The organism is Streptomyces scopuliridis (assembly GCF_042790125.1).
Taxonomy (GTDB): Bacteria; Actinomycetota; Actinomycetes; order Streptomycetales; family Streptomycetaceae; genus Streptomyces; species Streptomyces scopuliridis_A.
In genome coordinates this window covers 222,910-321,051 of sequence record NZ_JBHTZS010000008.1, presented here as the reverse complement: position 1 = coordinate 321,051, position 98,142 = coordinate 222,910, and the positions used below count along the sequence as shown (strand labels likewise).

77 protein-coding genes and 1 pseudogene (1 of these 78 only partly in view) are annotated in these 98,142 nt (G+C 71.3%); 34 read left to right on the top strand and 44 right to left on the bottom strand.

The features are described from left to right. Positions 1 to 48: 48 nt before the first annotated feature. Together ACFRKB_RS15985 and ACFRKB_RS15980 are read right to left on the bottom strand one after the other, a co-directional pair. Positions 49 to 1,791 carry an MFS transporter gene (locus ACFRKB_RS15985; RefSeq protein ID WP_383106401.1) on the bottom strand — a complete coding sequence of 581 codons (1,743 nt, stop codon included), beginning with the start codon at positions 1,789 to 1,791 and terminating at the stop codon, positions 49 to 51. Positions 1,792 to 2,166: 375 nt separating this feature from the next. After that, entirely contained in the window at positions 2,167 to 4,404 is a 2,238-nt protein-coding gene (locus ACFRKB_RS15980) for a D-alanyl-D-alanine carboxypeptidase family protein (protein WP_383106384.1), read from the bottom strand. A gap of 172 nt (positions 4,405 to 4,576) precedes the next feature. Here ACFRKB_RS15980 and ACFRKB_RS15975 point away from each other — a divergent pair, with 172 nt between their 5' ends. The 4 genes from ACFRKB_RS15975 (at position 4,577) to ACFRKB_RS15960 (ending at position 9,141) form a co-directional block, all read left to right on the top strand. Continuing rightward, positions 4,577 to 5,320 (top strand): GOLPH3/VPS74 family protein, encoded by a 744-nt coding sequence (locus tag ACFRKB_RS15975; protein ID WP_365753142.1) that lies wholly within the window; start codon positions 4,577 to 4,579, stop codon positions 5,318 to 5,320. A gap of 412 nt (positions 5,321 to 5,732) precedes the next feature. Next, on the top strand, positions 5,733 to 6,590 hold the full coding sequence (locus tag ACFRKB_RS15970; RefSeq protein ID WP_030351239.1) for a helix-turn-helix domain-containing protein: 858 nt from the start codon (positions 5,733 to 5,735) through the stop codon (positions 6,588 to 6,590). Positions 6,591 to 6,886: 296 nt separating this feature from the next. Beyond that, positions 6,887 to 7,096, top strand: coding sequence for a DUF397 domain-containing protein (locus ACFRKB_RS15965; protein ID WP_030351240.1), 210 nt, complete (start codon positions 6,887 to 6,889; stop codon positions 7,094 to 7,096). A gap of 452 nt (positions 7,097 to 7,548) precedes the next feature. Further along, entirely contained in the window at positions 7,549 to 9,141 is a 1,593-nt protein-coding gene (locus tag ACFRKB_RS15960) for a sodium:solute symporter family protein (RefSeq protein WP_383106383.1), read from the top strand. 131 nt (positions 9,142 to 9,272) lie between these two features. Here the strand turns inward: ACFRKB_RS15960 and ACFRKB_RS15955 are convergent, their stop codons facing one another. The 4 genes from ACFRKB_RS15955 to ACFRKB_RS15940 all read right to left on the bottom strand — a co-directional run bounded on the left by ACFRKB_RS15955 (position 9,273) and on the right by ACFRKB_RS15940 (position 18,112). Beyond that, on the bottom strand, positions 9,273 to 10,388 hold the full coding sequence (locus ACFRKB_RS15955; RefSeq protein ID WP_383106382.1) for an ADP-ribosylglycohydrolase family protein: 1,116 nt from the start codon (positions 10,386 to 10,388) through the stop codon (positions 9,273 to 9,275). A gap of 221 nt (positions 10,389 to 10,609) precedes the next feature. After that, on the bottom strand, positions 10,610 to 11,854 hold the full coding sequence (locus tag ACFRKB_RS15950; RefSeq protein ID WP_383106380.1) for a DUF418 domain-containing protein: 1,245 nt from the start codon (positions 11,852 to 11,854) through the stop codon (positions 10,610 to 10,612). Between the two features lie 79 nt (positions 11,855 to 11,933). After that, on the bottom strand, positions 11,934 to 15,278 hold the full coding sequence (locus tag ACFRKB_RS15945) for a tetratricopeptide repeat protein (protein ID WP_383106379.1): 3,345 nt from the start codon (positions 15,276 to 15,278) through the stop codon (positions 11,934 to 11,936). 158 nt (positions 15,279 to 15,436) lie between these two features. Continuing rightward, entirely contained in the window at positions 15,437 to 18,112 is a 2,676-nt protein-coding gene (locus ACFRKB_RS15940) for a bifunctional FO biosynthesis protein CofGH (protein WP_383106378.1), read from the bottom strand. Positions 18,113 to 18,338: 226 nt separating this feature from the next. Between ACFRKB_RS15940 and ACFRKB_RS15935 the strand changes: the two genes are divergently transcribed. Further along, positions 18,339 to 19,922, top strand: coding sequence for a CehA/McbA family metallohydrolase (locus ACFRKB_RS15935; RefSeq protein ID WP_383106377.1), 1,584 nt, complete (start codon positions 18,339 to 18,341; stop codon positions 19,920 to 19,922). A 78-nt stretch (positions 19,923 to 20,000) separates the two neighbouring features. Here the strand turns inward: ACFRKB_RS15935 and ACFRKB_RS15930 are convergent, their stop codons facing one another. Then, positions 20,001 to 20,474: a hypothetical protein gene (locus ACFRKB_RS15930; protein ID WP_383106376.1), complete on the bottom strand. Its 474-nt coding sequence runs from the start codon at positions 20,472 to 20,474 to the stop codon at positions 20,001 to 20,003. 10 nt (positions 20,475 to 20,484) lie between these two features. Next, positions 20,485 to 21,765, bottom strand: a complete 1,281-nt coding sequence (locus ACFRKB_RS15925; protein ID WP_383106375.1) for a helix-turn-helix domain-containing protein — start codon at positions 21,763 to 21,765, stop codon at positions 20,485 to 20,487. Positions 21,766 to 21,945: 180 nt separating this feature from the next. On the opposite strand from ACFRKB_RS15925, the gene ACFRKB_RS15920 reads away from it, so the two are divergent. Together ACFRKB_RS15920 and ACFRKB_RS15915 are read left to right on the top strand one after the other, a co-directional pair. Continuing rightward, on the top strand, positions 21,946 to 22,350 hold the full coding sequence (locus ACFRKB_RS15920) for an ATP-binding protein (protein WP_383106374.1): 405 nt from the start codon (positions 21,946 to 21,948) through the stop codon (positions 22,348 to 22,350). Between the two features lie 19 nt (positions 22,351 to 22,369). Beyond that, complete coding sequence (locus ACFRKB_RS15915; RefSeq protein WP_383106373.1) at positions 22,370 to 22,549, top strand: hypothetical protein; 180 nt, start codon at positions 22,370 to 22,372, stop codon at positions 22,547 to 22,549. Positions 22,550 to 23,609: 1,060 nt separating this feature from the next. Here the strand turns inward: ACFRKB_RS15915 and ACFRKB_RS15910 are convergent. Further along, positions 23,610 to 24,152: a GNAT family N-acetyltransferase gene (locus tag ACFRKB_RS15910; protein ID WP_383106372.1), complete on the bottom strand. Its 543-nt coding sequence runs from the start codon at positions 24,150 to 24,152 to the stop codon at positions 23,610 to 23,612. A gap of 193 nt (positions 24,153 to 24,345) precedes the next feature. Then, a complete protein-coding gene (locus ACFRKB_RS15905) occupies positions 24,346 to 25,902 on the bottom strand; it encodes an FAD-dependent oxidoreductase (protein ID WP_383106370.1) in 1,557 nt (518 codons plus the stop codon). A 168-nt stretch (positions 25,903 to 26,070) separates the two neighbouring features. Between ACFRKB_RS15905 and ACFRKB_RS15900 the strand changes: the two genes are divergently transcribed. The 3 genes from ACFRKB_RS15900 to ACFRKB_RS15890 all read left to right on the top strand — a co-directional run bounded on the left by ACFRKB_RS15900 (position 26,071) and on the right by ACFRKB_RS15890 (position 29,738). Then, complete coding sequence (locus ACFRKB_RS15900) at positions 26,071 to 29,022, top strand: AfsR/SARP family transcriptional regulator (RefSeq protein ID WP_383106369.1); 2,952 nt, start codon at positions 26,071 to 26,073, stop codon at positions 29,020 to 29,022. Between the two features lie 258 nt (positions 29,023 to 29,280). Continuing rightward, positions 29,281 to 29,433 (top strand): hypothetical protein, encoded by a 153-nt coding sequence (locus ACFRKB_RS15895; protein WP_365976056.1) that lies wholly within the window; start codon positions 29,281 to 29,283, stop codon positions 29,431 to 29,433. Between the two features lie 140 nt (positions 29,434 to 29,573). Beyond that, on the top strand, positions 29,574 to 29,738 hold the full coding sequence (locus ACFRKB_RS15890; protein ID WP_383106368.1) for a hypothetical protein: 165 nt from the start codon (positions 29,574 to 29,576) through the stop codon (positions 29,736 to 29,738). A gap of 78 nt (positions 29,739 to 29,816) precedes the next feature. Here ACFRKB_RS15890 and ACFRKB_RS15885 read toward each other — a convergent pair whose 3' ends face one another. After that, positions 29,817 to 30,353 (bottom strand): hypothetical protein, encoded by a 537-nt coding sequence (locus ACFRKB_RS15885; RefSeq protein ID WP_383106400.1) that lies wholly within the window; start codon positions 30,351 to 30,353, stop codon positions 29,817 to 29,819. Between the two features lie 214 nt (positions 30,354 to 30,567). Between ACFRKB_RS15885 and ACFRKB_RS15880 the strand changes: the two genes are divergently transcribed. After that, the gene (locus tag ACFRKB_RS15880; protein ID WP_383106367.1) at positions 30,568 to 31,371 is read left to right on the top strand and encodes a hypothetical protein; all 804 of its coding nucleotides are present in this window, start codon (positions 30,568 to 30,570) and stop codon (positions 31,369 to 31,371) included. Between the two features lie 120 nt (positions 31,372 to 31,491). Here ACFRKB_RS15880 and ACFRKB_RS15875 read toward each other — a convergent pair whose 3' ends face one another. Both ACFRKB_RS15875 and ACFRKB_RS15870 read right to left on the bottom strand, forming a co-directional pair. Further along, positions 31,492 to 33,963 (bottom strand): outer membrane protein assembly factor BamB family protein, encoded by a 2,472-nt coding sequence (locus ACFRKB_RS15875; protein ID WP_383106366.1) that lies wholly within the window; start codon positions 33,961 to 33,963, stop codon positions 31,492 to 31,494. A 122-nt stretch (positions 33,964 to 34,085) separates the two neighbouring features. Then, positions 34,086 to 35,021: a VOC family protein gene (locus tag ACFRKB_RS15870; protein WP_383106365.1), complete on the bottom strand. Its 936-nt coding sequence runs from the start codon at positions 35,019 to 35,021 to the stop codon at positions 34,086 to 34,088. 293 nt (positions 35,022 to 35,314) lie between these two features. On the opposite strand from ACFRKB_RS15870, the gene ACFRKB_RS15865 reads away from it, so the two are divergent. Then, on the top strand, positions 35,315 to 35,962 hold the full coding sequence (locus ACFRKB_RS15865) for a TetR family transcriptional regulator (protein ID WP_383106364.1): 648 nt from the start codon (positions 35,315 to 35,317) through the stop codon (positions 35,960 to 35,962). A gap of 126 nt (positions 35,963 to 36,088) precedes the next feature. Here the strand turns inward: ACFRKB_RS15865 and ACFRKB_RS15860 are convergent, their stop codons facing one another. Continuing rightward, positions 36,089 to 36,664, bottom strand: coding sequence for a TetR/AcrR family transcriptional regulator (locus ACFRKB_RS15860; protein WP_383106363.1), 576 nt, complete (start codon positions 36,662 to 36,664; stop codon positions 36,089 to 36,091). A gap of 144 nt (positions 36,665 to 36,808) precedes the next feature. Here ACFRKB_RS15860 and ACFRKB_RS15855 point away from each other — a divergent pair, with 144 nt between their 5' ends. Both ACFRKB_RS15855 and ACFRKB_RS15850 read left to right on the top strand, forming a co-directional pair. Further along, a complete protein-coding gene (locus ACFRKB_RS15855; protein WP_383106361.1) occupies positions 36,809 to 37,483 on the top strand; it encodes a pyridoxine/pyridoxamine 5'-phosphate oxidase in 675 nt (224 codons plus the stop codon). A 120-nt stretch (positions 37,484 to 37,603) separates the two neighbouring features. Beyond that, on the top strand, positions 37,604 to 38,761 hold the full coding sequence (locus tag ACFRKB_RS15850; protein ID WP_383106360.1) for a flavin-containing monooxygenase: 1,158 nt from the start codon (positions 37,604 to 37,606) through the stop codon (positions 38,759 to 38,761). 10 nt (positions 38,762 to 38,771) lie between these two features. On the opposite strand, the gene ACFRKB_RS15845 is transcribed toward ACFRKB_RS15850, so the two are convergent. The 3 genes from ACFRKB_RS15845 to ACFRKB_RS15835 form a co-directional block, all read right to left on the bottom strand. After that, positions 38,772 to 39,389 carry a TOPRIM nucleotidyl transferase/hydrolase domain-containing protein gene (locus tag ACFRKB_RS15845; RefSeq protein WP_383106359.1) on the bottom strand — a complete coding sequence of 206 codons (618 nt, stop codon included), beginning with the start codon at positions 39,387 to 39,389 and terminating at the stop codon, positions 38,772 to 38,774. Between the two features lie 108 nt (positions 39,390 to 39,497). Beyond that, complete coding sequence (locus ACFRKB_RS15840; protein WP_383106399.1) at positions 39,498 to 40,856, bottom strand: MFS transporter; 1,359 nt, start codon at positions 40,854 to 40,856, stop codon at positions 39,498 to 39,500. A gap of 118 nt (positions 40,857 to 40,974) precedes the next feature. Beyond that, entirely contained in the window at positions 40,975 to 42,255 is a 1,281-nt protein-coding gene (locus ACFRKB_RS15835; protein ID WP_383106358.1) for an MFS transporter, read from the bottom strand. Positions 42,256 to 42,342: 87 nt separating this feature from the next. On the opposite strand from ACFRKB_RS15835, the gene ACFRKB_RS15830 reads away from it, so the two are divergent. Next, on the top strand, positions 42,343 to 43,335 hold the full coding sequence (locus ACFRKB_RS15830) for a GlxA family transcriptional regulator (RefSeq protein WP_383106356.1): 993 nt from the start codon (positions 42,343 to 42,345) through the stop codon (positions 43,333 to 43,335). Between the two features lie 307 nt (positions 43,336 to 43,642). On the opposite strand, the gene ACFRKB_RS15825 is transcribed toward ACFRKB_RS15830, so the two are convergent. The 3 genes from ACFRKB_RS15825 to ACFRKB_RS15815 all read right to left on the bottom strand — a co-directional run bounded on the left by ACFRKB_RS15825 (position 43,643) and on the right by ACFRKB_RS15815 (position 45,627). Further along, the gene (locus tag ACFRKB_RS15825; protein WP_365976044.1) at positions 43,643 to 44,116 is read right to left on the bottom strand and encodes an ATP-binding protein; all 474 of its coding nucleotides are present in this window, start codon (positions 44,114 to 44,116) and stop codon (positions 43,643 to 43,645) included. A 568-nt stretch (positions 44,117 to 44,684) separates the two neighbouring features. Further along, on the bottom strand, positions 44,685 to 45,197 hold the full coding sequence (locus tag ACFRKB_RS15820) for an EF-hand domain-containing protein (protein WP_383106355.1): 513 nt from the start codon (positions 45,195 to 45,197) through the stop codon (positions 44,685 to 44,687). Between the two features lie 55 nt (positions 45,198 to 45,252). Then, positions 45,253 to 45,627, bottom strand: coding sequence for an STAS domain-containing protein (locus ACFRKB_RS15815; RefSeq protein WP_383106354.1), 375 nt, complete (start codon positions 45,625 to 45,627; stop codon positions 45,253 to 45,255). Positions 45,628 to 45,974: 347 nt separating this feature from the next. Here ACFRKB_RS15815 and ACFRKB_RS15810 point away from each other — a divergent pair, with 347 nt between their 5' ends. Further along, complete coding sequence (locus ACFRKB_RS15810) at positions 45,975 to 46,556, top strand: RNA polymerase sigma factor (protein ID WP_383106352.1); 582 nt, start codon at positions 45,975 to 45,977, stop codon at positions 46,554 to 46,556. After that, positions 46,553 to 47,809 (top strand): maleylpyruvate isomerase N-terminal domain-containing protein, encoded by a 1,257-nt coding sequence (locus ACFRKB_RS15805; protein WP_383106351.1) that lies wholly within the window; start codon positions 46,553 to 46,555, stop codon positions 47,807 to 47,809. The genes ACFRKB_RS15810 and ACFRKB_RS15805 overlap by 4 nt, the downstream gene beginning before the upstream one ends. Positions 47,810 to 47,840: 31 nt before the next feature. On the opposite strand, the gene purU is transcribed toward ACFRKB_RS15805, so the two are convergent. After that, a complete protein-coding gene (gene purU, locus ACFRKB_RS15800) occupies positions 47,841 to 48,725 on the bottom strand; it encodes a formyltetrahydrofolate deformylase (protein ID WP_030351268.1) in 885 nt (294 codons plus the stop codon). Between the two features lie 156 nt (positions 48,726 to 48,881). Then, positions 48,882 to 49,328, bottom strand: a complete 447-nt coding sequence (locus ACFRKB_RS15795; protein WP_030351269.1) for an SCO4402 family protein — start codon at positions 49,326 to 49,328, stop codon at positions 48,882 to 48,884. 174 nt (positions 49,329 to 49,502) lie between these two features. Here ACFRKB_RS15795 and ACFRKB_RS15790 point away from each other — a divergent pair, with 174 nt between their 5' ends. Continuing rightward, positions 49,503 to 50,783, top strand: a complete 1,281-nt coding sequence (locus ACFRKB_RS15790) for an ABC transporter substrate-binding protein (protein ID WP_383106397.1) — start codon at positions 49,503 to 49,505, stop codon at positions 50,781 to 50,783. 94 nt (positions 50,784 to 50,877) lie between these two features. Here the strand turns inward: ACFRKB_RS15790 and ACFRKB_RS15785 are convergent, their stop codons facing one another. Next, on the bottom strand, positions 50,878 to 52,548 hold the full coding sequence (locus ACFRKB_RS15785) for a hypothetical protein (RefSeq protein ID WP_383106350.1): 1,671 nt from the start codon (positions 52,546 to 52,548) through the stop codon (positions 50,878 to 50,880). Between the two features lie 196 nt (positions 52,549 to 52,744). Continuing rightward, complete coding sequence (locus ACFRKB_RS15780) at positions 52,745 to 54,127, bottom strand: transcriptional regulator (protein ID WP_383106349.1); 1,383 nt, start codon at positions 54,125 to 54,127, stop codon at positions 52,745 to 52,747. Positions 54,128 to 54,435: 308 nt separating this feature from the next. On the opposite strand from ACFRKB_RS15780, the gene ACFRKB_RS15775 reads away from it, so the two are divergent. The 3 genes from ACFRKB_RS15775 to ACFRKB_RS15765 all read left to right on the top strand — a co-directional run bounded on the left by ACFRKB_RS15775 (position 54,436) and on the right by ACFRKB_RS15765 (position 57,831). After that, positions 54,436 to 55,122, top strand: coding sequence for a bifunctional DNA primase/polymerase (locus tag ACFRKB_RS15775; RefSeq protein WP_383106348.1), 687 nt, complete (start codon positions 54,436 to 54,438; stop codon positions 55,120 to 55,122). A gap of 124 nt (positions 55,123 to 55,246) precedes the next feature. Further along, positions 55,247 to 56,092 (top strand): ABC transporter ATP-binding protein, encoded by an 846-nt coding sequence (locus tag ACFRKB_RS15770; protein WP_383106346.1) that lies wholly within the window; start codon positions 55,247 to 55,249, stop codon positions 56,090 to 56,092. A gap of 2 nt (positions 56,093 to 56,094) precedes the next feature. After that, on the top strand, positions 56,095 to 57,831 hold the full coding sequence (locus ACFRKB_RS15765) for a transporter (protein ID WP_383106345.1): 1,737 nt from the start codon (positions 56,095 to 56,097) through the stop codon (positions 57,829 to 57,831). A 148-nt stretch (positions 57,832 to 57,979) separates the two neighbouring features. Here the strand turns inward: ACFRKB_RS15765 and ACFRKB_RS15760 are convergent, their stop codons facing one another. Further along, complete coding sequence (locus tag ACFRKB_RS15760) at positions 57,980 to 58,858, bottom strand: alpha/beta fold hydrolase (RefSeq protein WP_383106344.1); 879 nt, start codon at positions 58,856 to 58,858, stop codon at positions 57,980 to 57,982. A 626-nt stretch (positions 58,859 to 59,484) separates the two neighbouring features. Beyond that, positions 59,485 to 60,177, bottom strand: coding sequence for a metal-dependent transcriptional regulator (locus tag ACFRKB_RS15755; RefSeq protein ID WP_030351277.1), 693 nt, complete (start codon positions 60,175 to 60,177; stop codon positions 59,485 to 59,487). Positions 60,178 to 60,407: 230 nt separating this feature from the next. On the opposite strand from ACFRKB_RS15755, the gene ACFRKB_RS15750 reads away from it, so the two are divergent. The 3 genes from ACFRKB_RS15750 (at position 60,408) to ACFRKB_RS15740 (ending at position 64,059) form a co-directional block, all read left to right on the top strand. After that, positions 60,408 to 61,163 carry an SIS domain-containing protein gene (locus ACFRKB_RS15750; protein WP_383106343.1) on the top strand — a complete coding sequence of 252 codons (756 nt, stop codon included), beginning with the start codon at positions 60,408 to 60,410 and terminating at the stop codon, positions 61,161 to 61,163. Between the two features lie 711 nt (positions 61,164 to 61,874). Further along, positions 61,875 to 62,459: a carbonic anhydrase gene (locus tag ACFRKB_RS15745; protein WP_383106342.1), complete on the top strand. Its 585-nt coding sequence runs from the start codon at positions 61,875 to 61,877 to the stop codon at positions 62,457 to 62,459. A gap of 70 nt (positions 62,460 to 62,529) precedes the next feature. After that, positions 62,530 to 64,059 carry a SulP family inorganic anion transporter gene (locus ACFRKB_RS15740; protein WP_383106341.1) on the top strand — a complete coding sequence of 510 codons (1,530 nt, stop codon included), beginning with the start codon at positions 62,530 to 62,532 and terminating at the stop codon, positions 64,057 to 64,059. Positions 64,060 to 64,288: 229 nt separating this feature from the next. Here ACFRKB_RS15740 and ACFRKB_RS15735 read toward each other — a convergent pair whose 3' ends face one another. Beyond that, complete coding sequence (locus ACFRKB_RS15735; protein ID WP_383106340.1) at positions 64,289 to 65,764, bottom strand: PAS domain-containing protein; 1,476 nt, start codon at positions 65,762 to 65,764, stop codon at positions 64,289 to 64,291. A 370-nt stretch (positions 65,765 to 66,134) separates the two neighbouring features. Between ACFRKB_RS15735 and iscB the strand changes: the two genes are divergently transcribed. Beyond that, the gene (iscB, locus tag ACFRKB_RS15730) at positions 66,135 to 67,607 is read left to right on the top strand and encodes an RNA-guided endonuclease IscB (protein ID WP_383106339.1); all 1,473 of its coding nucleotides are present in this window, start codon (positions 66,135 to 66,137) and stop codon (positions 67,605 to 67,607) included. Positions 67,608 to 67,835: 228 nt separating this feature from the next. On the opposite strand, the gene pdxH is transcribed toward iscB, so the two are convergent. After that, positions 67,836 to 68,477, bottom strand: a complete 642-nt coding sequence (gene pdxH, locus ACFRKB_RS15725; protein ID WP_383106396.1) for a pyridoxamine 5'-phosphate oxidase — start codon at positions 68,475 to 68,477, stop codon at positions 67,836 to 67,838. 342 nt (positions 68,478 to 68,819) lie between these two features. Between pdxH and ACFRKB_RS15720 the strand changes: the two genes are divergently transcribed. Further along, on the top strand, positions 68,820 to 69,935 hold the full coding sequence (locus ACFRKB_RS15720) for a citrate synthase 2 (RefSeq protein ID WP_383106338.1): 1,116 nt from the start codon (positions 68,820 to 68,822) through the stop codon (positions 69,933 to 69,935). Positions 69,936 to 70,029: 94 nt separating this feature from the next. Here the strand turns inward: ACFRKB_RS15720 and ACFRKB_RS15715 are convergent, their stop codons facing one another. The 9 genes from ACFRKB_RS15715 to ACFRKB_RS15675 form a co-directional block, all read right to left on the bottom strand. Next, on the bottom strand, positions 70,030 to 70,692 hold the full coding sequence (locus ACFRKB_RS15715; RefSeq protein ID WP_383106337.1) for a TetR/AcrR family transcriptional regulator: 663 nt from the start codon (positions 70,690 to 70,692) through the stop codon (positions 70,030 to 70,032). Further along, on the bottom strand, positions 70,680 to 71,444 hold the full coding sequence (locus ACFRKB_RS15710; protein ID WP_383106335.1) for an enoyl-CoA hydratase family protein: 765 nt from the start codon (positions 71,442 to 71,444) through the stop codon (positions 70,680 to 70,682). The genes ACFRKB_RS15715 and ACFRKB_RS15710 overlap by 13 nt, the downstream gene beginning before the upstream one ends. Then, a complete protein-coding gene (locus ACFRKB_RS15705; protein WP_383106334.1) occupies positions 71,441 to 73,051 on the bottom strand; it encodes a 4-coumarate--CoA ligase family protein in 1,611 nt (536 codons plus the stop codon). The genes ACFRKB_RS15710 and ACFRKB_RS15705 overlap by 4 nt, the downstream gene beginning before the upstream one ends. 153 nt (positions 73,052 to 73,204) lie before the next feature. Then, positions 73,205 to 74,344: an acyl-CoA dehydrogenase family protein gene (locus ACFRKB_RS15700; protein WP_383106395.1), complete on the bottom strand. Its 1,140-nt coding sequence runs from the start codon at positions 74,342 to 74,344 to the stop codon at positions 73,205 to 73,207. After that, positions 74,344 to 76,404 (bottom strand): acetyl/propionyl/methylcrotonyl-CoA carboxylase subunit alpha, encoded by a 2,061-nt coding sequence (locus ACFRKB_RS15695; RefSeq protein ID WP_383106333.1) that lies wholly within the window; start codon positions 76,402 to 76,404, stop codon positions 74,344 to 74,346. The genes ACFRKB_RS15700 and ACFRKB_RS15695 overlap by 1 nt, the downstream gene beginning before the upstream one ends. A 7-nt stretch (positions 76,405 to 76,411) precedes the next feature. After that, positions 76,412 to 78,010 (bottom strand): acyl-CoA carboxylase subunit beta, encoded by a 1,599-nt coding sequence (locus ACFRKB_RS15690; RefSeq protein WP_383106331.1) that lies wholly within the window; start codon positions 78,008 to 78,010, stop codon positions 76,412 to 76,414. Beyond that, positions 78,007 to 79,782: an acyclic terpene utilization AtuA family protein gene (locus tag ACFRKB_RS15685; RefSeq protein ID WP_383106330.1), complete on the bottom strand. Its 1,776-nt coding sequence runs from the start codon at positions 79,780 to 79,782 to the stop codon at positions 78,007 to 78,009. The genes ACFRKB_RS15690 and ACFRKB_RS15685 overlap by 4 nt, the downstream gene beginning before the upstream one ends. Further along, complete coding sequence (locus ACFRKB_RS15680; protein ID WP_383106329.1) at positions 79,782 to 80,600, bottom strand: TIGR03084 family metal-binding protein; 819 nt, start codon at positions 80,598 to 80,600, stop codon at positions 79,782 to 79,784. The genes ACFRKB_RS15685 and ACFRKB_RS15680 overlap by 1 nt, the downstream gene beginning before the upstream one ends. Positions 80,601 to 80,687: 87 nt before the next feature. After that, a complete protein-coding gene (locus tag ACFRKB_RS15675) occupies positions 80,688 to 81,767 on the bottom strand; it encodes an EamA family transporter (protein WP_383106327.1) in 1,080 nt (359 codons plus the stop codon). A 150-nt stretch (positions 81,768 to 81,917) separates the two neighbouring features. Between ACFRKB_RS15675 and ACFRKB_RS15670 the strand changes: the two genes are divergently transcribed. Next, positions 81,918 to 82,775: a LysR family transcriptional regulator gene (locus ACFRKB_RS15670; RefSeq protein ID WP_383106326.1), complete on the top strand. Its 858-nt coding sequence runs from the start codon at positions 81,918 to 81,920 to the stop codon at positions 82,773 to 82,775. Positions 82,776 to 83,085: 310 nt separating this feature from the next. Next, positions 83,086 to 84,039, top strand: a complete 954-nt coding sequence (locus ACFRKB_RS15665) for an alpha/beta fold hydrolase (protein WP_383106325.1) — start codon at positions 83,086 to 83,088, stop codon at positions 84,037 to 84,039. Between the two features lie 198 nt (positions 84,040 to 84,237). Here ACFRKB_RS15665 and ACFRKB_RS15660 read toward each other — a convergent pair whose 3' ends face one another. Beyond that, positions 84,238 to 87,249 (bottom strand): FAD-binding and (Fe-S)-binding domain-containing protein, encoded by a 3,012-nt coding sequence (locus tag ACFRKB_RS15660; protein ID WP_383106323.1) that lies wholly within the window; start codon positions 87,247 to 87,249, stop codon positions 84,238 to 84,240. 150 nt (positions 87,250 to 87,399) lie between these two features. On the opposite strand from ACFRKB_RS15660, the pseudogene ACFRKB_RS15655 reads away from it, so the two are divergent. The 3 genes and pseudogenes from ACFRKB_RS15655 to serC all read left to right on the top strand — a co-directional run. After that, positions 87,400 to 87,486 (top strand): annotated as a pseudogene (locus ACFRKB_RS15655) (DUF742 domain-containing protein); the annotation flags it as partial. Further along, on the top strand, positions 87,470 to 88,144 hold the full coding sequence (locus ACFRKB_RS15650; RefSeq protein WP_383106321.1) for a GTP-binding protein: 675 nt from the start codon (positions 87,470 to 87,472) through the stop codon (positions 88,142 to 88,144). The pseudogene ACFRKB_RS15655 and the gene ACFRKB_RS15650, both read left to right, overlap by 17 nt. Before the next feature lie 180 nt (positions 88,145 to 88,324). Beyond that, positions 88,325 to 89,443: a phosphoserine transaminase gene (gene serC / locus ACFRKB_RS15645; protein ID WP_383106319.1), complete on the top strand. Its 1,119-nt coding sequence runs from the start codon at positions 88,325 to 88,327 to the stop codon at positions 89,441 to 89,443. Between the two features lie 93 nt (positions 89,444 to 89,536). On the opposite strand, the gene ACFRKB_RS15640 is transcribed toward serC, so the two are convergent. Further along, positions 89,537 to 90,376, bottom strand: a complete 840-nt coding sequence (locus ACFRKB_RS15640; protein WP_383106317.1) for an ABC transporter permease — start codon at positions 90,374 to 90,376, stop codon at positions 89,537 to 89,539. Continuing rightward, positions 90,373 to 91,509, bottom strand: a complete 1,137-nt coding sequence (locus tag ACFRKB_RS15635) for an ATP-binding cassette domain-containing protein (RefSeq protein WP_383106316.1) — start codon at positions 91,507 to 91,509, stop codon at positions 90,373 to 90,375. The genes ACFRKB_RS15640 and ACFRKB_RS15635 overlap by 4 nt, the downstream gene beginning before the upstream one ends. An 89-nt stretch (positions 91,510 to 91,598) precedes the next feature. Between ACFRKB_RS15635 and ACFRKB_RS15630 the strand changes: the two genes are divergently transcribed. Then, positions 91,599 to 92,375 carry a TetR/AcrR family transcriptional regulator gene (locus ACFRKB_RS15630; RefSeq protein ID WP_383106315.1) on the top strand — a complete coding sequence of 259 codons (777 nt, stop codon included), beginning with the start codon at positions 91,599 to 91,601 and terminating at the stop codon, positions 92,373 to 92,375. 23 nt (positions 92,376 to 92,398) lie between these two features. Here ACFRKB_RS15630 and ACFRKB_RS15625 read toward each other — a convergent pair whose 3' ends face one another. Together ACFRKB_RS15625 and ACFRKB_RS15620 are read right to left on the bottom strand one after the other, a co-directional pair. Continuing rightward, complete coding sequence (locus ACFRKB_RS15625) at positions 92,399 to 93,478, bottom strand: WD40 repeat domain-containing protein (protein ID WP_383106313.1); 1,080 nt, start codon at positions 93,476 to 93,478, stop codon at positions 92,399 to 92,401. Between the two features lie 1,286 nt (positions 93,479 to 94,764). Next, positions 94,765 to 95,049: a hypothetical protein gene (locus ACFRKB_RS15620; protein WP_383106312.1), complete on the bottom strand. Its 285-nt coding sequence runs from the start codon at positions 95,047 to 95,049 to the stop codon at positions 94,765 to 94,767. 674 nt (positions 95,050 to 95,723) lie between these two features. On the opposite strand from ACFRKB_RS15620, the gene ACFRKB_RS15615 reads away from it, so the two are divergent. Both ACFRKB_RS15615 and ACFRKB_RS15610 read left to right on the top strand, forming a co-directional pair. Continuing rightward, positions 95,724 to 96,563 carry a helix-turn-helix domain-containing protein gene (locus ACFRKB_RS15615; RefSeq protein ID WP_383106311.1) on the top strand — a complete coding sequence of 280 codons (840 nt, stop codon included), beginning with the start codon at positions 95,724 to 95,726 and terminating at the stop codon, positions 96,561 to 96,563. Then, positions 96,560 to 96,772, top strand: coding sequence for a DUF397 domain-containing protein (locus tag ACFRKB_RS15610; protein WP_383106310.1), 213 nt, complete (start codon positions 96,560 to 96,562; stop codon positions 96,770 to 96,772). The genes ACFRKB_RS15615 and ACFRKB_RS15610 overlap by 4 nt, the downstream gene beginning before the upstream one ends. A gap of 145 nt (positions 96,773 to 96,917) precedes the next feature. Here ACFRKB_RS15610 and ACFRKB_RS15605 read toward each other — a convergent pair whose 3' ends face one another. Together ACFRKB_RS15605 and ACFRKB_RS15600 are read right to left on the bottom strand one after the other, a co-directional pair. Beyond that, positions 96,918 to 97,853 (bottom strand): major capsid protein, encoded by a 936-nt coding sequence (locus ACFRKB_RS15605; protein WP_383106308.1) that lies wholly within the window; start codon positions 97,851 to 97,853, stop codon positions 96,918 to 96,920. Between the two features lie 41 nt (positions 97,854 to 97,894). Further along, positions 97,895 to 98,142 carry the final stretch of a phage terminase small subunit P27 family gene (locus ACFRKB_RS15600; RefSeq protein ID WP_383106307.1) on the bottom strand. 250 nt of this gene lie beyond the right edge of the window, so 248 of the gene's 498 nt are visible here — the last part of the coding sequence; the start codon falls outside the window, past its right edge; its stop codon occupies positions 97,895 to 97,897.

The window sequence follows — 98,142 nt, the reverse complement described above, 5'->3', positions numbered from 1 at the left end:
CAGTGACCGTACGTACGGTCACGCCCCCGCCGGCGCCCCGGGGCCGGCTCAGCGCAGCTCCTCCGGGCAGCCGGTCCCGCGCGGCAGCTGGTACGGCGCGGCCAGCCGGTACACACCGGGGCGCGGCGCCAGCAGCTCCGTCCACTCGTCTCCCTCGACGTTCGTCTCGGCCTTCAGCAGACAGCCGTTGGGGTTCGTGTAGACCTTCGGCCCGTCCTCGTCGGCCTTGGACGCCGGGGTCTCCTCCGGGGGCGGGACGCTCTTGCCCTCCTCGTCGACGAGGCCGAGCCACGGCGAGTACGGGATCCGGATCAGCACCCGCCCCGCCGACTTCACATGGATGGTCAGCTCGCCCGCGCCCGCCCGGTCCACCGTCGCCGGCGGATCGGCCAGCGGCATCGGGTCCTTGACCGCGAACAGCTGCCAGTTGGCGTCGCCCCACACATGCTCCAGATAGGGCAGGCCCTTCTGGACGAGCTCCGCCTCAAGGCCCGCGCCGGAGTCGGGCTTGCCCTTGGGCAGCACCACGTAGTGCACGGCCCAGCGGTCCAGCCAGCCGCGGTAGCTCTCGGCGGTCAGGGTGTCGTCGTAGAAGAGCGGGTTGCGCTCCATGTCCGCCTGGCGGTTCCAGCCGCGCGCGAGATTGACGTACGGAGCGAGCGCGGAGGCCTCGCGGTGGCTCCTGGCCGGGACGACCTCGACCCGGCCCCTGTCCGCGCCGGTCCGCTGCAACTGGTTGACCAGCGGCGCCAGTTCACGTGTCCACGACGCGGTGGGCGCCGTACGCACCATGTCGTCGACGCCCTTGAACCCTATCCAGAAGTTGAGCCCGGCGAACGCGAGCACCAGCGCGTACCAGCGGCGTGACCGAGGGGCCGCGTACGGCAGGGCCGCGAGCAGCACCACGCCCGCTATGACCATCGCGAACCGGGAGACGTTGGACCCGATCTGCGAATCGATCACATAGGTCAGCAGCACCCCGACGCCGTAGACCACCGCGGCGACCCGGACCGTACGCCACTCCCCGGGGACGAGCACGAACACGAGCACGGCGAAGAGGAAAGGCAGCGAGGCCGTCCCCACCGACATCGGCTGCGTCCCGGAGAACGGGAACAGCCAGGAGGAGAGCGCCACCACGGCGGCCGGCGCGAGACCGAGCGCGTACGCCCCGGGGCGCCGCTTGTTGACGAACAGCGCCGCCGCGACGACCCCGAGGAACAACCCGGCCACCGGGCTCGCCGCGGTCGCGAGACCGGCGAGCGGGGCGGCGGCGACCGCCTTGGCCCAGCGCTTCGTCCGCCAGCGGTACGGCCAGCAGAACACCGCCGCGACGGCGCCGAGCGCGAACATCATGCCGAGGCCGAAGGTCACCCGCCCCGACAGCGCGTTGCAGAGGAACGCGAAGACCCCGGCGAGCGAGCACGCCACCGGGTTACGAACGGCCCGCACCCGGACCAGGATCAGCGAGGTGAGGGCCGCGGAGACGGTCCCGGCGATCATCATCGTCGTACGGACGCCGAGGACGGACATCAGATACGGCGAGACCACGCTGTACGAGACCGGATGCATCCCGCCGTACCAGGCGAGGTTGTACGCGGAGTCCGGGTGCCGGCCGACGAACTCGGCCCAGGCGTCCTGCGCGGCGATGTCGCCGCCGCTGTTCGCGAAGAGGAGGAACCACACCACGTGCGTGAGGGCGGCGACGGCGGTGGTGAAGAGCACGGGATGACGGGCCGGCCACCCCCGGGGGCCGCCGGGCGGCTCGGCGCCGCGCTGTGCGGGCAGTTGTATTCGTGGCGGGGCGGTGTCCTGCCGGGCGGTGTCCCGCGGGCCGGTGTCCTGCCGGGCGGTGTCCCGCGGGCCGGCGGAGATGACGCCCTCGGGCGGGCTGGCGCCGTCGGCGTGCGTCGGCTCAGTGGTGGTCACTGCGGCTCTCCACGTCTTTCCGTCTCACCGTTGTCCCACCCGGTGTGCCGACCCCCGACACTCTGCGAGACGCCGTCCCCGCGTCCGGCGTTGCCCGGGCGGCCGGCCGAGCGGGTGATGCCTCATGCAGATGGTCCGTTTCGGGACGCTAACACGTGACGGCGGCCGGGGAGGACGCCAATTCCGGCGCCCTCCCCGGCCGCCGGGCCCGGCGGGGCCCAGTGACACGCGGCCGGCGGATCAGCCGATCCTGGTGAGCTTCGCTCCGAAGCCCGGCTCCGCCAGGTCCTCCTGGAGCGCGACGGGCGCGGAGACCTCGCCGGCACCGGTACCGACGGTGATCTCCCCGACGACCGTGCCGGAGGCGGCGGAGTGCGGCAGCGTCTCCTTGCCCTCGGTGAGGTTGAGCTTCACCTGGAGACCTGCCCAGCCGACCGCCTTCAGGTCCTTGGTGGAGACCACGGGCGTCCGGCCGCCGAGCCCGTCGTCCACGTACCCGACGACATCGCCCTTCTTGACGACCGTGGCGGAAGTGACGCCGTCCTGGGCGGCCTTGATCAGCTTGAGGCTGTTCTGGATCGACATTTCCAGCTTGTCCCAGAGCTTCACGCCGTTCTGGACGCCCATGACCACGCCGATGATCCGGCGGTTCTGGCCGTCGACGATCGTGTTGGCGGCCCACAGCAGATTGCCGCCGGCCGGGGTGGACGAGCCGGTCTTGATCCCGCTCACGCCGGGTTCGAGCAGGATCGAGTTGTTGTTGATGATCATGTTGTCGATGCCCGGGATCTCGACCTGGGGCAGGTTCACGATCTCGCGGAAGACATCGTTCTGCATGACCGCCTTGCCCAGCTTCAGCTGGTCGGCGGCGGTGGACACGGTGGAGGACTCCAGACCGCTCGGGTCCGTGTACGTGGAGTTCGTCATGCCGAGGTCCTCCGCGGCGGCGTTCATCTTCTCGACGAAGGCCGCCTCCGACTTCGCGTCCCAACGGGCCAGCAGCCGGGCCGCGTTGTTCCCCGACGGGATCATCAGCAGCTGGAGCATCTGCTTCTGGGTGAACTGCTGCCCTTCCTTTATGGGCGCGGTCGACTCGTCGGGGCGGTTGGCCTCTTCGCCCGCCTTCTTGTCGACCTCGATCTTCGGGCCCACCTGCTCGCCCGTGATCGGGTGGTCCCTGAGGATCACGTACGCGGTCATCACCTTCGCCACGCTCGCGATCGGAGCGGGCTTCTGCTGCCCGTACATCCCGATCGTGCCGACGCCCTCGACCTCGGCGCCGCCCTGCCCCTCGTCGGGCCACGGCATGGCGAGTTCGCCGCCCTCGAAGGTGAACGTGGGATCGGCGGAGAGCGCCAGCGTGGGCGCCGGGAGCGGCCGTACGGCCTGCACGACCGCGAGGACGATCAGGGCGAGCACGACGAGAGGCGTGTAGATCTTGACCCGACGGACGGCCGTACGGACCGGAGTCTCGGGCGGGGCGGGCTTGTTCGTCAGCTCGGCGAGCAGATCGAGCGGCGGCATGGGCGGCATCGGCTGCTGCCGGGTCCGCTCGGCCGCCTCGGGGAGCGCGGTGGGCACGGACGGGGGAACGGACGGCGACGGGGACGGAGCCGGAGACCGGGGCGGAGACGCGGGGGCGGCCGGCTTGTCGTCCCGCCGCAGCGGTACGAACGTACTGGTCCGCTCGGCCGCCGACTCGGGCTTCCCGTCGGTCTTTTCCCCGGCCTTCCCGGGCACCTTGAGGGTGGTGGTGGGCTGATCGACGGCGGGCCGCGGAAGCGTCGTGAGGACGGCGGTGGGCTTGTCGACGGGCCCCGCGTCCGTGGAGGGGGCGTCGGCGTCGGCGTCGTCCTTGGAGTCGCCGTCGGGGGCCTTCTTGGCGTCCTCCTTCTTGGCGTCCTCCTTCTTGGCGTCCTCGTTGGCGGCCGTGGCCCAGGAGGGAACCTTGCCCCTCTTGCCGGACTCATCACCCTTGTCGGGTTCAGCACCCTTGTCGGCTTTCGCCGCGTCAGCGCCGGTATCCGCCTTGGTGTCCGTGTCCGTGTCCCTGTCGGCGGAGGCGGGCTCCTCCGCGCGCCCCGAGGCGTCAGCGTCGCCGTCCGCCTCGTCCGCGTCCGCCTCGTCCGCGTCCGCCTCGTCCGCGTCATCCGCGTCATCCGCCTGAGCGGGCTCGGCCTTGGCGGGCCCGGCCTTCGGCGGCTCGGAGTCCGGAGTTATGCGCCCACCGTCCGATCCAGGCGCGCCCCCGGCCTCCTCGGACCCTTCGGACTCCTCCGTACGATTTGCGATCGCGACCTTTGTCGACACCGCCCCCGAGCCGGAGTCCCGCTCCGCCGCGTCCGCCGTCCCTGTCGCCGGTTCACGGAAGACCGCGAACCGCGGGTCCCGCTCTCCCGGAGCCGTCTCCCCCGATGACTTACGCTGATCCGACTTGCCGGGGGACTCGCCCGCCACCGTGTCTCCTTCATGTCTCATCCGACGTACCGCACTGGCCCGAAGCATCTCTCAGTGTCCTGCTCCGAGACCTCGGCCAACGTGCTAGACGAGAACGACATACATAACGGTTCCCGCACAAAGCACCCAGGCACCCTCGACAGACCAATGTGAGAGGGGTCACCCTGTCATTCATCCACGCGGGGAGGCATGGATGGGCAGGAGCCGCAGAACAATTCCGGAGGAGCTTCTGTTGCTCGCTCTGGACCCGGCCACGGGTACCACAGCGCAGCCGCAGTCGCTCGACCTCGGCCTGGCCGGAGCACAGCTAGTAGAGCTGGCTCTGGCAGGACGGATAGCCCCTGACGGGGATCGTATCGCCGTGGTGATGCCACGGCCGACCGGAGATCCGACTCTGGACTCCGCACTGGAGCTGTTGCGCAGACGCGGCAGCCCGGTCCGGGCCGTCCACTGGATCGGCGGGCCCCGACTGGGGCTGCGCCAGACCTATCTCTCGCATCTGGAGCGGTGCGGCATGGTGCATGCCGTGGCGGGCCAGATGTGCGGAGTGCTGCCGACGACGCGCTACCAGGCGACGGAGACGGCGATCAGCCGGGAGATCAGGTCCCGGCTGGACAGTGCGATCCGCACCGGCGTACCGCCGGACCCGCGGACCGCGGCGCTCGCCGCGCTGGCCCACGCGGTCGGACTCGGCAAGCACCTCTACCCCGGCAACGAGGGGCGCTCCTCGCGCTCCCGGCTCCGGGACCTGATCAGACATGACCCGATGGGCGGTCTCGTGGCGCACGCCGTGATGGACGTCCAGAACGGCGTGGGCGCACAGCCACGCCGTAATCCCGCCCAGGGCGCCCCCAGCGCCCCGGGCGGCGGACGCACCCCAGGGGCCGTGCCGATGCAGCCGCACCACGGCGGCATGGCGCGCGTCCCGGCGCACTGAACGACTCGCACGCCCGTAACACCATCAACACCCGCAGGAACCGCAGGAACCGGCAACACCGCAGTCCGCCGCACCGACGTCCCCAGAGCCGGTCCGGGAGCCGCACAGAACGCGCGGGGCAGCCAGACGACATCAGTCTGACTGCCCCGCGCGTCGCGTATCGGCCCCCTGACGGCCCTCTGACGGCTCCCTGACGGCCTCCTGACGGCCCGTGGGACCCGGCGGAGTGGCTCAGGGGCGCGGGGGCGGACCGGAGCCCGTCCCGGCGCGGAGGCGCTCGCTCCGGCGCGCGGGGAACCGCGCAGACCGGCCCATTCGCCTCTGTGGCCATTTTCCAGCGCGGTCACGGCATGTGGTGGCAGTCTGCTGAGCAGTAGATACGTACAGCTACGCAGCCGGAGGTGCAGTTTCCGTGGCGTCCAACGTCAATCCCACCGTCAGGCGACGCCGATTGGGCCAGGAGTTGCGCCGGCTCCGCGAGCTGAAGGGCATGACGGCCGAGGAGGTGGCGGAGCGCCTGCTGGTCTCCCAGTCGAAGATCAGCCGCCTGGAGAACGGCCGCCGTTCCATCAGCCAGCGCGATGTCCGTGACCTCTGCGGAGTGTACGAGGTCGAGGACCAGCGCATCGTGGACTCGCTGATGCAAATGGCCAAGGACTCCCGCCAGCAGGGCTGGTGGCACGCCTTCGGCGACATCCCGTACAGCGTCTACATCGGCCTGGAGACGGACGCGGCGTCCCTGCGGGTGTACGAGCCCCAGGTCGTCCCCGGGCTGCTCCAGACCCGGCCGTACGCGGAGGCGCTCATCAACGGCGCGCTGCCCGAATCCCCGGTGCTCGACGTCGAGAAGCGCGTCGGGGTACGGCTGCGACGACAGGACCGCATCAGCACGCCCGACGACCCGCTGCGGCTCTGGGCGGTGGTGGACGAGGCGGCCCTGCGCCGCCGGGTCGGCGACCGGCAGCTGATGCGCGAGCAGCTGGAACATCTCGTCGAGCAGTCACAGCTCCCCCATGTGACCGTGCAGGTGCTGCCCTTCGACATGGGCGCGCATCCCGGGATCACCGGGCATTACGCGATTCTCGAATTCCCGGACGCCTCGGACTCCAGCGTCGTCTACATCGAGGGCGTGACGAGCGACCTTTATCTGGAGAAGGCGAATGATGTGCAGCGCTACAGCGTGATGTACGAGCATTTGCGCGCCCAGGCACTGAACGCCGATCAGACCCGGCAGTTCATCGCGGATATCGCCAAGGAATACGCCCGCTAACGGACTTGTCGGACCGTATACCGGCTGCCGGGTCCGGCATGACGACCACGGCGGCCGGCCGGCGGCTCCGACGACGGCTGCCACCCAGGCATTTGTGTGAAATGTCGAGTACGCCGACTTTCCCGTCCGGAGCGAGGGGAAGGTACACCTCCGCTACCCGGATGCGGAAGGCCCCCAAGGGATAAGCCACCAGGACGAGTGAACGCCCGTCCCGCCCATGGAGCGTGGCTAGTAGCGTCGATCATGCCAGCAGGAAGTTGGCGCTATTTCACACCCCTTGCTGAACCGGAGCGAACATGGCAATTCTTCAGGGCGCTACGGACACGTGGATCAAGTCCTCGTACTCCGGCGGAAACGGCGCGTGCGTAGAGGTCAAGTCCCCCGTCGTCCAGGCCATTGCCGTCCGGGATTCGAAGGCCCCCGAAGGGCCCTCGATCTCCTTCGTCCCCACCTCATGGAATGCCTTCGTGCAGGAAATGAACAAGGGCGCTTTCGACCTCGGCTGAGGTCATTCGGCGCCCTGCACCCGCACCACTGAAAGAGCCCTCTCGACCGGTCCGCCGTCCTGGCCGAGGGGGCTCGGCCGCGCCCGGCACCTTCTCCTCCACGGCCCCTTCACGCCTTCTCCCGCTCTTCCTCCTCCGTACGTCCACTCCCTTTCCCGGCCGCATGGGACCCGCATCCCCTGCGGTCTTTTCGTTGTGGCGAAGCCTGACGAAGCGCTCGCTCATCGTGTGGGGGCCGTCACGTTCCCGACAACGCCCCGGTGGGTCAAGAACAAGTAAAATGGTTCGGCTTTCTGACCTGAGTTCACATCTATGACCGGCCAAGCCCTTGACCAGCCGTCGCGCCAGGCGGTTCAATCCCCGAAGTCCCCGCTCCCGCACGGGGAAGCGCCGACCGGACGAACTGACGAAGAGCACTCGACGTTCATAGGGCGGACCCCTGGAGGGGGCACATGAACAGCCTCGACTGGATCGTGCTCATCGCATACTTCGGTGTGATGGTCGCGATCGGCCTCTGGTCGCACAAGCGCGTGGACAACGTCAGCGACTTCTTCACCGCCGGCGGCAAGATGCCCTGGTGGCTTTCTGGTATCTCGCACCACATGTCCGGTTACAGCGCGGTGATGTTCACGGGATACGCGGGCATCGCCTATGTCTACGGTGTCACCTCGTTCGTGACCTGGTCCCTCCCGATCGCCATCGGCATCGGGATCGGCGCCAAGCTCTTCGCGCCCCGGCTCAACCGGCTGCGCTCGCGGCTCCATGTCGCGTCGCCGCTCGAATACCTCAAGAACCGCTACGACCTGAAGACACAGCAGGCGCTCGCCTGGTCGGGACTGCTGCTGAAGATCGTGGACGTGGGCGCCAAATGGGCGGCCATCGCCACCCTGCTCTCCGTCTTCACCGGGATCTCCCTCAACCAGGGCATCCTCATCACCGGTGTGATCACCGGCATTTACTGCACCGTCGGCGGGCTGTGGGCCGATGCCCTCACCGAGCTGGGGCAGTTCATCATCCAGCTCTTCGCCGGTATCGCGATGCTCGTCGCCGTCATGGGCAAGCTCGGCGGCTTCAGCGCCCTGTGGACGGTCTGGGACAAGCTGCCCGAGGGACATGCCGAGCCGACGGCCGGGCCGTACACCGTGACGTTCCTGATGGCGTTCCTCTTCATCAAGATGTTCGAGTACAACGGCGGCATGTGGAACCAGGCCCAGCGCTACATGGCGACGGCCAACGCCCGGGAGGCGACGCGCTCGGCCCGGCTCTCCGCCGTCCTCTGGCTCGTCTGGCCGCTGGTCCTCTTCTTCCCGATGTGGTGCGCGCCGCTGCTCGTCGAGGCACAGAAGCCGGACGCGTCCGACTCGTACGCCCTGATGACCGAACAGCTGCTGCCGCACGGTCTGCTGGGCCTGGTCATCGTCGGCTTCTTCTCGCACACGATGGCCATGTGCTCCTCGGACGCCAACGCCATCGCGGCGGTCTTCACCCGGGACATCGCGCCCGTCGTCTCGAAGGCGGCGCGCGGCTGGTCGGAGCGGGCGGGGCTGCTGGCCGCGCGGCTGTCGACGATCACGTTCCTGGCGCTGTCGATGGCGATCGCCACCCAGGTCAACTCGCCGACGTTCAAGGACATCATCACCGTCGTGATCAAGTGGGTGGCCGGTCTGATGGGTCCGATCGCGATCCCGTTCATGCTCGGTCTGCTCAAGCCGTTCCGCAGGTCGGGGCCGACCGCCGCGCTGACCAGCTGGGCGCTGGGGCTGCTGGCCTTCTGGCTGGTCAACTACCCCATCAACTGGAACGTCGAGGGCGGTGTGCCGCTCCAGTACCAGGTCTCGGTCCCGCTCGCGGTCTCGCTGGTGCTCTACATCGTGATCGGCTTCCTGAAGCCGGAGGATTCCTCCGAGCGCGATGTGCTGCTGGCCCGGATCAACGGGGAGGGCGACGGCGACGGTTCGGGGCTGACCGCGGGCTCGCTGCGGGTGCCGGCGCCGGCGGAGCCGGGTGACACGAAGACGACGGGCAGGAAGGGCTCGGACGGCTGAGGCCACGGGTACCTCTCCGAGACCGCCGCGCGGCGGGTACGGGCGTACGTCACGTCCGTACCCGCCGCGCCGTCACGTCAGGCCCCGGCACCGGCCGTCTCACATGCCATGCCTCGTATCCCCCGCACGTCTCAGCCGCGCGGGTACCGGACCAGCCAGCCCGAGGCCGCGGTCCCCGGGCTGTGCAGCGCCGGGCCCTGCGTCATCTCCATCGCGAAGTCGTCCGCGATCTCCAGCAGGGTGGGCCGGCCCTCCAGCTCCGCCAGCCACGCGGGCGGCAGCGCCGTCTCGCCGTGGAGCGCGCCGAGCAGCGCGCCGCAGAGCGTCCCGGTCGCCGCCGACGGACCGTCGTGGTTGACGGCCAGGCGCAGCCCCTGGCGGATGTCCTCGGCGACCAGCGCGCAGTAGACGGCGACGCCGAGCGCCGACTCGGCCGTACGCCCCTCACCGAGCGCGGCGATCCGTTCCGGGCCCGGGATCCCCTGCCGTACGGCGCCCAGCGCCTGCTGAAGTGCGTCCGAGACGGGCTGGTGCCCCGGGCGCGGGGTGAGCTGGGCGAGGGCGCGCTGCACGCCCGCGTCCAGCGTCTCGCCGCGCGCCAGCGCGTGCACGATCACGGCGAAGGCGCCCGCGGACAGATACGCGCCCGGGGAGCCGTGCGTCTGGACGGCGCACTCCACGGCGAGCTGGCACACCAATTGCGGCTCCCAGCCCACGAGCAGCCCGAACGGCGCGGACCGTACGAGGGCGCCGGAGTCGCGCGCGATGGTGTTCTTGGGCTTGTCGAGTGTGCCCATGATGGTGTCGCCGAGCCCGGTGAGACAGGAGATGGTCGGGTCACGGCGCGCGTACAGCCACTCCTCCTGGGCCAGCCAGCCGCCGTCCTTGCGGCGCAGATCCGGCCCCCAGTCCCGCTGGGTGGCCGCCCAGCGCAGATGCGCGCGATGCACATCGGTGGGCGGATGCCAGGCGCCGGTGTCCCTGCGTACCTGGGCGCGGATCAGCCCGTCGACGGTGAACAGGGTCAGCTGCGTGGCGGCGCTGACCGCGCCACGGCGGCCGAAGGCGGGCACGAAGTCGTTGACGGCGCCCGCCCCGTGGGCGGCCCTGATCTCGTCGAGCGTGAGCGCGGAGACCCCGGCACCGAGCGCGTCCCCGATGGCGCCGCCGAGCAGACAGCCCCGCACCCGGCTGCGGAAATCCTGCTGTTCCGCACGGCCCCAGACGGCTCCGGACGGTGTGCTCACGCGTCACTCCCTCCCCTGGGCCTCCGAGCGACCGCACAAACTGCGCAGCACTGTAATCGACCGGGAACAGCGGGTTGAGGGCGCGCTTCGCACTGCCTGGGGCAGGGTGGGCGGTATGGGCGGCGGACGCCCGGCAGGTCGGTTTTGGGCGGCCGGGCGTGCCGCGCGAAGGTTTCGTGAGGGTTACGTGGGGCTCGTCGTCCCGCGCCGCCCCGGCCGGGTCACACGGACGCCGGGCTACCGCGCGGGCGCTCGCGCAGCCGCATGGCGGGCCGTTCCAGATGCGTGGCGGCGCGCAGCAGCCATTCGACCGGGCCCATCCTGAACCGCCGCATCCACCAGGCGCTCCACACCAGTTGTACGGAGTAGATCGCCACCGCGATGGCGAGGACCGCCGCGTACGGCACGCGGCCGATGAGTCCGAGGCCGATCCCCGTGAAGATCAGTACGCAGAGCAGCGACTGGCTGAGGTAGTTGGTCAGCGCCATCCGTCCCGGCCCGGCCAGCACCTCGGCCAGCCGCGCACCGCGCGCGGTCCTGAACACGCGCAGGAGCGTGGCGACATACGCGGCGGTGAGGAAGGGCGCGCTCACCAGGTGCGTGGCCATGGCGAAGAGGTTGTCGTCCCCGCCGAAGGTGTAGAACAGCGAACCCGCCAGCCCGACGGGGAAGCCGACGAGCTGGATGAGCCGCAGCTTCCTCTCCTGGCCGGCGAGGTCGGCGAGTACGCGCCGCTTGCCCGCGGCCAGCCCCACCAGGAAGGCGGAGAACGCCAACGGCCCCTGGAAGAGGAGGATCAGCGGGAACGAGGTCCCCAGCGAGGAGATCCGCTGGTCGATGACCGACCCGAGGCCGCCGCGCATCGCCTCGGTGCCGGCCCGCCCGTCGGCGAGCATCCTGGCCTGCTCCGAGGCCGTCGCGGTCGCCGAGGCCCCGTCGATGACGGCCACGAGGACGGCCACGATCAGGAACAGCAGCGCGATCGTGCCGGTGATGATCCCGGCCACCCACAGCGCGCGGCGCGGCGAGATGCCGCGCACCAGGAAGAGCAGCAGGCCGAGCACGGCGTACGTGACGAGGATGTCGCCGTAGAACAGCAGCACCGCGTTGGCGACGCCTATCAGGAACAGCGCCCCGAGCCGGCGCAGGAAACGGGGACGGAAGGCGAGCCCGCGCGCGGCGGCGGAGTTGATCTGGAGGGTGAAGCTGTAGCCGAAGAGGAAGGCGAAGAGGAGATAGAACTTCGACTCGAAGACGAACTGGACGACGCCCTCGGCGACTTCGTCGTGCCAGGCGAGCCGCGCCGGATCGGGCACGTCCAGCAGGGTGTAACCGCTCGCGAAGAACGGGATGTTGACCATCAGGATGCCGAACAGCGCGAAGCCGCGCAGCGCGTCGACATCCGCGAGCCGGGCGGTCGCGGACGGGCCCGCGGGTGCGGGCTCGGTCTGGGACGGTGGTGTCATACCGTACGACGCTACGGTCGGCGGCCGGGGCGGCGCATCCGACCAAAGTAGCCGGCCGGGTCTCTTCGGTCTTGCCCGGCTACGTCCAGCGGGCGGCGAAGGCGTCGCGCGCGGCGACGGTACGGGCGAGCCGGGGGCTCAGGCGGACGGTGTCGATGCCGGGGGCGCGCAGCAGCTCTTCGAGGTGGGAGGCCATGTTCGCGAGATCGTCCCACTCGTGTTCCAGCGCGAACAGGGCGTCGAGCGAGGCGTCCACCGCCTCCCAGTCCCCCCGTACGGCCGCGCTCAGCATGGCCGCGTACTCGGGCATCTCGACCGCGAGGTCCACGGCCTGCGACAGCAGTCGCTCCAGCTCCCGCCACACCGGGACCCCGGCGTCCGCGCCCTCGGCCACCGTCACCGTCATGGCCCGCTGGAGCGTGCCGTACACCGGCTCCTCGACGCCGTACCGCTCGGCCACCGCCAGCGCCTCGGCCGACCGCCCGCCGCGGCGCAGCGCCTCGCACCGCTCCCCCAGGTCGTCGTTGTCGGCGGTGGTCAGCTCGTCCAGCCGGCGCAGGGCCTCCTCGTGTCTGCCCAGGAGCAGGCTCATGGTCACCGCTCTGCGCCGGGCGTGGTCCGCGTCCGGGTACAGCTCGACGCACCGCACGAGATCGGCGTGCGCCCGCTCCGGGCGGCCCGCGGCCTGTGCCGTCCTCGCCCGGCAGTAGTACGCCCACGAGCCGTCCGGATCGAGCTCCAGGGATCTGTCCAGATCGGCGAAGGCGTCACCGTAACGGCCGAGGGCGTGGTGGGCGCTGCCGCGCCGGGTGAGCGCCCAGGTGTCGTCGGGCCGGCGGTTCAGCACCTCGGTGAGATCGGCGACCGCCCCCTCGTGCTGTCCGGCGTTGGCCCGGGCGTCTCCTCGCTCCCTGCGGATCCACAGGATGTCCGGATCGGCGTCGACGGCGCGCTCCAGATCGGCCAACGCGCCTGTGGCGTCGTCGAGTTCCTGGCGCAGCCGGGCACGGTGCGCCAAGGCCCAGGCGTACTCGGGGTCCAGTTCGATCGCACGGTCCAGATCGGCGCGCGCCTCGGCGTGCCGCCCCAGCAGATGGCGGACAGCCCCACGGCCCGCCTGGGCCGAGGCGTGATCGGCGTCGAGTTCCAGAGCGCGGGTCAACTCCCGTTCCGCGTCCTCGTTCCGGTCGACGAGCCGGTACGCCTCGCCGCGCTCGGAGGCGATCCAGGCGTTGTCCGGCGCCAGTTCGGCCGCACGGTCCAGATCCGCGAAGCACCGGCCGGCTTCCCCCGTCTCGCGCAGCAGGCGGGATCTGCGGACGAGCGCCCACAGATACTCCTCGTCCAGTTCCAGGGCGCGGCCGAGATCGGCCAGCGCGGCGGCGTGCCGCCCCAGCGCGTACTGGGCGACGCCCCGGGAGGCGACGGCGTACGCGTCGGTCGGGTCGAGCGCCAGGACACGGTCCAGCAGATCGACGGCGTCCTGGTGTCTGCCGACGAGCCGTAGCGTCTCCCCGTACTCTTCGAGGATCCAGATCGTGTCCGGGGCCAGTTCGTCGGCCCGGCGCAGATCGGCCAGGGCGGTCTCGTACGCCCCGTTCAACTGGTGCGTGAGGCCACGGCCGTAGTACGTGACGGGCTCGTCCGGGTCGAGGGCGAGCGACCGGTCGTACTCGGCCAGCGCCTGTTCGTACACGCCCGCCTGGCGCAGTTCCCGTCCGCGTACCGTGTGGGCCGCCGCGCGGCCCCGGGTGTCCAGACCCGGCCGGTCGAGCAGCAGGCCGAGGGCCGCCCGTACCCCTTCTTCCTCGTCGTCGAGGGCGGCCACCAACCGCTGTCCCCACTCCCGGGCCGCGGCGTCGTCGGTGTCCGCACCGGCCTCCGCCAGTACCTGCGCGGCGCGGCGGCCCGCCGCGGGGCTCTCTCGGCAGCCCTCGACCACATCCCGCAGCGCCCCGGGCAGCGCGCCGCGCGGGCCCGCGCACAGCGTGTGGTACGTCTCCTCGAAGCGCAGCGCGCGCCACTCGGCGCTCTCCCACACCTCGTCGGCCCGCAGGCCCGCTTCCTTTTCCTCGCGCCAGCGGGCGAAACACCTGGCGAGCGCCGCGTGCCGCTCGCTCCAGCCGCGCGGCGAACGGGTGCGCTGCAAGCGCAGCATGGGGGCGCGCACCACACCGTGGTACGAGACGCCCGTGTCCTTGCGGGTGACGAAGGGCAGGGCACGCAGCCAGTCGTAGAGCCCCGCCGCGTCCTCCGGCGCCGCCGCCCGGAAGATGTCCTCGTCCAGCCGACGGGGCAGGGCGCAGGCGAGAGCCGCGGCCCTCCGCACCGGGTCCTGCTCCCACTTGAGGAAGCGTTCGACGGCGGTGGCGCTGGGATCACCGACGTCGGCGCGGTCGGCCGGCTGGTTCTCGGCGAGCGTGGAGACGAGGACGGGCAGACCGCCGGAGAGCCGCAGCACCTCCTCGACCACGGTTTCGTCCGTGACATCCTTGGCCGTGAGCAGTTGGCGCGCCTCGTGCTCCGTAAAGGGTTCGAGTCGCTGGTGGGTCATGAAGTCCCCGAAGACGCCCCAGCGAGCGGTGTCGAACGGGCGCTGCCCCGCGAGGGTGACGATGACCTGGGCGGGCAGCGCGCCGTACCGTTCCGTCGTCATCAGGTCGCGCAGCCAGGCGTCCAGGAAGGGCGCGGTGCGTTCGTATGTGTCGAAGAAGAGCGCGATCCAGGGGACGCGGCGGGCGACCTCGGCCAGCTCGGTGACGAGTACGGGAGTGAGCACCCGGTCCGGCGCCAGCACGAGCTGCACGTCCTCCTGGTCGCGGAGGCGCGCGCTCAGCGTGGCCCGCAACCGGTCGGCCCCCGCCGCGAGTTGTACGGTGTCGAGCGCTCCGGCGAAGGCACCGACAACCGGCACCATGCCGAGCCCGATCACGCCCGCCGTCACCGCGGCCGTGCTCGCGGCCGACGGCTGCTGCGGCTGCGACCGCCGCTGCGGCTCCACGGACTGCGGGGACTGCGGCGACTGCGGCGCCGTCTGATCGACGGGCGCGGCCGATGAGGACTCCGCCTCGTGCCGCCGCTGCCGGTAGGTCGCGAGCAGCCGGTCCAGCTGCTTCAGTGGATGCCCTTGTCCGGCGAGCTGTTCGCCGAGCACGGCCAGCGCCTCCGGGACACTGCTCACGGACTCGTCGACATAGCAGGTCAGGGCCCCGCATTCGCGCGCGGTCTGCTCCAACTCCCTTACCAGGAACGTCTTTCCCACCCCCGCGTTCCCGTGGATGTGGAAGAGGAAGCGATGCCGCTCGTCGTCCGGCGGGACGTCGAAGTTGGCGCGGAAAGCGCCCAGTTCGTCACGGCGGCCGATGAAGCCCGCCCTCCGGCGCCGCCTGATCAGCTCGGCCATCGACACCTGTGCTCGCGCCATGCGCCCCTCCACGTCCCCCGACGAAGGGCCCCGTACGACCCCGAAACCCGTGGGCACCCCCGGCGCCCCCGCGCACCCAGTCTGGCAGGAGCGGCAGCGGTTCCGCATGGTCCGTTCACCCGCCGCCGCGGGTGAACGGACCACGTACCCTCGGCCGCTCAGCCTTCCTCGCCGCCTGCGGCCAGCAGCGGCAACAGCTCCGGCAGATGTCCGTCCGAAGCCGCCGCCGCCCGTACCCGCTCCTCCGGGACCTCGCCGTACAGCGTCGTCCGCGGCTTCGCCGGGCGGCCAGCCGCGTCCGCGATGGCGACGAGGTCCTTGACCGAGCGGTACGAGCCGTAACTGGAGCCCGCCATCCGGGAGATGGTCTCCTCCATGAGCGTGCCGCCCAGATCGTTCGCGCCGGAACGGAGCATCTCCGCCGCGCCCTCCGTGCCCAGCTTCACCCAGCTCGTCTGGATATTGGTGATGTGCGGGTGCAGGAGGAGCCTGGCCATCGCCATGACCGCGCGGTTCTCGCGGTCCGTCGGGCCGGGGCGGGCGATGCCGGCCAGGTAGACCGGGGCGTTGGTGTGGATGAAGGGGAGCGTCACGAACTCCGTGAAGCCGCCCGTCTCCTGCTGGATCCGGGCGAGCGTACGGAAGTGGCCGAGCCAGTGCCGCGGCTGGTCGACATGGCCGTACATCATCGTGGAACTGGACCGGATGCCCAGTTCATGGGCGGTCTTGATGACCTCGATCCAGGTCGCCGTCGGCAGCTTGCCCTTGGTGAGGATCCAGCGCACCTCGTCGTCGAGGATCTCCGCCGCCGTGCCCGGGATCGAGTCGAGTCCGGCCTCCTTCGCCGCCGTCAGCCACTCGCGGATCGACAGACCGGTGCGCGAGGCGCCGTTGACGACCTCCATCGGGGAGAAGGCGTGGACGTGCATGCCGGGGACGCGTTCCTTCACGGCGCGCGCGATGTCGAAGTACGCCGTGCCGGGGAGGTCCGGGTGGATCCCGCCCTGCATGCAGACCTCGATGGCGCCGACCTCCCACGCCTGCTGGGCGCGGTCCGCGACCTGGTCCAGGGAGAGGGTGTACGCGTCGGCGTCCGTGCGGCGCTGCGCGAAGGCGCAGAAGCGGCAGCCGGTGTAGCAGACATTGGTGAAGTTGATATTGCGCGTGACGATGTACGTGACGTCGTCGCCGACCACGTCCCTGCGCAGCTCGTCCGCGATCCGGGTCAGCGCGTCGAGCGCCGGGCCGTCCGCGTGGAGGAGCGCGAGCGCCTGGTCGTCGGTGAGCCTCACCGGGTCGTCGGCGGCCTGGGAGAGGGCCGACCGTACGTCCGTGTCGATACGGGAGGGCACCATGCCGGGGGCCGCGGCCTCGCGCAGCGCCTCCCAGTCGCCGTACACCTCGTCGAAGTCGTCGCGCCGGTCGGCGGTGCGGCCCTCGGTGTCGATCGTGCGGTGCAGATCTGTCCGGCCGGTGGCGGTGAAGCCCTCGTCGGGCTCCTGCCAGGGCAGCCCGGCCGGTCGCGTGTCCTCGCGGGCGAGGCCCGTCTCGGGGTCGGCCAGCGCCCGTACGTGCGGCATCAGCCGGGGGTCGAGCCAGGGCTCACCGCGCGCGATGAACTCCGGGTAGATGGTGAGCCGCTCGCGCAGCGCGAAGCCGGACTCGGCGGTACGCGCGGCCAGTTCGTCGATGTGCGGCCAGGGGCGTTCGGGGTTGACATGGTCGGGGGTGAGCGGCGAGACGCCGCCCCAGTCGTCGATGCCCGCGCCGATGAGCAGCGCGTACTCCGCGTCGACGAGATTGGGCGGGGCCTGGATACGGGCGGCCGGGCCGAGGACGTGCCGGGTCACGGCGATGGCCGCCGCCAGCTCCTCCAGCTCGGCGTCCGGCATCCCGCGCATCGCGGTGTCCGGCTTGGCGCGGAAGTTCTGGACGATGACTTCCTGGATACCGTGGTACGCCCGCTGGACGCGCCGGAGTTCGAAGAGGGCGTCGGCGCGCTCCTCGTACGACTCCCCGATCCCGATCAGCACGCCGGTGGTGAACGGGACGTTGGAGCGGCCCGCGTCCTCCAGCACCCGCAGCCGTACGGCGGGCTCCTTGTCCGGCGAGCCGTGGTGCGGGCCGCCGGGCTCGGACCAGAGCCGGGTGGCGGTGGTCTCCAGCATCATGCCCATGCTGGGCGCGACGGGCTTGAGCCGCTGGAGATCGGTCCAGGAGAGGACGCCCGGGTTGAGATGGGGCAGCAGCCCGGTCTCCTCCAGGACGCGGATCGCCATGGCGCGGACATACGCGAGGGTGTCGTCGTACCCCTCCGCCTCCAGCCACTCCCTGGCCTCGGGCCACCGGTCCTCGGGCTTGTCGCCGAGCGTGAACAGCGCTTCCTTGCAGCCGAGTTCGGCGCCCTGGCGCGCGATCTCCAGCACCTCGTCGGGCGAGAGGAACATGCCGTGCCCGGCGCGGCGCAGCTTGCCGGGGACGGTGACGAAGGTGCAGTAGTGGCACACGTCCCGGCACAGCCGCGTCAGCGGGATGAAGACCTTCCGGGAGTACGTGATGACGCCGGGCCGGCCGGCCGCCGCCAGGCCCGCGTCCCGCACCCGCGCGGCGGACGCGGCGAGGTCGGTGAGGTCGTCGCCGCGCGCCTGGAGCAGCACGGCGGCCTCCGCGACATCCAGCGCGACCCCGTCCCGCGCGCGCTTGAGCGCCCGCCGCATGGCGTTGGCGGTGGGGCCCGCCGTTCCGCCGGGTTCCGCCGGTGTCGCCGGTCGTCCGGTCCGCTCTCCGGCGGGCCGGGGGGTGTTCGGTCGTCCTGTTCCGGGTTCCTCAGGCACGCGCGTCGTCATCCTCCGAGAATACGTTCGGCGTCGTGGCCTGCCACGACACGGGACCGGGGACGTGATCGCCCCGTACACGTCAAAGTCCTGGACCGTTCTCGGTCATCTGCCAACCCCCTTTCCTTGCCCCCTGGTTCACGGCTCAATACCAGAGTTCGAACGCACGAATCGGGGGTCACGTCTGTGACCACCTGTCCCTCTCGGCACCCTGGGAGCCGCCGGCATGTGCAAGGACCACGCAGACACCCACGACGCCCGCCACGACAGCGCGATCGCCCGACGAGGTCTTCTGGTGACGGGAGCCGCCGCCGCGCTTACGTTGAGTACCGTGAGCTTCGCCAACGCGGCCCCTTCCGGACCTTCCGGAACCCCCGTGCCCTCCGGCTCCTCCGGCGCGGACGGCAACGGGTCCGGAGAGCAGACCAGAACCGTCCGCGGCACGCTGCCGCCCGGCTCCCCCGACTTCGTCCATCTGCCCGTCGAGGTGCCGCGCGGGGTCCGCGAGATCCATGTCGCCTACTCCTACGAGCGCCCCGCCATGCCGGCCGGCACCCAGGGCAACGCCCTCGACATCGGCATCTTCGACGAGCGCGGCACGCAGCTCGGCGGCAAGGGCTTCCGCGGCTGGTCGGGCGGCGCCCGCACCGAGTTCTTCCTGCGCGCCGAAGCGGCCACCCCCGGCTATCTCCCCGGCCCGGTGAACGCGGGCACCTGGCACATCGCGCTCGGCCCGTACACCGTCGCCCCGCAGGGCCTGGCGTACGAGGTGACGATCACGCTGAAGTACGGCACCCCCGGCGAGACGCCGAAGCCCGTGTACCCGCCGGAGCGCGCCAAGGGGCGCGGCCGGGCGTGGTACCGCGGTGACTGCCATATCCACTCCGTCCACTCCGACGGCAGGCGCACGCCCGCCGAGATCGCCGCGCTCGCCAGGACCGCGGGCCTCGACTTCATCAACACCAGCGAGCACAACACGCATTCCGCGCACAGCGCCTGGGACGGCCTGTGGGGCGACGACCTGCTGATCCTCACCGGCGAGGAGGTCACCACCCGCAACGGACACGTCGTGGCGCTGGGCATGGACGGCGGTACGTTCATCGACTGGCGCTACCGCGCCCGCGACAACCGCTTCGGCCACTACGCCCGCGAGATCCGCCGCGCCGGCGGTCTGGTCGTCCCCGCCCACCCCCACGCCACCTGCATCGGCTGCAACTGGAAGTTCGGCTTCGGCGACGCCGACGCCGTGGAGGTCTGGAACGGCCCGTACACGGTCGACGACGAGGTCTCCCTCGCGGACTGGGACAACACCCTGGTCTCCGCGGCCCGTTCGGGCCGCCCCTGGACCCCCGCGATGGGCAGCAGCGACTCCCACCGCGACCCCGACCCCATCGGCACCCCGCAGACCGTCGTCCTGGCCGACGACCTCACCCGCGACGCCATCGTCGCCGGCATCCGCGCGGGCCACAGCTATGTCGCCGAGTCCTCCGCGGTCTCCCTGGCGTTCGGCGCGGCGGGCGGCCGGGGCAAGCACGCGGGCATCGGCGACCGACTGCGCGTCGGCGCGGACGAACCGGTGACGGTACGCCTGGACGTCACCGGCGCCCCCGGCTGCACCACCCACTTCGTCACCGACCAGGGCACCCTCCACACGACCACCCTCCCGGAATCCGGCACGGGCACGGTCGAATGGCGCACCACCCCGGCCTACGCCACCTACGTACGCGCGGAGGTACGCCACGCCCCGAAGACCCCGGGCCTCCCGGGCGCGCTCGCGGCCTTCACGAACCCGGTCTTCCTCGGGGAGTGACGACGGGCCGAAACGGGAAGCCCCGGCCGACACCCATCACAGGTGTCGGCCGGGGCAACTCAATGAGGAGTAGGGGCTTTATCGGGTCGCACCGTGGGGCCATAGGACGGTGACGGGCACACCTACGCGTTCCGCGTACGCCACGACGTCGGCGGTGCCACCGTATCCCCGGGCCGGCAGGCCGTCCCAAACGGCGAGAACGACGTCGGAGAGGCCGACGAGGATCTCGCTTCCTGCCTGGTGCGCCTCCGAGGTGGATTCGGTCATTCCCGTGTGGTGGGTATCAGAGGCGCTGGAGAACAGCGCGTCGTATTCCGCGTGATGCCAGTCGGGGAGGTCCTGTCGGTACTGGGCTGCCGGGATGACGACCTCGATGTTCCCGCCGGCGTCGAGGACCGCTTGAGCCCACCACGCGTCCGGGCCGTCGGCGATACAGCTGATCCCGACGAGGTCGCGTACGTCGAGCGTGGCGATCTGTTCGGCGAGCATGGCCTTTACTTGCTGCTCGATCTCCTTCGACAGGCCACGGTGTCCAGTGATGCCCACACGCATGGTGTGCCCCCTACAGGTAAGCGGTGTGTAGCTGGTTGTCGAATTCGCGCACATTACTCGGTGGCGAGGTTGCCGCGTAGGAACGTCGGAGGACGCGGGCCCTTTCTGCGATCTTTCCGGAGCGAAGCCGTATCCCCTCGGCGAGTGCTCGGCCGGCCAGGGTGAAAGCCGCTTCGGCGTCCCCTGCGGCGAGGTACCGCGTAGCAACGTCCAACGTGAGAAGAGCGCGTTGCTTGTCGTGTCCACCACTGAGAGCGGTGGCGATTGTTTCGTCACTTACCCTCATACGATGCACCGTACCGAGCCGCGCGGCACAAGTGATGCGGCAGGCCGCAACCTTCCGTTCGTCGAAGGCGAAGATCCAGGGCCACGCGACAGGTTCGGCGTCAGGGATCCGAGCTGTGTGCTGCTCACATGCCTGGAGGGCTTTGCCGCACGCTTGGTGAGCGCCGGCTGACGCATGGGCAATTGCTTCGATCGAGGAGAGCCATGCGGCAGCGAGCGGAGGCATGTTCGGGCCAAGCTGGTGCCGGGCGTGGGTGACAAGGCGCAGCGCCTCGTGCGGGTTCCCGGTATCTGCTTCGAAGGAAGCAAGCGAGCCAGTCTGGTAGGCGCACAGCAGGACGTTGTTGGCCCCTCTCGCAGCTCCGATCGCTGATCCGTACCACCGTCGAGCTGAGCCGTGGTCAGCCATGTCCCACGCCAGCCACGCGGCGAAGGACGCCGCCTCAGATCCGACGGAAGCCATACGCGCACGGTGCGTCGCATCGGGGGCAAGATCGGCGACCGTCTGGATCAGCCGTAGGTGACCTTGCACTGTCTCAGCCAGGCTGCGCGAGGCAATCGTGGCGTCCAGTCGGCGGTAGGAGCTGGTGGCCATCCGCAGGGCGGCTGCCTGCGAGTTGTCCCACTCAGGCTGTGCAAGTGATGACACGACCGATGCGAGCGGCTGCGCTGTCGCCGCGACGGCGGCGGCCAGGAATTCCCGTCGTTCCACAGGAGGGTGTCCGTTCATTTGGTGGTTGGCGAGGCCAACCAGTTCGAACGGTAGTCCAAGGGCGTTGGCGGCGCTCGCCAAGATTGTCGTGTTGTAGGCGCCGACGCCTCGGTTTTCCAGGCGGGAAACGGCCGCTTGGGACATGTCGCAGGAGTCGGCGAGATCCTCTTGTGTCGATCCTGCAATCTGTCTCGCGCGCTGAATCACTCGGCCGTAGTCCCCGGCCTGAGACGCGTCCTTGAGATCGCCGAAGGCGTGCCAGTCAATGTTCTCTCTCCCCACGTTAGACAGCATCCCACCTCGGACAACCCGCGGATATGCACATCGTGAATATCGCCATCCGCCTGGTGAATGTGACGTGGCAGCAATGGAGTTGGCGCGGTTTGCTTGAGATCTCTTGGAGACCCGAGCGCGGCCGGTTCGGTACCCGGCTGCCGGTTAGGGGGACCTGTGATTGTCACGAGAACAGAGCCAGTGGACACCGTTTCCGTGGCCCGTGAGTGGTCGATGAACTACACGATGGTGCACGGCTCGGTGCGTCTCGCACGCATACATGTCCGCCGCCACCTGACGGTGATGCGCTGGCGAGGCGACGTGGAGGACGCGGCGCTCATCGTGTCCGAGCTGGTGACCAACGCGATCAACCACGGCCGGATCTCGGGGCATCTGCTGACGGTGCGCGCGGCGGTGTTGGAAGACGGCGGTCTCTTCATCGATGTGTCCGAGCCGGTGGGGGCATTCCCACGTTTCACCGAACTGAGCTGTCCACCGGGCGATGTCGAGGGCGGTCGGGGGCTTGCGGTGGTCCATGGTCTGGGCGCTTCCCTCTCCTGGTTCTTGCGCCAAGGCGATGGAAAGACGGTCCGTGCCCAACTCTGACGGAAGACACAGTCTCGACATGTGCGAGCAAGCCCCTGGAACGGCGGGCCGTACGGCCGAACTTGAGGCCACGGTCCACAGCGGTGGCTTCTGGCGCCTCGTGCCCGAATCCGTCCCCCGGATGTACGACCCGGTGACAAGGGCGCTCCTGGAGCGCGTACTCCACGGACTGAACGGACTGAGACGAGAGGCGAAATGACACACAGCATGGCGCGGAAGGTCCTGGCCCAGCTGACGGAGGAGTTCGGTACGGACGGCCTCCTCGCCATCCCGAAGTGCGCACCCGGAGGGGAGAACACCGACCTCGTACCCGGGTCGGCGCTGCGCTGGCCTCCGTGTGAATGCGGGCATTCACTCTGCCCCGATTACGCGCCTCCGGAATGAGAGCGCGATCGGCACCGGGAGAGCCGGAGCCCCACCACCCATGGCGACCGCATCGGGTCAGGGTCGCATCGCCGTCTACGGAAGGTACGTAAACCCCCGCTCCGGCCGGACTCCCGGCGAAGGAATTGCCGACCGGAACGGGTCGGGCCACAAGGGCCCAGCACTGCACCAATCGGCCCTGCCCGGACAGACCGGGCGCCGATAAGGCACAGGAGGTCACCATGCGACACCTGATGGAGCCGGTCAAGGCCGGCGGAGAGGACACCAGCGAGGACGATGGCAAGGGCGGCAGCCCTTCCGGTGGCTGCGGTGACGGCGACGGCTGCGGTCGGAAGTAACGGCACATCGTTGAACCGGGCGGCCCCGCACATCGGGCGGGGCCGCCTGCCGAACGCCAAGGAGAGAAGTGGCTCCGCACCACCACGCGTACGTATGGCTCGGCCACGGAGACGTATTGGTGAAACCGGGGGACGCCCATCGTCGCGCGGGACACCCGGAATTCCCGTCCGCCCAGGTGATGCCGCTCGAAATCGCGGACTGGCTGCTCAAATCCGCGGCCCGGATCGAGGCGACGTTCACCGAGCCGAAAGAGGCTGCCAACTGGTACGCCGAGCAACTGGCGCAGCACACCGAGACCTTCGCGGGCACTTACGCTCCGACGGCCGACCGCGAGGAGATCACACGGCGCTTGGCGGCCGGTGAGGATGTCGTGGGGGGGCTGGTGGCTGACTGGAGGCCGATTCCTCTCCGTCAATCTGGTTGCGTGCAGTCCGCACCGGGTGCGCCCGGAGTACGCGTGTCCGGCGCGATAGCAGATGCGGGCGCCGGTCATGCCGACGAAGCCCAGGAAGTGCTCGGGCTCGGCGGGCGGCAGCCTAGACCTTCGGGCCCGGCTTCCAGTCCTGAACGAGGAGGCCGAGCAGCACCTCGTCCAGGAACTCGCCCATCACCCAGGCCGAGGAGCGCAGCAGGCCCTCGCGGACGAAGCCGTTGCGTTCGGCGGAGCGCAGCATCGCGGCGTTGTCCGACAGCGTCTCGATCTGCAGCCGCCGCAGGCCGCGCACGACGAAACCGTAGTGGCAGAGCACGGCGACCACGTCGGTGCCGTAACCCATGCCCCGGGAGGACGGCAGCAGCCCCAGCCCGATGTGCGCGGACCGGTGGTGGTTGTCGATGTCCCACAGCACCGCGGTGCCGACCAGCGTGCCGCCGTCCAGCTCCACCACGGAGAACGGGACGTGCCGCTGCTCCTCGTTGTCCACCGCGAACTTCGAGTCCTTCGACCCGGGGGTGATCGGCCGCCACGGTCGGCCATCGGCCCGCGAGTGGCCGGCCACGTCTTCGTAGAGCTCGGTCTCCAGGATCGGGATGTCGTCGTCATGCCGAGCCCTGAGCCCGACCTTGCTGCCCCTTAGCATGCAGGCTTCCTATCCAATCGGGTCGGCCGGAGGCAAACCAATAAGAGGTCGTCTCAGCTGAGGTGACGGCGACCCGGCACGGACATCATCGAGGTCGGCGAGCACGGCATGCGGAAGGCCGCCTATCACGTCTCGGGCCGCCGGGTCTTCGTCCACCGGGTCATGGAAACCTCGATCCGGTGGGCCACGGCCGTCAGGTCCGCCGTCCCGTCCACTCCGTGAGGGCGCGGCTCAGGCCCGTCGGGTCGGGGTGGTCGGCCGCCCAGGCGATATAGCCGTCGGGCCGGATGAGCAGCGTACGCGTGGCGCTGCGCGCGGACTCGGTGTAGACCGCGGGTCCGTCGGCCGGCACCACCGACCGTACGCGTTCGTCCCCGCGCGGTCCCACCACCACGAACCGGCCCGCGCGCAATGCCTCGTACAGCCGTCCGGACGACAGGGCCAGGTCGGGGGCGCGCCTGCCGGCCAGTGGGTGGGCGCCGCGCGGGGAGGGGTACGCGATGCCGATGCCGGTGACCATGCGCATCACGCGGTCGCTGAACGGGTGTGCGCGGGCGAGGAGTTGGGAGCCGACCGACCGCAGGGCGCGCAGTGGGGCGGAGCGGGTCAGGGCGAGCCGGATGATGGCCCCGCTGGTACGCACCACCATGGCGCCGACCGGGTGGCGTTCCTTCTCGTACGTATCGAGCAGCGCGTCGCCCGCCCGGCCGTCGAGCACGGCCGACAGCTTCCAGCCGAGGTTCGCGGCATCCTGGAGGCCGGTGTTCATGCCCATGCCGCCCGCCGGGGAATGGACGTGCGCGGCGTCGCCCGCGAGGAGGACGCGCCCCACGCGGTAGTGCGGCGCCTGCCGTTCGTCGCTGTGGAAGCGCGAGATCCAGCGCGGGCTGTGCATGCCGTAGTCGGAGCCGAGCGCCTGCTGGGCGGCTTCCCTCACCTCGTCGAGATCGGCGGGCGCGCTGTCGGGGAGTTGCCGGTCGCGGTTCCAGCCCATGACGCGGTACCAGCCGTCGCCGAACGAGCCGATCAGCGCGAAGAAGTCGCCCTCGGCGTCGGCCATCAGCGGGGCGGGCGGTGCCTCGGTCAGCCGGACGTCGGCCAGCACCATGGAGCGGATGACGGCGGAGCCGGGGAAGGGCAGTCCGAGGGAGCGGCGGACGGTACTGGAGGCGCCGTCCGTGCCGACGGCATAGGAGGCGCGAAGCGTACGGACCCCGGCCCCGGCGCCGGACCCGGACCTGGCGCCCGACTCCGACCCGGCCCCGTGCCCCACCCCGCCGAGCCCGCCGCCCGCCCGTACCTCCACCTCCGCGCCGTCCGCGTCCTGCCGTACGCCGGTCACCTCGGTGTCGTACAGGAAGGTGACCCCGGCCTCGCGGGCGCGCCGTTCGAGCAGTCGCTCCACCTCGTACTGTCCGACGACCAGGACGAACGGGAAGCGGCTGCGCAGCCGGGTCAGATCAATGGCCGTCCGCGTGAGCAACCGCAGTTCCCGCACCGGATATCCGCGCGCCACCAGTTCGTCGGCGAGCCCGCGCGCGTCCAGTTGCTCCAGCGAGCGGGCGTGGACGGCGAGAGCGCGCGTGAGATTTCCGACGGCTTCCGGGCGGCGTTCGACCAGGGTCACGGAGTGTCCGGCGACCGCGAGATCCCCCGCGAGCAGCAGCCCGGTCGGACCGGCACCCACCACGATCACATCGGTCATGGCCGCTGCCTCCTCATCGTCCTCACCGGTATCGGTCACCGTCATACCAATACCCTTGGGGCAACTGAAGACCGGCGCTCCGTGCCAGATCAGTCAATGGCCGTCCCGATCCTGTCGAGGGCTTGTGCAGACACCCACTCACTGCTGACGCGCAGCCGCCGACAAGGCAGACTGTCGAGGGCGATACCGGCAGTGGCAGGGGCAGGGGGAGCTATGGAACGTGACGGCGGGCCGCGCGTACCGGAGCAGCGCGCTCCGGCCGTGCTGGGTGACTCCGGCGAGCTGCGCTTCAGCGTGCTCGGACCGGTGCGCGCCTGGCGCGGCGGCGAGCCGGTGCCGCCCGGATCGCCGCAGCAACGCGCCCTGCTGGCAGCCCTGTTGCTGCGCGACGGACGTACCGCCACGGCCGGTGAACTCATCGACGCGCTCTGGGGCGTCGAACCGCCCTCGCAGGCGCTGGCCGCCGTACGGACCTACGCCTCGCGCCTGCGCAAGAAGCTCTCCCCCGGCGTGCTGGTCACCGAGGCGGGCGGCTACGCCGTGCGGAACCGGCCGGACCTGCTGGACCTGAACGTGGCTCAGGAGCTGGCCACGGACGCGGAGAAGGCCCGCGCCGCCGGGGACCGCAACCAGGCCCGCGCGCTGCTCAACAAGTCGCTGGGGCTGTGGGACGGCGAGGCGCTGGCCTCCGTACCCGGGCCGTACGCCGAGACACAGCGCGCCCGGCTGGAGGAGTGGCGCCTCCAGCTCACCGAGAACCGGCTCGATCTGGACCTGGAGGTCGGCTGCCACGCGGAGGCCGTCTCCGAGCTGACCGTGCTGACCGCCGCGCATCCGCTGCGCGAGCGGCTGCGCGAACTGCTCATGCTGGCGCTCTACCGCAGCGGCCGGCAGGCGGAGGCGCTCGCCGTCTACGCGGACACGCGGCGGCTGCTCGCCGAGGACCTGGGGGTCGACCCGCGCCCCGAGCTGTCCCAGCTCCAGCAGCGCATCCTCCAGGCGGACGCCGAACTGGCCCGCCCCGTCGAGGAGTCCGTGCCGGCGCACACCTTCCTGCGCCCCGCCCAACTCCCGGCGACGGTGCCCGACTTCACCGGCCGCGTGTCCTTCGTACGGGAGCTGGGCAAGCGGCTGTCCACGGTCGAGGGGTCCGTGATGGCGGTCTCCGCGCTCGCGGGCATCGGGGGCGTCGGCAAGACGACCCTGGCGGTGCATGTCGCGCACGCGGCGCGGACGTCGTTCCCCGACGGCCAGCTGTACGTGGACCTCCAGGGCGCGGGCACCCGGGCGGCGGAACCGGAGTACGTACTGGGCTCGTTCCTGCGGGCCCTCGGCACGCCCGACACCGCGATCCCCGACTCCCTCGACGAACGCTCCGCGCTCTACCGCTCGGCGCTCGACGGCCGGCGCATCCTGGTCCTGCTGGACAACGCCCGCGACGCCGCGCAGGTCCGCCCGCTGCTGCCGGGTACGGAGGGCTGCGCGGCGCTGGTCACCAGCCGGGTCAGGATGGTGGATCTGGCGGGCGCGCATCTCGTCGACCTCGATGTGATGTCGCCGGAGGAGGCGCTTCAGCTCTTCACCCGGATCGTCGGCGAGGAGCGGGTCGGTGCCGAGCGCAAGGCGGCGCTGGATGTCGTCGCGGCGTGCGGTTTCCTTCCGCTGGCGATCCGGATCGCGGCGTCCCGGCTGGCGGCCCGCCGCACGTGGACGGTCTCGGTCCTGGCGGCGAAGCTCGCCGACGAGCGGCGCCGGCTGGACGAACTCCAGGCGGGCGACCTCGCGGTCAAGGCGACCTTCGAACTCGGCTACGGCGCCCTGGACCGGGCCCAGGCGCGCGCCTTCCGGCTGCTCGGCCTGGCCGACGGCCCCGACCTCTCGCTGGCCGCGGCGGCGGCCGTACTGGACCTGCCGCTGCACGACGCCGAGGACCTGCTGGAGTCGCTGGTCGACACCTCCCTGCTGGAATCCGCGGCGCCGGGCCGCTACCGCTACCACGACCTGGTCCGCCTCTACGCGCGTGCCTGCGCGGAACGCGACGAACAGCCGCCCTCGGAGCGGGAGGCGGCGCTCTCGCGGCTGCTGGACTTCTACCTGGCGACGGCCGCGAACGTATACGCCCTGGAGCGCCCGGGGGACCGCCTGGTGGACCACCTGGAGCCGACGTCGTACGAGGGCCTGTCCTTCACCGACCGGCACGACGCGCAGGACTGGCTGTACGCGGAGGCCAACTGCCTGCTGGCGTTCGTACGCCAGTGCTCGGGCGCGCTGACGCTGCGCCGGGCGGTGGATCTCCTGTGGGCCTGCGTCGACCTGGCCGAGTCCGGCGCCAACTCCAAGCAGTACGAGGAGGCCGCCACCGTCCTCCGGGAGGCCGCCCACGCGGCGGGCGACCAGCGGGCCGAGGCCCGCGCGCTGGTGATTCTGGCCAACGTCCACCAGCTGGTGGGCCGCTTCGAGGAGGCGGACAGCGAGGCCGGGCAGGCGCACCGGCTCGCGGAGGCGGCACAGGACCCGCTGCCCAGCTGCTGGGCAGCGAACGCCCGGGGCGTCATCGCGCTCTTCCAGGGCCGGCACGCCGAGGGCGAGAAGTATCTGACGCGCTCCCTGGAGCGGTTCCGGGCGGCCGGGGACCGCGCCGGTGAGGCGAGCGCCCTGTGCAACCTCTCGCGTATCCGGCTGGCGACCGGGCGTACGTCCAGCGCCGTCGCCCTGGCCCAGCAGGGCATAGACATATACGACGGTCTGGGGCACTCCCTGCGCGGCGCGAACGGCCGCTACGCGCTGGGGCTCGCGCTCACCCAGGCCGGACAGCTCGGCGACGCCACCCAGCGGCTGCACGAGGCACTGGTCGTCTTCCGGGACAGCCGGCAGCGGCTGTGGGAGGGCATGACGCTCTGCCGGCTGGCCGAAGCCGATCTGGAGGGGCACAAGCCGGCCCAGGCCGCGTCCAACGCCGAGATGGCACTGACGGTCCTGCGCGGCATCGGCGGGGAGTGGCGGCGCGGGAACGTGCTCACGGTCCTGGGCCGGGCACTGCACGGCATCGGGCAGACCGGCCGGGCCCAGGTCTGCTGGCGCGAGGCGCTGTCCCTCTACGAGGACCTCGGTTCGCCCGAGGCGGCGGGCGTACGCGAGCTGCTCTCACCGGCCGCCGCGGCGTGATCGGCCTGGTCCGCACCGGCCGCAGCGGCGTGATCCCGGCGTGAACCTCGGCCCCCGGGGGGGCGTTCATCGTTCGTTTATCGCCATCCGCCACTCTGGTTCACGTCGAGCCGTCGTATCGGGGGGCAGACGGAACGACACGGACCGGCGCACGGTAACCGGTCCCCGAGGTGCCCGGCCGACGGCTTCCGGGGGAGCTGTCGGACGGGCATCTCCCAGCCCATCACGCACATGTTGAAAACAGGGGAGATATCGACCATGGGTGACAAGCAGAAGGACGAGCCGGTACTCAAGCCGAAGGACATCCACGCGACGTCCACCGGCGGCGAGAACACCGTCAAGGACATCCATGCCACAGGCGGCGAGGCCACCACACAGGGCGACATCCACGCCACTGGTGAACCTGCCTGAGCCAGACCTCTTCGACGGGGGTGACGACCGCGGCGGCGCGGAGGGGGAGCCGTCGCGGTCGTGGCATGTCCGGATATCACCGCTAGCCGGCGTGGCCAACGCGCCTACGCTTCAAGGGTCCCTGCCGCAAAGGATTTGAGATGACACTCGTCAAGCGCATTCTGGTCACCACGGCTCTGGCAGCCGCGGCGGCCGCGGGTTCGGCGGCGCCGGCCCTCGCGGCCGACAGCCACGTCACGGTCGCCTCTCAGGACCGCGGCGACATACCCGTCGTCGTCACCCCTCAGGACGTGCACGCCACCTGAGGCGGACCACGCACGAAGAGGCGGGCCGGGCACTGTCGCCCGGCCCGCCTCGATCGCTTTCCAGTGCCCGGCAGGGCGCTAGCTCTGGACCGTCGCCTCGCACTTCCGTACCCGCGAGACCTGCTTCGGGCTGTCCATCGGGACCCGGACCGTCGTCGTCTCGCTGCCGTCCAGCTCCACCTTCGTGTCGCCGTAGTCGACGACCGAGCCCGACGCGTCCTCGAACGTCACGTCGACCTCGTACGTGTCCGTCGGACCGGGCGCGGCCGACACCTGCACGGTCGCGTAGGTGACGGCCTTCCGCTTGCCCTTCGCCCTGCTGACGCAGGTGACGATCCGTGCCTCGGCGCCGGCCGTCGCCGTGGGGGTCGGGTCGTACGAGCTGCCGGACGAGCCGTAGTCGTCGTCGGAGTCATAGTCCGAGCCCGAACGCGAGCCCGAGTACGAGCCGTTGCTCTTCTTCGAGTTGGAGCAGCCGCCACCCCCGCCGCTGCCGCCGCTCGATCCCCTGCTCTTGCCGCTTTTGCCGCTCTTGCCGCCCGTGGAGGACGAGAAGCCCGTCAGGGCCAGCACCACCACGACCAGTACGGCCGCGATTTTCAGACGTCGACGCATCACGGTCGAGTCACTCCCCCGTTGTACTCATTCACCCGATGGCCCAGGGGCTGACCTGCCCATGGACCTGTCAATCGCGCGCGACACCCTAGCAGTTGGGCCTCGGGCGCCCTCGGCGGTGTGGCGGGCACCTCGTGGTCGCGTGGCGGGGGCCGGATACGCGGCGTAGCGTCGCCTGCGGAGCACGATCACGCACCGCGAAGGAGGGCCGGCGATGGTCCGTAACATCCTCGGCTCGCTGCTCGCTCTCATCGGAGCGGCCGCCGCCGTCCTCAGCCCCTTCCGTCCCTGGTACGACGGCCGGGAGGGGAGCGACTACCCCGTCACCGACCTGTTCAACGGCATCTCGGGCGGCGGTTCCCACGTCCTCGTCTCGCTCGCGCTGCCCTTCTTCTTCGCCGCCCTGGTCACGCTGTTCGGCGTGGTGCTGCGCTCGCGCGCGCTCGTGGGACTGGCCGGTCTCACCGTGCTCGGCTTCACGGTCCTGTGGATGGTGCGCCAGGGCCAGTCGGCGGACGGCCTCGGGGTCGGCGCCAACGGTACGAGCCTGGGCACCGGCGTCGCGTACGCCGCCGGGGGCGGGATCGTGCTGCTGCTGGCCGCGCTGGTGATGAGCGGCCGCCGGGCCGCCCGGCGGTGGAACCGCGAGCCCCGGTACGACTACGAGCCCCCGCGCCCGCAGCAGTACGAGACGCCGCAGCAGTACCCGCCCCCGTATCAGGCCGCGTATCAGCCCCCGTACGAGCAGCAGTACCAGCCGCAGTACGGGCCGCCGCAGTACGAGCAGACGCGGCAGGAGCAGCCGCAGTACGGGCCCCAGCACCGCTATGACCCGTACGGATACCAGCCGTACGACTACGAGCCCCAGCCTCCGCCGTCCTCACCCCCGGAGGAGTGGTCCCACGACGGCAACACCCAGTCGCTCCCCCGGATCACCGACGAGCCATGGAGCCCCAGCTCCACCCCGCCGCAGGGACCGCCGCCCGAAGAACCGCCCGACGCGCCCCGGTCCCGCTGACCGCCGGGACCAACGGGGAACGCCGGGACCACCGGGACCACCCGGAACGCCGGGACCGCCGACCCCTCTGGAGCCGCCGGCGAACGGCGCCCGGCCCGCTGCCTCGCCGCTCCCCCGCCGCTATCTCGACCCGCGCCCCGTCGCCGTCCCCTTCACCGCGTCCAGCGCGTACACGCACCGGTCCTTGCTGCACGCGTACACCACACCCCGCCGCGCCACGGGCGAGCCCGTGATCTCGCCGCCCGTCGCCAGCTTCCAGCGCAGCTGGCCGCCGCTCGCGTCGAGCGTGTAGAGGACATGGTCGGCCGAGCCGAAGTGCAGCCGGCCGTCGGCGACGACCGGCGCGCCGATGACCTCGCCGCCCGCCGCGAAGCGCCACTTGGGCGTGCCCGTCACCGCGTCCAGCGTGTAGAGCGCGCTGCCGCTGCCGACGTGGATATTGCCGTCCGCGACCAGCACCGGTTCGATCGACTGCCGGGACTCCGTCGCGATGCGCCAGCGGTCCTTGCCGGTGGTGGCGTCCAGCGCGTACACCGTGCCCAGATAGTCCGCGAGATAGACGCCGCCGCCGGTCACGGCCGGGCCCGGCGCGAAGGCCGGCGGGGAGAGGAAGACCGCGGGCGCCTCGAAGTGCCAGCGCACATGGCCACTGGCCAGATCGATGGAGAGCACGCGCGTACCGGCCGAGACATACAACTGGCCGTCGGCGGCGGGCCGTACCCGCACCGGCACGCCCCCGCAGGAGGCGGCGTCCCCGATGGGGTACGACCACAGCTCGGCGCCCGTGCGCGCGTCCAGCGCCAGCAGCCGGGCGTCCCTCCACACGTAGACCGTGCCGTCATGGATCGCGGGCCCGGCCTCCGGAGTCTCGAAGTCCGTCTGCGCCCCGGCGGTCTCCCACAGCTTGTCGCCGTTCGATGCCTCCCACGCCTGGACGCCGCCGCCGCGCGTGCCGGTGACGACCGTGCCCCGGTCGACCTTCAGCGAGTACACCCAGGCGTCCGTCTGGAGCCGCCAGCGCTCGGTGCCGTCCGCGCCGTCGAGCGCGTACAGCGTCGGCCCGTCCGAGGCGTGGATCCGGCCGCCCGCGACGGCCATCGCCCAGGCCACGTCCCTGGTCTTGAACTGGCGGCGTCCACTGCCCACATCGAGCGCGTGCACCTCGAAGGAGGTGACGTAGAGCAGATCGCCGTCGACGACCGGCGTGCCCCAGACGTCGTTGGACATCCGGAACCGCCAGGGCCGCCAGCGGCCGGGAGCGCCGTCGGGCGGCTGGGCCGGCGAAGGCACCGGCGGAGCGGCCGGGGCGGGCGCCGGGCCGGCGGGCGCCTCCGCGCCGGTCAGCCCGGCGGGCGGGCGGATCCAGCCGGTGGCGGGTCCCGCCTCGGCGACGCCGACGCGCGTGTCCGCGACCCGTGGGCCGGGGCCGATCGGCACCGGCGACCCGGGCAGCCGGAGCGGGCCGTCCGGGGGCGCGGAGCGGGGCGCGTGCGGCAGGGCGGGCGGCGACATCGCGGCCGACGCCTCGGACCGGCCGGCGTGCTGGTTCTCGTGCCCGCCACCGCCCTGCCGTGCCCCGTCGGGCCGCCACGCGGCGTCCCAGTCGGGGGTCGCCCGCGCGGGCACCGGCGGCTCGTGCGCGGGCCTCGGCGGTACGGCGGCGGGACCCGCGGGCCGGACGGCGGGCGCGGGCCCCCGGCCACCGGCCCGGCGGCGCTCGATCATCGCCGTGGCGAGATCCGGCAGCCACGCCGAGGCCGTACCGCTGTCGTCGCCGCCCGAGGCGAAGAGATGCGGGGCCAGCTGCGCCTGGAGGTCGGCGGGCGTGGGCCGCTGGGAGGCGTCCATCTGCATGCACGCCTCGATGAGGGGTCTCAGCTCCTCCGGCAGCCCCGCCAGGTCCGGGCCCTCGCGCAGCAGCATGAAGACCGTCTCGACGGGGTTGGCACCGTGGAAGGGCGCGTGCCCGGTGGCGGCGAAGACGAGGGTCGAGCCGAGCGAGAAGATATCGCTGGCGCCCGTCACACTGCGCGAGTCGCGGGCCTGCTCGGGCGACATGTAGGCGGGCGTGCCCACGGCGACATTGGTCATGGTCAGCCGGGTGTTGGAGACCCCGGAGGCGATACCGAAGTCGATGACCCGGGGGCCGTCCTCCACCACGAGGACATTCGACGGCTTCATATCGCGATGGACGAGGCTGGCGCCATGGATCGACTGGAGCGCCTCCGCGATCCCCGCCGCCAGCCAGCGCACCGCCTGGGCCGGCATCGGACCGCACTCATTCACTATTTCTTCCAGCGAGGGGGCGGGCACATACGCCGTCGCCAGCCAGGGCACGGCGGCCCGGGGATCGGCGTCCACGACGGCCGCGGTGTAGAACCCGCTGACGGCGCGGGCGGCCTCCACCTCTCGCGTGAAGCGGACCCGGAACAGCTGGTCCTCGGCGAGCTCGGTACGTACCGTCTTGATCGCCACCCGGCGGCCGGACGCCGAGCGCGCGAGGTAGACCAGCCCCATGCCGCCGGCTCCGAGCCGCCCTAGCACCTCGAAAGGGCCGATGCGCCTCGGGTCGTGCTGCGTCAGCTGCTCCACTTGCGTGCCACCTCCCCGTACGGGCCACAAAGGTACGGCCCCGTGCCTCCTGATTCTTCCTGTCGGAGGCGACGGTTGCGAACCCGGGGGCGGATCGGGGTGTCTCATCCCGATCCGGACACTCATGTGCTTTCCTGCCCCGCCTCCCGCTCCGGCGCGGGCTCCGCCGCCGCTGTCGCGCCCTCCGCCGCCCCTGATTCCGCCCCCGGTTCCGCCCCCGATTCCCTTCCTGCCGCCGATTCCTCCCCTGCCGCCGGCTCCGGCTCGCGCTCCGGCTCGCGCTTCGGCTCGGCCAGGACGGCGAAGTACGCGCCCTGGTTGTCCAGCAGCCCCGCCATCCGTCCGTAGTCGATATCGAACGGCGGTGCGGTGATCCGGCCGCCGAGCCGGACGACCGTCTCCGCCGTCTCGTCGCAGTCGTCGACCGAGAAGTAGCTGAGGAAGTGGCCGGGCAGCTCCGCCGGGAACGCGTCCGTTATGACGCTGCGCCCGCCGATCGCGCTGTCCGCGCCCGGCTCGGAACCGGCCGGGGACCACAGCCGGAAGTCGACGCCGTCGCCCGGGAGATCCCTGCCCCGGAAGCCGAAGACCGTCTCGTAGAAGGGGTCGACGCGCTCCTTGTCCCTCGTATAGACCTCTGTCCAGCAGAAGGATCCCGGCAGGCCCGTCTTCTCGAAACCCAGGTCCTCGCCCGCCTGCCAGAACCCGAAGACCGCGCCGGCCGGATCCGCGGCCAGCGCCATCACACCGAACCGTCCGACGGCCATCGGCTCCCGCACCATCTGGCCGCCCGCCCGCCTGATCCGTTCGCTGAGCGCGTCGGCGTCCGGGGTGGCGAAGTAGATCGTCCATACGGTCGGCATCCGGCCGTCCCGCTTGGCGACGAGGCCCGCGACGCGTTTCCCGCCGCTGAACGCCAGGGTGTAGTGCCCGTCCTCCATGCCCCTGGCCCGGCCGAAGGTCCAGCCGAACAGCTCCCCGTAGAATCGCTTGCCCGCTTCCAGATCGGGGAGTGACACATCCACCCAGCACGGCGTGCCTTCCGCGAATGCGTCCATGTCCCGGACCCCTTCCGTAGGGACAAATAGAACAACCAATTCACTATCCCAGCGTGAACCCGCCGCCACCCCGAGTTATCCACCGAAGTTGTCCACAGGCTGTTGATAACACTATTCAAGCCCGCACCCGCGCCGTCCGCCTCCCGGATCTCCCCCGCGAACCGCCGCCCCGATCCCCCCGGGTCTCCCCGGGTCTCCCCGCGAGTCACGCGCCGCCCCCTGCGAACGATGGCCGATTCCCCATTTGCAGTCGGCCAAATCGCGCGTGGATCACCCCTCGGTAAGCTGACTGCATGACAGGACAAGTGCGCACCGTCGACGGCCGCGTGGCTGGTCGACGCGGGCAGGCGACGCGGCAGAAGCTGCTCGACTGCCTCGGCGAGATGCTCAGCTCCTCGCCGTACCGGGACGTCAAAGTCATCGACGTCGCCCGCAAGGCGGGCACGTCACCCGCGACCTTCTACCAGTACTTTCCGGACGTCGAGGGCGCCGTCCTTGAGATCGCCGAGGAAATGGCCAAGGAGGGCGCCGGGTTGACCGCGCTGGTCTCCGGCCGCTCCTGGGCCGGCAAGGCCGGCTGGCAGACGTCCGAGGAACTCGTCGACGGCTTCCTCGACTTCTGGCGCAGACACGACGCCATCCTCCGGGTGGTCGATCTGGGCGCGGCGGAGGGCGACAAGCGGTTCAACAAGATCCGTCTGAAGATCCTGAACTCCGTGACCGGTTCCCTCACCGAGTCCGTGAAGGAGCTTCAGTCCAAGGGCAGGGTCGACAAGGACATCAACCCCGCGGCGCTGGCCGGCTCGCTGGTCGTGCTGCTCGCCTCGGTGGCCGCGCACCAGAAGGGCTTCCAGAGCTGGGGCGTGAAGCAGGCCGAACTGCGGCCTACGCTCGCCCAGTTGGTCCATCTGGGCGTCACCGGCAAGAAGCCCGCGAAGTAACACGCTCCAGAAGTAACGCGCTCCACCCGAAGCACCCCGCCGAAGCGGGCCGGCGCATGGACCGGCGGCCACGGTACGCACGTACCGCGCGCCCCTTCTCCGCCGCGCGCCCCTCCCCCCGTTCTGTCACTCCGGCGGCAGCAGCCGTTCCACCAGCGCTCCGATCAGCGCACCCGCCTCCTCTGCCGGGAACACCCCCGGAAGCGTCAGCTGCTCCACCACCAGCCAGTTGGTGGCCAGATAGATCATCTTGACCGCATCGGCGTCGCCGGGCAGACCGGCGTCCAGATGGTGCCGGACATTGGCCTCGACATCCGTGCGCACCCGCTCGGTCAGCACCGCGCGCAGCGCGGGGCGGCGGGTGGCCTCCAGCCGCAGTTCGAGCAGGGCGAGATAGCCCGTACGGAACGCGGCGACGCGCCCCACCACCGCACGGACCAGCTCCACGACCCGTTCACGGGTGGCCGGTCCCGCCGCCATGGCCGCCATCGTCGCGTCGTCCGGACGCATCCGCTCATAGATCCGGCCGCCGGCCTGGGTGAGCAGATCATCGCGACTGGCGAAGTAGTTGGACGCGGTGCCGTTGGGGACGCGCGCCTCGGTGTCCACGGCCCGGAAGGTCAGCCCGCGCGCGCCGTCACGGGCGAGCACCTCGATGGCCGCGTCCACGAGCGCCGCGCGCCGTGCCAGGTTCTGCCGCATGGAGCACCGCCCTCTCTCGAACTTCCCGCACTTCTCGCACCCGTCGGACGCGTCGGACCGTCGGACCGTCGGACCACTCCAAGCGTAGTGACTAGGCAGGGAAGGAAACGGCGACGGCCGAACGGACGGGATTGAATGGGCCGCATGGACGACGACGACCGGCGGCAAGAGACCTTCCGCGCCCTGCTGCGCGCCCAGCCCGTCTGGGACACCGAACTGCCCGCGTTCGATCCGTCGGACGCGCCCGTCGAGCCGCTGCCGCTGTTCCACCGCTGGTTCGCCGAGGCGGTGGCCGCCGGCCAGCCGGAGCCGCACACGATGACGCTCGCGACCGCCGACGAGCGGGGCAGGCCCGACGTACGGACCCTGATGCTGCATGACGCGGACGCGCGGGGCTGGCACTTCGCCTCGCACGCGACCAGCCGCAAGGGACGCCAGCTGGCCGCGCGCCCCGAGGCCGCGCTCGCCTTCTACTGGGCGGCGCAGGGACGTGCCGTACGCCTGCGGGGCGCGGTCCGTACGGCCGGCGCCGAGGAGAGCGGCGCGGATCTGCGGGTCCGCTCCACGGGCGCGCTCGCCTCCGCGCTGGTGGGGCGGCAGAGCGAAGTCCTGGGCTCGGCCGAGGAGTTGGCGGAGGCGAGCGCGGCGGCGTGGGAGCGGGCGCGGCGGGAGCCGGACGCCGAGGCGCCGTCCTGGACCGCGTACGCGCTCGTACCCGACGAGGTGGAGTTCTTCCAGGGCGACGCGGGCAGACAGCATGTGCGGCTGCGCTACCGGCGCGAAGGGGGCCTGTGGGTACGGGAGTTGCTCTGGCCGTGAGCGTCGTCGGCGTCCGTCGTCCCGGCGCGGCCGACGAATCGACGGATGTGATCGATTCGCAACCCATTTCCCATCTTGACCGAGACCCAACAAGTGAGGATCCGGTTACGCTCAGCTCTCATGCCCGACGATTCCGATCGCGCCCATGCCCTTCCCGTGTATGTCATCGGCGCCGGCCCCGGTGGGCTCGCCGTCGCCGCCGCACTGCGGGAGCAGGGCGTACGGGCGGTCGTACTGGAGAAGTCCGACGCGGTCGGAGCCTCCTGGCGCCGCCACTACGAGCGGCTGAGGCTGCACACCACCCGCCGGATGTCGGCCCTGCCGGGGCTGCGGATCCCGCGTTCCTTCGGGCGCTGGGTGCCGCGCGCGCAGCTGGTGCGCTATCTGGAGACGTACGCGGAGCACCACGGGCTGGACATCGTCACCCGCGTCGAGGTCACCCGGATCGAGCGCGCCCCCGACGGGACCGGCTGGCTGCTGCGGGCGACCGGCGGCCGGGAGCTGACCGGCCGCGCCGTCGTCGTGGCCACCGGCTACAACCACACACCGCGGCTGCCGTCCTGGCCGGGCCGTGAGTCGTACGACGGCGAGCTGGTGCACGCGGGCGAGTACCGCGACGCCCGGCCGTACGCGGGCAAGGACGTCCTGGTCGTCGGCGTGGGCAACACGGGCGCGGAGATCGCCGTGGACCTGGTCGAGGGCGGCGCGGCGCGGGTGCGCCTCGCCGTCCGTACGGTCCCCCACATCGTGCGCCGCTCCACGCTGGGCTGGCCGGCGCAGGCGAGCGCCGTGCTGGTCCGCCGGCTGCCGGTCCCGCTGGTCGACCGGGCGTGCCGGGTGCTGGCCCGGATCTCGGTGCCCGACCTGTCGGCGAAGGGCCTGCCGCGCCCGGAGACGGGCCTCTACTCACGCGTCCGCGAGGGCGCGATCCCGGTGCAGGACGTGGGTCTGATCAAGGCGGTGCGCGAGGGCCGGATCGAGCCGGTGGCGGCGGTCGAGTCCTTCGAGGGCGACAAGGTCGTGCTGGCGGACGGCTCCCGGATCACCCCCGAGGCGGTCATCGCGGCGACCGGCTACCGCCGGGCCCTGGAAGACCTGCTGGGGCATCTGGACGTACTGGACGAGCGGGGGCGGCCGGTGACCCACGGCGGCCGTACCCCGGAGCGGGCGCGGGGTCTCTATTTCACGGGCTTCACGAACCCGATCAGCGGCAATCTCCGCGAGATGGCGATCGACGCGCGCAAGATAGCGAAGGCTCTGGCCCGCCGGTCCCGATAGGTCCTGGCGGTCAGAGGCTGGAGAGCAGGCCGTCGAGCGGGGCCGGGACCTGGTCGGGGTCAAGGGCCTCGACGAGGACGCGGCCGTAGTGGATCTTGCGCCCCTTCTTCGTTCCGAGGAAGCGCCTGAACTGCTGCTGTGGGGCGCGGCCCTGTTGTGCGGGCTGGCGCAGGAAGGTCTGGAGGGCACGCAGGTCGCCTTCCGCCCGGACGAGCTCCGTCACCCGTGGCACACCCAGCACGCGGATCAGCTCGTCCTCCAGGTCCGCCGCGCAGACGAAGAAGCCGTGCTGTGCCGCGCCGACCCGTTCGAAGCCGCGTGCGTAGTAGGGGCGCTCCGCCTCGTCGCACAGTCCCGTGAGACGGAGGCCCAGACCGGGTGAACCGAGGAGCCGGGCGTAGCGCCCGACGCTCATGGCGCCGCCGATCGGCAGGACGCAGATTCCGTCGGCCGCCAGGTCCCGGCCGCGGCTCTCCGCCAGCGCGTCGACCGCCGCGACATCGCTCGGTCCTTCGAGCAGGACGGCCGCCCGGACGGGCAGCCGCGCGGCCAGTTCGTGCGCGGGGCCGCCGGAGCCACCCGCCGCCCACGCGGTGACCGCGTCCCGGAACGCCCCCATGTCATCCATGAGACGAGTCTCAGCCCGTTCCGGCCACAGCGCGAGGGGATTTCCGCGAGGGCGTCGACCGGCGGTGAGCGGCCGGGCCCGCAACCGCCGCCCGCACGGGCCCAGTTCTCAGGCCGCCACCGCCACCGTCGGCCTGCGCCTGATCACCAGCGCCATCAGCGCCGCCGCCGCGCACAGCGCCCCCGAGGCGTACCAGACCACGTCGTACGAGCCGAAGACATCGCGCGCCAGACCGCCCGCGAAGGCGATCACCGCCGCGCCGACCTGGTGGGAGGCGAGGACCCAGCCGAAGACGATCGCACTGTCCTCGCCGTAGTGCTCGCGGCACAGGGCGATCGTCGGCGGCACGGTGGCGACCCAGTCCAGGCCGTAGAAGACGATGAAGAAGAGCATCGGCGGATGGACGGAAGGCGCCAGCAGCATGGGCAGGAAGAGCAGCGAGACCCCGCGCAGCGCGTAGTAGACCGCCAGCAGCCTGCGCGCCTCGAAGCGGTCGGTGAACCAGCCGGACGCGATCGTGCCGACGACATCGAAGACACCGATCACCGCGAGCAGCGAGGCGGCGGCCGTGATCGGCATGCCGTGGTCATGCGCGGCCGGTACGAAATGGGTCTTGACCAGGCCGTTCGTCGAGGCGCCACAGATCGCGAAGGTCCCGGCGAGCAGCCAGAACGGTCCGGTACGCGCCGCCGAGAACAGCACCGAGACCGCGCGCCGCGCGGCGCCCGTCACCGGCGCGGGCTTGGGTACGAACGTCTTCGCGCCGTACGCGGGCAGACCCACATCCGCCGGATGGTCCCGCAGCAGCAGCCAGACGAACGGGACCACCGCGAGCGCGGCCAGCGCGACCGTGACGGCGGCCGGGCGCCAGCCGTGGTGCTCCACCAGCCAGGAGAGCAGCGGCAGGAACACCAGCTGGCCCGAGGCGCCCGCCGCCGTGAGGATGCCGGTGACCAGACCGCGTCGCGCCACGAACCAGCGGTTGGTCACCGTCGCGGCGAAGGCCAGCGCCATCGAACCGCTGCCGAGACCGACCAGCACGCCCCAGTACAGCACCAGTTGCCAGGCCGCGGTCATCCATACGGTCAGCACGGAACCGACCGAGATGATGGTGAGCGCGACGGCCACGACCCGGCGGATACCGAAGCGGTCCATCAGCGCCGCGGCGAACGGCGCGGTCAGCCCGTACAGCGCGAGATTGACCGAGACGGCGAAGCCGATCGTGCCGCGCGACCAGTCGAACTCCGTGTGCAGCGGCTCGATCAGCAGACCGGGCAGCGAGGCGAAGGCCGCCGCGCCGATGATCGTCACGAACGTGACGACGGCGACGAACCACGCGCGGTGGATGCGCCCCGGCGCGCGGGGCGCGGGGGATATGAGGGACGTGGGCGGCACAGGGGGCTCCTGTGGCACGGACGGGTCGGGCTGCGCGGAGAGGCCGGTTGTCTGGGGCACGTCAGACAGCATCAAGGGGCGCCACGCTACTGACGAGTGGCCCGACGGCCAGCATTCGCCAGGATCGGGCCACCGTCCCCTACCGCCCCCTACCGCCGCCTACCGCCCCCCACGTCCCCCTACAGCCCGCTCACCCCACGCGTTTCAGGCCCCGGATCGCCGGTACGGCCAGCAGCACGGCGCACACCCCCACATTGATCACCGCCCCGGCCACCAGCACCTCCCGTACCCCCACCGCCTCCGCGACCGGCCCGGCCAGTGCCCGCCCCACCGCCAGCATGATCAGCGAGCCCGCCACGTCGTACGCGTGCAGCCGGTTGAGCGCCTCGGCGGGGATCTGCGTCTGGACCGTCGTCGACCACATCACCAGCCAGAACGCCAGCGACACACCCCCGGTGAAGAAGCCCGCGGCCAGCAGCGGCACCGGCACGTCGTACGCCAGGACCAGTACGTTCGCGATCACCCCGAACAGCGCGAGCGCGCCCGCGAACAGCGGTCTGAGGGGCCGCAGGCGCATCGCCAGCAGCCCGCCCGCCACATTGCCCGCGCCCGCGACCGTCATCATCAGACCGAACATCGCCGAGGAGTGCCGCTCGGTGACGACGACCGCCTCCAGCGGTGTGATCGGGCCGAGCACCGTGATGCCGTACACCGACCAGACGGCGATGACCCCCCACAGCCAGGACCGGGCCCGGAACTCGCGCCAGCCGCCGAGCAGTTCGGCGAGCATCGACTCACCGGTCACCACCGGCGCGACCGACGCCATCCGGATCAGGAAGAGACAGAGCCCGCTGATCCCGAAGGTGGCCGCGTTGACCCCGAAGATCAGGCCGGGCCCGCCGAAGCCGGCCAGCGCGCCCGCGATCGCGGGGCCCGCCATCGCCGTCAGCGCCTCCGCGACCCGCAGCACCGCGTTGCCCCGCTGCACATCGGGAGCCAGCCGCGGGAGCATGCTCGCCACCCCCGGCTGGAAGATCGCGGCACCCAGCCCGTTGAGCGCGCTGAGCGCGCAGACGAGCCAGAGCGCGGGCGCGCCGGAGGCGAAGGCGACGGCCAGCACCGCCGTGCCCACCATCCGTATGCCGTCCGCCAGCACCATCATCCGGCGCGGGGTGAACCGGTCCGCCAGCACTCCCCCGACGAGCACGAACCCCGCGAAGCACGCCATCCAGGCGCCGAGCGCGAAGCTGACGGACGACGCGCCGTACCCGGCGTCGAGCAGACCGGCGGCGAGGGCGACCGGCACCATCCCGTCCCCGAAGCGCGCGACGGTACGGGCGAGGAAGAAGAGCCGGAAATCACGGTTCCAGAGGGTACGGGCGGCCCCATCCGGAGCCGTCCCGTCCGGGGCTTCGTGCGGAGATGCGGTCGGTCCGGGAATGCCCGGGGCCGCCGTGCGCTTTTCTGTCACAGACGCGACTGATATCAAGTGATGGTCTGGACCACCAGAGCTTTTCCGGGAACGGACAGCGAAGACCGGAGGAGAGGAGAGCACACCATGCCGGACGCCCGCCCGCACCACGTCGTCGTCCTCGCCCTCGACGGGCTGATCCCCTTCGAACTGGGCATCCCCCAGCGGATCTTCGGCCGTGCGCGCGACTCCTCCGGCGAGCCGCTGTACGAGATCGTGACCTGCTCGGTCCGGGAGCCGGGGCCGGTACGGACCGACGCCGACTTCTCGATACTCGTCGAGAACGGCCCCGAGACGCTCGCCACCGCCGACACCGTGGTCGTCCCGGCCTCCTACGAACTGGGGCCGGTCTTCGACGAGGGCAGGCTCACGGGCGAACTCCGCGCCGCCTTCGACCTGCTGCGGCCGGACACCCGTATGGTCTCGATCTGCACCGGCGGCTATGTGCTGGCCGCCGCCGGATTCCTGGACGACCGCCCCGCCACCACCCACTGGTCCTCCGCCGCCCACTTCCAGCGGCTGTTCCCGCGGGTCAAGGTGGACGCGGATGTGCTGTTCATCGACGACGGCGACGTACTGACCTCCGCCGGGGTCGCCGCCGGGATCGATCTGTGCCTGCATATCGTCCGGCGCGACCACGGCACGGCGGTCGCCAACGAGGTCGCCCGGCGTATGGTCGTCCCGCCGTACCGGGACGGCGGCCAGGCGCAGTACATCCGGCGCCCGGTCCCCGAACCGCAGCTGGCCACCACCGCGACCGCCCGCGACTGGGCCCTCGCGCGCCTCCACGAGCCGATCCAGCTGCGCGACATGGCGGAGCAGGAGTCGATGTCCGTACGGACGTTCACGCGCCGCTTCCGCGAGGAGGCCGGGATCAGCCCCGGCCAGTGGCTGGTGCTGCAACGGGTCGAACGGGCCAGGCAGCTACTGGAGTCGACGGATCTGTCGGTCGATCAGGTGGCACGGGACGCGGGGTTCGGCACGGCGCAGTCGATGCGCCAGCACCTCCAGTCCGCACTGGGCGTCCCGCCGACGGTCTACCGGCGTACGTTCCGCGCGGGAGCCGGAGCGGGCCGGTAGTAGGTACGGGCGCGAGCCCCCTCGGTCGGCCGAAGGGCGCTCAGGAGCCGGATGGCGGACGCGCACGCGCCGCGGCGCCGTCCGCCATCCGGCTCACCCCGGCGTACGGGCCCCGAGAACCGGCGCCGGGCCACGAACCGCACTCGCCGAGGACACAACCCGCGCCCCCCCTGGACGGGTGAGTCCGAAGTCCCGTCCGGCCGGACAGGACCCCGGCGCGCCCTCGGCGTCCCCTCGCGGCGGATCGCTCGTCCCAGGGTGATCACGCCCGGGTGCCGCGTCAACGGCGATCCGGGGGATCGACGCGTCACGCGGGCCGCGGCACAGCGCATGGGGGCTCATACGTGGCAGGGGCATATGCTTCCGCCGCTACCCCCGGCGCGCTTCTGTCGACCTCGCACCAGATGCGCTTGCCGGCGCCCTCCGGCTGCCAGCCCCACCGGTCGGCGAGGCCGTCGACCAGTTCCAGACCGCGGCCGTTGGTGTCCTCACCGTCCGCGTGGCGCGGGCGCGGCGGGCAGGCGCTCGTATCGGCGACCTCCACCCGTACCGTGCCGGCCTCGGCCGCGCCCGAGCCGAAGAGCATCCGCAGCACGGCCGGGCAGCCGGTGTGCACCACGGCGTTGGTGACCAGCTCCGAGATGAGCAGGATCAGCGTCTCGGCGACCGGCTCATCGTCCTCTATGCCGGAACCGGCCAGCCTGGAACGGGCCCATCTGCGGGCCCGCCCCACCTCCGCGGGATCCGGCCCGACCTCCAACTGAACCTGAAGCACCTGCACCGCTCACACCATCCGAACCGGCGGACACATCGCCTCGCGCCTCGACAAGGTCCTCAACAGAGTCACAAGAGTCTCAAGAGTTACGGAACGTGATTTCCTTGCGAGACAGCATGGTTGACGTACAGTCACCGCAACAAGCGCTTCGGGCATATTCCAGCGCGAAGGAGTACGCGCAGTGCATACTGTGCGACGCGCGTCGCGGGGAGTCGAACACGGGCGCACACGGCGCCTCCGTACCGCGCGAGCGGCGCACATTCGCGATCCCGGCGCCGCCGTACCGGCAGCACCGCGACCGTCGCGCCTCACAACGTCTCGCACGCCACGGAGCGTACCGGAGGCCCCACACGACTCCGGCGTGTGACGGCCCGTCGCCAGGACACAACCCGGTATCGACCTCGGGCATCGTGTTCCGGCCACGGACGGTGACGCATCAGAGCGCTGAGGCCAGAGCTTTCCCGTTCCTTGGGAAGGGCTTTCCCCTTCCGTGGGAAGGGAGTTACCGGCTCCGGGCACTATCCGGCGCCGTACCCGGGGGCCCGGGGCCGGCGCACCGGCCCCGGGGCGCTCCTCAGGGCTCCGGCGTCACGTAGTACGCCGCGAAGCCGGACAGGATCTCCCCTTCGTGGATCCTGCCGTCGTGGTCCACGTCCAGCTCCGCCGCCACCCGCGCCGCCGCGTCCGGTTCGACCCCGAGCACCCGCAGCGCGCGCTCGGCCGACGCGGGGGTCACACCCCCGCCGTCCTCGTCGGCGACGGCGATCGCGGCGCGCAGGAACGGGCGGGCGATCTCCGCGAACCGCTCCGGGTTGTCCCGCAGCCGCTTCACCGCGCCGGTGACGAACTCCTGCCTGCTGACCCGCTGGTCGCCGTCCACGTCCGCGATCCCGGCCATGCCCTGCCAGAACGCCTCGGCCCCGCTGTAGAGCGCCTGTCCCTTGTCGGAGCGTGCCGTCGTACCGAACTCCGCGAGCAGCGCCGCCGCCGCTCCGCTGAAGTCGTCGCGATCGATGTACCCGCTGCCGTCCTGGTCGAAGGCTGCGAACCGGGAGGCGATCTTGGCCTCATACTCTGCGCTGTCCATGCCCGGAGCGTACGACGGCCGGGGGCCGCGATGTGTCCCGTTACGCGGAGAGTGGCTATGCCGAAAGCGGCTGGACCGTGTCGTCGACGGCCGCGGGCACATCCGGATAGACCTCGAAGAGACGGCGTACGCCCAGCGCCGCGAGGACCCGGTTGACATGCGAACCCGCCTCGGCGCCACGGGCCGGGAGGATGAGATGGAGCCTGCCCCGGCAGGAGTGGAGCAGCCTGCGCGAGGCGATCAGTACGCCGACGCCGCTGGAGTCGCAGAAGAACACCTGGGAGAGATCGAGCACCAGTGCGTGGCGTCCGGCGGCGACCGCGTCATGGACCCGCTGGCGGACTTCCGGCGAGGTCATGAGATCCAGCTCGCCCCTGATGTGCAGCACGGTCCACGGGCCCTGCTCGGACTCCTCCATCATGAGCGTCACGCGCCTGGACCTTTCGTCGGGTTCCTGGGCTGATTCGGGTTCCTGGGCTGATCCGGAAGAGGCTGATCCGGAGGTTGTCCTTCCTCATCCCCGCCACTGCCCCGCCGCGCCCCCGTGAAACGTGGTGAAACCTCACGTCGCCGCCCGCCGCCGCCCGCGCCGGGCCCGCGGCAGCGCCTCGGGGGCGCACTTGGGCAAAGGGGAGTGCGTTGTCGGTGGCGCCCACTACATTCGAGGGAACAGTGGCCAATGGTGGCCGTCGGCGCGCTTCGACATGATGGTGGACAGGGGCACGGGAACGGACAGAGGCACAGGCAGGCGCACGGAGGAACAGGGCTGGGGGTCGCATGGCGAAGGACACACCGCCCCGCTGGGACCGCAGGATGCACCAGCGGCTGTCGCGGGGCGAGGCGGCGGCTCTCGGTGAGCTGTACGACCGGTACGCGTCGCTGGTGCACGGCCTGGCCCACCGGGTGCTGGACGACGACGACGCGGCGGACCGCGTCACCCGTGAGGTCTTCGGTCATGTGTGGGAGAACCCGGACACGTACGACCCCAAACAGGGCTCCATACGTTCCTGGGTGGCGAAGGTCACACAGCGGCTGGCCGTGCAGCGGCTCCGGCGTACGGAAGCGGAGGCGTACGAGGCGCGCGGCGAGGGTTCGGCGGAGGAGCTGGAGCAGAAGATAAGCCGGGTCTCGGTGGCCGCGCGGGCGGACTACATAGTCAGGTCGATGCCTGCGCCCCTGTGGGACGCGCTGGAGCTGGCGTACTTCCAGCGCAGGGACTACCGCCAGACCGCGGCGGACCTCGGGGTCACGGAGGACGAGGCGCGGCGCCGGCTGCGGCTCGGGCTGCAACTGCTCTCCACGGCCAACACCCAGGCGGGAAGCGGCTCGTCGCCGCCGGACGACGGACGTTCCCTGTGACCGGCCCGCTGGACGGCGGCGCCCATGACGGCCGTGATCCGGACGAGCCGGGGGCGTTCCTCCGTATCCCCGCACCGAGGACGGCGCCGGACGACATGACGGAAGCGGAGAGACCGCCGGCACCGGAGGCATCGCGGGCACCCGAGCCGCTGTCGCACAAGGTGCTCATGTCGCTGCTCGGGGCCTGGGCGCTGAGCGCCTGCTCCGCCGAGGAGACCACGCTCGTCGAGGCGCATCTCACCGAGTGCGCCCCCTGCGCGGACGAGGCGCTCCGGCTGCGCGACGCCGTAGGGCTGCTGCACGCCGACGGAAATCTGGACCTCGACCCGCTGCTGCGCTCCCGCGTGCTGGAGAACGCTCTGGGCCGCCGCCCCGCCCGTGTCCCGGTGCCCGGCTGGGCCGCCCCGTACGACGCCGAGACCGCGCGGCTCGACGCGCTGCTGCGGGACATCGGCGACGCCGAGTGGCACGCGCCCGTACGGCTCAAGTGGTACGGGGACGAGGGAGCGGCCTCCCGCCGGACGACCGTCGCCGGGGTGATCGGCCATCTGATGACCGTCGACGGCCTCGTCGCGACCTCGCTCGGGCTCGACGACCCGCTCGGCTCCGACGCCTCCGCCGCCTCCGCCCATCCGACCGAGCGCACGGAGAGCTTCTGGCGGGCCGCGAAGCCCCCGCCGACCCGCACCATCCACGAGCCGTGGCGCGAGCAGAGCCACACCCTCATCAGGACGGTGTCCTTCGCGGGCCGCGGGATCGCCGAACTCTCCGTGTCGTACGGGTTCTTCGCCCTGCCCCTGCGCGACGCGCTGCTCGACCGCGCCTTCGAGTGCTGGGTGCACGGCGCGGACATCGCGGAGGCGGTGGACTATCCGTACAAGCCGCCCACCAGCGGGCATCTGCACGAGATGATCGATCTGGCGACCCGGCTGCTGCCCGCCGCGCTCGCCATCCGCCGCCGTGGCGGTCTCGCGACACCGGCCCGGGAGCTGGTGACGGCGGGCTCGCCCGGCAGATCACTGCATCTGGAGATCGAGGGCGCGGGCGGCGGCGACTGGTTCATCGCGCTGGACTCGCCGGCGGCGGTCGGCTCCCGCGAACGGACCGTGGCGCACGTCGCGCTGGACGGCGTCGAGTTCTGCCAGCTGGTGGCCGGACGGGTGTCGCCGGAGGACGCGGCGGCGGGCCAGGACGGTGACCGCGAGGCGATCAGGGACGTGCTGCTCGCGGCGGCGACGATGAGCCGTCTCTGAGGGCGGCCCTCATCGCTCACCCGGTCAGGTCCTAACCGAAGACGACGGTGCGGTGTCCGTTGAGCAGAATCCGGTGCTCCGCGTGCCACTTCACCGCGCGCGCCAGCGCCTGGCACTCCACGTCCCGGCCGATCGCGACCAGTTGAGCGGGCGTCACCTGGTGGCCGACCCGCTCGACCTCCTGCTCGATGATCGGGCCCTCGTCGAGATCGGCGGTCACATAGTGCGCCGTCGCGCCGATCAGCTTCACGCCCCGCGCGTGCGCCTGGTGGTACGGCTTGGCGCCCTTGAAGCTCGGCAGGAAGGAGTGGTGGATATTGATGATCCGGCCGTTCAGCTGCTTGCACAGATCGTCCGAGATGACCTGCATGTAGCGGGCGAGCACCACCAGCTCCACCCGCTCCGCGCGGACCAGCTCCAGCAGCTCAGCCTCGGCCGCCGCCTTGGTGTCCCTGGTCACCGGGATGTGGTGGAACGGGATGTCGTACGAGGCGGCCAGATCGGCGAAGTCCGTATGGTTCGAGACGACCGCGACGATGTCCACCGGCAGGGCGCCGATACCGGCCCGGAAGAGCAGATCGTTGAGGCAGTGGCCGAACTTGCTGACCATGAGGATGATCCGCATCCGCTCGTCCGCGCGGTGGATCGCCCACTCCATCCGGAACGAGTCACCGATGGCGGCGAAGCTCGCCCGCAGCTTCTCCACGGTCACCGGGGCGTCCGCCGAGAAGTGCACCCGCATGAAGAAGAGACCCGTGTCGTGGTCCCCGAACTGCTGGCTGTCCTCGATGTTGCAGCCGGTCATGAAGAGATAGCTCGACACGGCGTGCACGATGCCCTGCTTGTCCGGGCAGGACAGCGTGAGCACGTACTGGTCGGACGGCGGGGCGGCGGGGGGCGGCGTGGCGGTGGTCATGACCCCAGAGGATCCCACATCTGTCCCGCGCGCCCCGGAATCGGCCAGTACGTGGACATTGCGCCGATGACGCCGGGTGACCGAACGACCGCGGGTGGCGGTACGACCGCGGATGACGGTACGACCGGGTGACGGTACGGGTGCGACGCGGCGCCGTCAGGCGGACCGCGTCATGATCCGCAGCACATCCAGCGAGGTCGGCACCACATCCGGGTCGTCCCCGTCGCTCGTCGCCAGCCGTACGTGCGCCTCGCGGGCGGCCCGTACCGCCTCCGGCCAGCCATGGTGCTCCAGATACGCGGAGACGGGGGCGTCCGCCCCGACCTGGTGCATGATGCGCAGCACCCGGAGCACGGCGAGATCGACGAGGGCGGCCTCACCCGAGTCGCGGAAGATCGTGCCGACGTATTTCTCGGCGGACCAGTTGTCCAGCCAGGTGTCCTCGACGAGACGGTAGACGGCGTCGGTGACGTCGCCGTACCCCTCCAGGCCGGCCAGCCAGTACTCCTGGTGGAAGACGGGATCGGAAAGCATGTGCAGCGCCGAGCGCACATTGCTGCGCCAGCGCCACCACGGCATGTCATTGAGCGGCATGCCGCCCATGGTGGGGGAGCGACGGGCACGACGGGAAGAGTTCTCGGAACCTTGCTGCACAGTCCACGACTTTACGTTCCGCGCGGGGGCGTACGGCCGACCCCCCGCAATTCACCTCCAGGTCACCGACCGTTGGTCCCCGCTCACTCGATTGTTACTCGGGGGGCGGAAGTGTGCATGAGTATGACCGGTTGGCGACGCTCATCCTCCCCCCGCCCCTTCCAGTCCGGCGCGGTCCGCGCGCGCTGTTTGAGGGCGGCCGGGACCTCGCTTCTGTCTCTGCTGACCGGCTGCGGCCTTCTCCCCGGCGGCTCGGGGGGCTCCAGGGAGCCCGTCACGGTCATGACCTGGGCGCCGGCCGGCACCAACGCCACGAATCTGCCCGGTATGCCCGCCATGGCCAAGGCGTACGCCCGCTGGGTCAACGCGTCCGGCGGCATCGACGGCCACGAACTGCGCGTCCTGACCTGCAACGAGCGCAACGACACCGCGGGCGCCGCCGAGTGCGCGCGCCGGGCGGTGAAGGAGAAGGCCGTCGCGGTCGTCGGCTCGTACAGCCAGCACGGCCGCGAGTTCATGGCACCGCTGGAGGCCGCGTCGATTCCGTACCTCGGCGGATACGGCGTCACGGAGGAGGAGTTCACGAGCTTCCTCTCCTACCCCGTCAACGGCGGCCAGGCCGCGCTCCTCGCGGGCAACGGCCTCCAGCTGGCCCGTGATTGCGACAAGACCGCGCTGGTACGGCCCGACACGATCACCGGCGACGACCTGCCCGAACTGCTCAACTCCGGCCTGGCCAAGGGCAAGCGCGGCCCGGCGACCGACATCCGCGCGGCGGAGGACGCCACCGACTACACCGGTGCGTCGGGCCGCGCCCGGGAGAGCGCCGAGGACGGCGGCTGTGTCACCGCGGTGCTCGGCGACCGCACGGAGACCTTCTTCGACTCCTACCGCCGCCTCCCCGAGGACGGCCTCGACATCCGCGTCTCCTCGGTCCTCGGCAGCGTGGGCCAGCCGCTCATCAACCGCACGGGCGGCAAGGAGGGCCCCTTCGAGGGCGCGTACCTCACCGGCTGGTACCCGGTGGCGAGCGACCCGGCGTGGAAGCCGATGCGCGACGTGATCGACAAGTACGCCTTCGGCGACAACGACATCGATCCGGCCGACCCGGGCGCCCAGACCACCTGGATCGCGTACACCGCGCTCAAGGCGGTCATCGAGTCCGTCAACAGCGACACCGTCACCCCGGGCAAGATCGCGGACACCCTGGACCGCGGCGTACGCGTCGACACGGGCGGCCTGACCCCGCCCCTGCGCTGGCGCTACGAGGACATGCTGGGCACACCGGGCTTCCCGCGGATCGTGAACGGGAACGTGACGTTCCAAGTGGTGCGCGACGGACGGCTGGTGGCGGACAGGAAGGGCTTCGTCAACGTGGCCGAAACCCTGAGCGGCGCGCACTGACAGGCCCGCGGTCCAGGGCTACGGCCGGGTCGGGCCCGTACGGCTACAGCTGGGTCGGGCCCGTACGGCTAAAGCTGGGGCGCGGCCCGTACGGCTACAGCTGGGTCGGGGCCCGTTCCGTCAGGCCGTACTGCTTGGCGATGCTGTTCCACAGGCCCGACGCCTTCTGCTTCGCCGCCGTGGCCTCGCCGCTCGCCTGGTTTCCCTTGGCCAAGTGGGAGGTCGTGCGCGCGCGGCCGTCCTTGCAGCCCTTCTTGCCCTTCGCCTGCTTGGCCCACTGCGCGTAGTGGTCGTCCGCCGAGGCCGAGGCCTGCCAGGCGTCGGTGAGGGAGGACGTCAGGGCGCTGTGGCTGGGGAGTTTGTCGAGCGTCAGCGCTTCCAGCCGGGTCACCAGGCTCCGGCGCTGCTCGGCCGCTCCGTGGAGGTCGGTGGCCGCCTGGTCGAGGTTGTCGCAGGACTTGATGTCCTCGACCGCGTTGATGACCGTCGAACGGCTGCTGTTGCTGTCCGCGAGGAGCTTGTCGAGCGCCTCGGCCTGTTGCTTCACCGGGTCCGGGGCGGCCTGGGTGGAGGGTTCGGCGCTGGGTGAGCTCGCCGAGGCCACCGTCTTGCTGTCGTCCTGGGGCGAGTCGCCGCCGCCGCTCATCAGCGCGCCCGCGCCCAGGCCGAGCACGGCGCAGCCGACGACGACGGCCGCGATCACCGGCGCACGGGAGGACTTGCGGCGCGCCGAGCCGCGCCCGCCGCCCGTCGGGCCCCGCTGGACCGGCGGCTGCTGGTACGCGCCGGGCTGGCGGCCGTACGGCCCGGGCTGCTGCTGGGGCTGCCGGGGCGGCTGCGGCCCTTGGCCCGCGTCGAACTGGGGCATCTGCTGCGTGGACTCCGCGCCCTGTCCCCCGCCCGGCCCGTCCGTGCGGAAGAGGTTGTCGAACTCCGCGGGCGGCTGGCGGTCGCCGGGGGCGCCGGGCCGTATGCCGTACGGCGCTCCCGGGGGCGGGGCCGGGACGTTCTGCGGGGGGACGGGCGCGATGAACTGCGTGGCGTCCCCGTCCGGGCCCTGCGGGGGCGGTGCGGTGGACGGCAGATACTGCGTGGCCTCCGCGGCGCTCTCCGGCGGCAGCATGCCGGGGCCCGGCGGGATCGGTGCGATGAACTGCGTGGCGTCCGAGTCCCCTGCCGCGGGCACCGGCGGCAGATACTGCGTCGCGTCCGCACTGCCGGGCGCGGGCGCTTCCGCCGGCAGCGGCAGAGGCTGCGACAGCGACTGCGCCTGGACCGGAGGCAGGGGCTGGGGCTGGGGCTGCGCCGGTGGAAGCTGCTGTCCCTGCGGATGCGGATACTGCTGGTACGGCGCGTACGGCTGCCCGTGGACCGGCTGTCCGTGAACCGGCTGTCCGTGGACCGGCTGCCCGTGAACCGGTTGTCCCTCGGCCGGCTGTCCCTGGACCGGCTGTCCCTGCGCCTGCGGCAGCGGAGCGCCGTACGACTGGCCGCCCTGCTGCGGCTCGTACGACTGCCCGTAGGTCTGCCCGTACGACGGCGGGGCCGACGGCGCGCCGCCCCCGAACCCGGGCTGCTCCTGGCGGCCGTCCTGCGGCCCCCAGGGCTGTCCCCACGGCTGCCCGCCGGCCGGCACGGCCCGGTCCTGGTCCGCGGCCGTGCCGGGAATCCAGGGCCCGCTGCCGTCGCTGGGCAGCACCACGCCTTCGTGCGCGGGGCGAGCGGCGGGGTGCTGCGGCTCATCCCCTTGTCCGCTGTGCGTCACCGGGACTCCTACGTATGGAACGTGTCGACCTACCGAATCGTCGGCTCACGCTACCGGGTGAATCGCGGCCACTGCCACGCGCGTCGGCCCTGTAACAACTCGTCCCCTCCAGACGCTGATAACGGGTCCGAATTCACCCACCCCGCCCCGGACTTGATCACCTCGACGCCGGCCCCGCGGCACCCCCGTCGCGCCGTCACGCCGCCTGGATCTCCAGCCGCGCCCCGAACTCCCGCACCGCGGGCTCGTTGGCGTACGGCTCCAGCCGCTGCTGGAGATCGTCGAGATACTCCGCGCCCCGGCTGGAGCGCAGCGTACCCAGCAGCTCCACCGCGCGCGTGCCCGTCCGGCACGCCTCCTCGACCTCCCGCTGCTGGACCTGGGACGTGGCCAGCAGGACGAACCCGATCGCCCGCCGCCTGGCCCGGGACTCGGGATGGCCCGCCAGGGAGTCCTCGGCATGCCGGGCCGCCGCCTCCGGCATGCCCAGATCCCGGTAGCAGTGCGCCAACTCGTCCGCGAGATACGCGTGATCGAAATGCGTGATCCAGTCCGGGTCGTCGCCCGAGGCGTCGTCCGCCTGCTCCAGCGCGGTGACCGCCCGGCCGACGACCGCCTCGCAGGTACGGACGTCGCCCAGCAGCGCGTGCCCCCGGGCCTCCGCCGCGTGGAACATGGCCTGCGCCCTCGGCGCCACCTGCCCGCGCGCTCCCTCCTGCGCCGCCCGCGCCAACTGCGCGATCTCGCGCGGATTCCCGAGCTGCGCCGCCAGATGACTCATGGACGCGGCCAGCACATAGCCGCCGTAACCGCGGTCCCCGGACGCCTGGGCCAGCCGCAGCGCCTGGATGTAGTAGCGCTGGGCGAGCCCCGGCTGACCGGTGTCGATCGCCATATAGCCGGCCAGCTCGGTCAGTCGGGAGACCGCCGCGAAGAGCCTCCGGCCGACCGACTCCCGGTACGAACCGGAAAGCAGGCCCGACACCACGCTGTTGAGATAGTGGACGACGACGGGACGGACATGACCGCTGCCGAACCGGTGGTCGAGATCGATGAGGGCCGTGGTCATGGCCCGTACCGCCTCGACATCCGAATCCCCCACCCGCGCACCGGTGTTGCGCGCGACGGACGGGTCCGCGCCCGTGATCAGCCAGTCCCTGCTGGGCTCGACGAGCGCCGAGGACGCCACCGCCGAGCCGGAGAGGAAGTCACGGCGGCCCACATCACTGCGCCACAGCTCACAGGCCTGCTCGATCGCGCCCATGACGGTGGGCGAGAACTGCAGGCCGACGCCCGAGGCCAGATTCTTGCCGTTCGCCATCCCGATCTCGTCGATGGTGACCGTACGGCCGAGCTTCCGGCCCAGCGCCTCGGCGATGACTCCAGGGGCCCGGCCACGCGGCTGCTGTCCACGTAACCAGCGCGCCACCGAGGTCTTGTCGTAGCGCAAGTCCAACCCGCGCTCCGCGCCCACCATGTTGACGCGCCGGGCGAGCCCGGCGTTGGAACACCCCGCCTCCTGGATGAGCGCCTGGAGCCGTTCGTTCGGCTGGCGCGCGACGAGTGGTCTGGCTGCCAATGGATACCCCCTGTGGCCGCAGTGATCAGCTCACTGAACACTGCCCGTCACATATGCAAAGAATGCACATGTTCGGTGATAACGGAAAAATTCGAGGATTTTCAGAAAGCTTCGGTAAACACGGCAGGGCTTCCCTGCGTGCCGCCCGCGTTGCCCATATGTTGTCGGACCCCCGAGGGTGGCTACCCCCTTACCGCCCCACCCCTTCCCGCGCGCCCCCGCCCATGCATCCATGCGCCCCATTTGCACGGCGGATGTTCCCCGGCGTGGCAACGGGCACCCCGTAACCCGTGGTGGCGGCGGTAGTTGTGCTGTTCGTGGAAGAGACCATCGGAGTGACGGACACGGCGCACATCCCTCAGCAGCGGGGCGACCTGCTGCTGGACAGCGCGGTGCGGTACGCGGAAGAGCGGCACTGGGACGTGTTCCCCGGTACCTGGCTGGAGGCGGCGGACGGCCGGGAGACCTGCTCGTGCGAGCGGACCGACTGCCCTGTGCCGGGCGCGCACGCGACCGGTCCCGACTGGGCGGCCCAGGCGACGGGCAGCGCGGTCGCGGCGCGCAGACTCTGGTCGAAAGAGCCCAGGGCGTCGGTCCTGCTGCCGACGGGACGCGCCTTCGACGCGCTCGACGTACCGGAGTCGGCCGGTTTCCTGGCCCTGGCCAGGATGGAGCGGATGGAGCTGACGCTCGGTCCTGTGACCCGCACCCCGGACCGGCGGATGCTGTTCTTCGTCCTGCCGGGCGCGGCGCTCAAGGTGGACGACCTCGTACGGAGGCTGGGCTGGACGCCCGGGGCGATCGACCTGGTCACGCGGGGCGAGGGGGAGTATGTGGCGGCCCCGCCGACGCGGATCGGCGGCAGCGGCGCGGTGCAGTGGGCGCGCCGCCCCACGCACGCCAACCGCTGGCTGCCGGACGTCGAGGATCTGATGAGCCCCTTGGCGTACGCGTGCGGGCGGGAGGCCGCCGAGGAGCGGGCCCGTCGCGCGTAGTCCTGTCCGGCCCCGTACATCACGTAGTCCCTGTCCGACCTCGTACATAAGGTGGTCCCCGTAGCCATCCGCTCCCCGTAGCCATACGGGGACATCCGTACGAGACATCGAGAGGCGGTGCGCGATGCCGGAGCAGGCACGGGACCAGGCACGGGATCGGACACCGGCCGAGGGGGCGGACGGGGCCGACGGTGCGCGGCCGATACCGCCCGCCGTTCAGGTCGAGGGGCTGTGGAAGCGCTTCGGCGAACACATCGCCGTCGCGGGCATCGACCTCGAACTGCCCGCCGGCCAGTTCATCGGCCTGGTCGGGCCGAACGGCGCGGGCAAGACCACGACCCTGTCCATGGTCACCGGCCTCCTCCGGCCCGACCAGGGGCGGGTACGGGTCGCCGGGCACGATGTCTGGCGCGACCCCGCCGAGGTCAAGGCGCGGATCGGCGTCCTGCCGGAGGGGCTGCGGCTCTTCGAGCGGCTCTCCGGGCGGGAACTTCTCGGCTACACCGGGCGGCTGCGGGGGCTGCCGGGCGCCGAGGTCGACAAACGGGCCACCCAGCTTCTCGACGTACTGGACCTGGCGGGTGCGCAACACAAACTCGTTGTCGACTACTCGACAGGTATGCGAAAGAAAATCGGCCTCGCGGCAGCGCTGCTCCACAACCCCCAGGTCCTCTTCCTGGACGAGCCGTTCGAGGGCGTCGACCCGGTCTCCGCGCAGACGATCCGCGGCGTCCTGGAGCGCTATACGGACTCGGGCGCGACCGTCGTCTTCTCCAGCCATGTCATGGAACTGGTCGAGTCGCTGTGCGACTGGGTCGCCGTGATGGTGGCGGGCCGTATCCGCGCGCAGGGCACCCTCGACGAGGTACGGGGTGACGCGCCCTCCCTCCAGAACGCCTTCCTGGAGCTGGTGGGCGCGCGGGGACGCGGCGCCGGGGAGTCGCTGGACTGGCTGGGCGGCGCGCGATGAACATGGCCGAGAACAACCCCGCGCCGATAGCCTCCGACCGGCTCACGTCCGACCCACTGACGCCCGCCCCGCCCGGCTCCGTCTCGCCGGGCTCCGTCTCGCCGGGGCCCGTGCCGCCGGGGCCCGTCCCTCTGACACCCGCCTCGCCCGCGTCCGTCTCGCTCACGCCCGTCTTCGTACGGCTGAAGCTCTCCCTCCTGCGCAACGGGCTGCGGCAGTCGTCGGGCCGGGCGGTCGCGTACATCGCGTCGGCGGTCATCGCGCTGCTCCTCGCGGCGGCGCAGTTCCTCGGCCTCTTCCTGCTGCGCGGAAACGAGCACGCGGGCACGCTGGTCGTGCTGCTGACCGCCCTGCTGGCGCTGGGCTGGGCCGTGATGCCGCTCTTCTTCCCCGGCGGCGACGAGACGCTCGACCCGACCCGGCTGGTGATGCTGCCGCTGCGCCCGCGACCGCTGGTCGGGGCGCTGCTCGCGGCCTCGCTGGTGGGGATCGGGCCGCTGTTCACGCTCTGTCTGGCGGTCGGCTCGGCGGCGGCGACGGCACACGGCGCGGCGGCCGTCGCCGTCTCGGTCCTGGCCGTACCGCTGGTCCTGCTCGTGTGCGTGGCGCTGGCCCGCGCCGTCGCGACGGCCAACATCCGGCTGCTGACCTCGCGCAAGGGCCGCGATCTGGCCGTCCTGAGCGGTCTGGTGATCGCGGTGGGCATCCAGGTCGTCAACTTCGGCGTCCGGCGGCTCGGGGAGGCGGGCGGGCTCGCCGCGCTCGACCCGGCGGCGAGCCTCGTACGGTGGCTGCCGCCGGCGTCCGCGATGGGCGCGGTGGAGTCGGTCGGCGAAGGCGCGTACGGGCGGGCCGTGGCCCAGCTGCTGCTGACGGTGGCCGCGCTGGCGGCCCTGCTGTACGCGTGGCAGCGCTCGCTGGTGAAGCTGATGACCGCCCCGGACGGCTCGACGCTCGCGGCGGCGGAACCGGCCCGCAAGGAGTCGGGGTGGCAGCCGGGGCGGCTGCTGCCCGAGGGGCGTACGGGCACGGTGATGCTCCGCAGTCTGCGGTACGTGTGGCGCGACCCGAAGACCAAGGCGGCTTGGGTGACCTCGCTGGCCATCGGCCTGATCGTGCCGCTGTTCAACGCGCTCCAGGGCACGGGCACGATCTACTTCGCGTGTTTCGCGGCCGGCATGCTCGGCATCCAGATGTACAACCAGTTCGGCCAGGACACCTCGGCCTTCTGGATGGTCGCGCTGACGATCTCCTCGACGCGGGACGCCTATCTCGAACTGCGCGCGCGTGCGCTGGCGCTGCTGGTGATCACCCTGCCGTACTCGGCGCTGGTGACCGTGGCCACGGCGGCGCTGCTGGGCGACTGGCAGGCCCTGCCCGAGGCGCTCGGGCTCTCCTTCGCCCTGCTCGGCGCGATGCTGGCGACGGGCGCGCTCGCCTCGGCGCGCTTCCCGTACTCGATACCGCAGGACAGCGGTTACAAGAACGTCGCCCCCGGCCAGGCCGGTCTCGCCTGGATCTCGATCTTCGGCGGCATGCTCGGGGGTGCGCTGCTGTGCGCGCCGGTGCTCGCGCTGGCGATCTGGATCCATGTCTCCGGCGCGGACGAATGGGCCTGGCTGCTGCTCCCGGCCGGTGCGGTGTACGGCGCCTTGGCAGCGGCGGGCGGCCTCCGTCTGGCGGCCCCGCGGACGGCGGCGCGCCTGCCGGAGATCCTCACGGCGGTCAGCAAGGGCTGACGCGTCCGGGACCCGCCCGGCCGTCCGTCGTGATCGTCGCGTCGAGGCGTCCCGGCACGTCAGGGCGCCCGCCCCGGCAGGGCGCCCCGTCGCGTCAAGACGCCCCGTCGCGTCAAGACGTCCCGTCGCGTCAGGGCGTCCCGTCGCGTCAGGGCGTCAGCGCACCGTCCAGGAACGGTTCGATCGCCGCCCGCCAGGCTTCCGGCTGGTCGTAATGGGCGAGATGGCCCGCCTCCGTCACCTCCGCGTACTGCCCGCGCGGCAGCACCCGCACCATCTCGTGCGCCTCGGCGCGGCCCAGCTCACCGTCCAGCCCGCGGACCACCAGGGTCGGGCACTGGACCTGTGCCAGCTCCTCCCAGTGCGCGTCATGGACCCAGGTCTCCCGGGACGTCAGCATCTGGCGGCGCGAAAAGACCGGGCGCCAGCCGTCCGCGCTCTCCGCCATCACCTCGGCGAAGAACTCGCCACGCGCCGGCGTGGGGCGCTCCACCCAGGGGTCGTCCTCGCCGAACCACTTCCGTACGTCGGCGAGCGTCGCGAACGGGACGGGCCAGGCGCGGAACCAGTCCGTCCACTCCCGCTGGGACGCCGCCCCCAGCGCCGAGGCCCGCATGTCGCAGATGACCAGGGCCCGGACCAGATCGGGGCGCCTGGCGGCCAGCTGCCACGCGGTGAGCGCGCCCATCGAGTGGCCGATGAGCGTGACGGGCGCGAGACCGAGCTGTTCGATCGCGGCCTCGGCGTCGGCCACGTACGCCTCGCGCGTGAACGGCCCCTCGGGCGGCTTGTCGCTGCGGCCGTGGCCGCGCTGGTCGAGCGCGATCGCGCGGTGCCGCTCCGAGAGCCAGCGCGCCGTGGCGGCCCAGTGCGAGGCCCGGCCCATGAGGCCGTGCAGCAATAAGACGCCGGTGGCCCTCTCCGTCTCCTCCCGTCCCCTCTCCTCGCCTCGCTTGGGCGGGTCGGCAAACTCCCAGGCAGCGAGACGTACACCGTCCGCTCCGGTCACATCGATGCGCCGCACCATGTGTCCCGGCACCCCCTTCGGTCCTGAGTGGTCGAGTCGGATTCCGCTCTGGCCCCGTTCCGATGCGTCCAGCCGCGCCAGACTATCGAACTCCCATTCGAAAATATGATTCCCCCGCGCAACACCGCTCGTTCGAGTGACCGCGCTCCAGGATTGCCGGACGCGGCCCGGGGGAGATCTTCTCCGGGAGGCGGGCCGCTCGGGGATGACGGTCCGAGGGGAATGACCCTGGGAGCTCGGGGCTCCGGGTCAGTGCAGGGGAGGACAGGCTCCGGTGCCGAAAGGTGCCGGAGCCGCCCCTTCCGAACGGACCGGTCCGGCCGGGCAGTCCGCCCGGCCCGCGCACATGGCTCGTTTCACGCAGGCGCAGTGCATACGCGCCGTACCGCAGTCGGGACACACCGTGCACACCCCCGCACAGGCGCATCACCCCGCCCCCTCCCCGGCCTCGGACCGCCCCGGGGGCGCACCCCCGGCCGGCCCTTCAGGTCATATGCCTCTGCCACAGACTGGCACGCGACGGCCCAGCCGTCGCCCCCTCCGGCCGGAAAGCGCATACCCTCCGGCCACGAAGCGCCGCCGCCCCACGGGCTGACGGCGCTCCTTCGACGACGGGACCCGGTGCCTCAGCGCTTGGCGACGAAGACGTGCGACGCCACCTCGGACTGAAGCTCCGCCGCCTCGCCACTGCTCCCGACCAATACCCCGCCGGGAGACTCCGTCACACTCACCACGGACCCGGGCTGTACGCCCGCGCGCCGCAGCGTGTACATCAGCTGCGCATCGGTCTGGATGGGCTCGCCGATCCGCCGCACCACGACCGTCTTGCCCTCGGCGCCCGGATCCAGCTCGGCGAGGCTCACCATCCCGACATCCAGGAACGGGTCCGCCTCGGCCTTCTCGCCCAGCTCCTCCAGGCCCGGGATCGGGTTGCCGTACGGCGACTCCGTCGGATGACGGAGCAGTTCGAGCACGCGCCGCTCCACCGCCTCGCTCATCACATGCTCCCAGCGGCACGCCTCCGCGTGCACCTGCTCCCACTCCAGGCCGATCACATCGACCAGGAGACACTCGGCGAGCCTGTGCTTGCGCATCACGCGCGTCGCCAGCCGGCGCCCTTCTTCGGTCAGCTCCAGATGCCGGTCACCCGCGACCTGCACCAGTCCGTCGCGCTCCATACGGGCCACGGTCTGGCTGACCGTGGGCCCGCTCTGGTCGAGCCGCTCCGCGATCCGGGCGCGCATCGGGACCACACCTTCCTCTTCCAGCTCAAGGATGGTGCGGAGGTACATCTCCGTCGTGTCGATCAGTCCGGACATACATGCCCCTCGATAAATCGTGCGCTGGCCCTGACCCAATTCTGACCCATACCACCGACAACCGTGCCGTGCCGTGGCGAGTGGAAGGAGCGGGACCCGGATGCGGCGGGACGGCCGTGTCGGGTCGCCGTATTGACAGAGCAATGGTCCAGACCTCAACGTGATCCGCGGCACAGACATTCCCCGTGCCCGCCCCGCCCGTGAACCCCCACCCCGGAAGGGCCTCCCCGATGAGCGAGAGCAAGCTGGCCGGCCAGTTCTTCGACGCGGCGATCGGTCTGCTCCAGCGGGTACGCGACGAGGAGTCCGCCCACGTCGCCGCCGCCGGAACCGCCGTCGCCGACACCGTCGCCGCCGGGGGCCGGCTCTTCGCCTTCGGCGCCGGGCACTCCTCGCTCGCCGCGCAGGACGTCGTCTACCGGGCCGGCGGCTTCGCCGTGATGAACCTGCTCACCGTGCCCGGCGTGGTCGGCGTCGATGTCATGCCGGCGACCCTCGGCTCCGCGCTGGAACGGGTCGACGGGCTGGCGGGCGCCGTACTCGACTCCAGCCCCGCCCGCGCCGGGGACCTGCTGGTGATCATCTCCCTCTCCGGACGCAACGCGCTGCCCGTCGAGATGGCGATGAACGCGCGGGCGCTGGGGCTGAAGGTCATCGGCGTGACGTCCGTGGCGTACGCGACGGAGACCAAGTCCCGGCACCTCACCGGGACCTATCTCAAGGACCACTGCGACATCGTGCTGGACAGCAAGATCGCGGTCGGCGACGCGGAACTGACGGCCGAGGGCATCGAGGCCCCCTTCGCCCCGGCCTCCACCGTCGTCACCAGCGCCCTGATGCAGGCGATGATGGCGGCGGCCGCGGGAGAGCTGGTCGCCCGCGGAATCGAACCCCCGCTCCTGCGTTCGGGGAATGTCGACGGCGGGACCGAGTGGAATGGCCGCGTCATGACCGAGTACGGCGATCGGATCTTCTACCGACACTAGAACGTGTCTGCGAATCGCGACGGACTGCGGCGGCCGCGGTAAAGCGACGCTGCCGGAGACAAAAATGCGACGCACGTAACAACGGAAACCGAGAGTGACATCCGGGGCCTGCGGGACACGTTTCCGCAGGCCCCGGCCCGCTCCGCCCCCCGAGAACCGCCACTTTGCGTCACCGGAGGGGCACTTGGCGGAATTTTGATCTTTCACAAGGAAGTAATGTTCAGGCAAAGTGGGGGACGCTGCGGTGCGGCATCATCGGAGCTGACGACGCGTCGGCACGTACGGCCGCACCCGCACGGCGCCACGGAAAGACCGAAAGACGGAAAGGGCGAGCTGTGAGAATCCGACTGGACCGCGAGTCCACCGTCAGACGCGGGACCACCGCTTCCTGACCCGGCCGCCACGACCACCGCACGGCAGCCGCCACGCCGGCCTCCCTCAACTGCCGCGATCCGGCAGGGCGCGACGCCCGCACGGCTCCCCGTCAGGCCCGGGACTTCCACCGACGCCCGGCCCTTTCCCCCACGATCTGACCCGCACGCCATAACCCTCGTGCTCCACCCCCACGTTCAACCCTCAGTGCGACCCTCACGTCAACCCTCAGGTTCAACCCTCATGCTCAACTCTCAGTTCTCGCACATCCGTTTCACCCCCCACTGACCCGACCACACCGCGCCCCGGCAAGCCCGAGGGTGCAGGAGGCAGGCCATCATGAAATCCCTCATCGACAACGCCCGTTCCTTCTCCGTGCAGGTGGCGGAACGCCCCGACGAGTTCCGAGATCTCGCGGCGGGGCAGACGCCGCAAGCGCTCTTCATCACCTGCTCGGACTCCCGTGTCATCCCCTCCCTCATCACCGGCGCCCGTCCGGGCGAGCTGTTCGAGCTGCGTACGGCGGGCAACATCGTCCCCCCGTACGACGCGGACAGGCCCAGCGGCGAGACCGCCACCATCGAGTACGCGCTGCGCGTGCTCAACGTCCGTGACCTGGTCGTCTGCGGTCACTCACACTGCGGCGCCGTGGGCGCCATGGTCCGCGGCGAGGATCTCTCCGCGGTTCCCGCCGTGCGCGACTGGCTCGGCCTCGGCGCCTCCGCGCTGCCGTCGGACCATGGCCTCGCCCACGCCGTACGGCACCACGCGGCGGCCCAGCTCGACACCCTCCGGAGCTACCCCGCCGTACGGGAACGCCTCGCGGAGGGCCGTCTCTCCTTGCACGCCTGGTACTACGAAGTGGACACGGGCGCGATCAGCGTCCACCGGCCCGAGCTGGGCGGGGAGTTCAGACCGCTGTGACGGCGGCCTCGGTTTCGACCTCTCCCCACCTCCTGTCCGCTCGCGGACCGCACAGCTAGGACAACCCGTCATGCTCTCCCTCCCACTTCTGAAGGACCAGCGTGTCCTTCGACGCGAGATACTCGCGTCCCTCGTCGTCTTCCTCGTCGCCCTGCCACTCTGTGTGGGGGTGGCGGTCGCCTCCGGTGTCCCCGCCGAACTCGGTCTGGTCACCGGCATCGTCGGCGGAATCATCGTGGGTTGCCTGCCCGGCAGCTCGCTACAGGTGAGCGGTCCCGCGGCCGGCCTCACGGTCCTCGTATACGAAGCGGTCAAGGAGTTCGGCGTCGGCACACTCGGCGCCATCGTCCTGGTGGCCGGATTGCTGCAACTGGCCCTCGGCGCCTTCGGTTTCGGCCGCTGGTTCCGGGCCATCTCGGTCGCCGTCGTCCAGGGGATGCTGGCCGGCATCGGCCTCGTGCTCGTCCTGGGCCAGGTGTACGCCATGGCCGACAGCGCACAGCCGTCCGGCGGGCTCGGCAAGATCGCCGGGCTGCCCGGACTGGCTTTCGACATCATCACCGACGGCACGGCGCTGACGGCGTTCCTCATCGGTGCGGGGACCATCGCCGTACTGGTGCTCTGGCCCCGCCTCCCGGCCGGCGCCCGGATGATCCCGGGCCCGCTGGCCGCCGTGGCGCTGGCCACCGGAACGGTCTTCCTGCTGGATCTGCCCGTCGCCAAGGTCGAGGTGCAAGGTCTGCTGGAGTCCATACGTCCACCCGGGCTCGACGAGTTCGGACAGCTGGCGAGCGTGGCCGCCCTCGGCACCGTGCTCGCGTTCACCCTGATCGCCTCGGCGGAGAGCCTGTTCAGCGCCGCGGCGGTGGACCGTATGCATGACGGTCCGCGCACGGACTACAACAAGGAACTCATGGCGCAGGGCGTCGGGAACACGGTCTGCGGCGCGCTCGGCGCGCTGCCGATGACCGCGGTCATCGTACGCAGCGCCGCCAACGTCCAGGCGGGCGCGCGGACTTCACTCTCCCGGATCCTGCACGGCCTGTGGCTGCTGCTGTTCGCCGCGCTGCTGCCGGCGGCGATCGGCATCATCCCGCTCGCGGCGCTCGCCGGCGTCCTGGTGCACGCGGGCTGCAAGCTCGTACCGTTCAGAGAACTGCGCCCGCTGTGGCGGGAGCACCGCGGCGAAGCCGTGATCCTCGCCATCACGGCGCTGGCAGTCCTGGTCACGAACCTCTTCGAGGGCGTGGTGCTCGGGCTGCTGCTCGCGGTGGTCAAGACCGCGTGGGAGATCTCCCACCTCCACGTCGACGTGCATGAACTCACCGGCGGCCGGATGGTGGTGTCGGTCACCGGCAACGCGACGTTCCTTCGGCTCCCGCGCATCATGGAGCAGTTGGAGGCGCTGCCGAAGGACCGGCCGATCGAGCTGGATCTGTCCGGTCTGCGCCATGTCGACCACGCGTGCCGCATCGCCCTGGAGAACTGGGCGCTACGGCACAACGACGCGGAGACGGAACCGGTCAGGATGCTGCCCCCGGAAGCGGCACCACTCGGGGAAGGCGGCGCGGCGTCGGGGCCCAAGGCGGGCGCGACCTGACGATGCGTCAGTGTTGGGCGGCGCGCGGGCGGCGCATGTACGACGCGCCCGCGCGCCGTCCGTACTGCCCGCGCCGTCCGTACTGCCTGCGCCGTCCGTACTGCCTGCGCCGTCCGTACTGCCCGCGCCGTCCGTACTGCCCGCGCCGTCCGTACTGCCCGCGCCGTCCGTACTGCCCGCGCCGTCCGTACTGCCCGCGCCGTCCGGCAGCGGCCGTCCTTCCCCGCCGTCAGTCGGACAGGGCGGACAGGACCTCAAAGAGATCCAGGGCCGCCGCCACGCGGATCGTCACATCCTCCGCGTACACCGCGTCCGGCCGTTCGAAGGCGGCCCGGCTCGCTCCCCGCAGGAACGTCACCACGCCCAGCGACCGGCCCCGGCTGCGCAGCACCGTACACAGGGCGTGCACCGAGTCCGGCGGCCACTGCCGCGAACTCGCCCAGGCCGGGGAGGGGACGGCGCCCGGCGCCTGCGCGGAACCGCCGGAGGCGGCGGTAGGAGCGCTCGCCCGGACCGAACCGTTGCGGTCCATCGCCTGAAGCGCCGGATGCCCGGTCATGTACCGCACCGGTATCCCGCCCGTCTCGACGGGCATGCCCGGCCCCGACCCGCCACCGGACGGTGTCTCGGCCACCCGCACCAGCCGTACCGGAGCCGCCGACCCGTCCGGCCGCTCCACCGCCACCAGATCGATCAGCGCGTGATCCGCGAAACCCGCCAGCGCGAAGTCCAGATAGACCGTCGCCGCCTCCATCGGGTCCTCGCACTCCGCCGCCGCGCGCCCCGCCCGGTACAGCTGGCTGGACCGGAACCGCAGCCGGTCCGCCTCCTGCGCCGCCAGCTTCGACTCCGTCACATCCTGGAACATCCATCCCACGCCCAGCGGCACCGGCTCCTCCGCCAGCGGAGACGCCAGCCGCAGGAAGCCACTGCGCCAGCAGCGGCGCCGCTCCCCGTCCGCCGCCGGAACCGACACCCACAGCTCGGCGGGCGACTTCGGCGCCCCTTCCGCGAGCACATGGTGGAGCGCGGCCTCCAGCTCCTCCACGCCCTGCACGACCAGCTCGCCCAGCGGCCGGCCGAGCACCGAAACGCGCCCGGAACCGAACGCGCGCGCCGCGTATCCATTGACGACGGTCGGCCGCAGATCGACATCGACCAGCACGACACCCCAGGACGCGTCGTCGAAGAGCGCCTCGCTGAGCGCGATGGACCGCTCCAGATCGATCTGCTCATGGACCTCGCTGAAGGCGCTGTAGACCCCGGCGGGCTTGCCGTCCGCCCCGCGCATCCCGGACGACTGGGTGCGGATCAGCACCCTGCCGCCGTCCTTGCGCAGCAGCGCGAACTCGTCCACCTGCCGCCCGGGCGTCTCCATCACGGCCATCAGCCGCGCCTGCACCTCGTCCGCGTCGGCGGTCCGCACGGCCCATCCGGCGAACCCCTGCCGCCCGACGGCCTCCTCGGCGGACCAGCCGAGTATCCGCTCGGCCTCGCGGTTCCAGTGAGTGATCACACCGTGCGCGTCGAAGGCGCACAGGGCCGCGTCCATACCGTCGAGCAACGCCGCGAGCAGATCGGACCCGCCCCCGTCCCGCCCGGCCCCACCCCCGCCACCCGCCCCGGCACCGCTCTCCGACTCGGGATCGGGCTCCGGCTTGTCCGGCCCGCGCGGATCGGTGGTCTCACTCCGAGAAGCACTCATCCTGGCACCCCCTGCAGGGCGTCTCCGCCTGTGCTGACGCACGTCCGATCATTCAACTCGAACGTGACTCAGCACACACAAGGTTCCCCGAAATCGTCGCACCCCAAAAGCTGTCCCGCACACCGGCTACCACACGCCAGGGGCGATCGATCAGGATTTCGACGAGGAACACACATATGAGCGTACCGGACGTCCTTTGAGCGCATGCCGGAGATTTCCCGCCTACCTTCGGCGACAACACGAGAAGGGAGGTCACTCGCTCCCTCACCGAGTGACCAGCCCCAGTCATCACGATCACCGATCAGAGGCGAGGTGCACCGGCGGGGCCGGCACCGAAACCCGTCGGCGTCACGCTGAATCCGCTACAGCGGTGCCGGCAGAGACCGGGAACGGTGACGTTCCCACCCGGGCGGCCCCTTACGGCGGCGGGACCGACGCGAACAGGGTGTTCGTCCTCGCGAGGGGCGGACAGCCGCTGATGCCGTGCCATCCGGCCCGCGCCCGCGAACTCCTCACCCGCGGGCGCGCCGTTGTCGCACGCCAGATGCCCTTCACCATCCGCCTCAGGGACCGCGCGCTGGAAGCGTCCGAGGTGGACGGCGTGCAGCTGCGCGTCGATCCTGGTTCCAAGGGAACCGGGATCGCCCTCACCGAGGAGCGAAGGCAGGCCGGTACGGACGGCGAGACCCGCACGGTTCGCCGCGGTCTGGTCTCGATCGAATTGCGGCACCGCGGTGAGAAGATCCGCGACTGCCTGCTGCGGCGCGCGGGCTACCGGCGCAGGCGGCGATCCGCGAATCTCCGCTACCGAGCGCCACGGTCGCTGAACCGCGCCAAGCGCGCCGGCCGGCTTGCCCCGTCGCTGCGCCACCGCGTCGACACCACGCTGTCCGTCGCCAGTCGCCTGTGCCGGTACGCGCCCGTCACCGAGATCCATGTGGAGCGGGTGGCATTCGATACGCGTGCCATGGATACAACTCGATACGGCGATGGGCACGGCAGTGGGCTGGAGTGCACACGAGAAAGCCTTATCGGGGCGGAGATCCGCGCATACCTGCTCGCCACACACGGCAGGGCTTGCGCGTACTGCGGAGCCTCAGGGGTTCGCCTCAATATCGACCACATCCGCCCCCGCGGACGGGGCGGCTCCAGCCGTGTATCCAACCTGACGCTCGCGTGCGTCACCTGCAATCAAACGAAGGGCGTCAGGCCGGTGGAGGAATTCCTGGCTCACGATCCGGCTCGCCTGGCCACGGTGCTCGAACAGTTGAAGGCTCCCCTGAGCGACGCGGCCGCCATGAACGCGACGCGCCGACAGCTCGGTGAAGACCTCGGCTCGCTCCAGAAGCCCGTTCGCGCGTGGTCGGGTGCCCGTACCAGGTGGAACCGCGTCGCCATGGGTCTGGCGAAGAGCCATACCCTCGACGCCCTCGCGGTCGGTCACCTCGATCACGAGAACGGGGCCGCCATCGTTCGCGTTCCCGCGCAGGTCATCGTGGTCACGGCCACCGGACGCGGGTCATACGCCCGTACCACCCCGGACCGGTTCGGCTTCCCCCGTCTCCGGCGGAGCCGCATCAAGCGTCACTTCGGATATGGGACCGGTGACCTCGTGCGGGCCGTGGTTCCGGGTGGCAGATGGGCGGGTGTCTGGACCGGACGCGTCTCGGTCCGCGCCAACGGCCAGCACCGGCTCACCGCCTCCGGGGTCCGCTTCGACGTCTCCCACAGGAACCTCCGGATGCTCCAGAGAGCCGATGGTTACGGTTACGGCCTGAGGCCGGAGGCCCCTCATGAAACTCCCTCGCTAAATTCGCTTGAGAGTCGCCGGGGCCCCTCCTAAGGTGTGACGCACACTGAAAGGAGGTGATTCGGAAGTGATTTCTTTCCGGACTCGTGAGGTGGCTGCGGGCTGACGGCCCGTTGTCGCACTCAGTGCGGAGCCGGTAACCGCCGGCCCAATCCAAAGCAGTCACCGCCCCGCGGGCTCGCCGGTACGTCCGGCCGGCTTCTCTTCGGAGGAACCCGAGCCCGCGGGGTACTGCTTTTCCCGCGGGCTTTCTCGTCGGGGCTACGGGCAGAGCCGCTCCACCCGCCAGCCGTCGCCCTCTCCGCCACCGTCGCCGTCGCGTACGTAGCGCAGCCGGTCGTGGAGCCTGTTCTCGTGGCCCTGCCAGAATTCGACGGTCCGCGGGGTGACGCGGTAGCCGCCCCACTGCGGGGGTACCGGTACGTGTTCGCCCTCCGGGTAGCGGGAGGCGAGTTCGTCGTAGCGGTGGAGCAGTTCCTCGCGGGAGGCGATCGGGCTGGACTGGTCGCTGGCCCAGGCGCCGAGCTGGGAGCCGTGGGGGCGGGTGCGGAAGTACGCGGCTGTCTCGTCGCGGCCGGTGCGCGCGGCGGTGCCCGTGATGGTGATCTGGCGGGCCAGGGGGTGCCAGGGGAAGAGCAGCGAGACGAAGGGGTTCGACTCGATCTCGTCGCTCTTGCGGGACGTGTAGTTCGTGAAGAAGACGAAGCCCCGGTCGTCGTACCCCTTCAGCAGCACCGTGCGCGAGGAGGGCCGGCCTTCGGCGGTGGACGTCGCGAGGACTATCGCGTTCGGCTCGTGGAGATCGCCGGCCGCGGCCTCCTTGAACCAGCGGGCGAACTGGTCCATCGGCGTGGGCGCGAGGTCCTTCTCCAGGAGCGGTGTGGTGCGGTACTGCTCGCGCATGGCGGCGGGGTCCGTGGGATCGGCGGGATCTGCGGCGTCGGCGGGATCGACGGAATCCGGGGTCTCATGAGGCACGCGGCCATCCTGCCGCAGGCGTAGTTTCCCCGGCGCCGGCTGCCGCTAATCCCCCGGGGAGGAAGTCTGGCAGTGTGCCGGTTATCACGCTTCCCCGCATCGGAGGAACCCGCCAAAATCTTGGGGCGGGCCTCTGTGGCCTTCGTACACCAGGGGCTATCGTTCCTGCCTCCCGGACGTTCCCGCCTCCCGGACGGCTGCCGCAGGGGGCATCCACCGGGGTGACCGGCCCGCCGAAGTCCGCCCCCACCTCAGAGGAGCCGCCTGATGTCCGATTCCGACACCACCTCGTTCGTCCCCGGACTCGAAGGAGTCGTCGCGTTCGAGACGGAGATCGCCGAACCGGACAAGGAGGGTGGCTCGCTCCGCTACCGGGGCGTCGACATCGAGGACCTGGTCGGCAAGGTGTCCTTCGGCAATGTGTGGGGGCTGCTGGTCGACGGGGCGTTCGCGCCCGGTCTGCCGCCCGCCGAGCCGTTCCCGATTCCGGTCCACTCCGGTGATATCCGGGTCGACGTCCAGTCCGCGCTGGCGATGCTCGCGCCCGTATGGGGCCTGAAACCGCTTCTCGACATCGATGAGCGGAGGGCCCGTGACGATCTGGCGCGTGCCGCGGTGATGGCGCTCTCGTACGTCGCCCAGTCGGCCCGCGGCCAGGGGCTGCCGATGGTGCCGCAGCGGGAGATCGACAAGGCGGAGTCGGTCGTCGAGCGCTTTATGATCCGCTGGCGCGGTGAGCCCGACCCGCGCCATGTGCGGGCCGTGGACGCCTACTGGACGTCGGCCGCCGAGCACGGAATGAACGCCTCCACATTCACCGCCCGGGTCATCGCGTCCACCGGCGCCGATGTGGCGGCGGCCCTGTCGGGTGCGGTCGGCGCGATGTCGGGGCCGCTGCACGGCGGCGCGCCCTCGCGGGTCCTCGGCATGATCGAGGAGATCGAGCGCACGGGCGACGCGACGGCGTACGTCAAGCGGGCCCTGGACAAGGGCGAGCGGCTGATGGGCTTCGGGCACCGGGTCTACCGGGCCGAGGACCCGCGGGCGCGGGTGCTGCGGCGTACGGCGCGCGAGCTGGCCGCGCCGCGGTTCGAGGTGGCGGAGGCGCTGGAGAAGGCCGCGCTGGACGAGCTGCACGCGCGCAGGCCCGACCGGGTGCTGGCGACGAACGTGGAGTTCTGGGCGGCGATCGTGCTGGACTTCGCGGAGGTCCCGGCGCACATGTTCACGTCGATGTTCACCTGTGCCCGTACGGCCGGCTGGTCGGCGCACATCCTGGAGCAGAAGCGCACGGGCCGGCTGGTGCGGCCCTCGGCGCGCTATGTGGGGCCGGGGACGCGGAGCCCGCGCGAGATCGAGGGGTACGACGCGATCGCGCGCTGAGCGCCGGGCGCCGGGCGTCAGGCACTGAGCGCCGGGTACTGGGCGGACCGCCTGCCCTGTCGGGATACGACATACGACGGGGCAGCCGGGCCCCTCATCCCAGCACGCCGTCCAGGATCCGTGCCCACTGCGCCACCACCCGCTCCCGCCGCCGCGCGTCGTCCGTCAGCAGCGTCGCCAGGCCCAGGCCGCGGGCCATGTCGAGCAGCCCCTGCACGGTCTCGCGGACGCCGGGTACGGACTCGTCGGCGCCCAGCAGTTCGACCGCGATCCGGTGGGATTCGCGGCCGACCCGGGCCTCCAGTTCGGTGACGCGGGGCCGCAGTTGCTCCTCGTCGGAGGCCGCGACCCAGAGGTGCAGCGCCGCGCGGAACAGCGGGCCCGTATAGAGCGCGACGATGCCCTCGACCGCCTCGCGGCGGTGCGCGGGCCCGGCCGGGACCAGGGCGCGCAGCGCGGAGGACCGTTCCTCCGCCACGTACTCGACGGCCGCCGTGAACAGGTCCTCGCGGGTGGGGAAGTGGTGCTGCGCCGCCCCGCGCGAGACGCCCGCGCGTTCGGCGACGACGGCGACCGTGGAGCCCGCCCAGCCGTACTCGGCGAGACAGGCCACGGCGGCCTCCAGCAGTCCGCGCCGCGTGGCACGGCTGCGATCCTGTTTGGGCGCGGCCCCGGCGGATTTGGGCGCGGCCTTGGCCGGTGGGGGCGCGGCTCCGGACGGTTGGGGCGCGGCCCGGACCGGCCCTATCGCACCCACGAGGCGTCCCGCCGTTCCAGAAACGCCGTGATGCCCTCCCGCGCCTCCGCCGTCACGAAGAGCGAGGCGGAGCGCTGGACGAGCTCCTCGGCGTACCGCTCGAAGGCGTCCAGCACACCGACCGTGAGCAGCCTCTTGGACTCGGCGAGCCCTTGCGGCGAGGCCCTGCGCAGCCCGTCGAGTACGGGCGCGAGCGCGGCGTCCACATCGTCCGCTGCCTCGGTGATCACCCCGGCGGTGGCGGCGCGCTCGGCGTCGAATCGCTCGCCCGTGAGGTAGTAGCGGGCCGCCGCGCGCGGTTCGACGCGGGGCAGCAGCGGCAGCGAGATCACGGCCGGGGCGACTCCGATCCGTACCTCCGTGAAGGCGAAGTCGGACGTACGGTCGGCGACGGCGATGTCGCACGCGCCGAGCAGCCCGATGCCGCCGGCCCGGACATGGCCGGTGACGCGCGCGACGACCGGCTTGGGCAGTTCGACGATCTGCCGCATCAGGGCGATGAAGGTGTACGGGTTGGCCGGTTCCTTCAGGTCGGCGCCCGCGCTGAAGGTGGTGCCGGTGTGCGTGAGCAGCACGGCCCGTACGGCGGGGTCCTTGGCGCAGGCCGTCAGGGCGTCGCCGAGCGCGTCGACGAGCCGCGCCGACAGGGCGTTGCGGTTCGCCGGTGAGTCCAGGGTCAGGGTGGTGATGCCCCGTTCGTGCGCCGTGGTGACCAGCGCGGGCCCGGACGCCGGTGGCTGCGTCTGCGTCACGTGTTCTTCCTCTCGCGGTCCCGCGCTTCGCGGTCTCTCATTTCGCGGTCCCTCAGTTCACGTCTGAGGATCTTTCCGGAGGCGGCGCGGGGTACGCCTCCGACGAATTCGACCCGGCGGACCTTCTTGTACGGGGCGACGCGTTCGGCGACGAACGCCATGACGTCCGCCTCCGTGAGCACGCCCGCACCCGACTGGCGAACAATGTATGCCTTGGGCACCTCATTGCCGTCCTCGTCCCGGACACCGATCACCGCCGCGTCCGCGATGCGCTCATGGGTGAGCAGCAGCGCCTCCAGATCGGCGGGGGCGACCTGGAAACCCTTGTACTTGATCAGCTCCTTGACCCGGTCGACGACGAAGAGCCAGCCGTCGGCGTCCACGCGGCCGACATCGCCGGTGTGCACCCAGCCCTCGCCGTCGATCAGTTCGGCGGTGGCGTCGGGTCGGCCGAGATATCCCTTCATGACCTGCGGGCCGCGCAGGAGGATCTCGCCCTCGGCGCCCGGGTCGAGGTCCTTCTCCGGGTCGTCCAGGGCGACGACGCGCATCTCCGTACTGGGCAGCAGCTTGCCGACGGCGCCCGGCGGCGGGGTGTCGGCGGTCAGCGGCACGACATGGGTGCCGGGTGACAGCTCCGTCATGCCGTAGGCCTGGCGTACGGGCGGGAGCCCCAGCCGGGCCGAACAGGCGGCGGCGAGCCGGGCGTCCAGCGGGGCGGCGGCGCTCAGGATGTAGTCGAGCGAGGACAGGTCGTACCGCGCGACGGCCGGGTGCTTGGCCAGCGCGAGGACGATGGGCGGGGCGACGTACAGGCCGTTGATGCGGTGCTTCTCGATGGCCGCGAGGAACTGGTCGAGGTCGAAGCGGGGCAGCACGACGACCGTCGCGCCGTGCCGCAGCGGCGCGTTCATCAGGGCGGTCAGCCCGTAGATGTGGAAGAACGGCAGGACGGCGAGGATACGGTCGCCCGGCCCCATCGGCATCACCGGTTCGAGCTGCGCGAGATTGGTGGCGATCGAACGGTGCGTCAGCATGACGCCCTTGGGGAGGCCGGTGGTGCCGGAGGAGTACGGCAGGGCCGCGATGTCCTCGGCCGGGTCGATGGCGATCTCGGGTTCGGGGGCCGTCGACCGCGCCAGGTCCAGGACCGAACGGTGTCCCTCCGCCCGGTCGCAGACGAAGATCTCCTCTATGCCGCCGACGAGTTCGGCCGATCTGCGGGCCGCGTCGAGCAGCGGCGAGACGGTGACGATCCAGCGGGCGGAGGAGTCGCGCAGCTGGGTGGCGAGCTCCTCGGGCGTGGTGAGGGGATGGACGGTGGTGACGGAGGCGCCGGCGCGCGTGGCGGCGTAGAAGACGGCGGGGTACGCCACGGTGTTCGGGCTGTGCAGCGCGAGGACGTCGCCCTTGCGCACCCCGGCGTCGGTGAGCGCGGCGGCGATCCGGCGGTGGACGACGTCGAGCTCGGCGTACGTCGTGCTCGTGCCGGTCACGCCGTCGACGAGGGCGACGGTGTCCCCGTACGCGGCGGCGTGGCCGAGCACGGCTTCGTGGATGGGCAGTTCGACGGCCGGGACATCCGCGTACTCGCTGTGGAACACCATGACGGCCCCTTCGACGCGGTGGACGTGTGAACGTACGTGACGTGTGGACGTACTGGACGTGTGGACGTACTGGACGTGTGGACGTACTGGACGTGTGGACGTACTGGACGTGTGGACGTACTGGACGTTCTGGGAGAGACAGAATCCCCTGTTTCAGTAGGACTTGGGGAGTCCCAGGGACTGATGGGATACGTAGTTCAGGATCATTTCCCGGCTGACGGGCGCGATCCGGGCCACCCGGGCGGCGGTGATGAGGGACGCCAGGCCGTACTCACGGGTGAGCCCGTTGCCACCGAGGGTGTGGACGGCCTGGTCGACGGCCCTGACGCAGGCTTCCGCGGCGGCGTACTTGGCCATGTTGGCGGCCTCGCCCGCGCCGGTGTCGTCGCCCGCGTCGTAGAGGTGGGCGGCCTTCCGCGTCATGAGCCGGGCGAGTTCGAGTTCGATATGGGCCTGGGCGAGCGGGTGCGCGATGGCCTGGTGGGCACCGATGGGCTCCTGCCACACCTGGCGGGTCTTCGCGTACTCGACGGCCCGGTCCAGCGCGTACCGGCCCATGCCGAGGGCGAAGGCGGCGGTCATGACGCGCTCGGGGTTGAGCCCGGCGAAGAGCTGGAGCAGCCCGGCGTCCTCGTCGCCGACGAGCGCGTCGGCGGGCAGCCGTACGTCGTCGAGGACCAGCTCGAACTGCTTCTCCACGGCCTGGAGTTCCATCTCGATCGGGGAGCGGTGGAAGCCCTCGGTGTCGCGCGGGACGATGAACAGGCACGGCTTGAGGCTGCCGGTCCGGGCGTCCTCCGTACGGCCGACGACAAGGGTCGCGTCGGCGAGGTCGACGCCGGAGATGAAGACCTTGCGGCCGTTCAGCACCCAGTCGTCGCCGTCCCTGCGCGCCGTGGTCGTGATCCGGTGGGAGTTGGAGCCCGCGTCGGGTTCGGTGATGCCGAAGGCCATGGTGAGGGTGCCGTCCGCGAGACCGGGCAGCCACTGGCGCTTCTGCTCGTCGGTACCGAAGCGGGAGATGACGGTGCCGCAGATGGCGGGTGAGACGATCATCAGCAGCAGCGGGCAGCCGGCGCCTCCCAACTCCTCCAGAACGAGGGAGAGTTCGGCGATCCCGCCGCCTCCCCCGCCGTACTCTTCGGGGAGGTTCACGCCGAGGTAGCCGAGCTTGCCGGCCTCGCGCCAGAGGGTCTCGCGGTCGTATCCGCGTCCGTGGCGGCGGCCGAGGGCGGCGACGGCGGCGCGGAGCGCGGTGTGCTCCTCGCTCTCGATGATGCCGCTGTTGCTCATCATGCCGATTCCTCCTGTGCGTCCTGTGCGTGCGGGTCGTCCGGGGCGTCCGGGGCGTCCGGGGCGTCCGGGGCGGTGACGACGGCGAGCAGGGTGCCGACCTCGACCTGGCGGCCGGGGGCGGCGTGGAGCGCGGTGAGCGTGCCGGAGGCGGGAGCGATGACGCGGTGCTCCATCTTCATGGCCTCCAGCCAGATGAGGGGCTGCCCGGCGGTGACCCGGGCGCCTTCGGCCAGCCCGGGGGCGAGCCGTACGACGGTTCCCGGCATCGGCGCGAGCAGCGAGCCGGGCGGGGCGCGGTGGCCGGTCTCGCTGAAGCGTGGCCGGGCGATCAGCCGGTACGCGCCGGTGGCGGTGTCCACATGGACCTCGTCGCCGTACGCACGGACGTCGAAGTGCCGTACGACACCGGCGATTTCGAGGCTGACGCGGTGCGGCCCGGCGGCTACGACCCGCACCTCGTCGCCGTCGTCACCGTTGCCGCCCTCGCGGCCCTCGCGGCCCTCGTAGCCCTCCTCGGCCTCCACCACGAAGCCGTCACGGGTGGCCCGGTAGCGCACCTCGTGCTCGCCGTACGTCTTGCGCTGCGCGGGGGCGGCCACATTGCGCCAGCCGCCGATCCGCGCGGGGAGCGTATCGCCGCTGGTACGTGCCGCCGCGTCGGCGAGCGCGGCGGCGACGGCCGCGCACCGCTCACCGGGGACGGGGGTGGTGAGCGCGTCCAGCCGCCGTTCGTAGAAGCCGGTGTCGAACCGTCCGCCGGTGACGTCGGGGTGGCCGAGGGAGCGTACGAGCAGTTCCCGGTTGGTGCCGGGGCCGTGCACGCGGGCGCGCCGCAGCGCGTGCCGGAGCGCGCGCAGCGCCTCGGCGCGTGTGGGGGCCCAGACGATGACCTTGGCGAGCAGGGCGTCGTAGTGCACTCCGATGGTGTCGCCGTCGCTGTAGCCGGTGTCGACGCGCAGACGTGGCGCAGCGGCGGCGGCCACCGGAACAAGCCCCGGCGCAGTCCCCGGCACCTCCAGCGTGTGCAGCCGCCCCGTCTGCGGCGCCCACCCCGCCGCCGGATCCTCCGCGTAGAGCCGCGCCTCCACCGCGTGCCCCTCGGACGGCGGCGGCTCCGCCGGGAGCGCCGCGCCCTCCGCGACGGCGAGTTGCAGGGCCACCAGATCCAGCCCGAACACCTCCTCCGTCACCGGGTGTTCGACCTGGAGGCGGGTGTTCATCTCCAGGAAGTACGGCCGCCCCTGGGGCGAGAGCAGGAACTCGACCGTGCCCGCGCCCCGGTAGCCGACCGCGCGGGCCGCGACCACGGCCGCCTCGCGCAGTACGGCACACAGCTCGTCCGGGAGGCCGGGCGCCGGGGACTCCTCGATCACCTTCTGGTGGCGGCGCTGGAGGGAGCAGTCCCGGGTGCCCAGCGCCCACACCGTGCCGTGCGCGTCCGCCAGGATCTGCACCTCCACATGTCTGCCGCGCTCCACATACGGCTCGGCGAACACCTCCCCGTCCCCGAACGCGGACGTCGCTTCCGCCGAGGCGGCCCGCAACTCCCCTTTCATCTGCGCGAGTTCGCGCACGATCCGCATCCCCCGCCCGCCGCCGCCCGCCGCCGCCTTCAGCAGCAGCGGCAGGTCGGCCCCGGTGGCGGTGGCCGGATCCACCGGCGCGAGCAGTGGTACGCCCGCCGCCGCCATCAGCTCCTTCGCCCGGGTCTTGGACGCCATCGCCTCGATGGCGCCCGGCGGCGGCCCGACCCAGACGAGGCCCGCGTCCAGCACCGCCCGCGCGAACTCCGCGTTCTCGGAGAGGAAGCCGTAGCCGGGATGCACCGCGTCGGCGCCCGCCGCGAGCGCCGCCTTCACGATCAGGTCGCCGCGCAGATAGGTGTCGGCGGGCGCGGCCCCCGGCAGCCGTACGGCCGCGTCCGCCTCCCGTACGTGCAGCGCGCCCGCGTCGGCGTCCGAGTGGACCGCTACGGTGGCGATCCCCCGTGCGCGGCAGGTCCGGAAGACCCGGCAGGCGATCTCGCCCCGGTTGGCGACGAGCAAGGACTCGATCATCAGGACCTCACATCCGGAAGACGCCGAAGCCGCCCCGCACACCCTCGACCGGGGCGGTGTGGACGGCGGACAGGCACAGGCCGAGGACGGTACGGGTGTCGCGCGGGTCGATGACCCCGTCGTCGTACAGCCGCCCGGACAGGAACACGGGCAGCGACTCCGACTCGATCTGCCGCTCCACCATCGCGCGCAGCGCCGCGTCCCCGCCTTCGTCGTACGGCTGTCCCTTCGCCGCCGCCGAGGCCCGCGCCACGATCGACAGGACCCCGGCGAGCTGCTGCGGGCCCATCACCGCGGACTTGGCGCTCGGCCAGGCGAAGAGGAAGCGCGGATCGTACGCGCGGCCGCACATGCCGTAGTGCCCGGCGCCGTACGAGGCGCCCATCAGCACGGACAGATGCGGGACCCGGGAGTTCGAGACCGCGTTGATCATCATCGCGCCGTGCTTGATGATGCCGCCCTGTTCGTACTCCCTGCCGACCATGTAGCCGGTGGTGTTGTGCAGGAAGACGAGGGGGATGTCGCGCTGGTTGGCGAGCTGGATGAACTGCGCGGCCTTCTGCGATTCGGCGGAGAACAGCACGCCCTGCGCGTTGGCGAGCACCCCCACCGGGTAGCCGTGCAGCCGCGCCCAGCCGGTCACCAGGCTCGGCCCGTACAGCGGTTTGAACTCGTCGAAGTCCGAGCCGTCCACGATCCGGGCGATGACCTCGCGCGGATCGAAGGGGATCTTCAGATCGCCGGGGACGATGCCGAGCAGTTCGTCCTCGTCGTACTTCGGCGGCTCTGCCGGGCCCGGATCGGGGTGTGCCTTGCGCCAGTTGAGCCGGGCGACGATCCGCCGCGCGCGCCGGATCGCGTCCGGTTCGTCCAGCGCGTAGTGGTCCGCGAGCCCGGACGTACGGGCGTGCATCTCGGCGCCGCCGAGCGATTCGTCGTCGCTCTCCTCGCCGGTGGCCATCTTCACCAGGGGCGGTCCGCCGAGGAAGACCTTCGACCGTTCCTTGATCATGACGGTGTGGTCGGACATCCCGGGGACATACGCCCCGCCCGCCGTGGAGTTGCCGAAGACCACCGCGACGGTGGGGATACCGGCGGCGGAGAGCCGGGTGAGGTCGCGGAAGAGCGCGCCGCCGGGGATGAAGATCTCCTTCTGGGACGGCAGATCGGCGCCGCCCGACTCGACCAGGCTGATGACGGGCAGCCGGTTGGCGAAGGCGATCTCGTTGGCGCGCAGGGCCTTCTTCAGCGTCCAGGGGTTGGAGGCACCACCGCGTACGGTCGGGTCGTTGGCGGTGATCAGACACTCGACGCCCTCGACCACGCCGATGCCGGTGACCATGGACGCGCCGACGGGGTAGTCGCTGCCCCAGGCGGCGAGCGGGGACAGTTCGAGGAACGGGGTGTCGGGGTCGAGCAGCAGCTCGATCCGTTCGCGCGCGAGCAGCTTGCCGCGCTTCCGGTGGCGGGCCACATACTTCTCGCCGCCGCCGGCCAGGGCTTTGGCGTGTTCGGCGGCCAGTTCGTCGAGCTTGCCGAGCATGGCGGCGCGGTGGGCGCCGTACTCGGGGGACGCGGTGTCGAGGGCCGAGGGGAGCACGGTCACAGCAGGACCTCCGGGATATCGGCGTGCCGGGCGCGCAGCCATTCACCGAGCGCCTTCGCCTGGGGATCGAACCGGGCCTGCGCGGCGACGCCTTCACCGAGCAGCCCCTCGACGGTGAAGTTGACGGCGCGCAGCCGGGGCAGGAGGTGACGGACGACGGTCAACCCCCGGCTTTCCGGGATCAGTTCGCGGAATCTGTCGGTCGTCAGCTCATGGGCCAGCCAGCGCCAGCCGTCCTCGCTCCGCGCCCAGACGCCCACGTTGGCATCGCCGCCCTTGTCGCCGCTGCGGGCGCCCACGACGAGTCCGAGGGGCGCGCGACGGGTGGGCAGGCCGGCGGGCAGCGGTTCGGGCGGCGGGGGCGCCGGGACCGGCTCAAGCGCACGGGTACGTAAGGGAGTCGGCACCGCCACACGCCGCCCGTCGGGGAGCACGGCCGTGTGGGCGGCCTCGGACGCGTCGACGTACGCCGCCTCGAAGACCCCGTACGGCACGCCCGTGCCCGGCGGGGCGGTCACATGGAACCCGGGGTAGCTGCCGAGCGCCAGCTCGACCGCCGCCCCGCTGACCGTCCGGCCCACCACCTCCGGATCGCTGTCGCGTACGACGAGGCGCAGCAGGGCGCTGGCGGTCTCCTCGGTGCCGGCGTCGGGCCGGTCCGTACGGGCCAGCTCCCAGCGGACCTCGGCGGGGCGCCGTCCGGCGAGCGCGTCCTCGACCTGGCCGCGCACCAGCCGGGCCTTGGCGTCGATGTCGAGGCCGGTGAGGACGAAGACGATCTCGTTGCGCAGGCCGCCGAGCCGGTTGAGGCCGACCTTGAGGGCCGGGGGCGGCGGCTCGCCCCGTACGCCGGAGATCCTGACGCGGTCGGGCCCGTCCTGGTCGAGCCGTACGGTGTCGAGGCGCGCGGTGACCTCGGGCCCCGCGTACCGGGCGCCGCCGGTCTCGTACAGCAGCTGCGCGGTGACCGTACCGAGGTCGACCACCCCGCCCGTGCCGTCGTGCTTGGTGATGACCGCCGAGCCGTCGGCGTGGATCTCGGCGAGCGGGAAGCCGGGGCGGCGTACGTCGTGCCGGGTGAAGAAGGAGTAGTTCCCGCCGGTCGCCTGCGTACCGCACTCCAGCACATGGCCTGCGACGACCGCGCCCGCGAGCGCGTCGAGATCGCCGGGGCGGTCGGCGTCCCAGCCGAAGTGCGCGGCGGCCGGCCCGGTCACCAGCGCCGCGTCCGTCACGCGTCCGGTGACCACGACATCGGCTCCGGCCCGCAGACAGGCGGCGATCCCGGCGCCGCCGAGGTAGGCGTTGGCGGTGAGGACGTCGTCACCCCAGCCGCCTCGGGCGAGGAGATCGTCCCCCTCGACATGGGCGACCCGTACCGGCACGCCCACCCGCTCGGCCAGCGCGCGTACGGCGGCGGCGAGTCCGGCCGGGTTCAGTCCGCCCGCGTTGGTGACGATCCTGACGCCCCGCTCATGGGCGAGTCCAAGGCCCTCCTCCAGCTGTCGCAGGAACGTCTTCGCGTACCCCGCGTCCGGGTTCTTCAGCCGGTCCCGGCCGAGGATGAGCATGGTCAGCTCGGCGAGATAGTCGCCGGTGAGGACGTCGAGCGGACCGCCCGTCAGCATCTCGCGCAGCGCGTCGAAGCGGTCGCCGTAGAAGCCGGAGGCGTTCCCGACGCGCAGCACTCCGGGCGCGGAACCGGCCGCAGAACCGGCCACGGAACCGGTTGGAGAGACAGGCGGGGAAGCAGGCGGGGAACCGGCCGTCATCAGGCCCCCTTGGGCGCGCGGCCGGGGCCCGCCGGTCCGGCGAAGGCCTGCGCGATGTCCAGCCACGCGTCGGCGTCGGGGCCCTCGGCCCGTACGGCGAGATCCGCGCGGTGCGCCCGCTGGGTCACCAGCAGACAGAAGTCGGGTGCGGGCCCGGTCACCCGCTGGGCGGCGTCCTCGGGGCCGTAGGTCCATAACCCTCCGCCGGGGGCGGTCAGTTCGACACGGAACGGCTCGGCGGGCGGCTGCTTGCCCCGGACGAGAAAGGCGTAGTCACGGGCCCGTACACCGATCCATGCCACATGCCGCAGCCGCGCGGTCGGCTCGCGGCGTACGCCGAGCGCGTCCGCGATGTCCTGGCCGTGCGCCCAGGTCTCCATCAGCCGTGCGGTCGCCATGGAGGCGGCGCTCATCGGTGGCCCGTACCAGGGGAAGCGTGCGCCGGGCGGCGCCCCGCGCAGGGCCAGGTGCAGCCGCGCGCGGCCGTCGCGCCAGCGCGCGAGCAGTTCGGCGGGCGGGAGCGCGGCGCCGGCCGCCGCGCCCTCGTCGACGAAGGTGTCGGGGGCGGCGCGGGCCTTGCCGGATTCGGCGGCGAAGCCCTCCGGGTCGGTCACGGCGAGCAGCGCGGCGGAGTCGGTCCAGGTCAGATGCGCGATCTGATGGGCCACGGACCAGCCGGGCGCCGGGGTCGGAAGGGCCCATCTCCCGGGCTCCAGCGGGGCGACCAGCCGGTCGAGTTCCTCGCTCTCGCCATGCAGATCGCTGCGCGGATCACCGTGCGAATCGTCGAGCACTGCGGCAGAGCCGGAGTCGGACACGGATGCGCTCCCCTCGGGACACGGCGGTGTGCGTGCCCCGGAGCATGGCAGCGCCCGGAGAAACAATCAAGCGTGCTTGCTTTGCTGTTACGGGGTCTCTTCCCCGGCCGCCTCGCGGGCCGTTCTCCGGCTCGGCTCCGAGGCAGGGCTCGGGTTCGGCTTCCGGCTCGGCTTCGGGTTCGCGTGGCCGATCTGCGTACGTACCGCCCCCATGCTCGCCACGATGACCAGCGCGATCGCCAGCGCGTCGGTGGCGGAGAGCGCCTGGTGCAGGACGAGGAATCCGGCGGTCGCCGCGATGGCCGGTTCCAGACTCATCAGCACGGCGAAGGTGGGGGCGGGCAGCCGCCGCAGAGCGAGCAGTTCGAGGGTGTAGGGGAGGACGGAGGACATCACCGCGACCGCGAGAGCGAGCCCGAGCGTGGAGGGCACCAGCAGTTTCGAGCCGGACTCCACGATGCCCAGCGGGAGGGCGAGCAGCGCGCCGATCGCCATCGCCAGCGCGAGCCCGTCGGCCTGCGGGAAGCGCCGGCCGGTGCGGGCGCTGAAGACTATGTACGCGGCCCACATGGCGCCCGCCCCGAGCGCATATGCCGTACCTATGGGGTCGAGCCGGTCGAAGCCGCCACCACTGAGAAGCAGCACACCACCGAGCGCGAGCCCCGCCCACAGGAGATTGACCAGCCGCCGCGAGACGATCACGGAGAGCGCGAGCGGCCCGATGACTTCCAGGGTGACGGCCGCGCCCAGCGGGATACGGTCGGCCGCCTGGTAGAAGAGGCAGTTCATGGCGGCCAGGACGGCGCCGAAGGCGATCACCGTGCCCCAGTCGGCGCGCGAGTGGCCGCGCAGGGCGGGCCGGCAGACCGCGAGCAGCACGATCGCGGCGAGCGCGAGCCGCAGCGAGACAACACCGAGGGCGCCGGTCCTGGGCATCAGCAGGACGGCGATGGCGGCACCGAACTGTACGGAGAGCCCGCCGGCCACGACCAGCGCGACGGGCCCGAGGGAAGCCCGCTTGCCACCGGCGGGCCGGCCGGGCCCGGCGGAGTCGCCGGTCTGCGCGGCCTGTGCGAGCTGCGCGGCCTGGACGGACCCGGTGGCTTCCGGCAGTGAGACAGCGGCGGCAGCGTCGACAGCGGCGGCAGTGGTACGCGGCTCTTCCACCGGATTCCTCCCTCGGTTCGGTTCAGTGCACTTGCAGTCCAACATACTGCACTTGCGCGACGGCCTTTCACGCTGCCTTCCACGGTCACGCTAGGGCCCCGGCCTGCACCCCGTGAAATGAATAGTGGGCTGCCGTTATGCTCCGGACGCATGAGCATTGAGCTGCGCCATCTCCGCTGCTTCCTCGCCATCGCGGAGGAGTCCAGTGTGACCAGGGCGGCGGCCCGGCTGCATCTCACCCAGCCCGCCGTCTCCCGCACCCTCGCCGCGCTGGAGAAACACCTCGGCGTACGGCTCGCGGAGCGCTCCACCCACCATCTCGCCCTCACCGCCGAGGGGCGCGCCTTCCGCGACCGGGCGGCCTCGGCCGTCGCCGCGTTCGACGACGCCCTCGATGTCGAGCGGCTGCGCCGCCGGCCGCTCCGGGTCGGCCACGCGTGGTCGGCCTTCGGCCCGTACACCACACCGCTGCTGCGCCGCTGGGAGCGGGAGCGTCCCGAGACCCCGCTCGAACTGCTGCGGATCGACGACCGTACGGCCGGACTGGCCCGGGGCGAGGTCGACGCGGCGCTGCTGCGCGGCCCGGTGGAGACACCCGGGCTGGTCATGGAGTTCCTGTTCACCGAGGCCCGGATCGCGGCGGTCCCGGCCGACGGACCGCTGGCCGCGCGTACGTCCCTGACGCTCGCCGATCTGGCGGCGGAGCCGCTGATCGTCAACCGGGTATCCGGCACGACGAGTCCCGCGCTCTGGCCGCCGGGCGCCGGTCCGGCGACCACCGTCACGGTCACCAACACCGACGACTGGCTGACGACCATCGCCGCGGCGCGCGGCATCGGCGTCACGGGCACCTCGACGGCCTCCGTGCACCCTCACCCCGGGGTCGCCTACCGGCCCCTGCCCGATGCCCCGCCGCTCCAGGTCTTCCTGGTCCGGCGCGAGGGCGCGGGGCATCCGGCGATCCCCCATCTCGCCGCGCTGGCGCACGAACTGGCGTCGGGAGCCTGACCGCGCCCGACCACGGCCACGTTCACACCAGCGCGCGCGACCACGGCCACGTTCACACCAGCGCGCGCGACTGCGGCCACGTTCACACCACCGCGCTCACACGGCCGCGCCCGATCCCGCCCCGTTCACCCGCATGCGCGCTACCGCGCGCCCCCTCGACGGGGGGTGAACACACTGATGTCGACTCGCCCTCAACGTCTCAGCAGAGGAGAGAGACATGCCCATGCCCTCCACTCCCGGGCGGCGGATACGTTCGCGTCCCGGCCCGAGGAGAGGTTCACGTACCGGCCCTCGGATACGTTCGCACAGCGTGTGCGCCCTCGCCGCGATGTTCACCGCGACGGCGTTCGCCAACGCCATCCCCGCCGCCGACGCCGCCGCTGCCGCCGACCACTCCGCGAGCCGCGGTGTCACCGCCGCCAAACCGACGATCGTGCTCGTGCACGGCGCCTTCGCCGACGCGTCGAGCTGGGGAGATGTCGTCCCCAACCTGCAGAACGACGGCTACCGCGTCATGGCCCCCGCCAATCCGCTGCGGGGCCTGCACGGCGACGCGGCCTACATAGCCAGCTTCCTCAGAAGCATCAAGGGCCCCATCATTCTGGTCGCCCACTCCTACGCCGGCGCGGTGATCAGCGGTGCCGCGGTAGGCAATCCGCACGTCAAGGCGCTCGTCTACATCAACGCGCTGATGCCCGACAAGGGCGAGGTCCTCTCGGTCCTGTCGGGCAAATTCCCGGGCAGCGAACTCGGTACGGCCACCAACTCCGTTCCGTACACGCGGCCCGACGGATCCACCGGCACGGATCTCTACATCAAGCCCGAGCGGTTCCGGGCCGTGTTCGCCGCCTCCCTGCCGGAGACCATCACCGAGGTACTGGCGGCGACGCAGCGCCCCATCGACGCCCAGGCGTTCGCCGACACGGCCGGTCCCGCCGCCTGGAAGACCATCCCCTCCTGGGCCCTCGTCTCCACCCAGGACAAGACCATCTCCCCCGAGCTTGAGCGCTTCGAGGCCAAGCGGGCCCGGTCCCATACCGTCGAGATCAGCGCCCCGCACCTCGCCATGCTCGCCGATCCCAAGGCCGTCACCGATCTGATCCTCGACGCCGCCACGTCCCGGGCGGCGGGCGGCGAGCCGGACGAGGCCCTGGCCGCCACCGGCCCCAACCCGTCGGTCGTCGCGGGGATCGCCGGCACGGCCGTCGTCGCGGGGGCGAGCCTGATCTCCGCTGCCCGCAGGCGACGGCCCACCGCGAGCTGACGCGCGGAAGCGCGACCACAGGAGCACCACCAGCACGCGGGCACGAGCGCGCGAGCACGAGCACGCGGGCACGGGCACGCGAGCACGAGCACGCGGGCACGGGCACGCGAGCACAGCAGCACCAGCACAGGAGCCGGCCGAGGGGCCCGGACGGTTCACGGCACGAGCGCCACCGTCACGCCGTCACCACTCCTCCCGTCACCGCCTCTCGGCCGGCCTTTCCGTCGATTTCTCCGGCGGTTTCCTCTCCTTCAGCGCCTCCGACAGCACCTCCGCCAGGTGCCGCGCCCGGTGGCCCCCCAGCTGCGCCAGCTGCGTACGGCACGAGAAGCCGTCCGCCAGGATCTCCGTTCCCTTTCCGGCCGCCCGCACCGACGGCAGCAGCTGATCCTCGGCGCACGCCACCGACACGTCGTAATGGCCGCGTTCGAAGCCGAAGTTGCCCGCCAGCCCGCAGCAGCCGCCGCTCAGTTCGCCGGTCAGGCCCGCGCGCTCACGCAGCCGCCGGTCCGCCGCGTCGCCCAGGACCGCGTGCTGGTGGCAGTGCGTCTGGCCGGTGACCGGACGGTCCAGCCTGGGTGGCCGCCACCCCGGCGCGCACTCCTCCAGGGCCTGGGCGAAGGTCCGTACGGACGCGGCCAGCCGCGCCGCGCGCGGGTCGTCGCCCAGCAGCTCCGGCAGATCCGTGGTGAGCGCGCCCGCGCAGCTCGGCTCCAGGACGACAACGGGCAGGCCCGCGTCCAGCAGCGGTTCCATCAGATCCAGCGTGCGGCGCATGACCGTACGCGCCCGGTCGAGCTGGCCCGTCGAGACATAGGTCAGTCCGCAGCAGACCCGGCCCCCCTGCGGCGCCGCCACGACCCCGACCCCGGCCGCCTCGAACACCCGTACCGCCGCCCGGCCCACCGACGGCGTCAGGTACTCGGTGAAGGTGTCCGGCCACAGGACCGCGGAACGGCTGCGCGCGAAGACCTCCGTACGGGCCTTCAGATGCCGCCCCAGCCACCGTCCGAAGGGCTCGGGCGCCAGCCGCGGAATCGTACGCTCCGGGGCGATGCCCCCCAGCCGCTTGGCGAGCGACGCCAGCGGCGGCACCCGCGCCGCCGCGTTCAGCACCCGCGCGAACGGCGCCGCCAGCCGCAGCCAGCGCGGCAGCAGGCCCATCGCGTAGTGCGCGGCCGGCCGCAGCCGGCCCGCGTAGTGGTGGTGCAGGAACTCCGCCTTGTACGTGGCCATGTCCACGCCCACCGGGCAGTCGCTGCGGCAGCCCTTGCAGGACAGACAGAGGTCCAGCGCGTCCCGTACCTCCGTCGAGCGCCAGCCGTCCGTCACCACCTCGCCCGCGAGCATCTCGTGGAGCAGCCGGGCGCGCCCGCGCGTGGAGTGCTGTTCCTCCCCGGTCGCACGGAACGACGGGCACATCACCCCCGGCCCGGAACCCTGGCCGGAACCCTGCTGGGAACCCGCCCCGGAACCCTGCCCGGAACCCGCCCCGGCTCCCGGACCGGGCCCGCCCACCCGGCACTTGGCGACCCCCACGCACCTGCGTACGGCCGCCGAGAAGTCCCCGCCTCCCGGTCCGTCGTGCGGATAGCCGAACGCGACCTCGACGCGCTCGCGCGGCAGTACCGCGAAGCGCAGATTCTCGTCGAGCCGCGCCGGGCGGGCCAGCACACCCGGGTTCATCCCGCCCGCCGGGTCCCACAGGTCCTTGAACCGGCCGAAGAGCCCGACCAGTTCGTCCCCGTACATCCTCGGCAGCAGCTCCGAGCGCGCCAGCCCGTCGCCGTGCTCGCCGGAGAGCGAGCCGCCGTGCGCGACGACCAGCGACGCCACCTCCTCCGAGAACCGCCGGAAGCGCCCTACCCCGTCGTCGGTCAGCAGGTCGAAGTCGATACGGACATGGATACAGCCGTCGCCGAAGTGCCCGTAGGGCGTGCCGCGCAGGCCGTGGTCCGCGAGCAGCGCGCGGAAGTCGCGCAGATACGCGCCGAGCCGGGCGGGCGGCACCGCGCAGTCCTCCCAGCCGGGCCACGCCTCCGTGTCGTCGGGCATCCGGGTCGCGGTCCCGGCGGCGTCCTCCCGTACGCGCCACAGCGCCCGCTGTCCGGCCGGGTCGGCCACGACCGTGCCGTCCAGCGCGTCGGCCGCCCGGAGGATCGCGGTGGCGGCGGCCCGCGCCTCGCCGGGCGTCGCGCCGCCGGTCTCCACGAACAGCCAGGCCCCGCCGCGCGGCAGTCCGTGCCCGCCGTCGCCCCGTACGCGCACGAGGTCCTCGGACATGCCCTCGACCGTCAGCGGACCGTACGGGAGCAGCCCGGCGGCGGCTTCGGCGGCGGCGCTCTCGTCCGGGTAGCCGAGGACGGCCAGGGCGCGGGCCGGGGGCGACTCGACGAGCCGGACCGTCGCTTCGGTGACCACCCCGAGCGTGCCTTCGCTGCCGCAGAAGGCGCGGGCCAGATCGGTGCCGGCCTCGGGCAGCAGCGCGTCCAGCGCGTATCCGGAGATCCGCCGGGGCAGCCCGGCGGGGAAGCCCGTGCGCAGCGGCGCGAGATGGCCCTCGACCAGCTCGCGCACCCCGGCGGGGGCGCCGTCCCAGCCCCTGCCGAGGCGCAGCGCGGCGCCGCCGTAGGTGGTCACCGACAGCTCGTGGACATTGTCGGCGGTCGTGCCCCAGGCCACCGAGTGCGCTCCGCACGAGTTGTTGCCGATCATCCCGCCGAGCGTGCACCGGCTGTGTGTGGACGGATCGGGGCCGAAGGTCAGCCCGTACGGCCGGGCCGCCTCGCGCAGGGCGTCCAGGACAACGCCGGGCTGGACGACCGCCGTACGCGCCGCCGGGTCCACGGACACGATCGACCGCAGATGGCGCGTGAGGTCGAGCACCACGCCCAGGCCCGTGGCGTTCCCCGCGATCGAGGTCCCGGCGCCGCGCGGCACCACCGGCACCCCGTACGTCCGGCAGACCGCCAGCGCCGCCGCCACGTCCGCCGCGTCGCGCGGGGCGACGACTCCGACCGGTACCCGCCGGTAGTTGGACGCGTCCATGGTCGTCAGCGCTCTGGCCGCCGCGCCGAAGTCCACCTCACCGCGCACGGCCTCCCGCAGCGCCGCCGCCACTTCCGTGGCCGGTGCCGCGTCCGTCGCCGGTGCCGTCGCTTTTCGTGCGTTGCGTGTATCCCGCATATTCCGCGTATCGCGCTCAGCCATGAATCCAGCATGCCCCCGCCGCACTCACCGTCCCGGTTTTTCCCGGTTCGCCGCTCCCGGACCAGCGAAGAAAGGAAACAGGAAACTCCCAAACTGATCGTCAATTCTCATATAGTGGCCACCGTTTGAGCAATATCCAACAGCGCCCGCGCCCCTCATCCCCGGACGGCCCGGGCGGCCGACCGCCTTCCCGATCCCCACGTCCTGGAGCAGGTGCGCGTTGGACTCCGTAACCTCCGAACGGACCACCGGCCCGTCAACGGCCCGGCCGGCCCTGGCCAGTACCGCCGACAACGGTCTGAAGATCGTCATCGTCGGCGGCTTCGGCGTCGGCAAGACGACCATGGTCCGTTCCGTCAGCGAGATCCGTCCCCTCAACACCGAGGAGGCGATGACACGTGCCGGCCAGGACATCAGCGAACTCGCCGGGCTCGACGGGCTCCAGAGGAAGAACACGACCACCGTCGCCTTCGACTTCGGCCGGATCTCCCTCGACGCGCGCTCGGTGCTCTATCTCTTCGGGGCTCCCGGGCAGGAACGTTTCTGGTATCTCTGGGACCGGCTCTTCTCCGGCACCCTCGGCGCGGTCGTACTGGTCGACACCCGCCGTCTCTCCGACTCCTGGTACGCGATCGACCGGCTGGAGCACCACGGCATTCCCTTCATCCTGGCCTGCAACGACTTCGGCGGGCCCGTCCACACCGAAGAGGAGATCCGCGCGGCGCTCGTGCTGGCGCCGGACGTGCCGCTGGTGGAATGCGACGCGCGGGACCGCTCGTCCAGCAAGTACGTACTGATCACGCTGGTCGAGTACCTCCACGCCCTGTCCGAGAAAAGAGCGGCGGCCGGGAGAAGAGCCCCGGCCACGGACGTGAAGGCGGAGACCGCCCCGTAACGACCGCCGCGCTCCCTGACCGACGGTCGTACTCCCTAAGGGTGAAGCTCTGACCGTGGAGACGGGGCGGCGATGGCGCGAGCGGGGCCGCCGTGGCCCCCGTCCCACGCCCCGGGGCGGGTGTCTCACCCGACGGACACGGTTATCGGCGGTGCGACGGGAGGGACTACGCTCCGGCCCGTGGCCGATATCCAGATTCCCGCTGACATCAAGCCCGCCGACGGCCGTTTCGGCGCAGGCCCCTCCAAGGTGCGGACGGAGGCGGTGGACGCGCTGGCCGCCACCGGTACGTCGCTCCTCGGCACGTCCCACCGCCAGGCCCCGGTCAAGAACCTGGTCGGCGCGGTGCGTGAGGGCGTACGGAGCCTCTTCGCGCTCCCCGAGGGCTACGAGGTGATCCTGGGCAACGGCGGCTCCACCGCCTTCTGGGACATCGCGACGCACGGTCTGATCGAGAACAAGTCTCAGCACCTCTCCTTCGGTGAGTTCTCCTCCAAGTTCGCCAAGGCGGCCAAGCTCGCGCCGTGGCTGGCCGACCCGACCGTCATCTCCGCCGACCCCGGCTCGCACCCGGACCCGAAGGCCGAGGCGGGCGTCGACGTCTACGCGTTCACCCACAACGAGACCTCCACGGGTGTCGCGGCCCCGATCAAGCGCGTCGCGGGAGCCGACGAGGGTTCACTCGTCCTGGTCGACGCCACCTCCGGCGCGGGCGGCCTGCCGGTCGACATCGCCGAGACGGACGTCTACTACTTCGCCCCGCAGAAGTCCTTCGCCTCCGACGGCGGCCTGTGGATCGGCGTCTTCTCGCCGGCCGCGCTGGAGCGCGCCGCACGCGTCCACGCCTCGGGACGCCATGTCCCCGAGTTCTTCTCGCTGCCGACGGCGATCGACAACTCGCTGAAGAACCAGACGTACAACACCCCGGCGCTGGCCACGCTCTTCCTCCTCAACGAGCAGCTGAAGTGGCTCAACTCGCAGGGCGGCCTGGACTGGTCGGCCCGCCGTACGGCCACCTCCTCGCGCACGCTCTACGGCTGGGCCGACGCGTCCAAGTACGCGACTCCGTTCGTGGTCGACCCGGCGAAGCGCTCGCAGGTCATCGGCACGATCGACTTCGCGGACGAGATCGACGCGGCGGCCGTCGCCAAGACGCTGCGCGCCAACGGCATCGTCGACACCGAGCCCTACCGCAAGCTGGGCCGCAACCAGCTGCGCGTGGCGATGTTCCCGGCGATCGACCCGGCCGACATCGCGGCGCTGACGGAGTGCATCGACTACGTGATCGAACGCCTCTGACAGTTCGGATCCACTGATCCGGAACGTCGCTTCCCGGGCCCCGGCGCACGCACTTGGCGCCGGGGCCCGACGCATGCGCCCCCGCAGCTCATCTCATTTGCTCAGCCGCTGGAACCTCCGTACCGCCAGTGGTATGAAGACCGCCGTCAGCGCCACCGGCCAGGCCACCGACAGCAGCAGTGCGTGCTCCTCCGGCCAGGTGCCGCCGCTCGCCACGGGATTGCCGAACAGCTCCCGCGTCGCCGTCACCGTCGAGGAGACCGGGTTCCACGCCGCCACGGTGCCCAGCCAGTCCGGCATCAGCGAGGGCGCCACGAAGACGCTGGAGATCATCGTGAGCGGAAAGGCGACCACGAAGAGGTTCCCCGCCGCTTCCGGGCCGGGGACCAGCAGGCCCAGCCATACCCCCACCCACATCAGCGAGAAGCGCAGGAGCAGCAGCAGCCCGAAGGCCCCGAGCGCGCCCGGGAACCCGCTGTCCCACCGCCAGCCGATCGCGAACGCCGTCGCGGCCAGGATCAGCAGCTCCGCCATCGCCGTCAGCAGATCGCCGACTCCCCGGCCCGTGACCACCGCCGACGGGGCCATCGGCATCGACCGGAACCTGTCGATGACCCCCTTGGTGCTGTCGGTGACCACCGCCACCGCCGTGTTCATAAAGCCGAAGGCCATCGTCATCGCGAACATCCCGGGCATCAGGAACTCCCGGTAGTCGCCCCCGCCCGGCACTCTCATGGCGCTGCCGAAGACATACCCGTACAGCAGCACGGAGACGATCGGAAAGCCCAGCTGCCAGACGATATAGACCGGTTGGCGCTGGTAGTGCGTCAGCCCTCGCCGCACGACATTCCAGCAGTCGGCCACCGCCCAGTACGCCCGGCCATGGCCGCTTCCGTAGTCGCTCCCGGTCTCCCGGTCCAGCGCGACACTCATGCCGCCACCCCCTCCTTCATGTCGGTCGCCACGTCCCCGTCCCCGTCCCCGTCCGCGTCGGTGTCGGAGCCGGGGCCGGCGTCGACTCCCGTACGGCGCCCGGTCAGCCGGAGGAACACGTCATCGAGGCTCGGTCTGCGCAGCCCGATGTCCTCCACCGCCGTCCCCCGGTCCTGGAGCGTGCGCGCCACCTCCGTCAGCGCGGCCACCCGGTCGCTCACCGCCGCGTGCACCCGGCGGGCCGCGTCGTCCGTCTCCACCGCCGCGTCGGCCACCCGCGCCACCGCCTCGACCGCCGCCGGTATGTCCGCGTGCTCCGCCACCACGACCTCGATCCGGTCACCGCCCACGGTGTTCTTCAGCTCGGCGGGGCTGTCGTCCGCGATCGCCCGCCCCTGGTCGATGACCGTGATGCGCGAGGCGAGCTTGTCCGCCTCGTCCAGATACTGCGTGGTGAGCAGTACGGTCGTACCCCCCGCCACCAGGGCACGGACCGCGTCCCAGACCTCACCGCGCCCGCGCGGATCGAGCCCGGTCGTCGGCTCGTCGAGGAAGAGGACCTGCGGGGCGAGGATCATCGACGCGGCCAGGTCCAGGCGCCGCCTCATCCCACCGCTGTACTCGCCGACGCCCTTGCCGCCCGCCTCCGCCAGATCGAACTGCTCCAGCAACTCACCGGCGCGCAGCGCCGCCCGCCGCGAGCCCAGGTGGAAGAGACGGCCGAACATCTCCAGGTTCTGCCGGCCGGTCAGGATCTCGTCCACCGCCGCGTACTGCCCGGCGAGGCCGACCCTGCTCCGTACCCCCCGGGGATCGCGCGCCACATCGACGCCCGCCACCTCCGCCCGCCCGCCGTCGAACCGCAGCAGGGTCGCCAGCACACGGACCGCGGTGGTCTTGCCCGCGCCATTGGGACCGAGCAGCCCGTGCACGGTGCCTCTGCGCACGGCGAGGTCGAAGCCGTCGAGCGCGTACTTCCCTCGTCTCTCCCCCGGCCCCCCACCGCTCCCCGTCCTCTCCCGTTTCCCCTCGTTCTTCCCGTTCTTCCCGAACCGCCCCTTCTCCCCGTACCTCTTCTGAACCGCCTCCGCCAGCACGGCATGTTCGTTCACAGCCCCTCCCAGGCAAGCCATCGGTCATCGGTCGCCGATCAACTGAGTACAGCGTACCCACATCAGAGTACGCCGTACTCATTTTCTTTCCAGGGGATTACGCTGAGCCCATGACATCGACGGAATCGACCGGCAGCGGCAATGTCGCGCGCAGCCTCGAACTCCTCTGGGGATCGGGCGAACGCCCCAGCCGCGGCCCCAAGCCCGGCCTCACGCTCGACCGGATAATCACGACCGCCGTCGCTCTCGCGGATGCCGAGGGCCTGGACGCGGTCTCGATGCGCCGGCTCTCCACCGAGCTGGGCACGGGCACCATGTCGCTCTACCGGTATGTGCCCGGCAAGGCCGAGCTGATCGATCTGATGCTGAACCAGGTACAGGGCGAGACGGCCACATTGACCGCGAGCCTCACCCCCGGCTCCGGCTGGCGCCCCGCCGCCGAGGCGATGGCGCGCGCCGCGCTCGCGCTCCACCAGCGCCACCCCTGGCTGCTCTCCGTGAACCAGGCCAGGCCGGTCCTCGGCCCGAACACGGTCAGCGGGCTGGAGAAGACGCTCTCCGCGATCAAGGGCATGGGGCTGAGCGACCCGGAGCTGATCTCGGTGATCATCATGATCGAGGGCTATGTCACCGGGGTCGCCCGTACGCATGTCCATGCCGTCGAGGCGGAGAACAGGTCGGGCATCACCGACCAGGAGTTCTGGCAGGCGCAGGAGCCCGTGCTGTCGAGGGCCATGAACAGCGGGGTGTATCCGGTCATGGCCTCCCTGTCCGAGGAGGCGTTCGGCCCCGAATTCGACCACTTCGAATTCGGGCTCCAGCGGATCCTCGACGGCCTGGAGGTACTGGTCGAACGACGCGCGGCGGAGCGGGATACGGCGGGATGACGCGAGGCGGCCGGCGCTCCGCCTCAGCCCTTCCGGCGCATGCGCTTGAAGGCGAGGACCAGTACGGCCCCACCGATGACGATGATCGCGCCGAGGGTGGCGTTCCCTTGGGTCCCGCCGCCGTCCGCGTTGCCGGCCATACCCCCGTCCGCACCCGTGCCTGACGAGGAATTCCCGCCCCCGGAGGACGAGTTGCCGCCGGAGGACGAGCCGCCGGTGTCCTTGTCCAGGTCCACCCGCACGACCCCGCTCTGCTCGCCCTCGGTGCCGAACATCAGCGCCTTGCCGTCCGCCGTGTAGGTCACCGACTCGGCCTGCCGCTGGAGCGGCGCGCTGATCCGGCGATCCTTGCCCAGCCGGCCGTTCTGCCACACGTAGGCACGCGCGCTGAAGTACGAGCGCAGCACCAGCTCCTTCCCGTCCGGCGAGAACGCCCCGTCCGTCACCCAGGGCACGTCATCGATCCGCCGGAAGGTGTTGGTCCCGGACGAGGTCAGCTCGGCCGGGCCCTCGTACAGCCCGCCGCCGTCCTCGTTCTTCGAGGCGATATAGACGCGACCGGTCTTGGGGTCGACCATCATCGACTCGGCGTCACGCGGCCCGTCGGCGTACTTCACGGTGAACTGCGTGGCGCGCACCGTCGCGTCCTTGAGCTCCTTGGGCTCGGGGAAGCGGTAGATCCACACGTGATCCCAGGTGCCGTTCAGATTGTCGCCGATATCGCCGACATACACGTTCCCATCGGGACCTATGGAGATGGCCTCTACATCGCGCGGCTTGCCGATGCCTTCGAGGGTAAGCGTCGCGACCGTCTCACCGGTCCTGGAGTCCACGGCATAGATCTGGGGCCCATAGCCACTGTCGTTATGTGTCCAGTAGACGCCGGGGTGGGCTCGGCTGGCGGCGAGTCCGCTGGACTCCGTGATCCTCGGGTCCTTGATCGTGAAGCTCTGGTCGGGCGCCCCGTCGGCCGCGGCGGCAGGGGTGACGGCGGGCGCGAACGCCACCGCCGAGGCCGCGGTCAGCAGTACGACAGCGAGGGCACGGGCGATGGCGACGGCACCGGAGACGCGCGGGCCGGGGTGGCACGGAAGCGAACGCATTCAATAAGACTGCCATCCCCGCCGGCGCCGGCTGGTCGGGATGGCCCGTCCGGCCGACGTTCCGGACAAGCCCCGGACGCCGGCTCGGGCAACGGTTCGGGCGACGGGTCCGGGGCTCAGGCGACCGCGCGGACTCCGCCCCGAGCTGCGGGTCGACCGGCGCCCGGATGAAGACCGGTTCACTTCCAGTCTGCGGGTGGGGGGATGGGGCGCGGGAGTGGAGTGGGGCGGCCCGGCACCGGCTCAGCGGGCTGATGGGGGTGGGTGGTTGGGACTCATGCCCCGCTGGTGGCGGTTCGTTTTTGGGTGGGGGTTCGTGCCGAGGGGTAGTCGGGGTGACCCGGGAGGTTTGATGGCGGGTGGGGGCCGCCCCTCAGGCTTCAGTTTCGCGGTTGCGGGTTGGGCGTCAAGGGCGCTCCTTCGTCGCGTCGGCTGCGCCGATTGCGCTGCGCTCCACCCTTGACACCCGCCCCTCCACCGCAAGTGCTGCTTTGAGGGGGGCGGCCCGGGGGTAGACCGTACACCCTGGGAGTGGGGAAATCACCAGGTCAGTGCATGGAAATGCCCCGCCCGGCGCGTGGCCGAACGGGGCTGGTCTGCTGTCTCAGGTCGGGGCTATGTGGCCCGCTGTGCCGTGGTCATGCGCTCCTGTGTAGGGCGGAGAACTGGTCACCGGGGTATCTGTACGGGTACTCGACTCCCCGTGCCGCGAACTCGACGGCGAAGCGGCGTTCCCGCTGTAGAGGTGTGAGTGGCATGGTCTCTTCGGCGCGGAAGATGGCGCGGGCGTCCGCCGAGCTTGGCCCGGTCCACGGCTTGGTCCAGGGACCCGCAGTCGGGACGCATGGCTGTGCGGGGGCCGCTATGGGTTCGGCGCGCCGGTTCCCGGTGGCGGGCAGCAGCGCGGCAAGGATGATGCGAAGGCACGCCACGAAGGCGCGCGCAATAGAGTGGCGCACGGCGACAGCTCCTCAAAGTGATGTCGTCCACGGCCCCGGGAGTGTTACCAGCACTCGCCGGGGTTCCTTGTTCTGCTGTTTCAACGGACGTTGGAACGGGCCCTGTTGAGAGCCCCGCCTGTCTGCCGGGCCGGGGAAGGGAACGCAGACAGGCGGGGCCGTTTCGCCCTGCCCGGCCGATGAGCACCCCACGCGCTTCATGGCCGGACAGGGGTCCAGGGTCAGCGCCTTGCGGGGCCCTTTCGCTCCCTGGTGCTTGCCCCCTCCCCTGCCGGATCGACCGGTGCGTTGGGGCGCACGGGGCGGCCATCGGCAGGGGAGGGGAGCCTATGACGTGCCCTTCTGCCGTATCGCGTGCAGCTTTCCGACCGCTACCAGCTGCCGTTGTTCCCAGGCGGTTGCCGGGCGCAGCCGTCGGTAGTGGACGCGCCAGATGAGGCCCGTGGGCCGCTCCAGCTCGATGAAGGGCCCGTCCACGTTCCTCACGGTGCCGGGCATGTCGTAGTCCCGGTCGAAGATCACCGCGCCGATGAGAATGTCGTTCGGCCTGCCGAAAGCGGGCGTGTACCGGACGCTGCGCGGGGGTTTGGCAACAGGGTGCTTCGCTGCCATCAGGACCAGCCCCCGCGCCTACGCTCCGCGTTCTCCTTGGCCATCTGGCGTCGGATGCGCTGCATGGTCGGGCTGTCGTCGTCCGCTCGGCTGTGCTCCGGCTCACCGGAGACCACGGGCACAGGCACGGGGCACTCCGGGATTCCGCACTCGCACGGCGGGAATGCTAGGGCTGATGCCGGGGCCAGGTCCGCCCCCTCCGGGGAATCGGCGTTCACCGCTCCGCCGTCCGGTGCGGGTGGGCCGAGATGATCTCGCTGTACTTCCGGACGCCTGCCATGTCGCTGCGCGCTCGGCTTGAAGTACGTCCGTTGTGCGCCGCGTTGCAGATCACGCACTCGGGTACGGGCACGGGCTCAAGGTTCGGCATCGGAACGGCCGGAGCGGTCGTTTCCTCACTTCGGATCACAGCAGACAACCTCTCCAGACCGGCAAGAGTCGCGTTCAGGCTGGTCGGTGTGGGCGGAGCGTAGGGGCCTCGATAAACACCAGCGGGGTACAGGGCCCACCGACTGAGCCACGCCTCCCGCTCACTGCGGCGGGGCTTAAGGAAGGTGCGCTCCTCAGTCACGTCCGCTCCTCTCCGTAGCGGTTCCACTACCGGGGTGCGCCAGACTGGCCTAGAGTCAGAATCCCTTCAACTAGTCAGAAGTGAAGGAGGGGTTGCAGGCAGCATGGTCAACCGCAAGGAGTTAAGCCCTGAGAGCAGCCCACGAGCGGCCTTTGGCGCCCGTGTGCGCAGGTTGCGCGAGGGTCGTGGCTGGAGCCAAGAAGAGCTAGCCGCGAACGTGGAATATTCCAGCCAGCATATTTCGGCTGTTGAAACTGGCCGCAAGCCGCCAACCCTCCCCTTCTCACGCAAGCTCGATCTCGTGTTCGGCACAGGGGATACGGCCGATTCGTTCGAACGCGAGTGGCGCGAGATGCGGCACGGCTCGCTGTTGGAAGGGTTCCCGGAGTACGTCGGGTACGAGGGGCGAGCAGCAGAGATACGGCTGTACGAAATTGGAATCATCCCGGGCCTGCTCCAGACACCGGACTACGCGTCAGTGCTGGCTGACAGTGCCGTCAAGCGGGGCGCGATCACTCCCGAGCAAGCAGCAGAGCGGGTCTCGTTCCTGGCGGAGCGGCAAGAGACGCTGGAGCGGCATCGTCCACCCATGGTGTTCGTGGTGATGGACGAAAGTTGCATCCGACGGCCCATCGGCGGACACGAGATCATGGGCGCTCAGCTTGAACGACTGGTCGAGTTCGCTGCTCGTCCCACGACAGTGCTACACATCGCGCCGTTCAACATAGGCGAGCGCCGCACGTTCGACCTGCCGGTCAACTTGCTGACGCTCCCGGACCGATCAGTCGTCGCCTACGCCGAGTCTCAAGCGCAAGGACACCTGGATCGTGAGCCAGCCTCTGTTCTCCCCATGTTGACGGCCTACCATCAACTAGAGGCTGAAGCGCTGTCGCAGGCGGCATCCGTGGCCATGATCAACGAGGTACGAAAGGGCACCCCGTGACGACCGACGAATCCCCCCGCTGGTCCAAATCCTCCTACAGCAACAACGGCGGTAACTGCGTCGAGGTTGCCGCAAACCTCGTAGTCTCGCGCGGCGTGGTCCCCATCCGCGACTCCAAGAACCTCAGCGGTCCCATGCTGAACGTTCCCGCTGGTGCGTTCACCTCGTTCGTGGCGGGCATCAAGGCGGGCACACTCGACACTGTCTGATGCGGTACCGGTACCCCGTGCGCCCCAAGTTGAGCCCCGCCGTTCTCTTCCGGAGCGGCGGGGCTTCTAGTTGCCATTTCCGCATACGCGAAAAGCCCCGCACTCGCCCCCTGAGGGAGACAAGTACGGGGGCTCTGTGTGGCGATCAGCCGTTCAGGACTCGGGTAAGGCGAGCGGCAGCCTTACCGCCGAACATGGCGAGTCCACAATAGAAATCAATCCGGGTTCGGTAGACCGGCTTTTCGTGGGCCTCGCCCAAATCGGTTGCCTGAATCCCGCCGTTGGTGAGACCGGTTACCCCGGTGTCCGCCTCGGAAGCGCCGAAACGGACGGCGTACATGTCGCTGGTCTCCTTACCGTCCTCACCAGCCGTAAGCGGGATCACGTCCGTACCGTCGAGATTCTGGCCGGCGTCCAGGAGGGGAATCCCGTTCCATGTGGGAGCAAGCTTTCCCCCGATCTCGCTCATGAGGAGTTCACTGCCGCCCAGTCGCCGGAATCCAGACTTTATCTTGGCGATTATCTCACTGTTGGTATAGATGGCTCCGTTCGCTCCGCTGAGTCCGCGAACCCGACCGACCAGGGAATCCAGCGCATCAAAGAACGCGTATCCATCCGCCACGGGGGACGTCCCCCCGGCATCGACCACCTGTGATCCGATCAGCCTCTTTCGGAGACCGTCGAAACCTTTCGGGTTGACCATGATGTCACCGTTGAAGAACTGATCGGAGAAGTGAATTGATGCAGCCTTGATCTTCATGTGCGTGTGAATGGCGCGCTGTTCATTGAGATTGCTTCGCGTCTGAACAATGAACTTGTCGACATCCGCATCACCGCCGAGGATGGCAAGGGTTTCAATCCGCTGATTAACCGCACCAACGCTCTCTGGGTATGCCTCGTTCACAGCCCGGAAGGCAACACCCGGAAGCTTGGATTCTTCGTTGTACTTGTACGCGCTCCCCTGGACGTCGATAAGCGGCAGCCGATCGAGGATCGGCGATTCCTGAACGAACATTTCGATGACGCCAAGCTTGAGCATGTCCTGAGTGAGCTTGGCTGATTCAGCGAGCGTAAGAGCCATAGTTGTTTCTCCTGTCTTCAGTGTGGTTGACGAGTCGGCGATCAATCCCAGATACCCGAATCCTCATCATCGGCTTCCGGCGCTGTAATTGCGATTCGCGCACTCGGCGAGAGACCCAATTCGCGGATGTACCGGGCAAGCTGCGTCCGGTACTGCGCTGCAATGGTGGCCGCTCCGTTCTTCACCGTTCCGCGCTCTGCGGTCACCATCAGCCCGCGCTCTGAAAGGTCCCGCTCCGCCTGGTCGATACGGGCGACGCATACGCACAGATCTTTGACGGTCGCGTGGT

What these genes read in the sequence shown, in the direction of transcription:
- ACFRKB_RS15980 (WP_383106384.1), bottom strand. Translation starts at nt 4,404, where the DNA reads ATGAGACATGAAGGAGACACGGTGGCGGGCGAGTCCCCCGGCAAGTCG.
- ACFRKB_RS15975 (WP_365753142.1), top strand. Translation starts at nt 4,577, where the DNA reads ATGGGCAGGAGCCGCAGAACAATTCCGGAGGAGCTTCTGTTGCTCGCT.
- ACFRKB_RS15965 (WP_030351240.1), top strand. Translation starts at nt 6,887, where the DNA reads ATGGCAATTCTTCAGGGCGCTACGGACACGTGGATCAAGTCCTCGTAC.
- ACFRKB_RS15960 (WP_383106383.1), top strand. Translation starts at nt 7,549, where the DNA reads ATGAACAGCCTCGACTGGATCGTGCTCATCGCATACTTCGGTGTGATG.
- ACFRKB_RS15950 (WP_383106380.1), bottom strand. Translation starts at nt 11,854, where the DNA reads ATGACACCACCGTCCCAGACCGAGCCCGCACCCGCGGGCCCGTCCGCG.
- ACFRKB_RS15945 (WP_383106379.1), bottom strand. Translation starts at nt 15,278, where the DNA reads ATGGCGCGAGCACAGGTGTCGATGGCCGAGCTGATCAGGCGGCGCCGG.
- ACFRKB_RS15935 (WP_383106377.1), top strand. Translation starts at nt 18,339, where the DNA reads ATGTGCAAGGACCACGCAGACACCCACGACGCCCGCCACGACAGCGCG.
- ACFRKB_RS15930 (WP_383106376.1), bottom strand. Translation starts at nt 20,474, where the DNA reads ATGCGTGTGGGCATCACTGGACACCGTGGCCTGTCGAAGGAGATCGAG.
- ACFRKB_RS15925 (WP_383106375.1), bottom strand. Translation starts at nt 21,765, where the DNA reads ATGCTGTCTAACGTGGGGAGAGAGAACATTGACTGGCACGCCTTCGGC.
- ACFRKB_RS15915 (WP_383106373.1), top strand. Translation starts at nt 22,370, where the DNA reads ATGTGCGAGCAAGCCCCTGGAACGGCGGGCCGTACGGCCGAACTTGAG.
- ACFRKB_RS15910 (WP_383106372.1), bottom strand. Translation starts at nt 24,152, where the DNA reads ATGCTAAGGGGCAGCAAGGTCGGGCTCAGGGCTCGGCATGACGACGAC.
- ACFRKB_RS15905 (WP_383106370.1), bottom strand. Translation starts at nt 25,902, where the DNA reads ATGACGGTGACCGATACCGGTGAGGACGATGAGGAGGCAGCGGCCATG.
- ACFRKB_RS15900 (WP_383106369.1), top strand. Translation starts at nt 26,071, where the DNA reads ATGGAACGTGACGGCGGGCCGCGCGTACCGGAGCAGCGCGCTCCGGCC.
- ACFRKB_RS15895 (WP_365976056.1), top strand. Translation starts at nt 29,281, where the DNA reads ATGGGTGACAAGCAGAAGGACGAGCCGGTACTCAAGCCGAAGGACATC.
- ACFRKB_RS15890 (WP_383106368.1), top strand. Translation starts at nt 29,574, where the DNA reads ATGACACTCGTCAAGCGCATTCTGGTCACCACGGCTCTGGCAGCCGCG.
- ACFRKB_RS15885 (WP_383106400.1), bottom strand. Translation starts at nt 30,353, where the DNA reads ATGCGTCGACGTCTGAAAATCGCGGCCGTACTGGTCGTGGTGGTGCTG.
- ACFRKB_RS15880 (WP_383106367.1), top strand. Translation starts at nt 30,568, where the DNA reads ATGGTCCGTAACATCCTCGGCTCGCTGCTCGCTCTCATCGGAGCGGCC.
- ACFRKB_RS15870 (WP_383106365.1), bottom strand. Translation starts at nt 35,021, where the DNA reads ATGGACGCATTCGCGGAAGGCACGCCGTGCTGGGTGGATGTGTCACTC.
- ACFRKB_RS15865 (WP_383106364.1), top strand. Translation starts at nt 35,315, where the DNA reads ATGACAGGACAAGTGCGCACCGTCGACGGCCGCGTGGCTGGTCGACGC.
- ACFRKB_RS15860 (WP_383106363.1), bottom strand. Translation starts at nt 36,664, where the DNA reads ATGCGGCAGAACCTGGCACGGCGCGCGGCGCTCGTGGACGCGGCCATC.
- ACFRKB_RS15855 (WP_383106361.1), top strand. Translation starts at nt 36,809, where the DNA reads ATGGACGACGACGACCGGCGGCAAGAGACCTTCCGCGCCCTGCTGCGC.
- ACFRKB_RS15850 (WP_383106360.1), top strand. Translation starts at nt 37,604, where the DNA reads ATGCCCGACGATTCCGATCGCGCCCATGCCCTTCCCGTGTATGTCATC.
- ACFRKB_RS15845 (WP_383106359.1), bottom strand. Translation starts at nt 39,389, where the DNA reads ATGGATGACATGGGGGCGTTCCGGGACGCGGTCACCGCGTGGGCGGCG.
- ACFRKB_RS15840 (WP_383106399.1), bottom strand. Translation starts at nt 40,856, where the DNA reads ATGCTGTCTGACGTGCCCCAGACAACCGGCCTCTCCGCGCAGCCCGAC.
- ACFRKB_RS15830 (WP_383106356.1), top strand. Translation starts at nt 42,343, where the DNA reads ATGCCGGACGCCCGCCCGCACCACGTCGTCGTCCTCGCCCTCGACGGG.
- ACFRKB_RS15820 (WP_383106355.1), bottom strand. Translation starts at nt 45,197, where the DNA reads ATGGACAGCGCAGAGTATGAGGCCAAGATCGCCTCCCGGTTCGCAGCC.
- ACFRKB_RS15810 (WP_383106352.1), top strand. Translation starts at nt 45,975, where the DNA reads ATGGCGAAGGACACACCGCCCCGCTGGGACCGCAGGATGCACCAGCGG.
- purU (WP_030351268.1), bottom strand. Translation starts at nt 48,725, where the DNA reads ATGACCACCGCCACGCCGCCCCCCGCCGCCCCGCCGTCCGACCAGTAC.
- ACFRKB_RS15795 (WP_030351269.1), bottom strand. Translation starts at nt 49,328, where the DNA reads ATGGGCGGCATGCCGCTCAATGACATGCCGTGGTGGCGCTGGCGCAGC.
- ACFRKB_RS15790 (WP_383106397.1), top strand. Translation starts at nt 49,503, where the DNA reads ATGACCGGTTGGCGACGCTCATCCTCCCCCCGCCCCTTCCAGTCCGGC.
- ACFRKB_RS15770 (WP_383106346.1), top strand. Translation starts at nt 55,247, where the DNA reads ATGCCGGAGCAGGCACGGGACCAGGCACGGGATCGGACACCGGCCGAG.
- ACFRKB_RS15765 (WP_383106345.1), top strand. Translation starts at nt 56,095, where the DNA reads ATGGCCGAGAACAACCCCGCGCCGATAGCCTCCGACCGGCTCACGTCC.
- ACFRKB_RS15760 (WP_383106344.1), bottom strand. Translation starts at nt 58,858, where the DNA reads ATGGTGCGGCGCATCGATGTGACCGGAGCGGACGGTGTACGTCTCGCT.
- ACFRKB_RS15755 (WP_030351277.1), bottom strand. Translation starts at nt 60,177, where the DNA reads ATGTCCGGACTGATCGACACGACGGAGATGTACCTCCGCACCATCCTT.
- ACFRKB_RS15750 (WP_383106343.1), top strand. Translation starts at nt 60,408, where the DNA reads ATGAGCGAGAGCAAGCTGGCCGGCCAGTTCTTCGACGCGGCGATCGGT.
- ACFRKB_RS15745 (WP_383106342.1), top strand. Translation starts at nt 61,875, where the DNA reads ATGAAATCCCTCATCGACAACGCCCGTTCCTTCTCCGTGCAGGTGGCG.
- ACFRKB_RS15740 (WP_383106341.1), top strand. Translation starts at nt 62,530, where the DNA reads ATGCTCTCCCTCCCACTTCTGAAGGACCAGCGTGTCCTTCGACGCGAG.
- ACFRKB_RS15735 (WP_383106340.1), bottom strand. Translation starts at nt 65,764, where the DNA reads ATGAGTGCTTCTCGGAGTGAGACCACCGATCCGCGCGGGCCGGACAAG.
- pdxH (WP_383106396.1), bottom strand. Translation starts at nt 68,477, where the DNA reads ATGCGCGAGCAGTACCGCACCACACCGCTCCTGGAGAAGGACCTCGCG.
- ACFRKB_RS15720 (WP_383106338.1), top strand. Translation starts at nt 68,820, where the DNA reads ATGTCCGATTCCGACACCACCTCGTTCGTCCCCGGACTCGAAGGAGTC.
- ACFRKB_RS15705 (WP_383106334.1), bottom strand. Translation starts at nt 73,051, where the DNA reads ATGGTGTTCCACAGCGAGTACGCGGATGTCCCGGCCGTCGAACTGCCC.
- ACFRKB_RS15700 (WP_383106395.1), bottom strand. Translation starts at nt 74,344, where the DNA reads ATGAGCAACAGCGGCATCATCGAGAGCGAGGAGCACACCGCGCTCCGC.
- ACFRKB_RS15695 (WP_383106333.1), bottom strand. Translation starts at nt 76,404, where the DNA reads ATGATCGAGTCCTTGCTCGTCGCCAACCGGGGCGAGATCGCCTGCCGG.
- ACFRKB_RS15685 (WP_383106330.1), bottom strand. Translation starts at nt 79,782, where the DNA reads ATGACGGCCGGTTCCCCGCCTGCTTCCCCGCCTGTCTCTCCAACCGGT.
- ACFRKB_RS15670 (WP_383106326.1), top strand. Translation starts at nt 81,918, where the DNA reads ATGAGCATTGAGCTGCGCCATCTCCGCTGCTTCCTCGCCATCGCGGAG.
- ACFRKB_RS15660 (WP_383106323.1), bottom strand. Translation starts at nt 87,249, where the DNA reads ATGGCTGAGCGCGATACGCGGAATATGCGGGATACACGCAACGCACGA.
- ACFRKB_RS15640 (WP_383106317.1), bottom strand. Translation starts at nt 90,376, where the DNA reads ATGAGTGTCGCGCTGGACCGGGAGACCGGGAGCGACTACGGAAGCGGC.
- ACFRKB_RS15635 (WP_383106316.1), bottom strand. Translation starts at nt 91,509, where the DNA reads ATGGCTTGCCTGGGAGGGGCTGTGAACGAACATGCCGTGCTGGCGGAG.
- ACFRKB_RS15630 (WP_383106315.1), top strand. Translation starts at nt 91,599, where the DNA reads ATGACATCGACGGAATCGACCGGCAGCGGCAATGTCGCGCGCAGCCTC.
- ACFRKB_RS15625 (WP_383106313.1), bottom strand. Translation starts at nt 93,478, where the DNA reads ATGCGTTCGCTTCCGTGCCACCCCGGCCCGCGCGTCTCCGGTGCCGTC.
- ACFRKB_RS15620 (WP_383106312.1), bottom strand. Translation starts at nt 95,049, where the DNA reads ATGGCAGCGAAGCACCCTGTTGCCAAACCCCCGCGCAGCGTCCGGTAC.
- ACFRKB_RS15615 (WP_383106311.1), top strand. Translation starts at nt 95,724, where the DNA reads ATGGTCAACCGCAAGGAGTTAAGCCCTGAGAGCAGCCCACGAGCGGCC.
- ACFRKB_RS15605 (WP_383106308.1), bottom strand. Translation starts at nt 97,853, where the DNA reads ATGGCTCTTACGCTCGCTGAATCAGCCAAGCTCACTCAGGACATGCTC.